This window comes from Brevibacterium daeguense, from assembly GCF_021729135.1.
Classification (GTDB): Bacteria; Actinomycetota; Actinomycetes; order Actinomycetales; family Brevibacteriaceae; genus Brevibacterium; species Brevibacterium daeguense.
The window spans coordinates 1-114081 of the sequence record NZ_JAJTWW010000007.1; the positions used below are offsets into that span (position 1 = coordinate 1).

Here is a 114081-nt window from a genome sequence, read left to right on the forward strand (position 1 = left end):
CCACCTCACCAGCCCCGACCCATGAAAGATCGAGGCTAGACCGACGACCGGCCGCGCCTCTCCAGACCGGCCCCCCTCCGCGCTCACCGACCGCCGCCCCGCCTCTGGCGACGACGTCTGCTCTGTCCTCGGGGGACGACCGGTGTCAGCCGGCCGCGCATCAGTCGAAACTGTAGAACAGCCGCTCCATCACCTTGCGGGCGCGGCGGGCACTGCCCAGGTAGTCCTCGGTGAGCTGCTGGGAGTTTCCCGGCCGATAGCCCATCAGCCGGGCCGCCGCCTCCAGTTCGGAGCGGTCCGCCGGCAGTGCCTCGGCCGTCCGACCCCGGTAGAGCATCACGGCCGAGCGCAGCTGGGTCGCCATCGTCCACGCGGTCTCCAGGATCTGAGCATCCTCCTCCCCCAGCAGGCCCGCCTGCGCCCCTGCCCGCAGCGCGGGCAGCGTCGACGTCGTGCGGAGCTGCTCGTGGGTGTGAGCATGCATCAGCTGCATCAGCTGCACTGTCCACTCCACGTCGGACAGACCGCCGCGCCCGAGCTTGATGTGCCTCTTGGGGTCCGCGCCCCGCGGCAGCCGCTCGTCCTCCATGCGCGCCTTGAGACGGCGCATCTGGCGCAGCGACGACTCCGGGACCGACGACGGGTAGCGCAGCGGGTCGATCAGACTTCGGAAGTCCTCCCGCAGCTGGGCGTCCCCGGCGATCGTCCGCGCCCGCAGCAGCGCCTGGGCCTCCCATGGCTCCGACCAGTTGGCGTAATAGCTGCGATACGAGTCGAGCGCTCTCACCAGCGGTCCCGACTTGCCCTCGGGCCGCAGGTCGGCGTCGACGTCGATCGGCAGGCTGACCGCCGCGGATCCGAGGTCCGAGGTCAGCCTGAGTGCGACCTTCTTGACATGGGCTGCTAGGTGGGCGCGCGCGTCTGCGTCGAGGTCCGAGTCCGCCGCGCGATAGGCGAACATGACATCGGCGTCCGAGTAGTAGCCGATCTCGGCGCCGCCCAGTCGGCCCATCGCCACGACCGCGAACTCGTAATCGGGAGGCTGCACGGTGGCGTCGAGCTCGGCCCTGGTCGCCGACAGTGCACCGTCGATCGCCGCGTCCATCAGCCCGGACAGCACCGAGGGCACCTCAGCCCGGTCGAGCACCTCGAGGATGTCGGCCAGCGCCGTGCGCAGGACCTCCCGGCTGTACAGGGCGCGGATCGCGGAGGCCGCTCCCCCGCGATGACGTTCGAGCAGACCCGCGATCTCGGTCTCCACAGCGGTGATCCGGCGCGGCTGCAGGCGGCGGTGATCGTCGAGCCACTCGACCGCTGTCGGATTGTGCAGCAGCAGATCGGTGGCGAAGCCGGACAGGGACAGCACCTGGGCCATCGACTTCGCCGCCAGCCCGGAGTCGCGCAGCATCTTCAGATACCAGGCGGAACCGGACAGCGAATCCGACAGCCGTCGGAAAGCGAGCAGGCCGGCATCCGGGTCGACTCCGTCGGAGAACCAATCGAGCAGCGCGGGCAGCACCTGCTTCTGCACCATCGCCGACCGGCTCACTCCGGTGGTGAGAGCCGCGATGTGCTTCATCGCCGGCTTGGGCGCGCGATATCCGAACGCGGACAGCCGCTCCTGGGCGGCTGCCGCCGACATCAGGCCGACCTGCGCCGCGGAATCGAGAATCGGCCGGTAGAAGATCTGCTCGTGCAGTGCGCGCACCCGCCGTGCGTGGGCGCGCCGCTCCTCCGTCAGCCGCGCGATCGAGCGGTCGCCGCCGCCGTAGACGCTGCGCGCGAGCATCCGCAGCTTGGACTCCTGGGTCGGCAGCAGCGCAGTGCGCTGCATGCGCGGAATCTGCAGTCGGTGCTCGACCACCCTGAGGAACTCGTACGACTCGATGAACGCCGCGGCATCCTCGGAGGCGATGTAGCCGCATGAGCCGAGTGCCTCGAGCACCCGCAGGGTGTTCGGCATCCGAATCCGTTCATCGTCCCGGCCGTGCACGAGCTGAAGCAGCTGGGCGGAGAACTCGACATCTCGCAGACCCCCGGCTCCGAGCTTGATCTGCCGGTCGGCCTCCCGCCCGGGAATCAGATCGACCACCCGGACGCGCATCGCCCGGACCTGCTCGATGAAGCCCCCCCGGCGCGAGGCGGTCCACACCAGCGGATTGAGAGTGTCGTACCAGCTCTGCCCGAGTTGACGATCGCCCGCGATCGGACGCGCTTTGAGGAGTGCCTGGAACTCCCAGTTGTGGGCGATGTTGAGATAGTAGTGCTCGAATTCGTCGAGTCTGCGCACGAGGGGCCCGTCGCGGCCTTCCGGGCGCAGAGCCGCGTCGATCTCCCACAGCGCCGGCTCGCTGTCCATGCCGCTGACGGTCTCCATCGTCCGCTGGGCGAGCTGTGCCGCGGCCGTGGCGCCGGCTTCCGGCGCAGCGCCCTCCGCCGAGGCCCAGCAGAAGACGACGTCGACGTCGCTGACGTAGTTGAGCTCACGCGCTCCGCACTTCCCGAAGCCGATGACGGCGAGTCGGAGTCCAGCGGCCTCCGGGATCTCGGCCCGGGCGATCGCCAGTCCTGCGTCGACCGCGCCTGCCGCCATGTCGGAGAGCACCGCGGTGACATCCTCGATCAGCCGCTCCGGCGCCGCGGAGCCGAGGTCGTCGGCGGTCAGGCGCAGCAGCAGATCGCGGTACGCGCGCCGAAGCGCGCCCACCGCCTCGGACCCGGTGATCCCCGCCGTCGGCGCCTCCGCGTCGGGGTCCGCGCGGACGGCGGCGAACATGGCTGCCCGGATGCTCTCGGGCAGGGCATCATCAGTGCCGATGAGCACACTGTCGCCGTCGCCGGCGAGCAGCCGGACGGAATTCGGCCAGCGGACCAGATGGTCCACGCTGGCCTCGGAACCCCCGGCGATGTCGCACAGCCGACGCAGGAACGCCGGGTTCTGCGCAGCGGCGACGAACTGCGCGGCCGTGCCCGCGCCCGCAGCCGCCTCGGCGACCCGCAGCACCCCCAGCGCCGCGGCATCGGGATCCGCTGCCGCGGTGAGAAGGTCCTCCGTGCCCGGAACGGCCAGCACCTCCGCGTGCAGCAGCTCGTCGGCCTCCAGCAGGAACCTGCGAGCCCGGGCGGGGTTGCCGAAACCGCCGCCGGCGGCGGTGCGGGCCGGATCGCCGCGGCGGATGGACATCATGGTCTCCCGGGCGCCTTCACATCGGGCCGAAGTGCCGGTTCAGCTCGTACTCGGTGACCTGAGCGCGGTAGCCGTCCCACTCCTCGCGCTTGTTGCGCAGAAAGAAGTCGAAGACCTCCTCGCCCAGCGTCTCGGCTACGAGCTCGCTGTCCTCCATCCGGGCGATCGCCTCGTCGAGACTGGCAGGCAGCGAGTCGATTCCCATCGCCCGGCGCTCGTTGTCGCTGAGGTTCCAGACATCATCCTCGGCCTCGGGCGGGAGCTCGTACCCCTCCTCGATCCCCTTGAGCCCTGCGGCGAGCAGCACCGAGTAGGCGAGGTAGGGGTTGGCGGAGGAGTCCATGCCCCGGTACTCGATGCGCGCCGAGGAGGACTTCCCCGACTTGTACTGTGGCACCCGCACCAGCGCGGAGCGGTTGCGGTGGCCCCAGCAGATATAGCTCGGCGCCTCGTGCCCGGTCCAGATGCGCTTGAAGGAGTTGACGTGCTGGTTGGTCACCGCGCTGATCTCCGCAGCGTGCCGGAGCAGTCCCGCCACGAACTGACGGCCCGTCTGCGAGAGCTGGTACTCCCCGCCCGCCTCGTAGAACGCGTTGTTCTCGCCCTCGAAGAGCGACACGTGCGTGTGCATCCCGTTGCCGGGGTGATCGGACAGCGGCTTGGGCATGAAGGAGGCGAACACGCCCTGCTCGATGGCGACCTCCTTGACCATCGCCCGGAAGGTCATGACGTTGTCGGCCATCGTGAGCCCGTCGGCGTAGCGGAGGTCGATCTCGTTCTGCCCCGGCCCCGCCTCGTGGTGGGAGAACTCCACGGAGATGCCCATCGCCTCGAGCGTCTGCACGGCGGTGCGCCGGAAGTCGTTGGCAGTGCCGCCGTTGACATGGTCGAAGTAGCCGGCGGTGTCGACGGGAACCGGAGGGCGGCCGGACAGGTCGCCGGATTCGAACAGGTAGAACTCGATCTCCGGATGGACGTAGAAGGTGAATCCGCGCTCGGCGGCCCTGTCCATCGTCCGCTTGAGGACGTGGCGGGCGTCCGAGGCAGCCGGGTGGCCGTCGGGCGAGTAGATATCGCAGAACATGCGGCCGGTGGGCTCGGATTCGCCGCGCCAGGGAAGCAGTGAGAAGGTCGCCGGGTCCGGGCGCAGCACCATATCCGATTCGAAGACCCGGGCGAAGCCCTCGACGGAGCTGCCGTCGAAGCCGATGCCCTCGCCGAAGGCACCTTCGAGCTCGGCGGGGACGATCGCAACGGACTTGAGCTGACCGAGCACGTCGGCGAACCAGAGTCGGATGAAGCGGACGTCGCGGTCCTCGACGGTCCGCAGCACGAACTCCTGTTGACGTCCCATCGACGCCATCAGCTGTTCCACTCCCGGTCCTCGGCGTCCCATTCGGCAGAGCGCGAAGCGGCGCGATCGAGCGCAGCCCGGGCCTGGGCCTCCGTGTCGTAGGGTCCCATCCGGTGCTCCCACGTGCTCTGGGGCCCCTTCTCCACCTGCTTCGTCTTGGTGTTGTACCAGTACTTCTCGGGGGATGCCGACTGCTCGTCCGCCATCTCAGGTCTCCTTCAGCTCCTCGTGCCCATCCCGAGGAGCTGATCGGCGCTGCGGCCGCACCCTCGGCGATGCTCTGCACTGTGGTCGACAGGTCTGCCGCCCAGCCTATCGCCTCGCCCCCACGCCGGGCACCGAGCCTGAACAGCGCCAAAGGTTTGCCCCGGAAACCTTTGGGCCAATACAGTGTGATCACCGGTCGGCACTGCTGAGGAGTGGTCAATGAGGATTGCAATCCCGAAGGAAGTCAAGAACAGCGAATTCCGAGTGGCCATCGCCCCGGCAGGAGTGCACGGCTTCGTGCAGCGCGGCCACGAGGTCTTCGTCCAGGCCGGTGCCGGGCTCGGCTCGGCGATCACGGACGAGGAGTACGCCGAGGCGGGGGCCACCATCGTCGAGGACGCGCAGCAGACCTGGGAGTCCGGAGAGCTGGTGCTCAAGGTCAAGGAGCCCGTCGCCGAGGAGTACGGCTACCTGCGCCGGGACCAGATCCTGTTCGCATACCTGCACCTGGCCGCCGACCAAGCTCTGACCACCGCGCTGCGTGAGGCCGGGACCACCGCGATCGCGTACGAGACGGTGCAACCCGAGGGCGGCGGCACTCCGCTGCTGGCCCCGATGTCGGAGATCGCCGGCCGGCTCTCGGTCCAGGTGGGAGCCCACACTCTGCTCAAGCACAGCGGCGGCCGCGGGATCCTGCTGTCGGGCGTGCCGGGCGTGGGCCGCGGCAAGGTCACCATCATCGGCGCCGGGGTCGCCGGAACCAACGCGGCTCGGGTGGCGATGGGAATGGGCGCCCGGGTCGAGATCATCGACATCAACATGGACCGGCTGCGCTACCTCGACGAGATCTACGGCGGCAGCCTGCAGACCACCATGTCCAACGCCTACGACATCGGCCTCGCACTGCAGGACTCGGATCTGGTCATCGGCTCGGTCCTGATCCCGGGCAAGCGCGCGCCGAAGCTCGTCACCGACGAGATGGTCGCGGGAATGAAGCAGGGCTCGGTGCTCGTCGACATCGCGATCGACCAGGGAGGCTGCTTCGAGAACTCCCGCCCCACCACGCACGACGACCCCACATTCACGGTGCACCGGTCCGTCTACTACTGCGTGGCGAACATGCCCGGAGCCGTACCGACCACCGCCACCGCCGCGCTGACCAACGCGGTGATGCCCTATGCGGTCTCGATCGCGGAGAAGGGCTGGCGGCAGGCGATGCAGGGCAATGCCGCGCTCGCGCGCGGTCTCAACTGCCACGACGGACAGGTCACCAATGCGAACGTCGCAGAGGCCTTCGACCTGGACCACGTCGAGCCCGCAGCGGTGCTCGGCGGCTGAGGCGCCGAGCTCAGGAGTCGAGCATCGTGGTGGCCCGGAAGTGCTCCTCGCACAGCCTGCCGGCCGCCTCGGCGTCGCCTGCTGCGATCGCGGCGACGATCGCCTCGTGGTCCATCCGCGCCCGTGCGAAGAGCTCGGCCGAGAACGGGTCGTGCCGAAAGCCGGTGTTGATCTGCCGGTCGAGGTCCACCGCGATCCTGACCAGCTCCGGGTTGTGGCCGGCACGCGCGATCGCATGGTGGAGGCGCGCATCCGCCTCCCGAGCTCCGGCCGCCTCTGCGTGCAGGACGTACTCCCCTGCCAGCGCCCGCAGCTCGGCGAGCTCCTCGTCGGTCCGCCGCAGCGCGGCCAGATGCGCGAGACGGTTCTGGATCACTGCGCGCGCGTCGAGCAGGTGGACACGGGCACGGTGGAAGACCTGCAGCCGGTCCTCGACTCCTGCCAGCGCACCTTCGTCCCGCTGCGCGACGAAGGTGCCGCCACCGCGCCCCCTGCGACGGGTGATGAACCCGCCCCGCTCCAGCCGGTCCAGGGCTGCGCGGACGCTCGAGCGGGACACCTGCATGGCTGCCGCCAGTTCCCGCTCGGGCGGCAGCGCAGACCCGACCGGCAGCGCGCCGACTGCGATCGACGACATGATGTGGTCGGCGATCTGCTGGGGAGCGGACGTCATGACGACGACGTCACCGAGTCCGGACAGCTGCGTGCTCATGGATCCTCCTGCCGACGGTCACCCCATCATAAGCGCCGTCATCAGCGGCGGAGCCGCCCTGCAGGTCGGCGTGCCAAGAGATTAGACTGGCCTCATCATGACTACACACGCACCGCTGGGCACCCTCACCAAAGGCACCGTCTCCCCCCTCCGCGACGTTCCCGGTTCGATTCCGCGACCCGAGTACGTCGGTCGGGCCGTTCCGGACGAGGGCCGCGGCGGGGACATGTACACCGACGAGGAGATCGAACGGATCCGCGCCGCCGGCCGGATCGCTGCGAATGCCATGGCCGAGGCGGGCAGGGCGATCGCGCCCGGCGTCACCACCGATGAACTCGATGCGATCGCCCATGAGTACATGTGCGATCACGGCGCGTACCCGTCATCGCTGGGCTACCGCGGATTCCCCAAGTCCATCTGCACCTCGGTCAACGAGGTGATCTGCCACGGGATCCCTGATTCGACCGTGCTCGCCGAGGGCGACATCGTCAACCTCGACATCACCGCCTACAAGGACGGTATGCACGGCGACACCAACTACACCTTCTGCGTGGGCGAGGTCGACGAGGAGTCGCGGCTGCTCGTCGAGCGCACCCACGAGGCCATGATGCGCGGCATCAAGGCCGTCGGACCCGGCCGCGAGATCAATGTGATCGGTCGGGTCATCGAGAAGTACGCGGGCAGGTTCGGCTACGGCGTCGTCCGGGACTACACCGGCCACGGCGTGGGCCGTGAGTTCCACTCCGGTCTCATCGTCCCCCACTACGACTCCGCACCGGCGCACAGCCAGGTCATGGAGCCGGGCATGGTCTTCACGATCGAGCCGATGCTCAATCTCGGCACGGAGCGGTGGGAGAGCTGGGACGACGACTGGACGGTCGTGACCAAGGACCGCAGGCGCTCGGCGCAGTTCGAGCACACCCTGGCGGTGACCGAGACCGGCGCCGACATCCTGACACTGCCTGACGAGAGCACTGCGATCTTCAACGGCCCTGCGGCCTGACCCGAGAGGCGGACCATGACCGGTTTCCTGGACAACGACGCACCGTACGGCATCGGCGTCGACATCGGCGGCACCGGGATCAAGGTGGGAGTCGTGGAGCTCGCAACCGGTGAGCTGCCCTTCAAACGGGCCCGCGTGCTCACTCCCAAGCCGTCCACTCCCGAGTCCGTGGTCGCCGCAGTCGCGGACGCCGTCGAGCAGGTCATCGACACAGCGGTGCGGAAGAAGGTCGTCGCCCGGGCGAAGGACCTGTCCGAACTGCCGTTGGGGGTGGCCTTCCCCGGAGTCGTCAAGAACGACATCGTGAAGTTCACCGGCAATCTCGATCCGAGCTGGATCGGCGAGAACCTGCCCGCGATGATCTCCGCCGCCACCGGGCGCAGCTGCTTCATCGCCAACGACGCCGACGCCGCAGGCCTGGCGGAGATGTCCTTCGGGGTCGGACGTGACCACCGCAAGGAGCTGGTCCTCATGACCACGCTCGGAACCGGGATCGGCACCGCGCTGTTCTACAACGGGACGCTGGTGCCGTACACCGAGCTCGGTCATCTGGAGATGAACGGCGGCAACGCGGAGAAGCAGGCGGCCGAGTCGGTCAAGGTCCGCGAGGGCCTGAGCTATGCCCAATGGGCGGAACGCCTGCAGCAGTACTATTCGATGCTCGAGCTGCTGTTCACGCCCGACCTGTTCATCGTGGGCGGCGGCGTGTCCAAGAGCCACGACCAGTTCCTGCCGCTGCTGAATCTCAAGACTCGGATCATGCCGGCCGAGCTGCGCAACGAGGCCGGGATCGTCGGCGCGGCCTACCTCGCCGCCAACGACGGCAGGGCCCGCATCAAGAAGCGCTGAGGGGAGGACAGGCCGCCTGTACGCCGGGTTCTGTGCGCGGGCCGGTCACCCGGATCCGCGCGACGGTCATCTGTCTAGGGTCGCCGTTGCCGACGACCTCGAGCGATCCACCCGGCAGCTCGGGCGAGCAGCCCTCGAACACTGCCTGTCTGATCTTGCTCCCGGCGGGGTTTGCCCAGCGATTCCGGTCACCCGGAACCCTGGTGGTCTCTTACACCACCGTTTCACCCTTACCGGTGCGCGCTCGCGCACCGGCGGTCTGCTTTCTGTTGCACTTGCCCGCGGGTCACCCCGGGTGGGAGTTACCCACCGCCGTGCTCTGCGGAGCCCGGACGTTCCTCGTCAGCCTGTCGGCTGCCGTAACCGTCCGGCGACCTGTCCTCCCGGCCATTGTACCGCCGACTCGGTCCCGGCCGACGGGAGTGCCGCGAGCCGGCGGACTACGATGGTGACCCGTGATCATTCTCCTGCCGCCTTCGGAGGGCAAGACTCCCGCCTCTGCCGGACCCCTGCTCGACCTCGCCCAGCTGAGCCTTCCCGCGCTCAGCGGACCGCGCACGGAAGTGCTCTCCTCGCTCGCCGAGGTGTCGGCGGCTCCCGACGGTCGTGAGCGCCTGGGTGTGGGGGCCGGTTTGGTGGAGGACGTGGAGCGCAACACCCGGCTCGCCCGGATTCCGTGTGCCCCCGCGCTGCAGACCTACACCGGAGTCCTCTACGGAGCACTGGGGCGCCTCACCCCCACTGCTCAGGCCCGCCTCGACGATGTCTGGGTGTCCTCGGCGCTGTTCGGGATCGTGGGAGCTCTCGACCCGATTCCCGCCTACCGCCTCGCGATGAAGACACGGCTGGGCGAGCACGGTGTGCTCTCCTCGTGGTGGAAGCCGCAGCTCACCCCGGTGCTCGACGTGGAGTTCGCCGGTCGCCTGATCCTCGACTGCAGGTCAGCGGACTACCGGAAGTCGTGGCCGGGACCCCCCGAGCGGACCGCGCTCGTCAACGTCTTCACGGAGAAGAACGGCAGGCGCACAGTCGTGTCCCACAACGCCAAGCACACCCGCGGAGAGCTCGTCGGCAGGCTGCTGCGCAGTCGTGCGGCGCTGCCCGGGGACTTCGCCGGCCTGGTGAAGGCCGTCAGGCGCTCCTATCAGGTCGAGTTCACGCCACCGCGGGGCAGCCGCCCCGCGGCTCTCGACGTCATCATCCCGGGCTGAGGTCACGGGCGAACCAGCACGGCTTCGCACTCTTCGCACTCCACTGTCTCGCCCTGTCCTCCGGAGGTGAGCCGCGACTGCGCCATGCCGCTGAGCTCAGCGCCGCAGGCTCCGCAGGAGCGCTGCACCACGATCGCGGCTCCCACCTCACCGGCGGCTTCGCGCGCGGCGACGCGCGCCCGCAGGGACTCGGGCAGCTCGCCCTCCCGGGCAGCGCGCTGCGAGTGCAGCTGCGCCGCCTCGGCGTCCAGCTCGGCCGACCGCGCCGCCCGCTCCGTCTGGAGCCTCCTGCCTTCGGCGGCGAGCTCGGTGCCGGCCTCGCGCAGGCGCGCCAGCTCGGCGTCGAGCTCTTCGATCTCGCCGAGGAGTTCGAGCTGCTCGTCCTCCTTCGACGATCTCGTCGCGCGGGCCGTGTCGATATCGCGCTGCAGTGCCAGCAGGTCCCGCGACGTCAGGCCGACCCCGGCGTTGAGCTTGGCCTCCAGCTCGATGATCGCCTGACCTCGCGCCGCGACGTCGCGCTCGAGCCCTGCTGCCCGCTCGACCCTCGCCGCGCGCTCGGACTCGAGATCAGCGATCCGGGCGGCGTTCGCCTTGTGCTCCCCGGCCAGAGCGCGCAGCCGCTCGACCAGCTCCGCCTGCTTGGCGGCATTGGTGACCCGGCGCAGCTGAGTGCTCAGGTCGATCCAGTCGAGCAGTGCCCGGTGTTCGAGGTCGGTCAGCTGCATCAGTCCTCCTGCGGTTGCTGGTCGATCCGCATCACCCAGGGATCAGTGGGGATCCGCGAGACTGTGATGTCCAGGTCGAGCCCGGCGGTCTCCGCAGCACTCGACAGCTGGTCGGCGGCCCGGTCGAGCCACAGAGCCTCTGCGGCCCAGTGGGAGATGTCGATGAGATGAGGCGTGCCGCCCGTGCGGTGCGCGGTGTCCCGCGCCTCGCTCGCTGGATGGTGTCGAAGGTCCGAGGTGACATACACCTCCGCCCCGGAGGCGCGCACCTCGTCGAACAGCGAATCGCCGGCACCACCGAGGGCGGCCACCCGGGTCACCGTCGCAGCGGGATCGCCGGCGATGCGCACCCCGGTGGCGGTCGGGTCGAGCACCTCCGCCAGCCGCCGGGCGAGCTGCTCGACCGCGGCCGGCGCCGGGAGATTGCCGACCCGTCCCAAGCCCACGCCCTCAGGAGCCGTCGCACTCTGCACGAGCGGCACGGAGGCACGCACTCCGAGGGCTTCGATGAGGACATCGGAGACTCCCCCGACCACCGAGTCGGCGTTGGTGTGGGCGTTGAACTGCGCGATGCCCGCTCTGATCAGGGCGCTGACCGCGCCGCCCTTGAGAGTTCCCGAGTGGACACTCGTCACCCCGCGCAGCAGCAGCGGATGGTGGGTGAAGAGCAGATCGTACTCCCCTGCCACGGCTTCCTCGACGACTGCATCCGTGGGGTCGAGAGCCATGAGGATCCGCTCGGCCTCTGCCCCTGGGTCGCCGACGGCAAGCCCGACCGTGTCCCAGCCCTCCGCATACGCGGCCGGCCACAGCTCCTCGCACAGGGCGATGACGGATTCGACAGTCGTCGCGTTGCTCATGGCCCCAACCGTAGTACACCTCACACAGCGATTTTCGAATCGGACGGGGCAAGCGCTAGTTTTACCCCATGACTACGATCTCAGCGCTGCGATCCAGCACCATCGCCGACACCGTGCGCCGGACGGCCCGTCGCTCCCCCGACCGGACGGCCATCGAATTCCGGGACCGCACGTGGTCCTACGCCCAGCTCGACTCCGCCGTGACCGCATTGGCCCGCCACCTGCTCGCGCTGGGCCTCGAGCACGGCGACCGCGTCGGCGCCTACGGCAAGAACTCCGACCTCTATGCGCTGGTCTTCCTGGCCGCCGCACGCGCGGGTCTGATCCATGTGCCGATCAACTTTCAGCTCAAGCGCGACGAGCTCGAGTACATCCTCGACAACTCCGGCGCCTCCGTGGTGATCGCCGACTCCGACCTCGCCACGGAGGTCGAGGCGACCGAGTCGGGTCGGACAGCACGGGTGCTCCACTTCGACAGCCTGATCGACATCGCTGCCGCTGCCGACACCCCGCCGGCCGAGGTCGACGAATTCGAAGTCAGCGACACCGATGTCGCCCAGCTGCTCTACACCTCGGGGACCACTTCGCTGCCCAAGGGCGCCGTGATGACGCACCGGGCACTCATGCACGAGTACATCGCCTGCCTCGATGCGCTCGACTTCTCGGCCGACGACCGACAGGTCCATGCGCTCCCGCTGTACCATTCTGCGCAGATGCATGTGTTCCTCATCCCCGCGCTGATGAAGGGCTCCTACAACATCATCGTTCCAGCGCCGGTGCCCGGAGAGCTGCTGGAGCTCATCGAGCAGGAGAGGATCAACACCTTCTTCGCCGCTCCGACCGTGTGGGTCGCGCTGGTCAACCATCCGGAATTCACCACCCGCGACCTCAGGAGTCTGCGCAAGGCGTACTACGGCGCGTCGATCATGCCCGGGCCGGTGCTGCACCGACTGCGTGAACAGCTGCCCGAGCTGGGCTTCTACAACTGCTTCGGACAGTCCGAGATGGGTCCGCTGTGCACCGTGCTGCGCCCGGAAGAGCACCGGGATCGGCTGGGTTCCGCCGGTCGGGCGACGATCTTCACCGAGACGCGCGTCGTCGACCCGTCCGGCAACGACGTGGCGCCGGGCGAGCAGGGCGAGATCCTCTACCGCTCCCCGCAGCTCTGCGAGGGCTACTGGAACAAGCCCGAGGCCACCGAGGAGGCGTTCCGCGGCGGCTGGTTCCACTCCGGAGACCTCGTCATCCAGGACGAGGAGGGGTTCATCGAGGTCGTCGACCGGGTCAAGGACGTTATCAACACCGGCGGCGTGCTCGTCGCGAGCAGGCAGGTCGAGGACGCGATCTTCGAGCTGGACAACGTTGCCGAGGTCGCCGTCGTGGGTCTTCCCGACGACAAGTGGATCGAGGCGATCACCGCCTACGTCGTGCCGAAGGGCGAGATCACGGCCGATGAGGTCATCGATCACGTCAGGCAGCGCCTGGCCGCCTTCAAGGTGCCCAAGGGTGTTCACTTCGTCGAAGAGCTGCCGAAGAACTCGGCGGGCAAGATCCTCAAACGCTCCCTGCGCACCGGCTGAGGGGTCGCGCCGGCCGAGGGGTCAGCCATCATTCCTCGGCCTCGGCCGCACCGGCGCCGAACTGGAAGCGCCGGAAACCCGATCACGTGCCGCGCGGGAGTGACCCCGCAGTGTGGCATACTGGTCACGCCGTCGAGGACGGCGCGGGCCTATAGCTCAGTTGGCTAGAGCATCTCGCTTACACCGAGAGGGTCGGGGGTTCGAGTCCCTCTGGGCCCACCAAATCAGACGTACCCCGTGATTCCGGAAGCTTCCGGAATCACGGGGTGCGTCGGTTCTGTCGGCTAGAGCAGTTGGCGCAGCACGTAGGGCAGGATCCCGCCATGCTTGAAATAGGACTCCTCCGCAGGCGTGTCGACCCGGACGCGGGCGGCGAATTCCACGGCCTGATCTCCTTCACCGGCCCGGACGGTGACCTCCTCCGGCAGGTGCTCCTGCCCCTCGATTCCGACGACCGAGTAGACCTCGTCCCCGGTGAGGCCGAGGCTCTCAGCGGACTCGCCCTCCTTGAACTGCAGCGGCAGCACGCCCATGCCGATGAGGTTCGATCGGTGGATCCGCTCGAACGACTCTGCCAGCACGGCCCTCACTCCGAGGAGCGAGGTGCCCTTCGCGGCCCAGTCGCGCGAGGAGCCCGAGCCGTATTCGGCGCCGGCGATCACGAGCAGCGGCACTTCCTCCTCCGCGTAGCGCATCGCCGCGTCGTAGATCGAGGCCTCCTCGCCGCTGGGCCAGTGCTTGGTGAAACCGCCCTCGACTCCCGGGACCAGCTGATTGCGCAGTCGGACGTTGGCGAAGGTGCCCCGGACCATGACCTCGTGGTTGCCCCGGCGGGAACCGTAGGAGTTGAAGTCCGCCGGTTTCACTCCCTGTTCCTGCAGATACTGCCCGGCCGGTGAGCTCGGCTTGATGGTGCCGGCCGGTGAGATGTGGTCGGTGGTCACGGAATCGCCGAGGACTGCGAGCACCCGAGCTCCCGTGATGTCCCTCATCGGTTCCGGGTCCACCGGCATGCCGTTGAAGTAGGGCGGATGCTTCACGTAGGTCGAATCGTCCTGCCAGTCGAACATCTGGCCGGACGGCACGTCCATTCCCCGCCAGTTCTCGTCGCCGGTGAACACGTTGGAGTACCCCTGCGTGAACATCTCGGCCTCGACGTTCTCGTCGACGACGGCCTTGATCTCCTCCGAGCTCGGCCAGATGTCGCGCAGATAGACGGGGTCGCCGTTCGCCCCATCGCCCAGCGGCTCCTCGAGCAGATTGGTGTGGAGGCTTCCGGCCAGGGCGTAGGCCACGACCAGCGGCGGCGAAGCGAGGAAGTTCATCTTGACCTCGGGGTGGATCCGACCCTCGAAGTTGCGATTGCCGGACAGCACGGCGGAGACGTTGAGGTCCTGATCGTTCACCGCTCTGCTGACTTCCGGGATCAGCGGCCCGGAGTTTCCGATGCAGGTCGTGCAGCCGTAGCCCACGAGGTTGAAGCCGAGCTCCTCGAGGTACGGGGTGAGGCCCGAGCGGTCGAAGTAGTCGGTGACGATCCGCGAACCCGGGGCAAGAGTCGTCTTGACCCAGGGTCTGGTCTTCAGTCCGCGTTCGACGGCCTTCTTGGCCAGCAGCGCCGCGCCGACCATCACCGAGGGGTTCGACGTGTTGGTGCAGGAGGTGATGGCCGCGATGACGACATCGCCGTGATCGACGATCGCCTTGGTGTCCCCGATCACGACGTCGACGGGATCGCTCGGCCAGCCCAGCTTCTGGTTCGCGGTGAGCTGCTCCTCGGTCAAGCGCATCGGGGGCTCGTTCTTCTGGGTCGATCCCGGAGCGAACGAGACCGGATCGCTGGCCGGGAAGGAGTCCGCGGAGGCGTCGTCCACACTGCCGGCAGGAACGTCGGAGACCGACTCGTCCTCGGCGAGCAGGCCCAGCACCGTGGCCGGAGCGTGCTCGAGAGGGATCCGGTCCTGCGGCCGCTTCGGCCCGGCGATCGACGGAGTGATGGTCGACAGATCGAGCTGGAGGACCTGGCTGTAGTCAGCGGTGGCGTTCGGGTCGTGCCACAGCCCCTGCTCCTTCGCATACGCCTCGACCAGGGCGATCTGCTCTTCCGTGCGGCCCGTCAGGCGCAGGTAGTCAAGAGTCTCACCATCGATCGGGAAGATCGCACAGGTCGCACCGTACTCGGGACTCATGTTGCCGAGCGTGGCGCGGTTGGCCAGCGGGATGTTCGCCACGCCGGGGCCGAAGAACTCGACGAACTTGCCCACCACGCCCGTCTCCCGAAGCAGCTGGGCGACCCTGAGCACCACGTCGGTGGCCGTAGTGCCCTCCGGCAGCTCGCCGGTCAGCTCCAGCCCGACCACCTGCGGAATGAGCATGCTCATGGGCTGGCCGAGCATCGCCGCCTCGGCCTCGATGCCGCCCACACCCCAGCCGAGGACACCCAGCCCGTTGACCATGGGAGTGTGGGAGTCGGTCCCGACCAGCGTGTCGGGATAGGCGGCCTTGGTGCCGTCCTCGTTCTCGCGGATGAACACGACGCGCGCAAGGTACTCCAGATTGACCTGGTGGCAGATGCCGGTGCCCGGCGGCACGACCAGGAAGTCGTCGAAGGACTGCTGTGCCCAGCGAAGCAGCTGATAGCGCTCCTCATTGCGCTCGAACTCCAGATCCACATTGATGCTGAATGCATCCGCCATGCCGAAGGCGTCCGCGATCACGGAATGGTCGATGACGAGCTCAGCCGGGATGAGCGGGTTGATCCTCGCCGGGTCTCCCCCGAGCTCGGCCATTGCGTCGCGCATCGCCACCAGGTCGACCACGCAGGGCACCCCGGTGAAGTCCTGCATCAGCACTCGGGCCGGGGTGTACTGGATCTCCGGATTGACCTCGGCCTTGGGATCCCAATCGCGCAGCGCCTCGATCTGGGCAGTTGTCACCACCCGGCCGTCCTCGTTGCGCAGCAGGTTCTCCAGAAGGACCTTCAGGCTGTAGGGAAGGCGGTCAGATCCCGGGACCCGATCCAGCCGATGGATTTCGTAGTCGACTCCGTCGACGGTCAGCGTGTCGCGCGTGCTGAAGCTGTTGACGCTCATGTTCGCCCTTTCACCGATGGCGCAGGAGGGCTCAGTGACGCGGCCCGCCGCACCAGTGCTGGTTGTCTTCTCTGAATGGACTTACTGGCTCTGCCGGCGTTCGCCTCGGACGATCCCAGCACGAGTGGATGAGTCGGCCGAGAGTATGACTTCGATCATAGTCCCTGATCGGAGTTCTGTCCGATGGTTCGGTGCGTCCACGCGAATCCCACCCCTGGCCGTCGCGGTCCCTCCCGGCACTTCCGGTCACTGCCTTAGGTAACGAGACGATAACGATGCAGAGGGTGCAATTCGCCGGCACTCCGGAACCGGACGAATCCCAGTGGCCATAGGGGCGAGCGAGGTGTCCGCCGTCTCTCCTCCACTCGTCCCCGAGGCCCTCGAAACGGCCCGAAACCGGTGATGTCAGGTTGAAGACCTGGCTCAGCTCGCTAGGTTGAATGGCGTGACTTCAGCAATCGCAGACCCGCCGACAACAGCGACGATCAGCGCCCACCTGCGCGTGCCGAATGTGGACGACGGACAGCACATGTGGACGTTGGCTCGTGACACCGAAGTTCTCGACCTCAATTCCTCTTACGCCTACCTGCTGTGGTGCCGCGACTTCGCCGCGACCTCGGTGATCGCGGAAGTCGGTGACGAGCCCGCAGGATTCGTCACCGGGTACCTGCGCCCGGAGGCCCCGGACACTCTCATGATCTGGCAGGTGGCGGTGAGCGCGCAGTTCCGGGGGCAGCGCCTCGCCGGAACCATGCTCGACGAGCTCGTGAGGCGCACCGGAGCCACGCGCATGGAGACCACCATCACCGATGACAACGCGGCCTCTCACCGGTTGTTCACCGGCCTGGCCGATCGCCACGGCGCCGACTGGCGGCGCGCCGCGCTGTTCACTCCGGAGCACTACCCCGACGGCCACGACACCGAATACCTCTACGAAATCGCTCCGCTGCGCACCGCCGCGGCCTGACGTTCGACTCCTGTGCAATCGACACCCAGCCCACCCGACTGCGCCCTCCGCCTCCAGCCGCGGCGGACGCACCCAGAACTCGCGTGACCCGGGCACCCGCCCGTCCCACGCCTCGGTTCTCCGGCCGAGAGGCCGACATCCGGCCCCCGGCGGACCGATCCTCAGAAAGGGATGACCTTCATGAATGACGTCTTCGAAACACTGGAATCCGAGGTGCGCGGCTATTCCCGGTCATGGCCGGCCGAGTTCGCCACCGCCTCCGGCGCCGTCCAGACCACGATCGACGGAAGTGAGTACCTCGACTTCTTCTCCGGCGCCGGCGCGCTCAACTACGGTCACAACAACCCGGCGGTGATGGAGCCGCTGATCGACTACCTGCAGTCGGGAGCGGTCCTCCACTCGCTCGACATGAAGACCCCGGCCAAGCGGCGCTTCCTCGAGACCTTCGAGCGCCTCATCCTCAAGCCCCGGGCGCTCGACTACAAGGTGATGTTCCCCGGACCCACGGGCACGAACACGGTCGAGGCGGCCCTCAAGCTCGCCCGGAAGGTCACGGGCCGCCAGCACATCCTGTCCTTCACGAACGCGTTCCACGGGATGACGCTGGGCTCGCTGTCGGTCACCGGGAACTCGATGAAGCGGCAGGGGGCCGGAATCCCCCTGACCAATGCCTCGAAGATCCCCTACGACGACTACTTCGACGGCGAGACGACGGACTTCCTGTGGCTCGAGCGCGTTCTCGCGGACTCCGGTTCGGGGGTCGACCGTCCCGCCGCGATCATCGTCGAGACCGTGCAGGGCGAGGGCGGGCTGCGCGCAGCCCGCGCGGAATGGCTGCGCGGCCTCGCCGAGCTGTGCAAGCGCTACGAGGTGCTGCTCATCGTCGATGATGTGCAGGCCGGATGTGGGCGCACCGGCAGCTTCTTCAGCTTCGAGGAGGCGGGCATCGTTCCCGACATCGTGTGCCTGTCCAAGTCGATCTCCGGCTCGGGCCTGCCGATGGCGCTGACCCTGTTCAAGCCCGAGCTCGATGTGTGGTCCCCCGGGGAGCACAACGGCACCTTCCGCGGCAACAACCCGGCCTTCGTGACCGCCACCGCGGCGCTGGAGACCTTCTGGGCCGACGACTCGTTCCAGAACCGGGTCGCCGACACCAGTGCCGCGCTGCACGCCCGGCTCGGGGAGATCGCCGACAGCGTGGAGGGTGCGAGCGTGCGCGGGCGTGGGATGCTGGCCGGACTCCTGTTCGAGGACCCGGCCCACGCCGAGCGGGTCGCCGGCGAGGCGTATCGGCTCGGACTGCTGGTCGAGACTTCCGGGCCCGAGGATGAGGTCGTCAAGATCATGCCGCCGCTGACGATCTCCTCGGCAGAGCTCCAGCGCGGTCTCGATATCCTGACGACCGCCGTCCGCACAGTTGTCCGCTCCCCCGAACTCGCCACCGCCTGAGCGCCGATCCACGGCTTCCACAACCGACCGCAACCAAGGAGACATCTTGCTCGTCGTCAACCTCAACGACCTGAACGACACCGACCGCGACATCAAGTCGGACACCTGGCGCAGCCGTCGCATGGTGCTGGCGAAGGAGGGCGTCGGGTTCTCGCTGCACGACACCGTCATCTACGCGGGCACCACATCCACGTTCCATTACCAGAACCACATCGAAGCGGTCTACTGCGTCCAGGGCGAGGGAACGCTGACCAACGAGGAGACCGGAGAGGTCCACGAGCTGCGCGACGGCACGATGTACCTGCTCAACGGTCATGAGAAGCACACCGTGCGCGCCGAGACCGAGCTGCGCATGGCATGCGTCTTCAACCCGCCGGTGACCGGACGTGAAGTCCACGACGAGAACGGCGTGTATCCCCTCGTCACCGAAGACGCCGACACCTGAGCCTCCGGTCCGAAGAGCCCGATCAGCCCCGCTGACCGGGCTCTTCCGGGTCTGGGAACCAGAAGAGCACCTAAGCAGTGAAAGGAGCAGGCAGTGACTGTTCACACCAGCACCACAGCTGACCTCTACCCCACCCGGGTTTCCGGCCCGGGCACGGTCTTCGATCGGAAGGATCCGGTCGTGTACGGCAGCGAAGCCGACGGGCCGATGGCCGCGGTCGTCCTCCGAGGGTACGAGGACAAGGGCTATCTCACGATCGATCAGCTGATCACCCCGCAGGAGGTGGCCCAGCTCAAGGAAGAACTGGCCCGGCTCTCCGCCGACCCGAAGATCCGCGAGGACGAGCGGACTGTCATCGAGACGAAGAGCGCCGAGGTGCGCTCGATATTCGAGATTCACAGGGTCAGCGATGTCTTCGCCCGCATCGCGAACGACCCGCGGGTCGTGGACCGGGCCCGCCAGCTGCTGGGGTCCGATGTCTACATCCACCAGTCGCGGGTGAACTTCAAGCCCGGGTTCGAAGGCAAGGAGTTCTCCTGGCACTCCGACTTCGAGACCTGGCACGCCGAGGACGGACTACCGCGGATGAGGACCGTGAGCATCTCGATCTCGCTGACCGACAACTACTCGTACAACGGACCGCTGATGATCATGCCCGGTTCGCACCACAAGTACATCTCCGTCAGCGGTGAGACGCCGGCGGACAACTACCAGAAGTCGCTGGTCATGCAGGGAGCAGGAACACCCGACAAGGCCACCCTGACGAGATTCGCCGATGAGTACGGCATCGACGTGCTCGAAGGCGAGGCCGGCGGTGCGGTGATGTTCGATTGCAACTGCATGCATGCCTCCAATGGCAACGTGACGCCCTATCCGCGCTCGAACGTGTTCATCGTCTTCAACAGCGTCGAGAACACCGCGGTCGAGCCCTTCTCTGCCCCCGGACCGCGCCCGTCCTTCATCGGAGCCCGGGACTTCACCCCTGCAGGCTGACCCTGGGGCTCCCGCACCCGGAAGCTCTCAGAAGCCGCGAACAAGCCGGTTCGGCCCCGCCTCGCAGCACGTGCTGCGAGGCGGGGCCTGTCTTTTCCGGACCGCGCGAGCGGACGCTCCCGCGCGGAAACCCGCAGACTTCGAACAGCGCCGGCTGGATAACCACATGCTTCGGAGCGCACCCCGCACCGCGCCCGATCGTCCTCCTAGACTCGATTTCACCTGCTGAGACCACAAGCGGTCACTGCAGACGCTCCCGGTTCACGCGCTGCCACACCGACGTGCGACACCTGATGGAATCGGGCACGAGACCGATTGCCGGCAGCCGGCAGGTCGGCGATCAAGAAGGGACACGCCACACATGAACGACGTCTTCGAGACCTTGGAATCCGAGGTCCGTGCCTACCCTCGCTCCTGGCCCGCAGAATTCGCGAAGTCGTCCGGAGCGATCCAGACCACGACGGATGGGAAGGAGTACCTCGACTTCTTCTCCGGTGCCGGTGCTCTGAACTACGGCCACAACAACCCGGTCGTGATCGCGCCGCTGATCGAATACCTGCAGTCCGGGGGTGTGCTCCATTCGCTCGACATGAAGACACCCGCGAAGCGGAGGTTCCTGGAGACCTTCGAGCGGCTCATCCTCCGTCCCCGCGGTCTGGACTACAAGGTGATGTTCCCGGGACCGACTGGGACGAACACCGTGGAGGCCGCGCTCAAGCTCGCTCGGAAGGTCACCGGCCGGCATCATATCCTGTCATTCACCAACGGCTTCCACGGCATGACGCTGGGCTCGCTGTCGGTGACGGGCAACTCGATGAAGCGCAGAGGCGCGGGCGTACCCCTGACGAACACCTCGGTCATCCCCTATGACGAGTACCTCGACAGCGCGATGTCCGACCTGGTCTGGCTCGAGCGGGCGCTGCAGGACTCCGGTTCGGGTATCGACACCCCGGCCGCAGTCATCGTCGAGACCGTGCAGGGCGAAGGCGGGCTGCGGGCGGCTCGCGCCGAGTGGCTGCGGCGCCTCGAGCAGCTGTGCCATCGCTACGAGATCCTTCTCATCGTCGACGACGTGCAGGCCGGATGCGGACGGACCGGGACCTTCTTCAGCTTCGAGGACGCCGGAATCGTTCCGGACATCGTGTGCCTGTCGAAGTCGATCTCCGGCTCGGGTCTGCCGATGGCGTTGACGCTGTTCAAACCGGAGCACGATGTGTGGTCCCCCGGGGAGCACAACGGCACCTTCCGCGGCAACAACCCGGCATTCGTCACCGCGACGGCGGCGCTGGAGCACTACTGGGCCGACGACGAGTTCCAGAACGAGCTGCGCGACACCATCGCCGCGCTCCACAGCCGGCTCGAGGAGATCGCCCAGAGCGTGGAGGGCTCATGTGTGCGCGGCCGCGGGCTGCTCGCCGGCCTGCTGTTCGAGGACGCCGAGCACGCCACGCGGATCGCCGCTGAGGCCTATGCTCGGGGCCTGCTGGTCGAGACCTCCGGGCCTTCGGATGAAGTCGTCAAGATCATGCCGCCGCTGACGATCTCCTCGGCAGAGCTCGAGCGTGGTCTCGACATCCTCACCGAAGCGGTGCGGCAGGTCGTCCGGTCCCCGGAGCTGGCGGCCGACGCCTGACAGTGACGCGCGCCGGATTCGCCTCGCAGCGCCGGCGCGCGCTCAGTCCTCCGGGCAGCATTTCGAGGGATCAGCACCGGCTATCCTGGGCCGATGCGCATCTGGTCCCTGCACCCGTCCTACCTCGACCGCCAGGGACTGACGGCCTGCTGGCGCGAATCCCTGCTGGCCCAGGCGGTTCTGCTGGAGCGGACCCGCGGTTACCGCAGTCATCCGCAGCTGACCCGCTTCCGGGCCCTGCCGGACCCGGCCGGCGGCATCGGCGCCTATCTCGCGGGCATTGCCGACGAGGCGCAGCGGCGCGGGTATTCCTTCAATCGGTCCCTCGTCGAGCGATCGGACCCCGCGGCCCGCCTCACCGTCCCCATCGGCCAGGCGGAGTTCGAGTGGGGCCACCTGATGGCGAAGCTGCGTGTCCGCAGCCCGGAGCAGGCCGTGGCTCTCTCCCGGAGAGGCCAGGACGCCGGCCCGCCTCTGCTGCATCCGATGATGCTCGCGGTCGACGGGCCCGTCGCGGACTGGGAGCGGCCGTAGGCGGGGGCGGTCATTCCGGAACGATTCCGGTGGTGCTGAAGCCTGCGGTGGCCGCCAGCGCCTGCGGCAGGTCCGCGTAGCGGAAGCGGTACCCCGCTGCCTGCAACCGCGCCGGCGCAACCCGCAGATCGGCCTGTGCGAGCTCCTCGGCCGCCTGCTTGCCCAGCAGCACGGCAGGTCCGATGTCGGGCACCGACAGGGCGGCGGGCCGATGTGCGAGGCGCCCGAGCACCGCCGCGAACTCCCGCTGCCGCACGGGACCGGGCGCAACAGCGTTCACCGGCCCGGTGAGCTCCGCGTCAACGGCGACCCGGGCGTAGATCCGGGCGATGTCATCCAGCGAGATCCATGACAGCCACTGCCGTCCCGAGCCGAGCGGACCGCCCAGTCCGGCGAGGTACAGCGGCAGCTGCAGCCGGAGGAACCCGGACAGCGACGTGAGGACGACTCCCGTCCGGACCGACACCCAGCGCACCCCGAGGTCGGCGGCGCGAGATGCCTCGCTCTCCCAACGCGCGCACACCTCGGCGAGGAACCCGTCACCCGACTCCGCCTGCTCGGTCAGGGTCTCGTCGCCGCGGCTGCTTCCGTACGCGTTGATCCCGGACGCGCAGATGAAGGCCCGAGGCCTGTCCTGGGGCGGCAGTTCGGCCATGGCGAGGACGAGCAGCCGGGTGCTGTCCACGCGGGAGCTGAGGATCCTGTCCTTCGCGGCCGGGGTGAACCGGGTGGCGATCGGAACACCGCCGAGGTGGATGACCACGTCCGCCCACGCCACCTCGTCCGGCCGGAGGTATCCGCGACCGGGATCCCAGGACACCTCATCCGTGCGCCGGGCGCGCCGTCTCACCAGCCGTCGCACCTCGTGGCCGGCGGTGGACAGCAGCGCGGCGACCTGCCGGCCGATGGTCCCCGACGCGCCGGCGATGAGGATGCTGAGACTTTCGGGTCCGCCGACCTCGCGCAGATGCTGCTGGTAGTCGAGGTCGGCGGCCAGTCGATCGTTGCGCGCCAGGAAGGTGGCCTGAAGGGTGGGCTCCATGAGCGCACGTTCGATCCCGAGCAGGCCGGATGCCGCTGCGGGCAGCAGCCGGTAGTCGATGTCGTCAGTGATCAGGCACGCATTCCCGGAGTCCGATTCCCCTGATCCCTGCCCGGCTGCACCGGCGTCCGGACCCGCTGCGGCGAAGGTGTGCGTGTGCTCCCAGGACCGGAGCGGTCCGCGCACCATCCGGTCGACGAAGGAATGCTCGCTCGGCCCGGCCGCGTGCTCGGATACGAAAGGCACTCGGAGGACGCCGTGACTGCCGGGCAGCGAGGTGCGAAGATGCGCTCGGGCACCCGGCGCCAGCGGCGGGTGGGCCTCAGCGACCACCTCCTGCGCCCACTCGGGGCTCAGCCTGGTCAGAGCTCCGGGCCTCTGGTGCCAGGAGAAGACTTCAGCGAGCGGGTGGGCCACGACTGCCGAGTGCGAGAAATGCGCCATGTGCAGACTCTTCCAGATTCTGGTCCGAGATTCAGCAGTCAATCGCTGAGCGCGGCGATGAGCAGCTCGTCCGATCTCGCCTGCGCCTCGACGTCGAACATGCCTCCTGTGGCCAGCAGCTCATCAGCGCCGGTGAACTCGATCAGCGCCTCCAGTTCGGCGCGGACCTCAGCGGGACTCCCTGCGATGCCGGTCTCCAGGTGGTCCCCGAGCCGCCTGTCCTGGCGGTCGGTCCTCTTCAGCTCGCGTACCTGCTGAGCGCTTTGCAGCGGCGGGAACTCCCCGGTGGAGCGTGATGCGACCAGCGCCCACGCCTCGGGCAGAAGCAGCTCGCGAGCCTCCTGTCGCGAATCCGCCACCGCGATGTTGGCGGCGACCATGACGAACGGTCTTTCGGCGAACGGCGATGGGCGGAACTCCCGACGGTACCGTGCGATCCCCGGATGCTCGTCCCGGTCTGCTCGGCTGAACAGGCTCGGGCCGCCGAGCACGACACCCAGTCCCGCCTGCGCCGCGCGGTCCAGCCCGCGACCCGTGGCGAGCAGGTAGACCGGAGTCGCCGCCCGGTTCTGCGGACGAGCGGAGACAGCGGCCTCACCGCGCAGGTAGCCGAGCAGCTCGCTGAGATCGTCCGGAAACCGCTCGGCGGCATCGGCGTCCTGGCGGAGCGCCGCCCGCACCGCGGCCGTGAAGCCGAGGGAACGACCCAGACCGAGGTCGATCCGACCGGGATGGAGGGCCTCCAATGTCGCCGCCTGCTCCGCGACGACGATCGGCTGGTGGGCCGGGAGCATCACTCCCCCGGATCCCACGCGGATGCTCGTCGTGCGAGCGGCGACTGAGGCCATGAGCACCGTGGGCGCCGAACCGACGATGCCGGGTACCCCGTGGTGCTCGGCGACCCAGAATCGGTGGAAGCCCAGCCTCTCCGCATGCTGGGCGCGGGCGATCACCCGGCGGAGCGCGCGGAATTCCGATTCACCCGTGCGGGAGTTGGCGCGATCGAGGACGGACACGGGGAGCACAGTCATATCAGGGGCAACGGTGCCGCCGGACGCAATATTTCCCTGTTCCAGCCGCCGGTGTTCCGGTCTACGATGGCTGTGTGAGTGATCTGCCTCTCATCAGCACGCTGGGAGAGCTCCGCGCGGCGGGGCACGTCTACCGGGATCTGCGCCACGAGATCCGGGAGAACCTGCTCTCCCTCCTCGCCGCGGGCGAAAATCCCTGGCCGGGCCTGCACGGCTTCGAGACCACGGTCGTGCCGCAGCTGGAGCGCGCGCTGATCGCCGGCCACGACGTGGTGCTGCTCGGTGAGCGAGGACAGGGCAAGAGCCGGCTGCTGCGGACACTGTCCGGTCTGCTCGACGAGTGGACACCGGTGATATCCGGATCGGAGCTCAATGAGCACCCGTTCGCCCCGATCACGGAGGCATCCCGGGATCGGCTGCGTGCCGAGGGCGACGGGCTGCCGATCAGCTGGCGGCACCGCTCCGAGCGCTATGTCGAGAAGCTCGCGACCCCGGATACCTCGGTGGCCGACCTGATCGGCGACGTCGACCCGATCCGGGTGGCCGAGGGGCGACGGCTGTCGGATCCGGAGACGATCCACTACGGCCTGGTCCCGCGCTCCAATCGCGGCATCATCGCAATCAACGAGCTGCCCGACCTCGCCGAGCGGATCCAGGTTGCGATGCTCAACATCATGGAGGAGCGCGACATCCAGATCCGCGGCTACGTGCTGCGGCTGCCCCTCGACGTCCTGGTGGTCGCCACGGCGAACCCTGAGGACTACACCAACCGAGGGCGCATCATCACGCCCCTCAAGGACCGGTTCGGCGCCGAGGTGCGCACCCACTATCCCAGGGAGCTGGCCGCGGAGGTCGCGGTGATCGAGCAGGAGGCCTACCTGGTCGCCGACGTTCCGCCCGTCCTGCTGGAGATCATCGCCCGCTTCACCCGCAGCCTGCGAGAATCCGCCGCCGTCAATCAGAGCTCAGGGGTGTCTGCGCGATTCGCGATCGCCGGTGCGGAGACAGTCGCGGCCTCGGCGCTGCGACGCGCAACGCTGTACGGCGAGGACACACCGGTCGCCCGCCCTGTCGACCTCGACTCCGCTCTCGACGTGCTCGGCGGGAAGGTCGAGTTCGAGCCCGGCGAGGAGGGGCGCGAGCGCGACATCCTCGTCCACCTGCTGCGGCGCGCCACGGCCGAGGCGGTGCGCACCCGTTTCCGGGGCCTGGACTTCGAACCGCTCGTCAGCGCCCTCGACGGGCACACGGTGATCACCACGGGCGCGGAGACTCCCGCGCGAGATCTCCTGGCGGACCTGCCGGAGCTCCCCGTGCGGGTCGGCGAAGGGCTGGTCCACCACGATGATCCGGCCGCCGGGCAGGTGCAGACCCTCTACGACCAGATCTGCGCTCGGCTGAGCGCGGGATCCGAGGGCCGTCGGGCCGGAGCCATCGAGCTCGCCCTCGAAGGCCTGTACCTCGCACGGCGGATCTCCAAGGAGTCCGCCGACGGGGACACCGTCTACGGATAGGAGGCGATGATGCCGCCGCGCCGCCGTTCCACCCGCTACGGGAAGTACATCGGAGGACCGGACCCGCTCGCCCCGCCGGTCGACCTGGGCGAGGCCCTGGACGCCGTCGCCGAGGACGTCATGGCCGGCTACTCTCCCGAGCATGCGCTGCGCGAATACCTCCGCAAAGGCGGGTCCGACCGCGAAGGGCTCGACGACCTGGCCGGGCGCGTGCAGCGGCGCAGGCAGGAGCTGATGTCGCGGCACAGTCTTGACTCGACGCTGGAGGAGATCAGACGTCTTCTGGACACCGCCGTGACCGAGGAGCGCAAGCAGCTGGCACGCGACATCCGGATGGACGACACCGACCGGGCGTTCCGGGAGATGCTGCTGGAGAATCTCCCCGACTCGACGCCGGCCGCGCTGCGCGAGCTGGAGAACTACGACTGGCAGTCCACGACCGCGCGAGAAGCCGCGGAGCGGATCCAGGACCTGCTCGGCCGAGAGATGCTCGACCAGCGCTTCGAGGGGATGAAGGAAGCGCTTGAGAACGCCACCGACGCGGACCGCGCGGCGGCGCAGGAGATGCTCCGTGCGCTCAACGAGCTGCTCGACAAGCACCGGCGCGGGCAGGCCACGCAGGCCGACTTCGAGGAATTCATGGCCGCCTTCGGGCAGTACTTCCCGGGGAACCCGCGCACCATCGACGAGCTCATCGAATCGCTGGCCGAGCGGGCCGCCGCGATGAGCCGGATGCTGAACTCCATGACTCCCGAGCAGCGCGAGGAGCTCATGCAGCTGTCGGCCCAGGCCTTCGGCTCGCCGGAGCTCATGGAGCAGCTCGATCGACTGGACGAGAACCTCCAGGCCCTGCGGCCCGGCGAGGACTGGACCGGTGAGGAGGGCGAGGGAAGCGGACAGGGGCTCGGCCTGGCCGCGCTGTCGGACATCGCCGAACTCGATGCCCTCGCCGAGCAGCTGGCCCAGACGTACAGCGGATCCAGTCTCGACGACATCGACCTGGAGGCCCTCGCGCGGCAGCTGGGCCCCTCGGCCGCGGTCTCGGCGCAGGCGCTGTCGGAGATCGAACAGGCTCTGCGGAGGGACGGATATCTGACCCGAGCCCCGGACGGCGAGCTGCGGCTGTCGCCCCAGGCGATCCGGCGCCTCGGCAAGTCGCTGCTCGAGGACGCCGCCCGGCAGCTGTCCGGCCGGCACGGTCAGCGCGACACCAGGAACATCGGCACCAGCGGCGAAGCCACCGGCGCGACCAGAGAATGGCAGTTCGGTGACCTCGAGCCGTGGGACGTCTCCCGCAGCGTCGCCAACGCGGTCCACCGGACCGTCGCCGAAGGCGGGGACGCGAGCCGGGGAGTGCGGCTCCAGGTGGGCGACATCGAGGTCGTGGAGACCGAGGCGCGCACCCAGGCGGCGGTGGCCCTGCTGGCCGACACCTCGTTCTCGATGGCGGCCGAGGGGCGCTGGCTGCCGATGAAGCGGATGGCGCTCGCGCTCCATCACCTGGTGTCCACCCGGTTCCGCGGCGATGCGCTGGAGCTGATCACCTTCAGTCGGCTGGCGCAGACGGTGGACATCGCCGAGCTGACCGCACTGCCGTCCATTCGCGAGCAGGGCACCAATCTCCACCATGCGCTGATCCTCGCCAACCGCTTCTTCCGCCGCCACCCGACGATGCAGCCGGTGCTGCTGGTGGTCACCGACGGTGAGCCCACGGCCCACCTGCTGCCCGACGGCCAGTCGTGGTTCTGGTACCCGCCGGACGCGGAGACCCTCGAGGCGACTGTCACCGAGCTGGACCGGGTCGCCCGGCGCGGCACGAAGGTCACCTTCTTCCGCCTCGGCGATGAACCCGGCCTGGCACGATTCCTGGATGCGCTGGCGCGGCGGGCGGATGCGCGGGTCGTCGCCCCGGATCCGTCCGACCTCGCGCCTGCCGTCGTCAGCGAGTACTTGGCGGGGCATGGCCGGAAGGGCCGGGCCGGGGCCGGCGAGACGGAGGATCTGCTCTGACCGGTGCCCCCGCATCGAGCTCGGGCCGGGAGCTCACCTCGCCTGCCGGAGCACCCCCGGGTCGGCAGCTGCTCAGATCGGCAGCTACGTCGCCCGAAGGAGCGCGGTCAGGCCGGCGGCGAACGTGTCCTCGGCCGAATCATCGGCGACGTCGAGCAGAGACCGGTTCTGCTCGATCATGAGCTGACCCAGCACGAAGCTCAAGAGCACTGCGAGGCTCTGCGACTCGAGCGCCGTTGCCAGCGCCTCCGGGATCACGGTCTCGGGCTGCAGCGAGTACGCGAGAGTGAAGATCTCTGCACCGTCCCGATACGCCAGCAGCACGTCGCGCAGAGCCAGGCAGGTCACCGCCGGAGTCGGTCGGGCGCTCGCGGGGCAGCGCGCGTCGACCTCCGCGGTGAATCGCTGGGCGATGAGTACGAAGAGCTCCTGCTTGTTCTTCACGTGCCAGTAGAGGGCCGAGGGCTGGACTTGAAGTTCGCGGGCAAGACGGCGCATCGAGAGGTCGCCCATGCCGAACTGCGAGAGCACCTCGAGCGAGGTGTCGACGATCGACTCCGGGGTCAGTGTCAACGGGCTCGTGTCCTCCCCTGCTGTCGGTGCGCGGACCTGCTGTCGGTGTTCGGGAAGCCGCCACCGGAGCTGCTGCTCACTGCTTCCCGACGCTGCGCCCCTCATTCCTATCAGAGCCGCCGACCAGCCGACGGCTTCTGCAACCAGCGCGGGCCCGGATTCGGTGCCTCACCAGGAGGTGATTCCGGTCACGAACAGGCCCCGCAGGACCGGCTCGAATTGGCCCGAGGCACCGGCTGTGGCTATAGTTGTTCTTGCTTCGCAATCGGGATATAGCGCAGCTTGGTAGCGCGCCTCGTTCGGGACGAGGAGGTCGTGGGTTCGAATCCCGCTATCCCGACCAACCCGCAGTCCGTCAGCGGACGGTGAGATCGAACAGAACAGCCCCGCAACCGGATCCGGTTGCGGGGCTGTTGTCGGCGAAGAGCTTCTCGCCTCCGCGAAATCAGCACCGCATCAACCGGATCAGCACCGCATCCGAGAAAATCAGCACCGCGTCAACCGGATCAGCGGCGCATCCGCGGGATCATTCGATCCGGGCGCTGAGCTTCTCAGCAACGGCGGCCAGCGTCTCCTGCTCGGCCATCGGTCCCTTGTTGGCCGGATTGAAGTCGCTGACGGAGTTGGTCGGCCAGACATGGATGTGGACGTGCGGCACTTCGTAGCCCTGGATCAGCAGCCCGATCCGCTGGCAGTCGAACGCCGCCATCTGCGCTGCGCCGATGCGCTTGGCGACCGACAGCAGATGCGCGGCGAGCTCGTCGGTCAGGTCGACCCAGTGGGAGACCTCCTCGCGCGGGACCACGAGCACGTGGCCTTCGGTCATGGGTTCCACATCGAGGAATGCCGCGCAGTAGTCGTCCTGGTAGACGAATGCTCCGGGGATCTCCCCATTGATGATCTTGGTGAAGATGCTTGCCACGTCTTCAGTGCCTTTCTCTCGGTCCGGCAGATCGTGTCTCACGCCGGGAGGAACTCGGTGAAATCGCGGGCTTCCGTCCGCGGATTGACGACGGTGGCCGCCACGGCTCCGTCCTGGGAGATGAGGAATGTGCCCCGCACGGCCATGCCGTTGTCCTCGTTGAACACGCGGTACTCCCGCGCAACCCTGCCGTGCGGCCAGAAGTCCGCGGCCAGCCGGAACGGGATGTCCTTCTGCTCGGACCACGCCTGAAGCGCGTACTTCGAGTCGACGGACACCCCGATCACGCTGATCTCCGCCTCGGCGAAGCGATCATTCAGGCCGATGAGCTGATCCATCTCTCCGCCGCACACCGGGGAGAAGGCGAACGGGTAGAAGACGAGGAGCACCCTCTGCTCCTGCAGCAGTTCGCTGAGCACCAGCTCCTCGCCGTGCTGGGAGGAGAGGGAGAAATCGGGAGCCGGGGCGCCGACCGGAAGACCTGCCATCGAGTCCGCCGCTCAGCTGTAGTTCTTCTTGCCGACCAGGCAGAAGCCCGACCAGTCGGAAGCGACGCTGACGGTCTTGGTGACGTGCATTCCTGCTGTCGGTGCGGCCTCCGAGATGTCGGCCGGCGGGATGTGACCCGGCCGGCTGGCCTTGGGCGTCAGCAGCCACAGCCTGCCGCCTTCGGCCAGGGTGCCCTGGGCATCGACCAGTCCATCGGTCAGGTCCGGATCGTCGGCTCTCCACCACATGATGATGACGTCGAATTCGTCGTCGACGTCCTCATCGGCCATCTCCTCCCCGGTGATCGCCTCGATGGCCTCACGCAGGTCGAAGTCGACGTCCTCGTCGTACCCGATCTCCTGGATGTACTGACCGGCGCGAAGCCCGAGCTTGGTCGCCATGTCACCGGAACCCTGTCCGGATGGGTGCATTGTCCTTTCGGAAGGAGAAGTGCTCATGAGCACATTGTCGGCGCATGTGCGCTGGTGAGCAAATGCCCACGCCCGAATTCTGCGGGTGGTCGTGCTTGGTCCTTCGCATCCTTCGCCACGCAGGCGCAATCTGTCCTAGGCTGGGACCAACCCCTGAGGTCTGTCCCCGCGCGCGGCCGCCCAACGCCGGCACCGAGCGCAGACTGCCTCACCGTCCGCCGACGGCACACCGTCGAACCGAGAGGACTCACGCAGTGGACAAGCAGAACCGCGGACCGATTCTCAACGGTCTCCCCAGCCATGTTCCGGACATCGATCCCGAGGAGACACAGGAATGGCTGGACTCCCTCGACTCGCTCACGTCGACAGGCGGACGGACCCGCGCCCGCTACGTGATGCTGCGCCTCCTGGAGCGTGCTCGGCAGAACGACATCAGCGTCCCGAGCCTCACTGCCACTGACTACGTCAACACGATCGGCCCGGACGCCGAGCCCTGGTTCCCCGGCGATGAAGAGGTCGAGCGGCGCTTCCGGCGGTGGATCCGCTGGAACGCGGCCGTGATGGTCCACCGGGCGCAGCGACCGGGAATCGAGGTCGGCGGGCACATCTCCACCTACGCCTCGGCGGCGACTCTCTACGAGGTGGGGCTCAACCACTTCTTCCGCGGCAAGGACCACCCCGGCGGCGGCGATCACATCTTCTACCAGGGTCACGCCTCGCCGGGCATGTATGCGCGCGGCTACCTCGAGGGACGGCTGACCGCCGACCAGCTCGACGGCTTCCGGCAGCAGGTGTCCCACCACATCGACGGCAAGCCCGACGGGCTGCCGTCCTACCCGCACCCCCGCCAGCTGCCCGGCTTCTGGGAGTTCCCGACCGTCTCGATGGGCATCGGCCCGATGAATGCGATTGCACAGGCGCAGTTCGACAAGTACCTGCACAACCGCGGCATCAAGGACACCTCCCAGCAGCACACCTGGGCTTTCCTCGGCGACGGCGAGATGGACGAACCGGAGAGCCGCGGCATGCTCCAGACCGCGGCCTACGAGGAGCTCGACAACCTCACCTTCGTCATCAACTGCAACCTGCAGCGCCTGGACGGCCCGGTGCGCGGCAACGGCAAGATCATCCAGGAGCTCGAGGCGTTCTTCCGCGGCGCGGGCTGGAACGTCATCAAGGTGATCTGGGGCCGGGAATGGGACGCCCTGCTGGCTCAGGACCGTGACGGCGCTCTGGTCAATCTCATGAACGCCACTCCGGACGGCGACTACCAGACCTACAAGGGCGAGAACGGCGGTTTCGTCCGCGACAACTTCTTCGGTCGTGATCCGCGCACCAAGGCCATGGTCGAGGACTACAGCGACGAGCAGATCTGGCAGCTCAAGCGCGGCGGCCACGACTATCGCAAGGTCTATGCCGCGTACAAGTCGGCGCTCAACCACACCGGACAGCCCACGGTCATCCTCGTCAAGACCGTCAAGGGCTACTCGCTCGGACCGCACTTCGAGGCGCGCAACGCCACGCACCAGATGAAGAAGATGCAGCTCGAGGACCTCAAGATGGCCCGCGACCACTTCTCCATCCCGATCTCCGACAAGGAGCTCGAGGAGAACCCGAAGCTGCCGCCGTACTACCACCCCGGCGAGGACGCGCCCGAGATCAAGTACCTGCTCGACCGGCGCCGCGAGCTCGGCGGGTTCACGCCGGAGCGCCGCTCGAAGTACGTGGACATCACCCTGCCCGACGACAAGGACTACGAGGTCGCCAAGCGCGGCTCCGGCAAGCAGGAGATCGCCACCACGATGGGCTTCGTGCGCATCCTCAAGGACCTGATGCGCAACAAGGAGTTCGGCAAGCGCGTCGTGCCGATCATCCCGGACGAGGCCCGCACCTTCGGCATGGATTCCTTCTTCCCGACCGCGAAGATCTACAACCCGCATGGGCAGAACTACATCTCTGTGGACCGCGACCTGTTTCTCGCGTACAAGGAGGCCACGGACGGCCAGCTGCTGCACATGGGAATCAACGAGGCCGGCTCGACCGCGGCGCTGACCGCGGCCGGCACTTCGTACGCCACGCACGGCGAGCCGATGATCCCGTTCTATATCTTCTACTCGATGTTCGGCTTCCAGCGCTCCGGTGACTTCTTCTGGGCAGCCGGGGACCAGATGGCTCGCGGCTTCATCCTCGGCGCCACTGCCGGCCGCACCACGCTGGTCGCGGAAGGCCTGCAGCACGGCGACGGCCACTCCCACGTCCTGTCCTCGACCTACCCGTCGGTCATCTCCTACGACCCGGCCTACGCCTACGAGATCGGCCACATCATCCGCGACGGCATCGAGCGCATGTACGGACCCGAGGACGGCCGAGACCCGAACGTCATGTACTACATCACGATGTACAACGAACCCATGCACCAGCCGCCGGAGCCGGAGAACCTCGACGTCGAAGGCGTGCTCAAGGGCATCTACAAGCTCAAGGACGGTCCTGAGCTCGACGGACCCAAGGTGCAGCTGCTCGCCTCCGGTGTGGCGCTGCCGTGGATCCTGGAAGCCCAGGAGCTGCTGGAGAAGGACTGGAACGTGAGCGCGGACGTGTGGTCCGTGACGTCGTGGCAGGAGCTGCGCCGCGACGGCCTGGTGTGCGACGACGAGCGCCTCCTCGATCCCGCCGCGGAGAAGCGGATCCCGTACATCACGCGTAAGCTCGCCGAGTCCAGCGGCCCGGTGATCGCCACCAGCGACTACACCCGGACCGTGCCGGACATGATCCGCCAGTACGTGCCGAACCACTTCACGTCGCTGGGCGCCGACGGCTTTGCGATCTCGGACACCCGCCCGGCCGCACGTCGGCACTTCCTCATCGACGGCCCGTCGGTCGTCGTGCAGGCCCTGATCAGCCTTGCCGACCTGGGCCAGCTCGACCCGCAGGTGGCCGCCGAGGCGTCGAAGAAGTATCAGCTCGACGACCCGCGGGCCGGCGCCACCGGATCGACCGAGGGCGCGGGCGCCTGAGCCGGCGGGCTGGGCGCTTCCGGGCGGGACCTGCCATCGGAAGCGGGTGCTGGTGCCGCGAGCACGGCCGGGGCGGCTGCACGTGAGCACCGGGAGCGGGGCGTGGGAATTCCCACGCCCCGTTTTTGTGCCCGAAACACAAATCTTTTGTGGTTTTGGCGCTACAGTGGAGCGCATGCCCTCCCCCGTCGACGCGCACAGCAGTACCGTCTCCGATGCCCGGACGGCCGCCACTCGCGGTCGCCTGGAGACCAGCCGACGCCTCAAGGCCGGCCAGGCCATGCTGTCCAAGCTCACTCTGCAGCGGCTGGAGGCCCAGCTCCCCTGGTTCCGGATGATGAGCTCGGCTGATCGCGGCTGGGTGGTCGTGCTCGCCGATTCGGGGATCTCGTCGTTCATCGACTGGTATCGCGACCCGCAGACGCCGCTGCGCGTTGTCGGCGACATCTTCAAATCGGCACCGCGAGACCTGGTGCGGTCCGTGTCCCTGCAGCAGACGCTCCAGCTGCTGCGCGTCGTCGTGCAGGTCGTCGAGGAGCGCGTCGGCGAACTCGCCCGGCCCGCCGAGCAGCCCGAGCTGCGGGAGGCCGTCCTCATCTACTCCCGGGAGATCGCCTTCGCCGCCGCGGATGTCTATGCGCGCGCCGCCGAGGCGCGAGGCAGCTGGGATGCCCGACTCGAGGCGATGGTCATCGACGCGCTCGTCCGCGGCGACTCCGTCGACGAGCTCGCCAGCCGCACCGCGGCCTTCGGCTGGCGCTCCGAGGGGACGGTCCACGTGCTGGTCGGGCTGGCGCCTCGGCGGAGCGCGCACAAGAGCATCGACGAGATCCGCCGTTCGGCGCAGAAGTGGGCCGAGGATGCGCTGCTCGGAGTGCACGACGACCGGCTGCTCATCGTCCTCGGCGGAGTGCAGGACATCGACCAGGCTGCCGCGGCCCTGTGCCACTACTTCGGTCCCGCCGAGGTGGTGATCGGCCCGCAGGTCAGCTCGCTCGCGGAGGCGGGCACCTCGGCGTCCGCGGCCGTGTGGGCGCTGCGCACAGCAGCCGCCCGGCCGGCGACTCCCCGGCCGGTCCATGCCGGCGACCTGCTGCCGGAGCGGGCGATCGCCGGAGATCGCAGCGCGGTGCGCGAGCTCGTCACCCGGTTCTATGAACCGCTCGGGGCCGGCAGCGGCCAGCTCCTCGACACCGTCGCCGCCTACCTCGAGTTCGGCGGCTCCCTGGAGGCCACCGCCAAGGCCCTGCATGTGCATCCGAACACGGTGCGCTACCGGCTCCGCAAGATCACCGGCCTGATCGGCCTCGATCCGACCGAGGCGCGCGCGGGCTTCGTGGTCCGGATCGCCTTGGTGTACGGGCGACTGTCCGAAGCCGGTCAGTTGTCGGGAGCCGACAAATCCCCTGTTGCCCACCCGCTATTGCCCTAAGTTGGACACGAACGTCGACCGATAGGATCAGAACACCAGTGCTTGTCATCGCCTGCCCGGGTCAGGGCGCTCAGAAATCCGGTTTCCTCGGCTCCTGGCTCGAACTGCCGGGGTTCGCCGCGACGATCGACGAACTCACCGAATCCTCCGGCATCGACCTGCGCCGCCACGGCACGGAATCCGATGACGAGACCATCAAGGACACTGCCGTCGCCCAGCCGCTGCTGGTCGCCAGTGCGATCGCCGCGTTCCGCGAGCTCTTCGCCGACCAGCCGCTTCCTCAGGTGATCGCGGGCCACTCCGTCGGCGAGATCGCCGCCGCACAGCTCGCCGGGATCCTCGATGCCGAGGCGGCGATGGACTTCGTGCGCGTGCGCGCCACCGGGATGGCCGAAGCATCGGCCGCCACCCCCACCGGCATGGCCGCCGTCGTGGGAGGCGAGCCGGAAGCAGTGCTGGCCGCCATCGAGGCCGCCGGCCTGGCACCTGCGAACGTCAACGGGGGCGGCCAGACCGTCGCCGCCGGGTCGCTGGAGGACATCGACAGACTCGTGGCGAATGCACCCGAACGAGCGCGCGTGATCCCGCTCAAGGTCGCCGGAGCCTTCCATACCGAATACATGGCCTCCGCGCAGCAGCCGCTGTCGGAGCTTGCCGCCGGGCTCTCCCCGCACGATCCCGAGATCTCGATCCTGACGAACGCCGACGGCCGCCGGGTCGACTCCGGATCCGAATACCTCGACCTGCTCGTCAATCAGGTCACGAACCCGGTGCGCTGGGATCTGTGCCAGCAGCAGCTGCTCGACATGGGCGTCACCGCGCTCATCGAACTCGTCCCCGGCGGGACGCTCACCGGCCTGGCCAAACGTGCCATGAAGGGTGTCGAGACCCTTGCCCTGAAGTCCGCGGACGACCTCGAGGCCGCTCGCGCATTCGTGCAGTCCCACGCGCAGGCGTGACCAAGGAGGAGATTGAAGCTATGCCAACTCTGCAGACCACCAGCACCGACGCGTTCTCCCGGATCACCGGGATCGGCGGATATCGCGCCGAGCACTCCGTGCCCAACGAAGATCTCGTCGGCCCGATCGACTCCTCGGACGAGTGGATCCGGCAGCGGACGGGAATCATCACCCGCAACCGCGCCGGTGCTGACGTCGGCGTCCTCGACATGTGCGAGGAGGCCGCGACCGAGGCGATCGCCAACGCCGGCCTCAAGCCCTCGGACATCGGCGGCGTCATCATCGCGACGGTGACGTTCCCGTACGCGACCCCGTCCGCCGCCTCAGCGCTCACCGCCCGGCTGGGCACAGGGCCCGTCCCCGCGTGGGACATCTCCGCGGCCTGCGCCGGATACTGCTACGGCATCGCGCAGGCCGATGCGCTGGTCCGCTCCGGCACGATGGACAACATCCTCGTCATCGGGGTGGAGAAGCTCTCGGACTTCATCGACCCGACGGACCGCTCGATCTCCTTCATCCTCGGCGACGGCGCGGGCGCGGTCATCGTCTCGACCTCCGACACGCCGGGCATCGGCACGAGCGTGTGGGGTTCGAAGGGCGAGAACTGGGAGACCATCCGCATGACGAACTCCTTCCTGGAGCTGCGCAACGATCCCCCGGGGCCGTTCCCGACGCTCCGCCAGGACGGACCGAGCGTCTTCCGGTGGGCAGTCTGGGACATGGCGGAGGTCGCGCAGCAGGCACTCGACGCAGCCGGGGTCACTGCCGCCGACCTGGCGGCATTCATCCCCCACCAGGCGAACATGCGCATCATCGACGAGCTCGCCAAGCAGCTCAAGATCCCGGACACGGTCAAGATCGGGCGCGACATCGCCGACAACGGCAACACCTCGGCGGCGTCGATTCCGCTGGCGACCGAGCGGCTGCTGCGCGAGAACCCGGAGCTCCACGGCGGTCTCGCTCTGCAGATCGGCTTCGGTGCCGGGCTCGTCTACGGCGCACAGGTCGTCATCCTGCCCTGAGCTCGATCCGGCCCGCGTCCCCGGATGTCCCTGTGCGGCGCCTCGGGCCCGGATATCGCCGATGACGTAGGATTCTGACGGGACAATCGTCGAATCACGTTCCATGAAAGGTCCGAGAAGGTCACTCCTGCGGACCACCATCAGAAAGAAGGAATAGGAAAATGGCACACACCGAAGCCGAAGTCCTCTCGGGACTGGCAGAGATCGTCAACGAAGAGACCGGACTGGCGACCGACGCCGTCGAGGCGAACAAGTCTTTCACCGACGACCTCGACATCGACTCGATCTCGATGATGACCATCGTGGTGAATGCTGAGAAGAAGTTCGGCGTCAAGATCCCGGACGACGATGTCAAAGACCTGGTCACCGTGCAGGACGCTGTGGACTACATCGTCAAGGCACAGCAGGCCTGACGCTTCCCTGTGCGGGGCGGCCGGCACTGTTCGGCCGCCCCGTGACACCGCTCCAACGATTCGACGAGGTTTCACACCATGACTTCCAAAGTTGTCGTCACCGGAATCGGTGCCGTCACTCCAATCGGTGCGACCGCGGATGCCACCTGGCAGGCCGCGCTCTCCGGCACCTCGGGCGCCCATACCCTGGACAACGACTGGTCTGAGAAGTACGACATTCCCGTCGACTTCGCCGCCACGGTCGATCCCTCGGTCGTCGAGGAGAATCTCAAGCGGGTCGAAGCAAAGCGACTCGATCCGTCGAGCCGCTTCGCGCTGATCTCCGCGAGGGAAGCCTGGCAGGACGCCGGAGCCCCGGAAGTCGAGCCGGAACGCCTCGCAGTGTCGTGGGCCACCGGGATCGGAGGCGTCTGGACCCTCCTCGAGGCATGGGACACCCTGCGCGAGGAGGGATCCCGGCGGGTCATGCCCCTGACGGTGCCCATGCTGATGCCCAATGGACCGGGCGCCGCGGTGGGCATGGAGCTTCAGGCCCGCGCCGCCGTCCACACGGTGGTCTCCGCGTGCGCGTCCTCGACCGAAAGCCTCGGGCTGGCCTTCGACACGCTGCGCTCTGGTCGTGCCGACGTGGTCGTCGCGGGAGGTTCGGAGTCCGCGGTCCACCCGATCACGCTGGCCGCCTTCTCGTCGATGCGCGCCCTGTCACGCCGCACCGACTCGCCGGAGACGGCTTCGCGTCCCTACGATATCGGTCGCGACGGCTTCGTGATGGGCGAGGGCGCCGGCGCCCTGGTGCTCGAGCTCGAGGAGCACGCCAAGGCGCGAGGCGCGAAGATCTATGCGGAGATCGCCGGATGGGGCGTGTCGAACGATGCCTACCACATCACGGCCGGCGAGCCGGAGGGGAAGGGCTCGGCCGCCGCGATGCGCAGAGCTCTCGAGTCCGCCGGACTGCAGCCTGCCGATGTCCGCCATATCAACGCCCATGCGACCTCCACTCCGGTGGGAGACGTGCCGGAGTCGACAGCCATCAACAAGCTGCTCGGGTCCCACACTCAGGACGCAGCGGTGTCTGCGACCAAGTCGATGATGGGACACCTGCTGGGCGGCGCGGGCGCCGTCGAGGCAGTGCTCACGGTCCTCGCGGTGCTGAACCGCACAGCTCCCCCGACCATCAACATCGAGGAGGTCGATCCGCAGATCGAGCTCAACATCGTCCGTGACACGCCGGCCGACCTGCCCCAGGGCGACATCGCCGCGCTCACGAACTCCTTCGGCTTCGGCGGACACAACGTCGTCGCGGCCATCAAGAGCGTGTGACGCGCGATCGCTGAGGCCGGAGAGCCGAAGCACGAGAACGGACGACGCCGGGTTGCTGCGATGAGCAGCAACCCGGCGTTCCGCTGTTCGCGCACACTCCGATGGGCGGAGGCAGATCCGGCGTGTCGATGAACGGGGCGAGGAGCGCGGCGCCTGGCGGAAAGCGGTCAGCCGACCTTGGTGAGCCAGCGGACGGGAGCACCCTCTCCTGCGTGGCGGAACGGTTCGAGCTCGTCGTCCCAGGCCTGGCCCAGTGCCTTGTTCATCTCCTCGGTCATGCGAGTGGCATCACCGGCCGACCGCTCGAGCGCGGAGCGGATGATGTCCTCCGGAACCACGATGTTTCCGAAGACGTCAGTGGTCGCGTGATACAGGCCGAGCGAAGGAGTGTGGCTCCAGCGGGCGCCGTTGACACCCGGAGCGGGCTCCTCCGTGACCTCGTAGCGCACTCCCTCCCACCCCCGCAGGGCGGAGGCAATGCGCGCGCCGGACCCACTGGCCGCCCGCCAGCAGATCTCTGCCCGGAACATGCCGGGCGCTGCCGGCTGCGGGCTCCAGTCGAACTTGGCCTGCGCGCCGATCGCCCCGCCCGCGGCCCATTCGATGTGTGGGCACAGCGCACGAGGTGCTGAGTGGACGAACAATACGCCCTGAGTCATATCCATTTTTCTGCCTCCTGGTCCGGATACGTCTTCCCCTACGATCCGAAGGCGGAGGTCTGGCGTCATTCTACGTTACGGATCTCGCACTTGCCACCAGCCGCGACGAGCCATCAGCTGACCTTGCGAACAGCTCACGAACGCGGACCGGGTTGCTTTGCTAGAGTCTTCTCGACGCAGCGACCCGTCGCCATCCGAATCTCGGCGGGGCGGAGGGTCGACAGAAGGAGTTCGCAGATCATGCGCACGCAGTGTGCATCGCCCCCGGCGGTGCTCGGCAGTCTCGCTTCGGGCTGATCGTCGTGCAACTCAGCAGGCTGTTCGACAGGTTCCTGCCGCCGGATCGCCGGCTCAACCCGGAGGCCCTGGCCTGGGTGGCGGTGTTGCTTGCGGCCATCGCGATGCTCGCCGTCGAGTCCTCGATCGCGGTGCAGGTGTACGGAGCCTCGGTCGCCTCGGCATTCCTCGTCACCCTGGTGCACGCCGGCGCGCTGCCGCTGTCGATGCTGCGCACGAGCCTCGGCGGAGTGTTCTCGGTCCTCGCGTGCGGGGTGCTCCCGCTGCTCGGCACCTACACGCCCGGCGCTCCGTGGCCGTGGATGGTGCCCGTGATGATCACCCAGATCCTGATCATCTTCGTCATCGGGCTGCGGGCCCATTGGAGAACGGCACTGGCCACTCTGATCGCCAGCATCGCCGTCTCGATCGCTGCGGCGCTGTTCGGTCACACCCGCCACCCGGAAAGCAGCCCCGACTCCTCCATCGTCAACATCGTGGTCTTCGCATGCATCGCCGGCGGGGTCTACGTGGCAGCCGTCATCATCCGGCAGTGGCAGGAGATCAGCTCACAGCTCCTGCAGGAGAAGGAGAACACGGCCACGGAGCACTCGAAGCGGATCGTCGTTGAGGAGAAGGCCAGAATCGCGCGCGAGCTGCACGACATCATCGCCCACAGCATGTCGATCATCAACATCCAGGCCTCGAGCGCGCCCTACCGTCATCCGGAGACATCCAGCGAGGTGCAGAAGGAGTTCGCCGACATCTCAGGGTCTGCGCGGCAGGCACTGGGAGAGATGCGGCGGCTGCTCGACGTGCTGCGCAGCGACCGAGAGGATCAGCAGCTCTCGCCGCAGCCCAAGCTGCCCGAGATCGAGAACCTCGTGCATCAGGCGCAGCAGGCCGGGGTGCGGGTGAGGCTCGAGTGGAGTGGCGACCGAATCGATGGGACCCTGCGGGACAGCACCAGCTTGGCCGGCTACCGCATAGTCCAGGAAGCGCTGAGCAATGCCATCCGCCATGCGCGCGATTCCCAGGTGCGGATCGAGGTGCACAACGCCGGAACGGCGATCCGCATCACCGCCGTCAACACCGCCGGACGAGGCCCCGTGGAACCGGTGGAGCAGGGAGTTCGGCGTCACCATGGGCTCATCGGGATGCGGGAGCGCGCCGTCTCGGTCGGCGGCGAGGTCCGGACGGGGAAGACGGTCGACGGCGGCTTCGAGGTTCAGGCAGTGCTGCCCCTGGGCAGTGCAGGGAGTCCACCGGAGCGCAGAGCTGAGCAGCATGCCGCGGAAGACGAGGACCGCCTGTGATCCGCGTGGTGATCGCCGATGACCAGGCGATGGTCAGAGCCGGCTTCGCCGCCCTGCTCGCTGCTCAGCCGGACATCGAGGTGGTCGGTCAGGCGAAGGACGGGGCGGAATGCGTGGCGCAGGTCGCCGAGCTGAACCCCGACATCGTGCTGATGGATGTGCGGATGCCGATCCAGGATGGGATCGAGGCCACCCGGGAGATCCTGTCGACACCGAGATCCCACCCGGCCCAGGGCTCGTCGCTGACCGCCGAGGGGGCAGCGGCCCCGCGGATCATCATGCTGACCACCTTCGACATCGACGATTATGTCTTCGCCGCGATTCGTGCCGGCGCCAGCGGATTCCTGCTCAAGGATGCGCTGCCGACTGAGCTCATCGAAGCGGTGCGGGTCGTGGCCTCCGGCGACGGCCTGCTGGCGCCCAGCGTCACCCGCAAGGTGATCGAGCACTTCGCGGCGGGACCGCGCCAGGCGGATCCGACCGCGCTGCCCGCCCTCACCGAGCGGGAGCGCGAGATCCTGATTCTGGTGGCGCGCGGAGCCGCGAATACCGAGATCGCGGAGACTCTGTTCCTGGCGGTGCAGACGGTCAAGACCCACGTCTCGCGGATCCTGTCGAAGCTCGACGCTCGCGACCGCGCCCAGGCCGTCATCGCCGCCTACGAATCCGGGCTTGTGGTGCCGGGTTCCCCCGCGTGAACGGCGACCCCCTACCCGGGTAGGGGGCCGGAACGGAACTCTGGTGTGACGCGGAGGCACCTGCCGCCGCGATAGCGTGGAGACATGAACCCAACAGAAGTCGAAACTGTGCCGTTGAGCTCGGCGCCCCGCACGGAATCAGTTGCTCAAGTGCTGGAGCGGCGACGAGCAACCCGCGGAACGGCCCAGCAGGAATTCACCAGCGACTTCAGCGAGCTGATGGCCAAGGTCAAGGAGGCCGGCCTGCTGGCACGGCGGCCGGGCTGGTACCTGACCCGCTGCCTCCTCCTGGTGCTGTCCTATGCTGTGGCATTCTCGATGCTCTTCCTCATCGGCGAGAGCTGGTGGCAGATGCTCACCGCAGTGGTGTTCGCGCTCGTCTTCACGCAGACGGCGTATGTCGCCCACGATGCGGCGCACCGCCAGATCTTCACCAACGGCAAGGTCGGCGAGTGGTTCTCCACCATCACCGGCAACCTGCTCGTCGGCCTGAGCTACGGCTGGTGGATGAAGAAGCACAACGCTCTCCACCACGCGAATCCCAACAAGATCGGCAAGGACGGCGATATCGCCCCCGGCGGCATCGTGTTCGTCGCCGAGGACGCGCTCAAGCTCACCGGCTTCGCCAAATGGGTGGCCGCCCGGCAGGGGTGGCTCTTCTTCCCGATCCTGACTCTGGCCGGCGTGCAGCTGCATGTCCATTCAGTGCAGTCGATCATCAAGGGTCAGTCCTCGATCAAGCGTCGCTGGATCGAGGGGATCTTCATCGCCATCCGACTGATCGGATTCCCGATCCTCGCCATCTGGGCGGCGGGACCGCTCATCGGCAGCGTCTTCATCGTTGTTCAGCTTGCCCTGTTCGGCCTCTACATGGGCGGCTCCTTCGCCCCCAACCACAAGGGTCAGCCTCTCGTTCCCAAGGACGTCAACATCGACTTCCTGCGCCGTCAGACCCTGATGTCGCGCAACATCTCGGGCGGTCGCCCGATGGGATTCCTGATGGGCGGTCTGAACTACCAGATCGAGCACCACCTGTTCCCCAGCATGCCCAGCGTCAACCTGCACAAGGTGCAGCCGATCGTGCGCGAGTACTGCCGCGAGAAGGACATCAAGTACACCGAGACGACCCTGCTCGAGTCGTACGGCATCATCGTCCGCTACCTCAATCGGGTCGGAATCGGCAAGGCCGATCCCTTCGACTGCCCGGTCACTGCGCAGTTCCGCTCACGCTGAGGGGCCGGGCGCAGCCCTGCCCCCCGGACGTCCGACGGCGCCTCGCCGCACCGTCCGGCGCCGCGGCCGCTGCCGCCCCGATCCGTGCCACTCGCTCGCCCTCGGGCTGATCAGCAGATTCTCGTCTGATCAGCCCGAGGGCGGCGGTGTCTGCCGGGACCGCCGCCACGACCGGTACGCCATCACAGTCATCGCGATCACGACGATCCAGGAGACTGCCACGACGACAGCCCGGACCGCTGTGGGCTCTCCGACGAACGAGCCGATCGCAACGAGCGACACCTGGCCCGGAACCGTGGCGACCGCGCTGGCAAGCAGGAAGTCGCGCTGGCTGACGCCGAACGCTCCGCTCCCGTAGTTGATGGGCCAGTACGGTATCCCGGGCAGGAGCCGCAGGGTGCAGACGGCCTGGAATCCGGAGCCCTGGAGATGCGCCTCCACCCGGGGGCCGTGGCTGCCCAGCAGCCTGAGGACCGTCGTCTTGCCCAGCAGCCGGGCGATCCAGTAAGCGCCCCAGCATCCGATGAGGACTCCGACGACCGAGAGCACGCTTCCGACGACCACGCCGAAGATCAGCCCACCCGCGACGGCCATGATCGTGACGGGGATCGGTGTCAGGGCGACGACGGCGTAGAGCGCGGCGAATCCACCCCAGCTCGCCCAGCCGAGGCTTGAGACCCATCCCTGGATCTTGTCGATGGTGGGCAATCGGACATTGAAGGCGATCCACAGCATCACCAGCAGAGCTGCTGCGAGCAGGCTGTTGCGGACGAACGACTCCCACCGCGGGCCGGGGGCTGGGTCGCTTCCGTCGTCGTTGCTGATTGGTGACACACCATGACTGTACGCAGATCAGCTGGGGTGGAGCGAGAAACCGCGTGCTGTGGGAGGTGCGCGCCCTGTGTGACGGATCACGTACAGTAGGCGCCATGAGAGCAAGCACCGACAGCACCACCGCAGTGCGCACCTTCGCGGAGGCCACGGCCGTCACTGCGACCACGTCATCAGGCGTCGGCGGCTCCGGCCGCTTCACCGCCGATATCGACCCGGACTGGACCATCGGCGGCAAGCCGAACGGAGGGTATCTCGAAGCCATCATGGCCAGGGCCGCCACAGCAGTCGCGGCCCATCCGCAGATCGTCGCCGCGAGCACGCACTTCTTCCGGGCGCCTGATCCCGGTCCCGCCGATCTCGAGGTCGAGTTCGTCACTTCGGGCCGGACGACCTCGCAGGTGCGGGTGCGCCTGAGCCAGCAGGGCAAGCCCAAGGTCGAGGCCATGTTCACCCTCGGGCGGCTGCCGCAATCAGGCCACGCCGAGGACCCCAGCGGCCCCGCGCTCCGGTGGCAGCACCCTGCGGGTCCGGCTATGGGCCGCCCGCTCGACGAGTGCCCCCGGTACTTCCCGCCTGCCTCCGAGTTCGCGGTGCCGATCCTGCACCAGGTCGACCTCCGCCTCGAGCCGGATGCCGCGGCCTTCGCGCGGGGCGAACCGCGCGGAATCGGAGAGCTGCGCGCCTGGTTCGATCTGCCCGGCCAGGATTCGTTCGACACCATCGGCCTGCTGCTGGCCGCCGACATCATGCCACCGGCCACCTTCGACATCGCGCCCAGCGGCTGGGTGCCCACCCTCGAGCTCACGACCTATGTCCGCGCGCTGCCGGCGGCCGGGCCGGTGAATATCCACCTCGTCGCCAACCTTATCCAGGGCGACCGGGTGGACGAGACCTGCACGATCTGGGACAGCCGGGGCACGCTCGTCGCGCGCGCTCACCAGCTGGCGGGCATTCGCCTGCCCTGAGCAGACGAGATGTGCCCCCGGCGGGGCTTGAACCCGCGACCAAAGGATTATGAGTCCTCTGCTCTGACCAGCTGAGCTACAGGGGCGTGCAGTGGAAAGGCTAGCAGATCACCCGCGCTCGACGAGGATGCCGTCTGGATCCGCCCAGACCGTCCGGCCCGGGACGAACTCGACGCCGCCGATCGTGACGGGCACGTCCGCCTCGCCGCTGCCGGTCTTGCCCGACTTGCGCGGATTCGACCCCAGCGCCTTGATGCCCAGCGGCAGCCGCGCCAAGGCCGTGCGATCTCGCACCGCTCCGTAGATGATCACGCCCGCCCAGTCGTTCTCGACCGCCGAGGCGCCGATCAAATCCCCCATCAGCGCCGATTCCAGCGACCCGCCCCCGTCGACGACGAGGACCCCGCCATGTCCCGGGGAACTGAGAATCGCCTTGAGCAGCGCGTTGTCGCGGTGGCACCGAACGGTGCGGATCGGACCTGAGAAGGCGGCTTGCCCGCCGAGGTCCAGGAACTGCACGGACACCGAATCGAGCTCATCGCCGCGCTCATCGTAGAGGTCTGCTGTCGCCGTCATGCCGAAAGTCTACCGGCCGGTCGAGATCACCGGGAGGAACGATCCTCCGGGGACCGGTCGCCGGCCCTCACCCCAGTGGCCGGACTCGTGTCAGCGCACCACGGGCGGCATCGACGCAGGTGTAGCGCTCGGTGGTCACGAAGACGTCGTACTGGATCCGTCCGTCCGGTCCGGGGTCCGAGCGGCGGTCGGCTGCGACCATTCCGGACCAGTCCGGGCCGATCACCATGACGCTGTACTGGCTGCGCAGGGGATCCGATGCGTCGACGGCGCCGGTGCGCACTCCGGGAATCGGCGGCTCCTCGAAGCCGCCTGACAGGAGCGCGGTGAAGCCGGCAGTGTCCCGCAGTGCCGCGAAACTTTCCAGCGCGCCGTCGCTGAGCGTCTGCTCCTCGCCGAACACGCCGATCGCGACAGTCGATTCGCCGCTGGTCAGCGCCCGCCGCAGCAGCGATCCCAGCTCCGCCCGCAAGAGCTCGTCGTCCATGATGAGGGGATCGCGCTTCAGTCCTCGCGCGATCGAGAACGGGGTGCCCTGCACGGCCAGATTTCGCGTGAAGTGATCGCGCAGGGGATCCTCCCATGGATTCGCGACCGGCTCGGGCTCCCGCGAGGACTGGCCGTAGAGCGGACCGGTGATGAAGCGCGCCCCGAGAGCGCGGACGAGCTCCAGGTCGTCCTCGGAGCTCACACCTTCGACCATGATCACGGCACCTGTCCGCTCGGTGTGGGCATGCAGCAGTCGGATCAGCTCCGCCAGGTGCTGCTTGTCGGTGATCTTGAGCACGTCCTCGTGCAGGCCCACCACGGACGGGTTGACGAGTGGCAGGAAGGCCGTGCTGCGCAGGTCGAGCCCGATCGACTTCATGCCGATCCCCCAGCCGAGGGACCGCGCCTGCCTCATGGACCGGAGCACCGCGGCAGGCGAGGCAACGATGCGCTCCGGGTCGAGCTGGAGGATCACGGATCGGTCGGGCTCATCCGTGCGGTCCTCCAAGGTGACGAGCGACTCCGGCTCCGCGGTCAGGAACAGGCGGGTGTGAGTGGGCAGGCCCGCGGCCTGCGCCGCACGCAGTCCGATCGCGCGCAGCGAGGAGTCGAAATCGCCCACCAGCTCCGAGGCGCGAATGGTGCGCCGCAGGGCCGCCGCCTCCTCGTGTCCGGCTCTGCCGTCCTCCCGATTGACGTGCTGGAGCATGTATCCCGCCGGATGCCCGGTCACGAAGTCCAGGACGGGTGAGAAGTAGGTGTCGATGAGTCCGGACCGAACCAGCCTCTCAAGCTCTTGAGTCGGATCGGTAAGGCTGTTGGCCGTCACGGTGACATCCTCTCGTCGCTTGGCAGGGTCGAAGTGAACGGGCCCAACCAGCTTCTCACAGTCCCAGTTCGAGTCCGACGACTTTCGTCATTTTTTGCAGGACTGCAACACCGCGCGGAGCCTTCTCCCAGGCCCCGGCTGGTCACGTGTCCGATTCGTTACACTCTCATCCGGTGGTCGCCCTGCGATGCTCGGACCGCGATCACCCGCGGCATCCACGCCCGGTCACCGGTTGCAACGCGGCACGCCCTCAGCTGTCGAGCGTGAAATGGAGGGTTGCGCCTCCGTCGAGGAAGCGCTGCTCGTCGAAGACCTGGACCTTGATCCGCGAGGTCTCGTGGGACCGCGACATCAGGATGATCTCGTCGTGGTACACGCGGACATCGATGATCTGCCCCTGGAACAGCACGCGAAAGCTCACGGATCCGAGCTGCTTGGGCAGGTGCGGGCGGAACTCGATCCGGTCGAACCGAATCAGCACGCCGGCGAAGGCGCGCACGACCACGTCCAGCGTCCCGGCCATCGCGCCCAGGTGGACCCCCTCCCGGGTCGTGCCCCACTGCGTGTCGTTGATGTCCACGACCGCGGCCTCCTGCCACGCCTGCCAGGACTCCCGCCCGCGGCCGATCGTGGCGAGCACACCCGCGTTGACGACGTTGGACAGGCTGGAGCCGTTGGTCGAGCGGGCGACGTAGTAGTCGATCGTGCGCTCCACCTGATCGTGGGTGAACTCGTAGCCCATCCGGCGGAGCTCCTTGATCACTCCCTCCGGGCCGAGGATGAAGAACAGCATGTTCACGTCGGCCTGCTTGGACAGCTTGTAGCAGTTCGTGGAGTCGTCTTCGGACTCCATGATCAGATCCATGCGGCCGATGTTGCCGTACTTCCTCCGGTACGCCTCCCAGTCGAGCTCCTTGAGGTCGTCGTAGCCGGCGAACTGGCTGATGATCCCGTCGGAGTTGAAGGGAACCGCGAGCCGTGCGGCCAGGCGCCCCCAGTGGGTGATCTCCGCCGGCTGGATATCGAGCCGGAAGATCAGGTCCTCCGCCTCGTGCGAGGACAAGACACGGAAGATCTCCACCGCATGGCGGCACATCCAGGCGGTCATGACGTTCGTGTAGGCGTTGTCGCTGACTCCGGATCCGGGCGTGCCGGGATAGCCGTCATGGAACTCGTCCGGCCCCATCACATGGTGGATGTGGAACCGGTCCTCGGTGGCGTCGTAGGTCGCCATCGAGGCGAACAGCCGGACGATCTCGATGAAGAGCTCGCCGCCCTGCCCTGCCAGCCATCCCGTGTCGGCGGTGGCACGGTAGTGCTGCCAGGTGTTGTACGCGATCGCAAGGCCCACGTGGTACTGCAGGCGCGAATTGTCCGGCATCCACCGCTGGGATCGCGGGTTGTAGAGCTCGATCGGCGTCTCCTCGCGGCCGTCCGAACCCGACTGCCAGGGGAACAGCGCGCCCTTCAGTCCTGCTCGGCGGGCGTTGTGACGCGCGGCGTCCAGGCGCCGCCACCTGTACAGCAGCAGCGCCTTGGAGATCTCCGGCAGGCGCAGGTTCAGCAGCGGCAGGATGAACAGCTCGTCCCAGAAGATGTGACCCCGGTACGCCTCGCCGTGCAGCCCCCGTGCCGGCGTCCCGACGTCGAGCAGCGCCGTATGCGGCGACAGCGACTGGAGCAGGTGGAATGTGTGCAGATGGACGATGAGCTGGGTGTGGGCGTCGGAGTCGACCTCGATGTCGAACCGATCCCACAGCCGCTTGATCGCCGCGGTGTGCCCACGCAGCAGATTGTAGAAGCCCACGTCCGGCAGCCAGTCGAGCTGGTGGACCGCTCCCCCGCGCACCGAGGTGATCGCCGAGTCGCGGGAGTTCACGAAGGCTGTCGTGGTGTCGACGCTCACCGCGTAGCCGCTCTCCACCGGCACGGCGAACTCGCGGTAGATCGCCTGCGTCTCCTCCACCGTGGTCACGGAGTAGGCGTGGGACACCTCGGGAACCTGGGTGGTCACCGCATGCGTGGGCTCCTGGGTCAGCGTGGTGCTCTGGGCCATCGCCACCCGCAGGTGGCTCTGGGTGGTCTCCACCTCGCAGATCAGCGTGCCGTCGGCGGCGACCGTGTTGTACCGGTTGACGATGTGGCGTTTGGCCAGCTGATCGTAGTCCGGGACGTTGTCGTTGAGGACCGAGGTGTCGACCCCGGTGCGCACGAAGATCGTGCCCGAATAGTTCACCGGGGTGATCTCGGTGAGCATCGCGGCCACATGGTGCTTGTCCATCGACACCAGCCGCTGCTGCTTGATGCGCAGCCGCCGGTTCTCGGAGTCGACGAGCACAGCCGTCCGGGTCAGGACGGCGCTGGCGAAGGACAGCGTCCGATTCTCCTCGACGATCCGCAGCCCGCCCTCGGACCACCACTCACCGTCCGCCAGCCGGATGTCGCAGATCGCCCAGCGCGGGAGGTTCACCATCGACTCGTGCTCGAGGTCGCGCTCGTTGACGCGGCTGACCAGCCGATTGAAGATGCCCGCCATGTAGGTGCCCGGGTAGTGGATGCCGTCGGCAGTCGTCTCGGGTGCCGCCCCGCGCACGGAGATGTAGCCGTTGGCCAGGGTCGTCAGCGCTTCGCGGCGGCCTTCGTGCTCGGGCTCGATCCCCTCGAACGACAGCTCCCAGGGGTCGTCGCGAATATCGCCCAGGTCCAGCTCGGTGGCGTCGTTGACGACGACATCCGCACCGGCCGCCTCGAGCTCTGCCCGATTGCCGTCGCGGGCGACGCCGACCACCAGGCCGAACCCGCCGGCCTTGGCCGCCTGCACCCCGGAGACCGCGTCCTCGAGGACGGCAGCGTCCTCCGCATCGACGCCGAGGCGGTGCGACGCCTCGAGGAACGTCGCCGGGTCCGGCTTGCCGGGCAGGCCCAGGTCGCGGGCGACCTGCCCGTCGACGATGACGTCGAACAGCTCGGTGATGTGCGCGTTCTCCAGCAGCAGCGGTGCGTTGCGGCTGGCGGTGACGAGCGCAATCGGGATGCCGCCGCCGCGCAGACGGCGGATCAGCCGGAGGGTGCCCTCGAAGACGCGCACGCCTTCCGTGCGCAGGATGCTGTTGAAGTAGTCGTTCTTCCGCTTGGCCAGGGCCGCCACTGTCAGGGCGGCAGGATCGTCGCTCTCGTCGCCCTCCGGCAGCGTCACGCCCCGGGCATTCAGGAACACCCGGACGCCGTCCTCGCGCTGGCGTCCGTCGACGTGCTTGCGGTAGTCGGCTATCACGTCGAAGGGTGAGCGGTCGATGTCGCCCTCCAGTCGCTCATCCGCCAGGACGTCATCGAAGAGCTGCTGCCATGAGACCGCATGAAGGGATGCGGTGTCAGTGACCACTCCGTCCATGTCGAAGACGACCGCCGACCACGGGGGACTCGCTGCCAGGGGCGACTCCGCGTCTGCGGCGGCGACGGTCTCGGTGGTGCTCATGGTGTGCATACGCTCAGGTTCCGTTCGTCGGCGTCCGCGCTCTCGGACATGGGTGGCGATTCGTCGTCCTCACACCACCATATCGAGGTTTCACGCAGATGAATGGCGGGATCGGCGGCGGCTCTGCACCATCTCCACGACACCGGCCACCCCGGACAGCAGCAGGATGGTGCAGCTCGCTGCGACCGCGGCGAGGGCGGCCGCGATCGGCCCGGAGGCGGCGGCGGCGATCGCGAAGAGCACCGCTGTGATGATCGAGATTCCGACCGCCCTCCCCGCCGGAACCGCGGGGCAAGCACAGCCGCGGTGCTCACCCGTTCAGTCGTCACACCGCGTCTACAGTGGAGCCCATGAGTCAGGACACCCGTGGAGCCGGCCGGTTCGCGCCCAGTCCCAGTGGTGATCTGCACGTCGGCAACATCCGCACCGGGGTCCTCGCCTTCCTGTGCGCGCGGCAGTCCGGGCGGCTCTTCCGCTGGCGGATCGAGGACCTCGACCGAGTCCAGGAGGGGGCCGCGGATCGTCAGCTCGCCGATCTGGAGGGCTGTGGAGTCGTGATCGATCCCCCTGTGCTCGTGCAGTCCACACGGACCGAGGTCTACTCCCGTTATCTCGCCGACCTCGCCCGCGCCGGTCTGACGTACGAGTGCTACTGCTCGCGGAGGGAGATCCAGGCCGCCCCCTCGGCTCCGCACCACCCGCCGGGCGCCTATCCGGGAACGTGCCGCGATCTGCCGGAGTCGGTGCGGGCCGCCGCGCGGGAACGGCTCGCCACCCAGGGGCGCAGCCCGGCCATCCGGTTGCGCTCGGCGCTGTCGGCGGTCACGGTCACCGACGATGTGCTCGGCGAGATCAGCGGGATCGTCGACGACTTCGTCCTCCGCCGAGGCGACGGCGTGTTCGCGTACAACCTCGCCGTGGTCGTCGACGATGGCGAGTCGGGGATCGACCAGGTCGTCCGGGCCGATGATCTTGCCAGTTCGGCGCCTCGGCAGGCCTACCTCGCCCGGCTGCTGGGATTCGAGCCTCCCCGCTACGTCCACGTCCCCCTGGTCCTCTCCCCCTCCGGCTCCCGACTGGCCAAGCGGGACGGCGCGGTGACCCTGTCCGACCTGGCCCCGTTCGGCTTCGATCTCTGGGACTGGCTCGGTCGCTCCTGCGGGTTCGGGCCCTGGACCGGCATGGAGCAGGCGCTCGCGGAGTTCTCGCTGCCGCGGCTGCACCGCGGTCCGGTCGTCTTCACTCCTCCGGACGGGGTGGATTCCGCCTAGCGCAGACGGTTGTGCTCAGCGGTGCTGACGCTCGTGACGGTCAGGCCGCACGCGCGTGGCAGATCACTTCGGCGTAGATGTCCTCGAAGGTGTCGAGGGTCCGGTCCACGTCATGTGAGGCTGCGATCTCCTGAGACGCACGACCGAGCTCCGCCCGCCGCGCCTCGGGCATGGTGCACAGGACGTCGAACGCGTTCGCGAGAGCCGTGACGTTCCGCGGCTCGAAGAGGAACCCGTTGCCACCGTGCCGGCACAGGTGCGGCAGTGCCACCGCATCGGCGAGGACCACCGGAAGGCCCGAAGCCAGCGCCTCCAGGGTGGCGATGCTCTGCAGCTCCGCGGTTCCGGGCAGGCAGAAGAATGTCGCGCGCTGGTAGGCCCGGACGAGTTCGGCGTCGCTGACCTTGCCCAGCAGGGCGACGCGCTCGGCGACGCCCAGCTCCACCGCCAGCTCGCGCAGCGACTCCTCCTGATCGCCGGCACCGACGATCTCCGCGTGGAGATTCAGGCTGGGGTCGCTGGCCGCCAGCGCTCGCACGATGTCGTCGACATGCTTCTCCTTGGACAGCCTGCCCACGAACAGCACCGTCGGCCGGTCCGGGTTGCGGCTTTCGGCTGCCTGCTCCGAGGCGTCCGCTGTGCGGAAGCGCGACAGGTCGATGCCGCACGAAACCGCACGGATCGGCTCCGCGAATCCGTTCTCCGCCAGCAGATCCGAGGCCAGCTGGGTCGGGACCGTGATGCGATCGGCCAGCTGGAACGTGCGGCGCAGATCCCACCACGCAGCGGCGGTGCCCAGCCGGATCAGCCGATCGGGCAGGAACGGCACGTAGGGCCGGACGTTGTCGGGCATGAAATGGTTGGTCGCCACCACCGGGATCCCCCGCTTGCGGGACTCGGAGAAGGCATAGCGTCCGATCACGAAGTGTGCCTGAGTGTGGACGACATCGGGCACGATCTCATCGAGCAGGCGGCCCATCACGGGCTTCGTCTCCCACGGCGTGGAGATCGTCCAGGTCGGATGCGGGTACCAGCGGTGCGACCTGATGCGGTGGACGGTGACATCCTCTTCGGTGGCGGTGCTCGGCACTCCGGTGGGCGAAGGGCTGATGACGTGGACATCGTGACCGCGCGCCGCCAGGCCCACCGCCAGCCGTTCCGTGAATTTCGCGGCCCCGTTGACTTCGGGCGCGTAGGTCTCAGCGGGGATGCAGATGGTCATGGGCTGGTGGGCCATGTCCGAGGGGTGTCCTTCCGGCCGCGGGCAGGGAGCGTGCTGGTCGGGGCGCCTGTGCAAGCGAGTCACTCGCCGGCGTCCGGGGTGCGGATGAGCAGCGCTCGAGCGGATCGGCGCTCGCGCTCGCGCTCGATGACATCCGGGTGATATCGGGACAATACAACGACACCCGAACAGGCGACCAATCCGATCAGCACGAGGATGCTGATCAGCCAGATCGGCGCCCCGGCCGCCTCCCCGAGGACCACTGACCCCAGGAACACGGCGAAGATCGGGTCGACCACGGTGAGCCCGGCGATCACCATCTCGGGCGGACCAGCGGCATAGGCGGCCTGCATGAACCAGGAGCCGACGATCCCCGCAGCTGCCAGCGAGACGACGTTGAGCCACGTGATCGCGCCGAGCCCGGCATGGAGCAGCTGATGACTCACGAGGTGGGTCGAGGTCGCTACGCAGGCGAACAGCAGACCGGCGCCCAGGATCAGGAGCAGCTGCGGCGGGCGACGCCATGCGAGTCCCAGCACCAGGAAGGCTGCGGTGAGCGCGAAGCCGATCCAGGCGAGAGGGTGAGCATCAGCGCCGAGGTGCAGGCTGGTGCGAGCGACGGTCGCTGAGAGAGCGACGAAAGCGCCTACGCTGAGCCCGCACACGATGACTGCCGCGACGATCAGCCGGCTGAGCTTCAGCCCGCGGTACTTCACCGCGAGCAGGACCGAGATCACCAGTGAAATCGCTCCGATGGGCTGCACGACCATCACCGGCGCCAGCGCCAGAGCGATCACGTTGGCGACGGTGCCGGCGCAGAGGAAGCCCAGACCGAGGATCCAGCTTCGGTTCCGGAACAGGGCGAGGAAATGCACGAAGGAGAACCCGGACCGATGTCGCTCATCGGCCACGACACCCGAGTGCTGGAACATCGCGCCGAATGCCAGTGCCACCGCGGATGCGGCGGCAAGAAGGATGGCAATCGCTGTGGTCACGCGGCAAGTCTAGCCGCGGCCCCTGCCTCGGAAGCCGGTCTCGCAGGTTCGCTACGGCTGACCGGAGAATGTCGGAGGAAAACCGCAGCCGTTGACGTGAGGGAAACCTCAGCTTCCCGTTGCGTCCGCGATTTGAAGCCCGCTCCATCACTTGCTAGAGTGAATTCTCGCGTGCTTCACCAAGCACCGGTCCTCCGTAGCTCAGTTGGCAGAGCATTCGACTGTTAATCGAAGGGTCGCTGGTTCGAGCCCAGCCGGAGGAGCAGCGCAGCAGAAGCCCCGTCCATCACGGACGGGGCTTCTGCGCTTCCCCGAAGATGTCCTTGCCGAGGAAACGTCTGCACCGCCTTCTCGTGACAATACCGTTATATCGTGGTAATACTTTTGCAATAAAAGCTCGAGAAGGCCGCGGCAGTCGTGTCCGACTGCTTCTCACGCGTCCCGAGCCCTACCTCCGGGAAGTCCACTCATGAGCATTGCGACTCTGGCGATTCGCTGCGCGGCCGGAATCGCCGCGCTGACCCTGTCCGCACAGCTTGGCGCGACGGCGGCCAGCGCCTCCCCGGAGCTCGGATCGCACGCGACCGACGGCAACTCATCGGCGAATGCGACGCCGCCCGATACCGAATCAGCTCCGTCCGATTCGCGAGACGGCAGCGGGACAGAAGGAGGGTCCTCGCGGCCTTCTTCGGAAGTCGGGGATGAACCTTCGAGCACGCCCGACTCGCCCGATCGGTCGTCGACGGAGCCGACGGAGGACGGTCCGGATGCCGAGGACGAGGAACGGACCTTCGACGCGCATTCGACGACTGCTGATGCCTATGCGGTCACAGGCGCGATCGGGAAGAAGTGGAAAGGCCTCGGGGGCGAGAGCGGACGGCTCGGCGAGCCGACCGCCAACGAGAGGTGCGGGCTGAGCAACGGTGGCTGCTACCAGTCCTTCCGGCACGGCCAGATCCATTGGTCCTACAAGACGGGAGCACACCCGACCCATGGCGGTATCCGCGGCGCGTGGGGCGGACAGGGTTTCGAACGTGGGAAGCTCGGCTACCCGACATCGGGAGAGCGGTGCGGCCTCAAGGGCGGGGGCTGCTACCAGCGCTTTGAGGGCGGTGAGATCCACTGGTCGAAGACGACGGGAGCGCGGTGGACCACCGGCGCGATCAAGAATGCGTGGGCGCGCACTGGTCACGAGTCGGGCAAGCTCGGATATCCCACCACCGATGAGCGATGCGGGCTGAGCGGCGGCGGCTGCTACCAGAGGTTCCAGCACGGACAAGTTCACTGGTCCCCCAAGTCGGGGGCGCATCCCACCTGGGGCGGCATGCAGCAGGAATGGTCCCGGAATGGATGGGAGCGCGGATCGTGGGGCTACCCCACCGGGCCTGAGCAGAAGATCACGGACGGGCGCTGGCAGCAACGGTTCCAAGGTGGACTGAAGACCTACCCGGGTATCGATCCCGCCTGGGACAAGCTCGCGAAATGCGAATCCGGGGGCAACTGGTCGATCAATACCGGCAATGGCCACTACGGCGGTCTGCAGTTCACCGCTCAGACGTGGAAGGCCTTCGGCGGACACAAGTACGCGTCGAACGCCCACCTCGCGACGCGGGAGGAGCAGATCGCGATCGGCGAGAAGACGCAGAAGGCCCAGGGCTGGGGCGCCTGGCCGTCGTGCTCGAAGAAGGTGGGCCTGAGATAGCGGAATCGGCCGTCGGCTGCTCGTCGGATGTGGCTCCGGCGGAGGAGTCTCCTCTGTCCACAACCGGCGAAAGACAGAGGACTGTCGGGATCACCTGGACTAGTGTGTGAGATACCCCATGTTCCACTCCCCTAGGACATCCCGTGGCATCACACCCTGGTCAGAAAGTCCTCGTTCGAATGGCGATGGCCGTCGGTTCCGCGCTGGCTGCCTCTGCACTCCTGATGGGCTGTGCTTCTCAGCCCGAACCTCACGAGCTCAATTCCCCCTCGGCCGATGAAGCGGTCGACGACCCGTCGCCGGAATTGCCCAAGTACACCACGGACCTGCAACTGAGCGAAGAAGAGAAGAAGGCTGTCGATGAAGCTCTCGCGGTTCTCGAGCGGTACATCGAAGTCACCAACGAGGTATTCGGCAACGGCGGCGAAGGCGCCGAGCAGTTCGAGGACGTCGCGAAGGACGCGACACTGATCAGCACCCAATCCGATGCCGCAGATTTAAGAAGCAAGGATGCCGCAATGGTTGGTGAGTTCGGAGTGAACGAGATCAAGATTCACGAACTGGAGTTGGCTCGTTCCGAAGTGCCGGTTCCTTACGTTTCGGTGCACGCGTGTGTTCCAACTCACGAGTACCGCTTTACCGATCACGACGATGATTCGGATTCCGAAGACAGCGATGACGTCGTCACCTTTGAGTTCATCATCGCCAACTATGACGACGGGTGGTTTGTATCAGAGCAATACCTTTGGGCTGAAGAATGCGACGTCTAATCACGACTCTGTTGTTGGTCTTAGTCCTGATGACGACCGGGAGCAATATCCCTGCCCTTGCGTCTTCACCTGAGTGCTCCTTAAGGGGGCAAAAGAGCTCTGGATGCGGCGTCAAGAAAACCCGTCCTGGCAACCCCGGGAAGAGCAACTCGGGGAACTCAGATCCTGGCCGCGACAGCTCATCGGGCGGAAGTGGGCGTTCCCGGGGCTCTGGCGGCGGCGGAGGCAGCTCCGGCGGCGGCGGAAGCGGCTCCGGCGGAAGCGGACAGACCTGCGTGCCCGTGAACGTCCCGTCCGAAGCCACCGTCTCCGATGTCTGCGGTTGGCTGAACCGACCCGGCTCCCCCGGTGGCGGCGGAGGTGCACCGGCGGCTGCTCCGACGCCAGTCGTCACCGAGGAGGACTTCCAGAACTTCGAGATTCCTCCCTCGACTCTCCACTCGTGGCCGGACAGCTGGGCAGTGACCCAGCGCAAGACGGCATTCTGGGCCGATTCCTTGGTGCGGTACATCGATCTGGAACTGCTCGGCACACCGGTTCGCGTCCGAGCCACCCCAGTCGCCTACAGCTGGGACTTCGGTGACGGCGCGGTCAAGCGCACGACTTCTCCCGGCACCCGGCCCCGGTCAGTGCAGGACGCGCAGATCCACCACACGTACTCGACTGCGGGAGACGTGACGGTGACTCTGACGACCTTCTACAGCGGAATGTTCTCGGTCAACGGCGGCGATTGGCTGATCATCCCGGGTCAAGCAGCCGTCAGCAGTCCCCCACTCGACCTCACCGTGTACCGCTATCACAAGTTCCTCGTCGAAGACGACTGCCTGGACAACCCCGACAGCCCTGATTGCACTGAGCCTGCCGGATGAGTCGTCGATCGCTCGCCTGCCCGGTCGGCGCGACCGAACTCACCGCCGCCGGAGTCAATCCGCGGGACTGACCTCAGCAACGAGGTCGGCATACTGTGGAAATCGGCGCAGATACCGCTGCACATAGGAACAGGTGGGCACGATTCGCTGTCCGCGCTCACGCAGCTGATCCAGCACCTTCGTCACCAAAGTGCGCGCGTATCCCTGCCGACCGAACGCCTCGGCGATGATCGTATGGCGGAGCTCGTACACCCCCGGCTCGGGCAGCTGATAGCCGAGGAACCCGACGAAGGTCCGCTCCGGCCCGCTGAGCCACAGCTCAAAGCGCTCGCGCGTCAGGTTGTTCACCACTTCGACCGGCGTAGTCACCAGGACCGGCTCTTTCACGGCGCCTCCTCGGGGGTGGACTGCGATGTCACAGCCAGTCTATCGCCGAGGCGGCCGCCCAGGTTGCGACTCCGGCCCAGGTTCCGAGGCGGCCGCCCGGGTTCCAGCCCCGGCCCAGGTTGCGACTCCGGCCCGGGTTCCGAGGCGGCCGCCCGGGCTCCGACTCGTGCCCGGCTTCCCCCTCCAGACGACTCCGCCGCCTCCACCCAACTCAGGAGCCAGACATTAAGGCGCCGATCATCCGTTCGGTTCTCGGGTAATATCAATAGGGACTTGCCGACGACGCCGAGCAGAAGGAGCTCTCATGGCCAACTTCATTGTTCCCACCTTCGAGCAGGTGGTCGCACTTCCCACCCAGGTCGAAGCAACGGTCCAGCCCGAGTGGATCGACACCAATGGGCACATGAACATCAACCACTACTTCGATCTGGGCGGCGACACCTCCTGGGCAGGATGCAGAGAGCTCGGTCTCGACGAGCTCTATCAGACCGATCCGCCCACCGGCTTCTTCACGACCGAGCACCACTTGACCTACCTGAGTGAGATGCACCTGGGCGAACGGCTGACCGGCCATCTGCGCTTCGTCGACATCGGCCCGAAGTCCATCCATCTCACTTCGATCCTTGTCGACCGGAGCAAGGAGAAGGTTGCGTACATCAACGAACTCGTGATGGTCCACGTCGACATGACCACTCGTCGCGCGGCTCCGATTCAAGACTTCTTCGCCTCCGCATTCACGGCGAAAGTGGAGGAGGACCGAAAGCTCGACTGGCCGGCGCCCGTGAGCGGGGCGATGGGCGTCCGGCGGGCTGTCGGCAGCGCACCAGCCGGCACACGAGCAGGCAGCACAGGAGCCGCCGGCCGCTGAGTGACGGCAGCTACTGGACGATGACCTTCGCCGGGCCGCCCTTGGCGGCGGTCTTCGACAGCAGTCCTTTCGACCGTGGAGTACGACGCGCGCCAGGTTTCGAGATCTTCGCTCCCGCTCCTTCGCGACTCAGAGGTCGTCGAGAGTGAGGACCGGATACGCGTGGTAAGCCGGCTCCTCGTAAGGGTGCGCCTCGAGCATGGCGGTGACCACCGCCCGTGCCAGGTCGCGCCGACACACCACTTCGATGCGGTCCTCCGCTACCGCCTCGGGAGTGCCGACGGCGCCGATCGCCGGCTGAGCACCGGCTTCCGGCGTGAACCGTCCGGTCCCGGTCACGCTCCAGCTGCACCCCGAGTAGTCACCGATGCGTCCTGCCCCTGCGCTCGCAAGAGCGTCCAGCACCGCGGAAGTCGATTCGGTGGGTGAGAACACCACGATGACGACGAAGTCCATGGCACAAGCCTATGCTGGGGCGCAGGTCGCTCCAATGGCTCTGGCTCCTCGACGGCAGTGTCAGCGCGCCGCCGCGAGGTCACGCCGGACCTGCTCGGCGAGGTCGTGGAGCTGCGACTCAGCAGTCTGTGACTCATCCGCACCTTCGATCACCAGCGCGAACACCAGTCCCGCGGTCTCGCCGAGCACCCATCCGCTCCCGGGTGCAGTGAACACCCCCTCCGCCAGGTCCTGCAGTGCGGCCGCCTCCTCGGGCGCGATGCCACCGTCGACAGCCGCGGGTTCACGCTCCCGACCACCGGCTTCGGTGACGAGTTGCGGAACCCGGACTTCCCCGGCGTGCACGGACGCTGCGGCGACCGCCGTGGTGAGGGGGCTGCTGTGCGCGATCTCGTCGGACGCGCTGCCGGCCACCGCCGGAAGCCCGATGTCGACGGCTGCCATCCCGAGATCCCGCACCGCCTGATCGAGGGCGCCTCCTCCCGAGGCGCCCCGCACCTCGGCGAGCGTGCCGGCAAGACCCGTGCCGGGGCCGCCGGTGTAGTCGCCGAGCAGCGCTCGGTCGAACCCGTCGGACCCGGCTCCCCCGCTGCCGACAGCGAACACGTGACCGGTGTCCGAGTCCACGACGACCATGCCGGCTGGGCCGGGACTGTCCGCGACGATCCTGTCGACCGCCTGCTGGACGTCGATGTCGATTGTCGTGCGCACAGGCCGACCAGTGCGGGGGTCGACGGTGAGCACCGGCTCGTCGGAGTCGGTGAGCACCGGCTCGTCGGAGTCCTCGTCGCCGCCCGCCTGCGGCTCAACCCGGAGTTCGTAGCCGTCGATGCCCGCGAGCTCCTGCTCGCAGTGCTCCTGCAGTCCGCCCCGTCCGACGAGCTCGCCGGGGTGGACGCGCGCGGGATCAGCGTGGATCTCCTCGGCAGTGGCCTCCCCGACGCTGCCGAGCAGGACCGGTGCGAAACCCTGCTCGAAGGGAATGGACCGCTCCGACTTGCGGAAGACGGTGCCGGGCAGGAGGCGAATCTGGGCGGCGGCGTCGAGGTAGTCGGATTCCCGCAGCGTGATGACGGGGACGAAGTCGTGCTCAGCGGCACGTTCGACGCGAGCTCGGAGCGCCTCGACGTCGACGTCGAGGTGTCGGGCCAGCTCCACGAGCAGCGCGTCGAGGTCTTCGACGCGGGAGGGCTCGATCCCGACTTCGACGACCACGTCGGTGCTCGTCAGGGCTTCTCCGCTGCCGCTGAGGATCTGGCCGCGCTCCGCCGGCGTCACCGAGACGGCGAATCGTGCACCGGGGGTCAGCCGCGGGTGAACGGCAGAGGGCTCGAAGACCGCCCTCCACGACAGTCGGTGCTTGGTGACCTCCATCTTGGTGGTGTAGGTCCAGTCGGGAGCTCCTGCGGGATTGTCGGGGCTCGTGAGCCACCCCCAGGAGAGCGTGGCGACCGCGCTGCCCGGACCGGTCTCCTCCACCTCGAGGACATCGACGACGCGGGGCGTGCCCAGGCCGGTCGCGCGGAGCGGCAGCCTGAGCTGGCGATAGTCGAGGGCGGCCTTCGCCGGATCGGTCCAGGGACCATGGGCGACCGCTCCGTCCTGCAGGGATTCCGCCGCCCTCCGAGCTGCCGACTCCGGCGTCGAGCCGAGCTCCGGATCGAGGTGGATGAACAGGGCGATCACGAGCGCGAGCACGGCGAGCACGATTCCGGCCAGCATCGCCTGAGGCCGCCCCATCCGCATCCGCCGTCTCCCGCCCGGCGACCGGTTCGCGGCGCCGCCGTCCCCCGCTCAGCCATCGAGTCTCCTGCGCGCCCAGCTTAGCAATCGGGTCGCGGACCGCCCGGGATCGCTGGCATGCACCGACGGGGGATCGGCAGAGGACGCGCACTGAACCGCTCTCAGCAGTCGTGCAGCGGTTCGGCGTCTTGCATAGCGGGAGGATCCGGCACAATGGGGTCGATTGGGACATGATTGCCCCCAAAGTCGTACCAGCATTTCAGAGCTGCTGCCTTGCGGTTCTGCACAAGGAAGTGGAGCGAACAGGACTCATGACGACCGCGAGCGAAACAGCACAGACGGAGAGCGAGACCGTCCCGGAACCGACCTCGGCCGGGCACATGATTGTCAAGACGCTCGAGGCCCACGGGGTCGAGCGAGCCTATGTCGTCCCCGGTGAGAGCTACCTCGATGTCCTCGACGGACTTCATGACTCCTCGATCGAGACCATTGTGTGCCGCCATGAGGGCGGCGCGGCCTACATGGCCGAGGCCGACGGCAAGCTCAAGACGATTCCCGGCATCGCGATGGTCACCCGCGGTCCAGGTGCTGCCAACGCCCATGTCGGCCTGCACACCGCATGGCAGGACTCAACGGCGATGGTGCTCTTCGTCGGATTGATCCCCTTCGAGCACCGCGAGAAGGAAGCGTTCCAGGAATTCGATCCGAAGGCGTGGTTCGACACCGGGGCGAAGCGCGTCATGGTCCTCGACCACCCCGAGCGGGCCTCGGAACTCGTCGCCGAGGCGATGTTCGCCGCTGTCTCCGGTCGTCCGGGCCCCGTGGTGGTGGGCCTGCCCGAGGACATCATCCAGCAGCCTCACGACGGGGTGGTCCATCCGCGGATCCCGATCGCCGAGGGCGGCATGACGGTGACAGACTGGAAGGCGCTCAAGACCGCTCTGCACGATTCGGAGCGGCCGCTGTTCGTGTTCGGCGGCAACGACTGGACCCATGAAGGCGCTCGCACGCTCACCGCATGGCTCGAAGCCCATAACCTGCCGGCTGCAGCGGAGTGGCGCTGCGAGGGAACGGTGCCCTTCGACTCCCCCAGCTATGTCGGACCGCTGGGCTACGGCCGGTCCGCCTACACCCACCGGGTGCTCGAGGAGTCCGACCTGCTGGTCTTCGTCGGCACAGTGCCCGGTGACGTCATCACCGACGGCTTCACCGCCCGGCAGAACTGGGACAAGCAGAACTTCCTCGTCACCATCGACCCCTCGCTGCGCGGCCGGTCCGGCCCCGTCAGCCACCACATCGTGGCCAAGCCGGACGTGTTCGTCCGTGATCTGGTGCGAATGGACCTGCCGGTGCGCGACGAGTGGCGGCAGTGGACGAATGCGCTGCGCGCGGCCCAGGTCGAGTTCTCGACCCCGCCGCCGGCCGAACCGGGTCCGGGCCAGGCGAAGATGGCCACGATGATGGGCAACCTCGTCCAGCGCCTCGATGAGGATGCGATGGTGACCTTCGGAGCCGGCGAGCACACCAACTGGGCCCACCGGTACTTCCCTACCAACGGCTACGCCTCGATGATCTCCGCGCGCAACGGCTCCATGGGGTATTCGGTGCCTTCTGCGGTTGCCGCCTCGCTCAACTATCCGGGCCGCCAGGTGATCTCGATCGCAGGCGATGGCGAGTTCCTCATGAACGGCCAGGAGCTCGCAACTGCCAAGCAGTACGGCGCCACTCCCCTGGTCATCGTCATGGACAACCAGGAGTACGGGACCATCCGCACCCACCAGGAGCGGGACTACCCCAATCGGGTGTCGGGCACACAGCTGCAGAACCCGGACTTCGCGAAGCTGGCAGAGGCGTACGGCGGCGTCGGCATCCGCGTCGAGAGGGATGCCGAGATCCCGGCCGCCCTCGACCAGGCCTTCGCCGCGACCGAGAACGGTGAGTTCGCGCTCATCCACCTGATCGTCGAACAGCGCATCAAGGCGTACTGAATCACGCCGCTTTCGAGTTCTGCCCGCGCTCGGCGGCCGTCACCGCCACCCGAGCGCGGGCGCCACGTGGGTGAGGATCGACTCGATCAGGTGTGCGTTGTAGTCCACGCCGAGCTGGTTCGGCACCGTGAGCAGCAGCATGTCGGCCGCGGCGACGGCCTCGTCGGCACGCAGCTGCTCGACGAGGGCATCGGGCTCGTCGGCGTAGGAGCGACCGAACACGGAGCAGTTGCCCGGTCCGACGCTGCCGAACTGATCGGCGCGTTCGCCGCTGCCGAGGAAATACGTTCTGTCCCTGTCGTCGACGATCGCGAAGATCGACCGCGAGACCGACACTCGCGCTTCGAAGCCGTGGTCGTGCGCTGACCACTCGTCGCGGAAGGCGTCGATCTGCCTGCGCTGCTGGACGTGGAAGGCCTCACCGGACTCGTCGTCCTTGAGCGTCGACGACATCAGGTGCATCCCCTTCTGCGCAGCCCAGCGGGCGGTGGCATCAGATCCTGCACCCCACCAGATCCGCTCGCGCAAGCCCTCCGCATACGGCTCGATCCGCAGCAGACCCGGCGGGTTCGGAAACATCGGCCTCGGGTTGGGCTGCGCGAACCGATGGCCCGCGAGCACCTCGAGTGCCACCTCGGTGTGTCGGCGCGCCATGTCCGCGTCGGACTCGCCCTCGGCGGGTGAGAAGCCGAAGTACCGCCAGCCGTCGATCACCTGTTCGGGAGAGCCGCGCGAGATCCCGAGTTGGAGCCGACCGCCGGCGATGAGATCCGCCGCGCCCGCGTCCTCCGCGAAGGCGAGCGGGTTGGCGTACCTCATGTCGATGACGCCGGTGCCGATCTCAATGCGGCTGGTCCTCGCACCCACCGCGGCCAGCAGCGGGAACGGCGCTCCGAGCTGCTGCGCGAAGTGATGCACCCGGAAGTACGCTCCGTCGGCGCCGAGCTCCTCGGCTGCGACGGCGAGATCGATGCTCTGGAGAAGGGCATCGGCCCCGCTGCGGGTTGCCGACTCGGGGTGCGCGGTCCAGTGTCCGAAAGACAGGAACCCGATGCTCTTGCGGGTGGTCATGCGCGGCTCAGACTTCGTTCCGGCCGACTGCCGCAGTCGCCGCTTCCCTGGCGGCGCTGCGTCCGATGGCCAGGGTGATGAGCAGCGCGATCACTGTGGCGACGGCGAGCAGGAGCAGGCCGACCCGGTACGAGCCGACACTGGCCCAGAGTGCGCCGAGCAGCAGAGGCGGGACGAAGCCTCCCAGGCCGCCGGCGGCGCCGACGAAGCCGGTGATCGAGCCGACCTGACTGGGCTCGCTCGTCTGCGCGATGAGCGCGAACACCGCACCGGAGCCGAGCCCCAGACCGATCGCCATCAACAGGAAGGCGACCGTGCCCAACCCCTCGAGGCTCGGATTCGTCGCGAGCGCGAGAGCGCAGAGGGTGACGATCACATAGCTGAGGACCAGCGTGCGCACCGCACCCACCCGGTCGGACAGGATACCGCCCACCGGTCGCATGATCACTGCCGCGATCACGAAGCCCGCCATCCGCGCCGAGGCGTCCGCGGACTCGAGGCCGTAGGCGGTGGCAAGGTACGTCGGCAGATAGACCGAGAACGCGACGTAGCCGCCGAACGACAGCGCGTAGAGATAGCAGGTCTGCCAGGTCAGCCGAATGCGGGCGACTGTCGCGAGCTGCTCACCGAGATTCTTCTTCGCCGGGGTCCAGCTCGGAAAGTTCTTCATCAGCAGGAAGGCCAGGAGCGCGTAGACGGCAAGTGCGACCGCGGTGACGACGAACGGCAGCGCCTCACCGACGTTGAAGAGCGGCACCGTGGTGAAAGCGGCGATCGCGGTGCCGCCCATGCCCATTCCGTAGATGCCGATCGCGGACCCGCGGCTCTCCTTGGGGAACCAGGAGTTCACGTACGGAACGCCGATGGCGAAGGTCGTGCCCGCCACCCCGAGGAAGAACCCGCCGACCAGCAGGGTCACGTAGTTGTACTGACCGATGAAGCCCAGGAAGAGCACGGGCACGATCGTGATCAGCGAGACGGTGGGCATCATCAGCCGACCGCCGAATCGGTCTGTCAGCGCGCCCACCAGAATGCGCCCGAGCGATCCGACGAGCACCGGGATCGCCACGATCAGCGATGCGTCGGCGGCCAGGCCCTCCTGGACGTAGATCGGACCCAGCGGGCTGAGCAGGGACCAGGCCCAGAAGTTGATGGCGAATCCGGCGGTCGCCATGATCAGTGCGACAGTGCGCTGACCGCCGGTGACCTCGGACGAAGGGGCTGCGGGGGATTTGGCCTGAGACATCGGAACCTCCGTGCATCCGGTGTTGCCTCCCGAAACAGGAGTCGGTTGTGGTTCAGACTAACGCAGACGTGAGGACGACCACAGGACGCGGGCCGCGATTCTTCCTGCGGTCCGCAGTCCGAGACCTCGCCCGGGTGACCCCCCACCCATGGCACGATTGGCACATGAGCGAAACCATCGACGACTTCCCGATCCGCACCTATGACAAGCTGCGGTACTCGGACACCGACAAGCAGGGCCACGTCAACAACGCCGTGTACTCGACCTTCTTCGAATCCGGCCGCGTCGAGTTCATCGACCAGGCGCATCAGGCCGCCGGACACCGGGACTCGGAGTTCGTCATCGCCCAGCTGACCATCAAGTTCCTCCAGGAGACGCACTGGCCGGGCATGGTCGAGGTCGGTTCGCGGGTGCAGCGCGTCGGCAACAGCTCGCTCGTCGTCGAGCAGGCGCTGTTCAATGACGAGCGACTGTGCGCGACGGCCGAATCGGTGATCGTCCAGATCAACACGCAGACGCGCCGCCCGCAGCCCTTCGACGAGGACATGCGGCAGTATTTCAGCGGTCTGCAGCCGCAGAAGCCCTCCGATGTCCTCTGACCTGCCGGGAAGCCCGTCGCCCGAGTGGGCGGCCGGAACAACGCTGCTGACCCACACCATCGGCGAGCTGCGAGGACAGCTGACCCGGCTGATCGCCGAGCGCGGCGCGGAGTCGATCGGCCTGGTGCCCACGATGGGTGCGCTCCACGACGGTCATGCCGCCCTGGTCCGGGCCGCTCGGGCCGAGAACTCAGTGGTGTGCGCCTCGCTGTTCGTCAACCCGCTGCAGTTCGAGTCCCCGCTGGATCTGCGGCGCTACCCGCGCGATCTCGCTGCCGACATGGAGATCTTCCAGCGCGAGGGGGTCGATCTCGTGCTCGCTCCCGACGTCGACGAGATGTATCCCGGCTATCCCGAATCCCCCATCGTCCGCGTCTCCTCCGGTCACATGGGTGCCATCCTGGAGGGCGCCTCGCGGCCGGGGCACTTCGACGGGATGGCGACGGTCGTCGCCAAGCTGTTCAACATCTTCGATCCCCCGGGCCCGGCCCGGCTGCGCGCGTACTTCGGGCAGAAGGACGCCCAGCAGCTCATGATCGTCAAGCGCATGGTGGCGGATCTCGACTTCCCCGTCACCGTCGTCCCGGTGCAGACCCAGCGTGAGCCCGGCGGGCTGGCCCTGTCGAGCCGCAATCAGCTGCTGTCGGAGCGGGGACGGGCCACTGCGACGGTGCTCTCGGAGGTGCTCTTCGATCTGCGCGACAGGGCGGCCAGGGCCGAGGACTGGAACCTCGCGGAGCTCCGCCGGCGCGTCCAGGCCACCGAGAGCGTGATCCTGGACTACTTCGAGGTCGTCGACCCCAATACGCTGCAGCCCACGACCGAGGCGCCCGCTCTCGCTCTCATCGCCGCCTACGTCGACAGCATCCGCCTCATCGACAACCTGCTCATCGACTGACGACCACTGCCGTCGCTCAGCGCAGGAGGAGCCTTCCGGCGCTTACTCCGCGGCCAGCGTGACCGGAGTCTTCCACGGGTCGAGGACCCGCAGCGCAGCGCCGTCGTCCTGGAACTCGATGCGCCGGTCACGCAGCCGCTGGGCGACTGCCTCGACATCGGAGCGCGCCGGCAGGGAGATCCTGACGTCCCCCAGGCCCAGGCTGGCCGCCCGCGGGCCGGCGCCGCGACTGTTCCACACATTCATCGCCATGTGGTGGTGGTATCCGCCTGCCGACACGAACAGCGCACCGGGCAGGGCGGTGGTCTGCTCGAATCCGAGTGCGTCGACGTAGAAGGACCTGGCAGTCTCGACGTCGCCGACCTGCAGGTGCACGTGTCCGACCTCTGCGCCCCGGTCGGCCAGCCCGGTGCCTTCGACGAGCTCGGGCGCCGCACCGGTGAGGTGGGTGCGCAGGTAGCTGTTCGGGTCGAGGAAGACCGTGTCCATCGCAACCTGGCCGTCCGTCCAATCCCATGTCTCCCGGGGGCGGTCCCAGTACAGCTCGATGCCGTTGCCCTCCGGGTCGGTGAAGTAGAAGGCCTCGCTGACGAGGTGGTCGGAGCTGCCGACGAACTGCGACTGCGAATGGCGCGCCGCGTTGAGGACGGTGGCGGCCAGTTCGGCCTGCGAGTCGAACAGGATCGCGGTGTGGAACAGGCCGGCGGCCTGGCGGGGCGCCTCGGGCAGGCCCGGGCGGTGCTCGAGGACGACCAGCGGGGTCGAGCCGCGGCCGAGGACGACGCTGACCGGTCCGCCGTCGGCATGGTGACGGGTGTCCGCGAGTTCGGTGAGGCCGAGGGCGTCGCGGTAGTAGGCGGTCATGCCCTCAAGATTCCCGACGGACAGCGTGACGACATCCATCCGCAGATCATCCGGCAGGAGATCCCCTGCGGTGCGCCGGGACTCGTCCCTCGTGAGGTCGACCGTCTGGCGAGTGGTGGCGTTCATCTGCTGATTCATCCGGTACTCCTGTGTCGTGTGAGTGTGATCGCTACATTTAATTCAACATTCAACCACTCCACCATATTCCCTCGCTCCGATTCTGACCAGTCGGTCCCGAAACAGTGACGATTCCGGCGCAGCAGGGGGTGAGTGACGCAACTCCATGTCACAATGCGGCCATGAGCGCCTACCCGCCCGGTCCCCTCGCAGCCAGAGTCCGCACCCTGAATCTCATCACGGTCGTCGCCTGCCTCCTGGTGGTGGCCCTGGCGATCCTGACCGCAGTGCTCAGCCGACCCGACCATCAGATCTCCCGCGTAGACGTCGTGGACGAGGCCCAAGTGCTCGATCCGACTCTCGTCGAGCAGGAGATCGCGGAGCTGAGAGCCTACGAGCCGACGCGCGTCCTCGTCTACGCGAAATCCGGGGAGGCCGGCGACAACCTCAATGAGGAGACGCTCGCCTTCGCACGGGACAACCCGGAGCTCGATCTGATCTCCGGCGACGGGCAGAAGTGGGCCGACGGCGTCTTCATCGTCGCGCTCTCCGTCGAATCGGACGGGACCGACGGCGGACCGGGCAGCGGCCAGGTGGGCACCTACTTCGGTGAGGACATCAAGATCGAGTCGCTGGACGCCCAGCAGCGCATCCAGTCGCAGGGGTACGACGCCTTCCGCGCCCGCGACTGGTCGCGCGGGGTCATCGAGGTCACCGAGTCGGCCGTCAGCGCGATGGCCAAGCCCTTCTACGCCTCGGGCGTCTTCCTCACCGTCTCGACCGCTGTCGTCGTGCTCCTGCTGCTGGCCCACGCCGGTGTCGTGACGGGCTTCGCCCGGTCGTATCAGCGAAACCGGCGACGGTTCGGGGAGACGACCGAGGGAATCCACGCGCTCATGTCCGAGACCGAGCTCATCCCCGACACGGGATTCGGCTCCCGCGTGAAGTCGACGGCACACGAGCTCCTCAACGACTACACCTATCTGCTCGACGAGAGGCAGCACATCGACGAGCGCCCCCTGCTCGCGCTCTCCGCGTTCAACTTCCCGCTGCTGAAGAAGATGCAGAGCTTCGGCTCAGAGGTCACGGACGTGTCCGAGAGCTCCGCAATGCTCGCGACCGCCGTCACCCTCTACTCCCGCCAGCCCGGCTGGCAGGAGACGTGGAAGGCGGAGATCGGACAGCTGCGCGCCGACGTCGCCGAGGCGGCGTCCTCCCAGGAGATTCGACACCGTCTGTTCGACCGGCGACTGGGCTGGGAGCTCAACGACTTCTGCCAGCGGACGCTGCGTCGGCTCGACGAGCTGGAGGCGTCCGGGCTCACCGGCGATGAGGCCGCACTTGATTCCGGTCTCTCCGAGCTGACTGTCCTGCGACGGCAGCTCGCCGACCTGATGAATCGGGTGCTCGCCGAGGCGACCTCTCACGAGCCGAAGCGGGATGCAGTCCCGTTCATCGAACGAGCCATCCGCAATCACGATGACCCCCACCGACGCCGACGCAGCCTCACCGGCTACTACGACCCGCCCCACTACATGTCACCGATCGCGTTCAGCACCGGCTACGGAATAGGCCTTCAGCAGCATCAGCAGCACCAGACCCAGCAGAGCTCGTCGTCGAGCAGCACAACCGGGTACGGCTCCAGCGGCGGCGGATTCAGCGGTGCAGGAAGCTCCTCGAGCTTCTGAGACCGGCGTTCAATCCACGCGGCGGTTCCGCTGGCCTCTTCGGCCGCGCTCTCTTAAGATCAAGGTGCCTTGATATCGGAGCGACTGCACCTGCTGAAAAGGAGCCGATGATGACGGACAACCGCACAGACCCCGGCAAGAGCGACCCGGCCGCTGCTCCCCATCCGGAGGACGACCGCAAGCCCGACGACCCGACAGAGCTCACCAAGCCGTCGTGGAAATACGTGCTGAGGACCACGATTCGCGAGTTCTCCGCCGACGGCTGCACGGATATCGCCGCCGGACTGACCTACCGGACCGTATTCTCGATGTTCCCCGCGCTCATCGCCCTGGTCTCGATTCTCAGCCTGTTCGGGCAGAGCGGACAGACTGTCACCTCGGTGCTCGACCAGGTTCAGGGGCTGGTTCCGGAGGACACCTGGAACACCCTCCGACCTGCCCTCGAGTCCGTGCTGACAGCGCCGGCCCCCGGCCTCGGTCTGGTCATCGGCCTCGTCGTCGCACTGTGGACCGCCTCGGGCTACGTCAAGGCCTTCGGGCGCGCCATGAACACGATCTACGACGTCCCCGAGGGACGCGGCGGCATCAAGCTCAATCTGCAGATGTACCTGCTGACCGCGTTGATCCTGCTGCTGGGAGCGATCGCCCTGATGATCTTCGTCCTCTCGGGTCCGATCGCGGAGGCAGTCGGAAACGCGATCGGTCTGGGACCGCAGGCCGTCGCCGTCTGGAACATCGCCAAGTGGTTCGTCCTGGCAATCATCGTCGTCGTGGTCATCGCGCTGCTGTACTACGCCACCCCGAATGTGAAGCAGCCGAAGTTCCGCTGGATCAGCCTCGGCGCTCTGATCGCCATCATCGTCTCGGTGCTCGCCACCTTGGGCTTCTTCTTCTACGTGTCGAACTTCGGGAACTACAACGCGACCTACGGTGCGCTGGCCGGCGTCATCATCCTGCTCCTGTGGATCTACATCATCAACGCGATCCTGCTGTTCGGTGCGGAAGTCGACGCGGAGCTCGAACGGGGACGCGAGCTGCAGGCAGGACTCCCCGCAGAGGAGACCCTGCAGCTGCCTGCGCGCGACACCAAGGCGAGCGACAAGAAGGCGAAGAAGTACCAGGAGGACATGAGCCGTGCCCGCAGTCTGCGCCTGACCGGCGGGGCCACCCAGGAGCACCCCGTCACCCACGGCTCGGGAGCCGCCTCGGGCCGCCCGCCCGCGGGCCCCGAGGAGCAGACGCGCCTGCTCCGCTCCAACCGGAATCAGTGAGATCGCCGGGCCGCGCGGCGCAGAGCTGAGGCGCGACAGGCGCGACGAGTCGCCTGGATTGCGGTCAGGACGCGTCGGAGGGATCGCGGTCAGTCGGAGTGCGTGAGCGCGATCGCGCTCTCGACCACGTCAGCCATCTCGCCCCGAACGGCATACGCGCCCCGCTGCCTGGCGGCACCGTTTCCGCTGCGAAGGATATCGGCGACCACGGCCTCGACCACTGCGCGATCGCCGGTCTCATCGAGCACCGGACGCAGGTGGACGAGGAGTCGATCAACCACCTCGGCGGCGGGCCGGGGTCGTCCCGAGGCCGGATCGATCAGCGGACCGCGGATGCCCACCCGGGCAGCCTGCCAGCTCCACGCCTGCAGCAGAGTGGTGCCGAGTCCCATCAGCGGTTCACCGCGCTGATGCTCTCGGACCGCGGTCTCCACGAGCGCGCGGATGGTCGTCGCGATGCCGGCGGCATGCTCCGGCTGCAGACACATGTCTGCGATCCGGATCTCGACGGTCGGATGGTTCTCGCTCAGGCGGGCGTCGAAGTACAGCATGCCCGGGTCGAGTGCGACCCCGCTGTCGAGCAGGGACTGGCGGTGTGCTGCGTAGGCATCAGCAGATCCGTAGAGCTCGGTCGGGCCCGTGGTGGGCCACCGCCCGAACACCTGTCGACGGTAGCTGCTGAACCCCGTGTCCTGTCCGAGCCAGTACGGCGAATTGGCGCTGAGCGCGAGGATCACCGGCAGCCATCTCCGGATCCGGTCGAGGACGACCACTCCCTCATCACGATCCTCGATCCGCACGTGCGTGTGGAGTCCGCAGGTCATCTGCTCGCGGGCCAGCAGCTGGAACGAGCGGACGATCTCCTCCGATCGCGCAGCGGTGTCGGGGTGAGGCGTGGCCGGTACGGGCGAGGTGGAGAGAGCGACGACCCGCCCCCCGAACCTGCTCACCGCCTCATCGGCCATCCGCCTGCCGAGTCTGATCGCTCGCAACTGGCCTTCAAAGGTCTCCTGGGGTGGGCAGATGGTCTCGATCTGCTCCTGCTGCAGCTCGACGGTGAGCTGGTGATCGACCAGAGTCGGAGCGTGGGTGAGCGTGCGATTCCGCTCCTCGACCGCGGCCCGACCGACCGGAATCAGCTGCCGAGTGACCGGATCGACGATCAGGAACTCCTCTTCGACACCGAACGTCCGCATCGGAACCTCCTTCCTGAGTCGCAGCGCTGCGACTGCGGACGCTGAATCACTGCGCGACGCCCGGAACGTCATCATCGCACCGCCGGTGATGAGGCGCAATGACGTGGACGAGCTCCGTGCAGGTCGGCCGTGCACGGCCATCTGGGTGCAGTGAGTCGGCGCCTGGGTGCTGCGCGCTGCCGGCGCAGACCGACGAAGCACACACATGTTCTTTCAAGGCGTCCTATGAGTTACAGCGATGTGAGGTGAGTTGCACCGGTGTGATCACCTTCGCTGCCCGCAGAGCGGCACGGCTGCCTGCCCCGCGTCCACGGTCTCGGATATGTTGGAAGCGTGAATGTCCGCAGTGCCCACTCCGTCCTGGAATCCGTCTTCGGCTACGAGAGCTTCCGCGGCGATCAGGCGGCGATCGTCGAACACGTCGTCGCAGGCGGCGACGCGGTCGTGCTCATGCCCACGGGCGGGGGCAAGTCGCTGTGCTATCAGATCCCGGCGCTGGTCAGGGAAGGCACTGGGATCGTGATCTCCCCGCTCATCGCACTGATGCAGGACCAGGTCGATGCTCTGGCCGCCAACGGCGTGCGCGCCGCATTCCTCAACTCGACGTTGAGCCGTGAGGAAGCCGCGGCAGTGGAGGCGGATCTGCTCGCCGACCGGCTCGATCTGCTCTACATGGCCCCGGAGCGCCTCGTGCAGTCGCGCACGCTCGACCTCCTGTCCCGAGCGCGCCTGTCGCTGTTCGCCATCGACGAGGCCCACTGCGTCTCGCAGTGGGGTCACGACTTCCGCACCGACTATCTGGGGCTGTCGGTGCTGGCGGAGGCCTTTCCGAACGTGCCGCGGGTGGCGCTGACCGCAACAGCGACGCCGGCCACGCACCGCGAACTCACCGAACGCCTGCGACTCGACGGCGCCCGCCACTTCGTGTCGAGCTTCGACAGACCGAACATCCGGTACCGGATCGTGGAGAAGAATCAGCCCCGAGCGCAGCTTCTCGATCTCATCCGCACCGAGCATGCAGGGGAATCGGGGATCGTCTACTGCCTGTCCCGGCGCAGCGTGGACCAGACGGCCGAGGCGCTGCGAGCCCAGGGCATCGATGCGCTGGGCTATCACGCAGGGCTCCCCGAGGAGGAGCGGAGCGCGCACCAGGCCCGGTTCCTGCGCGAGGACGGTGTGGTGATGGTGGCGACGATCGCCTTCGGCATGGGCATCGACAAGCCGGACGTGCGATTCGTCGCCCACCTCGATCTGCCGAAGTCGGTGGAGGGGTACTACCAGGAGACCGGCCGCGCCGGACGCGATGGGCTGCCGGCAACGGCGTGGATGGCCTACGGCCTCAACGATGTCGTGCAGCTGCGGCGGATGATCGACTCCTCCGAGGGCTCGGCCGCGCGCAAGCGGCAGCAGCGCACACACATCGACGCAATGCTGGCGCTGTGCGAGACCCTGACCTGCAGACGCGTGCAGATCCTCCGCTACTTCGGCGAGGACTCCGAGCCCTGCGGGAACTGCGACAACTGCGCGGAGCCGCCCACGGGCTGGGACGCCACGGTCCCGGTCCAGAAGCTGCTGTCGGCGATCATCCGGCTCGATCGCGAACGGGGTCAGCAGTTCGGTGCCGGTCAGATCATCGATGTGCTGCGCGGCAAGGACAACCCGCGCTCCAGCCAATCCGGGCATGCGGAGCTGACGGTCTGGGGAATCGGCGCGGACCTCAGCGAGAACGTCTGGCGCGGAATCGTCCGCCAGCTGCTGGCGCGCAACGTCATCGCAGCGGTCGGTGACTACGGTGTGCTCGTCCTGGCGGACGCGGCCGGTCCGATCCTCAGGGGCGAAGAGACCATCGAGCTGCGCCGGGAACCGGAACGCTCCCAGCGCGCGCGGACTCGCAGCGGAGGGAAAGCCGCGGTGGTCGAGCTCGCTGTCGAGGATCAGCCCCTGTTCGAGGCGCTGCGCAGCTGGCGGGCCGAGCAGGCCCGGGAGCAGGGCGTGCCGGCATACGTGGTGTTCAACGACGCGACCCTGATCGGAGTCGCCGAACGACGGCCTGCCAGCATCGACCAGCTGCGCGGCATCAGCGGAATCGGCCTGAAGAAGCTCGACCGGTACGGCCAGGCTCTGCTCGAGGTCGTCGCCGGCGAATCATCTGGAGGACACCCATGACCGAACTCGCAGTCGCCGCATTCGGATTCGCGGTGATCAAGGGCACTCGCCACCGACCCCGACCGGAGTCTCGTCTGGACACCGTCGGACCAGTGGGAGACCGTCGGTACTGTCTGATCGATCTGAAGTCCGGGAAGGTGCTCAGAACCGTGCAGCACCCGGCACTCGTCACCGTCGACGTCGAGGAGGACGACCGCGGGCTCGTCCTCGAGCTGCCCACGGGCGCCTCGGTGTCGGGGCATCCTGTTCCAAGCGGGCAGACGGTCGAGATCGACTACTGGGGTCGCAAGGTGCCGATGGAGATCGTGACCGGCCCACACGCCGAATTCTTCTCGGATCTGCTCGGCAGGGAAGTCCAGCTGGCCCGCGCACCGCGCGGAGGCGTGGTCTTCGCGGACCCGGTGTCGATCGCCACCACGGGCTCGATCGCGGACCTCGCCCGCCGTGCGAACCATCCCCAGCTTCTCACCGAGGCCGCGCGCTTCCGCGCCACCTTCCTCATCGACGAACCCGAGCCGTTTGCCGAGGAGAGGTGGGTGGGACACGAGGTGACGATCGGCGAACGGCGGCTCCGGATCACCGCGCCGATCGGCCGATGCGGTGTCATCGATGTCAACCCGACCTCCGGCGAGCGCGGCAGCCGGCTTCTCAAGACACTCGCCGGGTACCGTCCGTGCAATGCTGCCGGGGAGCCGCTGTTCGGAGTCTGCGCTGAGGTCATCCCCGAGGAGCCGATCCCGGGTCATTGAGAATGTGAAAGTCCCCGCCGATTGCACTCGGCAGGGACTTTCGATACGAGGGCTGTCTCAATTGTCCTCGAGTGGAGCCGAGGGGAATCGAACCCCTCACATCCTGATTGCTCCGATCCGCGCACGTGTGCATGGCGGCAGCTCTCCATGCTGTGCACGGACGTATCGAGGATACAGCAGCGAGGTTACCGCAGCGAGGGCCGGCTACGGGCACCACCGCAGGGGTGTCCTACCATGAATCAATGCCCAGGCGAGTGAACGACTATCGCGGCCTCACCCAGAAGAGCCGCCTGAAGCTGCTGCACGCGGTGCAGCGCGTCCCGGGACGGCTTGTGCAGGAGCTCGCCGAGGAAGCCGAGATGCCGATCACCACCGCGCGTGACCACCTCCGTGTGCTCGAGGACGAGGGACTGGTCGTGAGCGCGCCGATCGACACCGGCCGGCGCGGCCGCCCGCCGAAGGGGTACTCCCCCGTGCGCCGGGCCGACCACAGCTCTGTCGCGCAGCGGCGCGCAGCCGCAGCGCGACGGCGTGGTGACGTGCTGCGGCGCGTCGAGCCCGAACTGGATCACAGCACCTCGCTCGGAACCGCTGCTGTCCATCAGCTCGACGCTCTGTACGAGCACCTCGACGATGCCGGTCTCGCGCCGGAGATCGACCCGGAAGACCTCACGGTCGGGCTGCTGCCATGTCTCTACGAGGACCTGATCGACGCGGAGCGGCCGCTCGTGTGCTCAGTGCACGCGAAGCTCGTCCGCCATCAGCTCGAGCAGACCTCCGGCCCGCTGGAGCTGCGACAGCTGCATCCGTTCGTGGGCCCGGAGCGCTGTGTGCTCGTGCTGGGTCTGCGGGGTGAGGCTCCCCGCTCCTCGCGCGCCGGTGGGATCGACGGCGACAGCAGTGATGCCGAGTTGGAACAGGGCGCCCGGCGAGCGCTGCGCGAACTGTCCGACCCCAGCTGAGAATCCCGGACGCGGATGCCGCCGGGAAGCTCCGCCCCAGAAGAGGGAGCTTCCCGGCGTCACCGGGCGTCGGCTTCGGACTACTCGGGCTGCTGCGCCCAGAGGTCAGGTCCGAACACCTCGTAGTGGATGTTGTCGCTGGGCACCCCCTGCTCGATCAGCGAACGCCGCGCGCTCTGCATGAACGGCAGCGGACCGCACATGAAGACCTGCGCCTTCTCCGGGAGTTGCACATCGGAGAGATTCATGAATCCCGCGCGTGCCGGATACAGGGTCGGCGCGGTCTCCGCACCCTTCTCGTACCAGTTCTGTGCGCGGGCGTCGGACATCGCGAGCACCTGCCGACGCAGCCCGTCATACAGTGCGTGGTCGGCGTGGGACTTGTCGGCGTGGAAGAGGCGGACGGTGCGATCGGGCTGCCTGCGCGAGAGGTCCTCCATGATCGCCGCCACAGGAGTGATGCCGATGCCCGCGGAGACCAGGACCACCGGGGAGTCCGAATCGTCGAGCACCACGTCGCCCGCGGGCAGCGATACGTCGAGGATCGTACCCGGCTGCGCGTGCTCGTGCAGCCAGCCGGACACCTGTCCGTCGGGATTCCCGTCGACTCCGCGCACGCGCTTGATCGTCACCCGCAGGGAGTCACCGCGCGGCCCCGATGAGATCGTGTACTGCCGCGGCTGCCGGAACCCGTCGGGCAGATCGACGGCGATCGCCACGTACTGTCCCGTGCGGTGCGAAGGAACCTGCCCGTCCACCGGGGCGAGCAGCAGGGAGAAAACCTCATCGGATTCCTCGAATCGCTCCACGACCCGGTATTCGCGCCACGGCTGCTCAGGGTCGACCCCGCCTTCGGCGTAGAGCCTGGCCTCCTCGGCGATCAGTGCGGTGGCGAAGAGCCAGTAGACCTCGTCCCATGCTGCTGCCACCTCCGGGGTGACCGCGTCTCCGAGGACCTTCTTGACTGCCCCGAGCAGATAGCGGCCGACGATGAGGTACTCGCGGGCCTTGATGCCCAGGGACACGTGCTTGTGGGCGATCCGCTGCAACACCGGGGTGAAATCAGGGGCATCCGGATCGATGAGGTGGACTGCGAACGCGACGACGGATGCCGCGAGTGCCTTCGGCTGCTCGCCGATCGCCTGGTTTGCGCGGTTGAACACGTTGAGCAGTTCGGGATGCACTTCGAACATGTCGGGGTAGAACACCTTGGTGATCTCCTCCGCATGCTCGGCCACGACGCCGGCGGTCTGCGCGATGGTGGCCTCGGAACCGGGAGACAGTCTCATCAGAGGGGGCCTCTTTCTCAGTGATTGATGGGCGGACGCCCTCAGTCTCTCGGACCGTGCTCGTCCCGGCTCCCGTTTCCACCGTGTTTATTCGGACCCCTCGTTGTCATTCGGAGCCGTCGTGCCCGGCATCGAGAAAGCAGAACTGCCCCGCCGGCGGGCGGGGCAGTTGTTGAGCGCGGACCTGCTGTGGAGCTAAGGGGAATCGAACCCCTGACCTTCTCATTGCGAACGAGACGCTCTACCAACTGAGCTATAGCCCCGAGGTGCGAAGCCGGATGGCTTCGAACAGAAGAACACTGTACTCCTCCGTCCCGGTTTCGCACCAATCGAACCAGCGAACCTAATCCTCCACGTAGTAGAGCCGCTTGTTGACGAACTCGTCCATGCCCAGCGGTCCGAGCTCACGACCGAAACCGGAGCGCTTGACGCCGCCGAATGGCAGCTCGGCGCCTTCCCCTGCGGGTGTGTTGACGTTGGACATTCCGACCTGCAGCTTCTGCGCCACCTTCTCCGCGCGCGACTGGTCCTGGGAGAACACGGCGCCGCCGAGTCCGAAGGGACTGTCGTTGGCCAACCGGAGCGCCTCCTCGTCGCTGCCGACCTTGTACACCACCGCCACCGGGCCGAACAGCTCTTCCCTGTACGCGTCCATCTCCGGGGTGATCCCGGTGAGCACCGCGGGCGAGTAGTACGCGCTCTCGCCATCCCCGAGCTCGCCGCCCGCGTGCAGGGTCGCGCCGTCCGCGACCGCCTTCTGCACCTGTTCGTGCAGGCGTTCCGCTGCTCCTCGGGACGACAGCGGGGAGAAGACCTCCTCATCCTCGTCGGCGGGGTCCCCCGGCTTCATCCGGGACGCCAGGTTCGTCAGCTCCGCGACGAAGTCGTCATAGATGTCCTCCATGACGATCATCCGCTTGTTCGAGTTGCAGGCCTGACCGGTGTTGTACATCCGGGTCTCCCACGCGGTCTGCGCCGCCTCCTTGACGTCGTCGGCATCGAGCACGACGTAGGGGTCCGAACCGCCCAGCTCCAGCACCGCCTTCTTCAGGTGCTGGCCGGCCAGCGCCCCGACCACCGCTCCGGCACGCTCGGAGCCGGTCAGCGACACGCCCTGCACCCGTGGGTCGGCGATGATGTCCGCGATCTGATCATGGGAGGCGAACACCGAATTGTAGACGCCGTCCGGCACTCCGGCATCATCCATGATCTGCTGGATGGCGGTGGCGGAACGGGGACAGATCTCCGCGTGCTTGAGGATGATCGTGTTGCCGAGCACCATGTTCGGCGCCGCGAACCGGGCGACCTGGTAGTACGGGAAGTTCCACGGCATGATCCCCAGCAGTGCACCCACTGGCCGGCGCTGCACATAGGCCTTGCCGCCGGAGAACGATGTGATCTCCTGGTCAGCGGCGAGGTCGGGACCGTTGTCGGCGAAGTAGTTGAAGATGTCGGTGCAGAACTCGGCCTCCTCGACCCCTTCCGGCACCGGCTTGCCCATCTCCTCGGCGATGATCCTCGCCAGCTCGTCCTTGCGCTCGGTGAACAGCTCTGCCACCCGGGAGACCACCTCGGCGCGCTCCTCGATCGTCTTGTCGGACCAGGGCTCGAAGGCACTGTGGGCGCTCTCGAGCACCTGCTGGATCTGCTCGTCATCGGCCGTGTCGAATGTCTCGGTGACCTCTCCGGTCCTCGGGTTCTGCACCCGATAGCCGCCGACTGACATCTGCTTGTCGCTCATTGAAACTCCCGTTTCGTGAGGATTTCGGGCGTCTCCGTCGACCCCCGAGGTGCGCACAGCCTATCTCAGGCTTCCGCTCCAGGGCAGGGCCGGGAAGCGAAGGCGCGGGAAGCCGCAGGGACGGGAGTCCACCGCGCGGAATCGACGCACCGTGGACTCATTCCGCGAACTCGACCGGCGCGAAGTACCGATTCCCCTTGTACTCGATCTCGCTGGCCGGAAAGGTGTCGCCCACGCGGACGAGGTCGGAGACCTTCACGCTGCTCCTGCTCTCGCTGCGACCGGTCACCTCTGCCAGCAGGCGCACGTCGCGCGCCCGGATCAGGCCCCGACGCCCGAGGCTGTCCTCGGCGATGGCATAGCCCGGACCGGTCCGCGTCACGGTCACCTCGAGCAGCTCGCCGACCGGCAGCTCCTCCGCATCGGACTGCTCGTCGCCGCTGGAGGTCTGCTCGATGTCCTGGGCGAGCAGGTCAGCCATGCGATCCACCTCGGAGAGCAGATTCGCCATCGACGCGGCGATCTGGGTGTGGAACTCGTCCGGCGACAGCGGTCCGCCCGGCTTGTAGAGGTCGTCATGCGTCAGCTCGCCCCAGGCATCCTGCAGCCGAGTTCGGACCTGGATCTCGATCCTGATCGGATGGGCGGCCTCCGGGTCCTCGACTCCGACCACGGCGTGGAAGGCCCGGTAGCCGCTCGGCTTGGGATGGAGGTGGTAGTTCTTCGTCGGCTCCGTCAGCGGGAAGCTCGACGACTCCGCCAGCTCGGATTCCAGCAGGACGGCGAAGGCTTCGAGGTCCCGGGACGACTTGCACAGCACCTTGATGCCGAGCAGGTCCGAGATCTGCTCGGCAATCTGCTGAGGGTCGGTCGGCAGATCGTCCCCGTCCGCCCTCTTGAGAACCTTCTCGAGGGTGCGGGTCGGTTCCTTGATGCGGAAACCGTCCACCACCACCCGAGACCGGTCGGTGAATTCCATCCTCGCCGCCAACTCCTCGAGGAACCCGATGACGCGGTGGCACGCGACCTCCCAGCGCTGGGCATCGACCTGGTACAGCCTGTCCACCGCTGTTCGCGCACGGGCTCGCGCAAGGCTGCGCGCGGCCATCTCCGAGTTCGCATTCACGACAACCAGGATAGAGCGCCGGGTGCGCGCGCCGGCGACCGCTCCCGGCACGGAGCGGCTAACGCTCATCACATCGCACCACCCTGACTGAACCGCGCAAGACTATCGCTTCAGATGACCGAATCCCGCACTGGCGCTTGCGAAGCGCTCAGCTCACATGCAGAATCTTCACAAGGCGCGCCCGCGTGGACCTTCGCCTTTCCCTCATCGCCTAGTCAGAGGAGACCGACCGTGGACGTGCAGCTGCTGCTGGCACTGGCGCTCGGCATCGCCGCCATCGTCTTCCTGGTGCTCAGAACGCGCCTGGACGCATTTCTCGCCCTCATCGTCGCCGCGCTCGTCACCGGACTCGTCGCGGGCCAGGACGTCATCGACATCCTGGCCTCGCTCACGGACGGTTTCGGCAGCACGATGGCCAGCATCGGCCTCGTCATCGGCCTCGGCGTCGCCGTCGGCAAGATCCTCGAGGTCTCCGGAGCCGCCGACGCTCTTGCTCGGGCCTTCCTTCGCGCCTTCGGCAAGGGAAAGGAGCCGTGGGCCATGGGCACCGTGGGAGCGCTGGTGTCGATTCCCGTGTTCTGCGATTCTGGCTTCGTCATCATGAACCCGTTGGCGCGGTCGATCGCCCGCGTCAAGAAAGGCGCCTACGTCACGCTGTGCCTCGCCCTCGGCTGCGGGATGACCCTGACCCATCACATGGTGCCGCCCACCCCGGGGCCGCTGGCCGTCACCGGCATCCTCGGCGCCGACCTCGGCGCGGTGATCCTCACCGGCCTGATCTTCACCGTGATCCTGCTGCCGGTCGTCGTCGCCTATGCCAAGTGGATGGGCCCCAAGCTCGAGCCGCACCTCAACGAGAAGGTCGCCGTCGACGTCTACGGCGAGAATCACGACGTCGCCAAGGCCGTTGCCGGCGGCGACGACGCACAGTCGAAGCTCGACACCATCGTGACCTACCGGCCCGAGGACTACTTCGGCGAGATCCCGGAGGGCCGGAAGCGGCCCGGGGTCAATGCCTTCATCGGGTCGCTGCCGCTGTTCATCCCGCTGCTGCTCATCGTCCTCAACACGGTCACCGCGGCGATCGACCAGGCAGGCACCGGCCAGCTCGACGCCGACGAGTATGAGCCGTCCGCCTGGGTCCAGCCCTTCATCTTCCTCGGTGACCCCGTCATCGCCCTCGTCATCGGCGTCGTGCTCGCCGTCTACGTGCTGCTGCCCCGCTGGACTCCCCGCACCCGCGTCCACTCGTGGCTGGCAGAGGCCGCGTCGTCGGCCGGTCTGATCCTGCTGATCACCGGCGCCGGTGGCGGCTTCGGCCAGGTGCTGCGCGACTCGGGAGTCGGCGACGCGCTCGCACAGGCGATCGCCGCCACCGCGCTGCCCGCCTTCCTCGTGCCGTTCTTCATCGCGTCCCTCGTCCGGATCGCTCAGGGCTCGGGCACCGTCGCGATGATCACGGCCGCATCCGTCACCGCTCCCCTGGTCGGCGCGCTGGGCCTGTCGCCCCTCATCGCGACCATGGCCTGCGTCTGCGGATCGATGGTGTTCAGCTACTTCAACGACTCCTACTTCTGGGTCGTCACCAAGTTCACCGGTCTCGACGGCGTCCACGCGCTCAAGGGCTGGTCTGGCATCACCACCGCCGTGTGGCTCGGCAGCCTGCCGCTGCTGTTCCTCGCCAACCTGGTGATCGGCTGAGCCATGTCCGACGTCCTCATCATCGCCGACGACCTTACCGGCGCCAACGGCTGCGCGGCCGGCTTCACCCGCGCCGGGCTGCGCTCGGTCACCGTGCGCTCGTCCGCCTCCGCCGAGGTGATCGAGGAGTGCAGCCGAACCTACGACACGCTCGTCGTCACCACCGACTCCCGGCACTTCGCACCTGCCGACGCCGCCCGCGCCGTCGCCGAGGTGCTGAAGGCCGGGTGGCCGGCGCGCCTCGTCTGCTCGCGGGCCGACTCGACGCTGCGCGGCAACTTCGGAGTGGAGGCCGAGGCGATCATCACCGGAGTGCGCGCCCGCGGCACCCGAGCGGTCGGGCTGTGCATGCCGGCCTACCCGGGCGCCGATCGGCAGACCGTCGACGGTCTGCAGCTGCTGGGCGGCACTCGGATGGAGCACACCGAGCTCGCCCACGAGGTCCGCTCCCCCGTCACCACCTCGTCCATTGCGGAAGTGCTCTCCGTGAATACCGGCCTCCAGAGCGTGCACCTCGGCCTCGGGCTGGTCACCGGACCGTTCGCGGCGCTGGTGGAGCGAATCCGGGAGCTGCTGACCGGGGATCCCGACGTCATCATCGCCGACGCCCTGACTGATGCTCACCTCGACCGGGTCGCCGCGGCGGCGGTCGAGGCGGCTGACGATGTGATGTGGGTCGGCATCGATCCCGGTCCCGGCTCGCTCGCGATCGCGCGGGCGATGGGCCTCAAGGGGCGGACCGGTGCCGCGCCGCTGCTCGCGGTCGCCGGCTCGGCCACCGAGCTCACCCAGCAGCAGCTCCAGCGCCTGATCGCCGACCGCAGCGTCGCTCTCGTCAGCCCGAGCTTCCGCAGCGGCTCGCCGATCCCCGACGTCGATGCGACCGCCGCGGAGGTGGCTGCCGCGCTGCGCCGTGCCGGCACCGGCGACATCGTCCTCCTGGCATCGGTCGTCCACCCCAGCGATGTGCTCTCCCTCGACTCCGAGGAAGCCGACGAGCTCCCGGCAGCCCTCGGACTGATCACGGCGGCCGTCCTCGACACCATGGAGGTCGGCGGCCTCTACACGACCGGCGGCGACATCACCGCCAACGTCCTCGACGCGATCGGCGGCGCGGGCATCGAGGTCGAGGAGGAGGTCGTCCCGCTGGCTGCGGCCGGATCCGTCGTGGGCGGCCGCTTCGCCGGTCTGCCGATCGTCACCAAGGGCGGCCTCGTCGGCGATCCGAGCACCGGCGTCGCCTGCCTCGACCACCTCGCCCGCCTGGCCGCCATCCGCTCCCGCCTGCTCGCCGCAACCTGACCCGCTCCAGGAAAGGACGTCCATGAACACCCCCACCCTCGCAGTCACCGTCGGCGACCCCGTCGGCATCGGCCCGGAGATCACCGCCGCAGTCCTCCGTGAGTTCTCCGGCGAGCCCGGCCAGCACGGCATCGCCGTCGCCGACCTCAGCGTCATGAAGAAGGCCGTCGAGGTACTCGGCCTCGACGCCGAGGTGCGCGCCGTGTCCTCGTGGGACACCCCCTCGGCAGGCGAAGGAGTCATCGACGTCTTCGACATCGGCGTGCTCGGCGACGACATCCCAAACTGGGGGACGATCGACGAGCGGGCCGGCCGAGCCGCAATCACCGCCATCGAGGTGGCAACGCGGGCGGCGATGGACCAGCAGATCGCGGGCATCGTCACCGGCCCCATCCACAAGGAGGCGATCTGGAAGACCGGCTCGCCGCACCTCGGGCACACGGAGATGCTCGGCGAGCTCACCGGTGTGACCAAGCAGGACACGATGTTCGTCGTCGAGAAGAGCCACCAGCCCGGGCACAAGCTGCAGATCTTCTTCGCCACCCGGCACATGTCCCTGCGGAAGGCGCTCGACGCCATCACGGTGGAGACGCAGGTCGACTCGATCAAGCGCGCCCATCGCGCCCTCGAGGTCTACGGAGTCTCGAGCCCGCGGCTGGCCACCGCCGCCATCAACCCGCACGGCGGCGAGAACGGCGCGTTCGGCGACGAGGAGATCAAGATCCTGCGCCCGGCAGTCGAGCAGGTCACCCGCGACGGGCTCGCAGTCGCCGGGCCGATCCCGGCTGATTCCGTGTTCCACCACGGGCTCCAGGGGCGCTACGACGGCATCCTGTCCCAGTACCACGACCAGGGCCACATCGCGGCGAAGACCTTCGACTTCGACGGCACCATCAGCGTCACCGTGGGACTGCCGATCCTGCGCACCTCCGTGGACCACGGCACCGCCTTCGACATCGCCGGCACCGGCAAGGCCGACCCGGGCACCATGCGCTCGGCGTACCGCGCAGCGATCGGGTACGCCCCCTACGTCGAGAGCATCCGCGCCGAGTACCTGCCCGGCTGAGCGGTCCGATGGCAGCCATCCGCAGATCGACGTCCGCCCGCCGCGAGGAGCTGCTTCGGCTGGTCCGGTCGGGGGTCACCCGCGTCGAGGACCTCGCCGACCGGCTCGTGGTCTCCGTGTCCACGGTCCGCCGCGACCTCGGAGTCCTCGAGGACTCCGGCAAGCTCGCCCGCACCTACGGCGGCGCGACCTCGCTGCCTCCGTTCAAGGAGCGGGACCTCGTCGAGCGGATGGCGACCAACACCTCGGCGAAGGCCGAGATCGGCCGGCTCGCGGCCTCCCTGATTCCGGAGGGTGCGACGATCTTCGTCGATGCCGGTTCGACAGCGGCCCACCTCGTCGACCGGATCCATGGCGCGACAGGTCTCACCGTCGTCACCCGCGGATTGGAGACCGCCCTCGCGCTGGCCGAGGAGCCCGGCATCGAGGTGCTGCTCGTCGGGGGTCGGCTGTGGCCGCGCAGCCACGGGACCGCCGGCGCGCTCGCGGCCGAGGCGATCGCCCGGTTCTCCTTCGACGTCGCTTTCCTCGGAGCGGATGCGATCGATCCGGCGGATGGGATCGGTGAGCCCACGGTCGAGGAGGCCTACATCAAGGAGTTGGTCGCCGCCCGCTCGGCGCGGGTGGTCGTGCTCGCGGACTCCTCGAAGCTCGAAGCCGCGCGGGTGCCTGCCTGGGCCCGCCTGCCCCACGGCTGGATGCTCATCAGCGACAGCCGGCGTCCGCAGGCGCTGGCCGAATTCCGGGCGGTCGGCATCATGGTCCTCACCCCGGAAAGCCCGGCGGCCGGCTGAGCTCCTACGATGAGGCCATGACCAGCCCGTACCGGCCGCCCGCCTACTTCGTCCGCACCGGTCCCACGTCCTATCGCGCCACCGCGGCGACGAGTGGCGCCTGGAACACCGAAGAGCAGCACATCGCCCCCGCCATCGGCCTCCTTGTCCACCTCATCGAGGCCGACTTCGCGCAGCGCCGCGGCGATGACCTGGTGATCACTCAGATCTCCTGTGACATCCTCGGCACGATCCCGGTGGCGGAGATGGACTACCAGGTGCGTGTCCTCCGTCCCGGCCGCACGATCGAACTCGTCGAGGCCTGCCTGGCCCATGGCGGGCGGACAGCCGTGCTGCTGCGCGCCTGGCTGCTCAAGCCCGGGGATACCGCAGGGCTCGCCGCCAGCCCGCTGCCGCGCATCCCGCCGCCCGAGCACCATCCGGAGTGGCCGCCTGCCGAGGTGTGGCCGGGCGGATTCATCGCCTCGCTGTCCTGCCGCCGCATCGAGCACGAGCCCGGGCGTGCGTCCTACTGGCTCACCACCGGCACTCCCCTCGTCGACGACGCGCAGGCGAGCGCACTGGCCCGCACCGTGGGCCTGCTCGACGCCGCCAACGGGATGACCGTCCGCGCCGACCCGACGCGGGTCGCGTTCCCCAATGTCGACCTCACCGCGCACCTGTTCCGGCGGCCGTTCCCGGGCTGGATCGGCTTCGACACGGCGGTGAGCTTCGGCGGCGAGGGCACCGGTCTCACCCACTCCACCCTCCACGACGAGGACGGCCCCTTCGGCACGCTGGCCCAGATCCTCACCGTCCGCCCCGCCCGCTGACCTCCCGCTTCCTCTGACCTTCCGGTCAGCACCGGATCGGGATCTCCGGCACTGCAGGGCGAGAGCCGCATTCGCGGGCGCAGCTCCGATCGGCACGGCTTCCAAGGGCCGGCCCGGCGGTCTAGGCTTTCAGCAGAGTCGTCGACGATTCTTCGGAGTCCTTCTGTGCTGGGAGCGAACATGCAGATCACCGTCCTGGGTGCAACGGGAGTGCTCGGCCACCAGCTGGTCGAGAACCTGGTCAATCGCGGTCATGCCGTGGTCGAGGCCCATCGGTCCGGCGGTGTCGACGCCTACCGCGACCACGGCCTGCAGGAAGCGGTCGCGGGCAGCGACTGGGTGGTCGACTGCCTGAATCTTCAGACCCTCTCCCCCGGCAGGGCCGTGGACTTCTTCACCACCACGGCCCACCACATCGCCGAGGCGGCCCGCACCTCGGGCGCACGGGTCGCGGTGGTGTCGATCGTGGGGGCCGCGAACCCGGCCCTCCATCGGTCGCTGGGCTACTACAAGGGCAAGGCGGCTCAGGAATCGGTCTATCACGACGAGGTTCCGCCGGAGCGCCTGCTGATGTTCCGCAGCACTCAGTGGTTCGAACTGGTTGAGACGCTGCTGAACCAGACCTCCCTCGGCCCGATCGCGGCAGTCCCCCACATGCGCGTCCAGCCGTTGGCGGTCGCGGACGCCGCAGGCTTCCTGGCGGACGCGATCGAGCAGAACCACTCCGGTGACCGGGCTGTGGCCGGTCCGGATGTCCGGGACATGGCCGAGCTCGCCGCCCAGGTCGCGGCGGTGCGGGCCAAACGCACGCTGGTCATCCCGATCACCCTGGGCAGGGTGCTGCGGCAGAATCTGCTGCTGCCCGACGACGGAGCTCTGATCGGCACCACCAGCTGGGCGGACTGGCTGGCCGAGTTCCGCGCCGCGCAGTCGCGCTGAGCGCTCAGTACCTCGCCGGGATGCTCCCCGACTGAGCAGCCCAGCCGTGGTCAGGACTGGGGGGAATGCGGCGGGCCGTCTGCGGACTCGAGCTGGGCGAGAATCTCCTCACGCAGCTTGTACTTCTGGATCTTGCCGCTCGGCGTCCGTGGGAACTCCTCGGTGATCTCGAGCAGCTCCGGCCAGTACTGCTTGGCCACGCCCTTGTCCGCCAGGAACTCACGCAGGCCGTCGATATCGAGCTCGGCACCGGGCCGCAGGGTCACCACCGCGCCGGCGATCTCCTGGAGCCGCGGGTGCGGCACCGCCACCAGCGCAGCCGCCTCGATGTCGGGGTGCTCATAGAGCACGTTCTCGACGTAGGCGACCGGGATGTTCTCACCGCCGCGGATGATGATGTCCTTCGAGCGGCCGGACAGCTTGATGTAGCCGTCCTCGTCGATGACCGCCAGATCACCCGTGTCGAACCAGTCCCCGTCGAACTCCTGCCGCGTCGCATCGAGCTCGCCGAGGTAGCCCTGGAACAGGAACGGGCCTCTGACCTGGACGCGCCCCTCGGTCCCGGGCGGGCATGGCTCCCCGGCGAAGTCGACTGTCCGGACCTCCATTCCGCCCAGCGGTCTGCCGTCGGTGCTGACGACTTTCTCCGGCGGATCGTCGGGACTCGTCATCGTGACCAGGCAGCACTCGGTCTGACCCCATCCGCCGAACACGCTGAGCCCTGGGAGCACGGCCTTCGCCTCGGCCATCATCGCCCGCGGGATCGGAGCGCCCATGCAGCAGAAGTGCCGGAGGCTGGAGAGATCGCGCTCTCCCAGACCGGGCGCCCGCAGCAGGTCGTGGAGGAAGGGGGTTGCACCGGATGTGTGATTGATCCGGTATCTCTCCACCCAATCGATGAACTGCGACGCGCTCCATACGTCCTGGAAGACTCCGGTGCCGCCGAGGATCAACGGCAGACATACGCCGTACATGTAGCCGGTCAGGTGCCCGAAGGTCGAGGCCATGTGAATCACGGAGGTGTGGTCCAGACCCAGTCCCCCGTCCCACGGGAACGCGCCGGCCAGCACAGTGTTGTGCGTGTGCATCACTCCCTTGGGCCTGCCCGTGGTGCCCGAGGTGAACAGCACGAGCGACAGCTCGTTGGGGTCCGGCCGAAGCTGGGCCCAGTCCGGGCCCGGCTGATCCCCCGCGGAGGCCAGGAGGTCATCCCACCTCAGGAAGCCGCGGCGTGCCCGGAACGGCTCGGCACCCACGGCATCGAGCACGACGGTGTGCCGCAGGGCGGGCAGCTGCTCACGCAGTCGGTCGACCATGTCCGGGTAGTCGAATCCGCGGAACGAGCTCGCTACGAACAGCACGGATACCTGGGCCTTCCGCGCCATGTAGCCGATCTCCCGGTCGCGGTAGATCGGAATCAGTGCGTTCGTGACGGCGCCGTTGCGCATGACCGCCAGGTGGATGACGACCCACTCGTACCAGTTGGGCAGCTGGATGCCCACGACGTCGGCCGGCCGCAGGCCCAGGCTGTGGAGCGCCAGCGCTGTCCTGTCGACGTCGGCGGCCAGCTGCCGGTAGGTCCGCACGCCGCGGGCGTCGACGACGGCGGTGGCGTCGGGTCGTGCGGCGACGGCTTGGTCGAGGTAGTCGAGGAGGAGCCTGTTCTTCCACCGACCGCTGTCGGTGTGGGTGCGGATGAGCTCATCGGTGAGAAGGGTGTCGAAATGGGTAGGCATAGTCAGCTCCTTTGCCGGTCAGTGCCTCGTGGTGTCGGGACGTGCGCGGTCCGCCGGCCCGGAGTTCCCTGGCAGCGGCGGCCGCGGCTGCCGAGGTGGTGCTCCTCAGGCCATGGTCAGTCCCCCGGAGACGGACAGCGTCTGCCCGGTGATGTAGGACGAGTCCGGTCGGGCGAAGAACGCGACGGCGTTGGCGAGGTCGTCCGGCCGCGCGAGCCGGCGCATCGGGATCGCCCTCTCCAGGGCAGCCCGCAGCTTCGGGTTGTCCTCGGAGATGGAGGCGAACAGCGGGGTGTCGGCCGGTCCCGGGCAGACGCAGTTGGCGGTGATTCCGGAGCGTGCCACCTCGCGCGCCAAGGTCTTCGTGAACGAGATGATCCCGCCCTTGGCGGCCGAGTACACCGCCTCGCCCGAGGAGCCCACGCGTCCGGCGTCGGATCCGATCGAGATGATGGAACCGGCACCGGCCTCGAGCATGTGGCGCAGTGCCGACTGGGTGCAGTGCAGTGTGCCGAACAGATTGATCTGCACGATCCGGTCCCAGGTGTCGGGGGTCGAGTCCATGAACGGCTCGACCTTGTCCCACCCTGCGTTGTTGACGAGGGTGTCGATGCGACCGAACTTCTCCATCACAGCGGCGGTCATCTCATCGACCTGGGAGCGGTCGGTGACGTCGACGGCGAGGCCCACGGCTCTGTCGCCGAGTTCACGGGCGGCGGCCTCGGCGGCCGTGGCGTTGAGGTCGGCGACGACGACAGTGGCTCCGTCGGCGGTCAGGCGCTCGGCGATGCCCTTGCCGATGCCGGAGGCCGCGCCCGTGACGATGATGATGCGGTCGGTGAGTGCTGACATGGTGGCTCCTGTGTGGTCGTGGGTTGTGGATCAGGGGGCGTAGGCACGGCCGGCTGACTGCCGGGAGATGATGAGCTTCATGATCTGGGCGGTGCCGTCGCCGATCTGGAGGCCGAGGACGTCCCGCAGCCGCATCTCGATGTCGAACTTCCTCGTCCACCCGAACTGACCGTGCAGCAGCAGGCACTGGTGGATGGCGTGGTAGGCCTCCAAGGGCGCCCACCACTTGCACATCGCCGCCTGTGAGGTGTGCGGCAGACCCTCGTCCCCCAGCCACAGCGTGTTCAGGCACAGCAGGCGGGCGGCAGCCAGCTTCGTCTCCGCCTCCGCCAGCGGGAACGCGACGCCCTGGAACTTCGACAGCGGCTGGTCGAAGGCCTCGCGGCTCTTCACATAGTCCCAGGTCTCAGCGACGGACTGTTCGGCGGACCCAACGCACTGCAGCCCGATGAGCGCGCGGGAGAAGTCGAATCCCTGCATCACCTGGGTGAAGGCCTCCCCGACCTCGCCGAGAACATTCCCCTGGGGTACCCGAACCTCGTCGAACTCGACGAAGCCCCGCCCGATCGCCGCCGAGCCCATGTCCTCGGCCCGGGTCCGGGTGGCGCCCGGCGCATTGAGGTCGACGACGAAGGCGGTGATGCCCCTGCCGCGGCGCCCGTCCGGATCGGTGCGGGCGAAGATGATCGTCGCCTGCGACGTCAGGCACAGCGACATCGACTTGGTTCCGCTCAGGATCCAGTCGTCGCCGTCGCGGCGGGCCGTCATCGCAGGGTTGCCGGCGTCCGAGCCCGCCCCGGGCTCGGACAGCCCGATGGCCACCGTGCCCTCGCCCGAGGTGATGAGACGGCAGTACTTCTCCCGCGCCTCGGGCTGGGCATTGCGGTCGATGACCTGACCGACGAGTGAGCCGACGACCTGCAGGTAGCCGACGTTGAGGTCGCCCATGCTGACCTGCTCGGTGATGAGTCCCGTCGTGACCTTCGCGCGTCCCTGGCCGCCCACCTCCTGAGGCAGCTCCGGGGCGATGAGTCCCTGGGCGCCGAGCTCCTGTCGCAGCTCGGTCTCGATCTGTCCCGTGGACTCCCGCTCCCTGGCACCTTCGAGCAGCCGAGGGCGGTAGGAGCCGGCGAGGTCGACGAGGGCCTGATCCGCGGGTGAGATTGTGAAGTCCATCAGTGGCGTCCTCAGTGCTGGATGACGTGCTTGGCGAATTCGGGAGCCCGCTTCTCCGCGAAGGCCGCGGCACCCTCCTTGCCCTCGGGCAGCTCGGTGTACAGATCGAGCGCGGACATCGCGAGGTGGGTGAAGCCGGCCTGGTGGTCCGTGTCGGCATTGAACGACTGCTTGAGGAACTTCAGCGCCGTCGGGCTCTTCTCGGCCAGCTCGCGCGCCCGCTCCTTGGCGGTGTCCAGCAGCTGGTCGGCTGGCACGACTTCATTGACTAGCCCCCAGGACTCTGCCTTGTGCGCGTCCAGCTGCTTGCAGAAGTACCAGATCTCACGAGCGCGCTTCTCACCCACGACGCGGGCGAGGAACGCAGTTCCGTAGCCGGCGTCGAAGGACCCGACTCTGGGCCCGGCCTGACCGAACGTGGCGTGTTCGGCGGCAATCGAGAAGTCGCACAGCACGTGGAGGACATGCCCGCCGCCGACCGCGACGCCGTTGACCGCGGCGATCACCGGCTTGGGAATGTCGCGGATGACCTTGTGGAGGGCGGCGACCCGGAACATGCCGTACTCACTCGGCCCGTAGTCGCCGGTCTCGGCCCGCTGCTTGACGTCTCCTCCGGAGGAGAACGCCTTGTCTCCGGCGCCGGTGAGGATCACGGTCTGCACCCGGCGATCGCCCCACGCCCGCGTGAACGCCTCGATGAGCTCGTCCACCGTCTGCGCGCGGAACGCGTTGTAGCGCTCCGGACGATTGATGGTGATGAGAGCGTAGGTCTCCTCCACTGTGTAGAGGATGTCTTCGAAGTCCGACATGATCTGGTCCTTTCTCTGACGCTGTTGAACACGGGGCTGGTAGGAGGGCCGACAGGGGTGCGGGCTGTCAGGCGAACAGATGAGCGTGGGTGCGCCGCGCCTCTGCGGAGAGCGCTGCGCCGATGATGGTCCTGGTCTGCAGAGCGATGTAGTCATCCAGGCCCAAGTCGCGGGACTGGAAGTACCAGTGCTTGAGAGCCCAGCTGTGAGCCAGGATCAGCAGGTCGTACGCGAACAGCTCGGCATCCGCGGGCACCAGCAGCTCGGCGCGGACTGCGTCGTCCACGGCCTGCCGGAGGGGCTGCAAGGTCTCGATCTCGCGACGCTTGATCTCGTCGAGGCCTGCCTGGGAGAGCGCCCGTGATTCGCGATAGGTGAGCACCACCGCGCGGCGCTGGTCGTCCACGGCTTCGCAGAAGGCGCGGAAGGCGGCGATCGTCCTCTCGACCGGGTCCTCGATCCCTCCGATGGCCTGCGGCACCCGGACTGTGAAGTCGTTGAGCACCTGGCTGATCGCAGCCAGCAGGATCTCCTCCTTGTTGGAGAAGTACTTGTAGAGCAGCCCGACGCTGACCCCGGCCTCCGCGGCGATCGACTGCATGGATACCGAAGTGGAGCCGCGAGTCTGCATGAGCGCGGCTGCAGCATTCACGATCTGATGATGCCGCGCGCTGGTGCGTGCAGCTGAGACCACCGCCGCGACGTCCTTACCCTCTGAAGCCACCGTTCCCGGAACCATCCTTGACCATCCTCGTCGCACCCCGATGAATGTGTATTCATTCACAGTGAACACGCATTCACCCTCGGGAGTCAAGGGCTGCGCGCGGAAAAAAGTCGGGAGGGCCGGTATCACGTCGGGACGCAATTCGGGACTCCAGCCGTCGCATTGCGACTCCTGCTGTCATATGACGATTCAATATGACGGCGTCTGACACAGGATGACGTTTCCGGTCGGCCTCGGGCGTCTCTTCCGGTGGAATTGCCGACATGAGTGTTCAGACCGACGTGCGCGCCGCCGACCCTGCCATCGCCGACGCCATCCGCGCCTCCGAGGTGAGATTCACCGGGTTCGGCAAGACCTTCGGCACCGGTGAGGCCGCACACACCGTCCTGGCAGACGTGGACTTCGCCGCCGCACCGGGAGAGATCATCTCCATCCTCGGCGCCTCGGGATGCGGCAAGTCGACTCTGCTGCGGGCGGCCGGCGGTCTGGGACCGGCGACAGCCGGCACCGTGACGATCGACGGCACCCCCGTCACCGGGATCGACGGGCGGGCGGCTGTCGCATTCCAGGAGCCTCGACTGCTGCCCTGGCGCACCGTGCGCCGCAACATCGAGCTCGGCCTGCCGCGGGGCACGCCGAAAGCCGCTGCCCGGGACGCCGTTGACGAGCTCCTCGAGCTCACCGGAATGAGCACCAAGGGAGAGCTGCGGCCCAAGCAGATCTCCGGCGGCATGGCCCAGCGTGTGTCCCTGGCACGGGCACTCGCCCGCAACCCCGGCGTGCTCCTGCTCGACGAGCCGTTCGGCGCGCTCGACGCCCTGACACGGATCAAGATGCAGGATCTGCTGCTGGACATCCACCGGCAGCGGCCCGCCACCGTCCTGCTCGTGACCCACGACGTCGACGAGGCACTGCAGCTGTCGGACCGGATCGTCGTCCTCGGACGGCGACCATCCGAGGACGACGGACCGTCGACGATCACCAGCATCGTGCCGGTGCCCGGCCAGCGTCCGCGTGACCGCGCGGACAGCGGCCTGGGCCACCTGCGCGCAGAGCTGCTGGCCCACCTCGGCGTCGACACCCATGCTGCCGCCGGCGCCCGCTCCGCCTCGGACTGAGCCGCAGGCTCTGCCCGCCCGCCGGGTGCCACCGCGTTCACCCACTCCCTGCCCCACACATCCGTCCTTCCTCTGCTCGCACGCGCCCTGAACCGCGCCGCCGGACAGAGCCCCCGTCTTCGAAAGGCCGCCATGATCTCCCTGCGCCGCATTGCCCCAGCCGTGGGCCTCACCGCCGTCACCGCTCTCGCCCTCACCGGCTGCCTCGCAGGCGAGGATGCTGCGGAAGCCCGGACCGGCGGCACGCTCGCGATCGACTACGCAACGTATAACCCGCTGTCACTGGTCATCAAGGAGAAGGGCTGGCTCGAAGCCGCGGTCGGTCCGGACGTCGATGTCGAGTGGGTGTTCTCCGCCGGCTCCAACAAGGCCAATGAATCGCTGCGCGCCGACGCCGTCGACATCGGCTCGACCGCGGGATCCGCGGCGCTGCTGGCCCGGTCCAACGGCTCCCCGATCAAGGTCATCGACCTCTACTCCCAGCCCGAGTGGTCCGCACTCGTCACCACCGCCGACTCCGACATCGAATCCGTGGCCGACCTCAAGGGCCGGACCGTCGCCGCGACCAAGGGCACCGACCCCTACTTCTTCCTCGTGCAGGCGCTGGCCTCTGAGGGACTCTCGGTCGACGACGTCACCGTGCAGAACATCCAGCACGCCGACGGACGCACCGCCCTGGAGAACGGCCAGGTCGACGCCTGGTCCGGCCTCGACCCGATCATGGCCGCCAGCGAAGGCGCCGGCAACGAGCTGTTCTACCGCAACATCGACTTCAACACCTACGGCTTCCTCAACGCCACCGAATCCTTCATCAGCGAATCGCCAGAACTCGCGCAGACCGCCGTCGACGTCTACGCCCACGCCCGCGACTGGGCGCTGCAGAACCCGGAGGAGACCACCCGCATCCTCGCCGCAGAGGCCGGCATCGACGAGGAGGTGGCCGCCGCTGTCATCGAGCGCACCCACCTCGACATCGATCCTGTCCCCGGCCCGGAGCAGATCGAGGTGCTCGAGCGCATCGCGCCGACGCTCGTGGAGACCGGCGACGTCTCCGACCGGTCGCAGGTCGACGAGGCCATCGACACGATCGTCCACGACGAGTTCGCGGCCGGCGCCGACCCCTCGCGCGCGGCGCAGGCGATCGAGCAGGCGGAGGGCTGATGGCGGCCGACATCGCGCCCCGGTCCGAAGCAGCACAGACCCCCGCCGAGGCGCCCGCCCGCTCCACCGGCAGCCGCCTGTCGCGGATCCCCGGGTGGGGACGCCTCGGGCTCGGGCTCATCCTCCCGGCGCTGATCCTGGCGCTCTGGCAGACGCTGTCGTCGACCGGCGTCTTCACCTTCGTCCAGCTGCCGCCCCCGCTGGCCGTCGTCGACGCCGCCATCGAGCTGATCCAGCGCAATGACCTGTGGATCCACGTCGCCATCTCCGTCCAGCGCGTGCTGCTCGGCTTCGTGCTGGGCGCGGTCCTCGGCCTGCTGCTGGGCTCTCTCGTGGGCCTGTCGAAGCTCGCCGACCTGCTCGTGGCACCGACCATCGGCGCCTTCCGCGCCGTGCCGTCGCTGGCCTGGGTTCCGCTGCTGCTGCTGTGGATCGGGCTGGGCGAGGACTCCAAGGTCACGCTCATCGCGATCGGCGCCTTCTTCCCCGTCTACACCACGCTGGCCGCGTCCCTGCGCCACGTCGACACCAACCTCGTGGAGGCGGCCCGCAGCTTCGGGTACTCGGGACTCCGGCTGCTGCTGACGGTGCAGCTGCCCGCGGTGGTGCCCTCGATCTTCTCGGGGCTGCGACTGGCACTGGCACAGGCGTGGCTGTTCCTCGTCGCCGCCGAGCTGCTCGGCGCCTCGATGGGACTGGGCTTCCTGCTCACCGACTCGCAGAACAACGGCCGCACCGACCGGCTCCTCCTGGCGATCGTGCTGCTGGCGATCTTCGGCAAGATCACCGACGCCCTGCTGGGCTATCTCGAACGAAAGGCGGTTGCCCGATGGGCAGCGTGAACGACACCCACCCCGTGACCGACGCTCGGCTCAGGACTCAGCCCGTGACCGACACTCGGCTCGCGCCGGTCCGCCGCGCGGACCGCAACCCGGCGCTCGAATCCGACGCCGCGCGGGTGGCGTTCTGGGAGTCGCAGGCCGAACGCCTGGACTGGGAGCGGAGGTGGGACACCGCGCACACCTTCGACCGGCCGCGCAGCATCGGCACCCCTGACGACCCGCAGTTCACGATCCCGAGGATCGAGTGGTTCGCCGGCGGCAGGCTCAACGCCGCCGCCAACTGCCTGGACCGCCACGTGAGCGCCGGCCGCGGCGACAAGGTCGCCCTGCACTTCGAGGGCGAGCCCGGCGACCGGCGCGACTACACCTACGCCGAGCTGCTCGCCGAGGTGTCGCGCGCAGCCCACGCGCTCGAGAGCCTGGGAGTGGGGCCGGGTGACCGGGTGGTCGTCTACCTGCCCGTCATCCCGGAGACGATCATCATCACCCTCGCCTGCGCCCGGATCGGCGCGGTGCACTCGCTGGTGTTCGGCGGGTTCTCCGCCGAGGCGCTGAAGTTCCGCGTCGAGGACACCGGCGCCAAGGTGCTGGTCACCAGCGACGGCCAGTTCCGCCGCGGGAAGGCCGTGGCCGTGAAGGCCAACGCCGACACCGCGTGCTCGGGCGACAACGCCATCGAGCACGTGCTGGTCGTGGCCCGCACCTCGGATGGCGCTGGCTCGGCGAACAGCCCAGCCGCCGACTCGGACTCTGCCGAGGACGCCCCCGACATCCCGTGGACCCCGGGCCGGGACATCTGGTGGCACGAGGCGCTCGCCGCCCAGCCCGCCACCCACACCCCGCAGGCCTTCGACGCAGAGCACCCGCTGTTCATCATCTACACCTCCGGCACCACCGGACAGCCCAAAGGCCTCGTCCACACGACTGGCGGCTACCTCGTGCAGACCGCGTACACGCACGCGCTGCTGTTCGACCTCGTCGACGACGAGCTCGCGAACGTCAACGACCCGGAGCGCGTCGAGTCCTGCGTCCACTGGTGCACCGCCGACCTGGCCTGGGTGACCGCCCATACCTACGAGATCTACGGCCCGCTGCTCAACGGCATCACCCAGGTGATCTACGAGGGCACCCCGGCTCACCCGCATCCGGGTCGGCACTTCGAGATCATCGAGCGGTACGGGGTCACGAACTACTACACGGCACCGACACTCATCCGCTCGCACATCGGCAACTTCCCCGACGGCCTGCCCGACACCTGGGACGTGTCCTCGCTGCGCCTGCTGGGCACGGTGGGCGAGTCGATCAACCCCGAGGCGTGGCGTTGGTTCCGCCGCGAGGTCGGCAAGGACGTGCTGCCGATCGTCGACACCTGGTGGCAGTCGGAGACCGGCTCCACCATCATGTCCCCCCGCCCCCACGATGCCGCCTTCGACCCCGCCTCGGCCGAGGCGCCCAAGCCGGGCTGCGCGACCCGCGCCGTTCCCGGGCTGTCCGCCCGGGTCGTCGACGAGGACGGGAACGACTCCCCCACCGACGAGCAGGGCTACGTGGTCGTCGACGGGATCGGGCCGTCCATGGCCCGCACCGTGTGGGGCAACCCGCAGCGCTACCTCGACTCGTACTGGAAGGCCTTCGGCGAGCGCGGCTGGTTCTTCTCCGGGGACGGCGGCAAGCGCGACGCCGACGGCGACATCACGCTGCTCGGCCGGGTCGACGATGTCATCAACGTCTCCGGCCACCGGCTGTCGACGATCGAGATGGAGTCAGCCCTCATCACCCACCCCGACGTCATCGAGGCCGGCGCCGCACCGATCGCGGACCCGCTGACCGGGCAGGCCGCCGTCGCGTTCGTCGTGCTCACCGAGCACGGCCGCGGCAAACCGGCCGCGGTGATCGAGGCCGAGCTGCGCGCCCACGTGGCCCACGAGATCGGACCGATCGCCAGGCCCAAGCGGATCGTCGCGGTGCCGGCGGTGCCCAAGACCCGCTCGGGCAAGATCATGCGCAGGCTGCTCACCCAGCTCAGCGAGGGGACGCCGCTCGGCGACACCACCTCGCTGCAGAACGAGTCGGCCGTCGCGCAGATCGCCCGCATCGTGGGACACCCGGCCGCCACCGCCGAGGCGCACTAGCCTTGAATCCGATAACGCCTGAGCCCGACTCGCCGCGTCCGGAGCACGGACGCAGCGGCGTGACCGCCCGTCGGCGAGCTGATCGCAGGCCCACCACGACCACAATGCGGCAGGCGACTGCCGCAGACGTTCCACCCCAGAGGAGAGGACAGCTCACGTATGTCTGACCATCAGTTCGGGTTCCGCACCCTCGCGCTGCACGCCGGCGGCACCCCCGACGCCATCCACGGCGCCCGGTCCGTGCCGATCTACCAGTCGACGTCCTTCGTGTTCAAGGACGCCGACGACGCCGCGAATCTGTTCGCCCTGCAGAAGTACGGCAACATCTACTCCCGGATCGGCAACCCCACCGTCGCCGCGTTCGAGGAGCGGATCGCCGCCCTCGAAGGCGGGATCGGCGCTGTCGCGACGTCATCCGGCATGGCCGCCGAGTTCATCGTCTTCGCCGCCCTGGCACAGGCAGGCGACCACATCGTCGCCTCGTCCCAGCTCTACGGCGGCACCATCACCCAGCTCGATGTGACGCTGCGCCGGTTCGGCGTCGAGACCACCTTCGTGGAGGGCACGGACCCGGCGGACTACCGGGCGGCTCTCCGCCCGGAGACCAAGGCGGTCTACTGCGAGGTCGTCGCGAACCCCTCCGGCGAGATCGCCGATCTCGAAGGGCTCGCCGAGGTCGCACACTCCGCGGGCATCCCGCTGGTCGTGGACGCCACCCTGACCACGCCGTACCTCAACCGGCCCTTCGACCACGGGGTCGACATCATCATCCACTCGGCGACGAAGTTCCTGGGCGGTCACGGCACCACCCTGGGCGGTGTCGTGGTGGAGTCGGGCCGCTTCGACTGGGGCAACGGCAACTTCCCCGTGATGACCGAGCCCGTGCCCTCGTACAACGGGCTGTCCTGGTGGGACAACTTCGGTGAGTACGGCTTCCTCACGCGCCTGCGCTCCGAGCAGCTGCGGGATATCGGGCCGACGCTGTCCGCACAGGCCGCATGGCAGCTCATCCAGGGCGTGGAGACGCTGGCCCAGCGGATGGACGGCCACCTGGCCAACGCCTCGGCCGTGGCGGAGTGGCTCGACACGGATCCACGGGTCGCCTACGTCAACTACGCAGGACTCCCCGGCCACCCGCATTTCGAGCGCGGCAGGAAGTACCTGCCCAAGGGCGTGGGCTCGGTGTTCGCCTTCGGCGTCAAGGGCACTGAGGAGCTCACCTCCCGCGAGGTGGGAGCCCGGTTCATCGAGAGCACACAGCTGGCCAGCCACCTGGCCAACGTCGGTGATGCCCGCACCCTGGTGCTGCATCCGGCTTCGACCACGCACCAGCAGCTCTCCGCCGAGCAGCTCGCAGCCGGCGGAGTCCACGAGGACCTCATCCGCCTGTCGGTGGGCCTGGAGGACACCGCAGACATCCTGTGGGACTTCGACCAGGCGCTGACGGCCGCGACCGGACTCACCCGCGAGGGCGAATCCGCGCAGGCGGGCACCGGAGCAGGTGCCGCGGCCGGACAGGCAGCGGCGACGAGTGAAGCCGAGAAGGTTTCGGAAGGAGCCACATCATGAGCCAGGAGCGCACCTGGGTGGGACCGAGCGCGACCGAGCGCCTGCAGATCCTGCGGGAGGCGCAGTCGATCGCGATCGTGGGGGCCTCGAACAAGCCGTCGCGGGCGTCGAACTTCGTCGCGACGTACCTGCTGTCGTCCTCGCCCTACCGGATCTACTTCATCAATCCCGTCGTCGACGAGATCCTCGGCCGGCCGGTGTACAAGTCCCTGGCCGACCTCCCCGAGGTGCCCGACATCGTCGACGCGTTCCGCAAGGACGAGGACCTGCCCGGTGTCGCCCGCGAGGCCGTCGAGATCGGCGCCAAGGTGCTGTGGCTGCAGCTGGGCTCGTGGAACGAGGAAGCGGCGGCGATCGCGGAGGCCGGGGGCCTCAAGGTCGTCATGGACCGGTGCGTGAAGATCGAGCACGCGCGCTTCCACGGCGGACTGCACCTGGCCGGCTTCAACACCGGAGTCATCTCCTCGAAGCGGCAGGTCGTGTCGTAGGGGCTTCCGCCCACCCGCAGGATCCGACGCTTCCGTCGGGAATCTCCAACGCTGAAGCCCCGGAATCGCGCGATTCCGGGGCTTCAGCGCTGCTTCCGGCGACTCGGACCGCGCCGGATGACAGCGCCTCAGGGGCTGGGCCACGGGGTCCGCCGACGACTCCCGGGCGGGCGCGGCCTCATCGGCAGCGGCTGGGCCACGGGGATCTCACTGACGTCGAACGATGAATTCGTAGCTCGACTCACGACCTTGATCGTCGGACTTCTCGAGGAGGTCGTCGCCGATGTCGGAGACGTTCTCGTAGGACCGGTTGGAATCGGCACCTGATCGGATCTCGTCGTTCAAGATCGAGACTTGGGAGTTGAACTCAGCCATTTCCAGCTGGCCGTAGCACGGAGATCTCTCCTCAGCGATCGCGTACATCTCCTCGCTGTCCTCTATGAGCATCTCGACGTGTTCCAGCTGGTCCGACGACCCTCTGGCGGTGACCACCTGCTCCCACGTCAGGGTCAGCCCTGTACCCACCTCATCAACCGTGAAGCACGGCTCCACCTCGCCGTTCGCCGGTGTGTCCTGTGCTTGAGCAGCCTGCGCTGCGGCTGCTGACTCCTGAGCCGTGCTGCCGGTCTCGGCTCCTCCTCCGTTCGAGCCGCACGCGGACAGTGCAAGAACCAGCACGACCCCAGCCGCTGCCATCGGGGACTTCAACTCCACAAGATCTCCTCGCTCTTGTTCCTCACCCATAGAAAATACTTGGAATTTCAACATATCTTGCGTCGGAGCAGCGGCTGTCTCCCGTGGGGTCGCGAGAGGCAGCAGCACGGGCCGACCGGCCCCCCGTTGCGGCAGCTCGGCGGTTACGCCACGGCTTCGACCGGCGTCTCGCCCGCGGGAGCGGTCTCGTACGCGGACCTGCCGTCCTCGGTCGCGCCGAGCAGCTGGGCGAGCATCGCCTCGTTCGTCGCGATCTCCGTCTCCAGCTCGGCGGGCAGCTGCCGGAGGAAGTCGTAGCGCTGCTTCGCCACCGGGACCGCCATCATCTCCGCAACCTGGATGGACACCCGCGGGATCCCGAGCTGATCGGTCAGCTCGTCCCCGTGAAGAATCCGCACCTGCGCCTGCGTGCGCTCCCGCAGCGGACCCTCCGGCAGCCCGAGCACGAGCGCCAGCTGGGCCGCGGTGGCATCCACGAGCGCGTCCACCAGAGCTCGCGACCCCTCGTCCGGGGATCCGGCGACCGCGCCGATCGCCCGCACCATGGGCTCGGAGGCCTCATGGTCGTCGAGCCCGGCGAGCAGATCGGCCGGAATGCCGAGCATCCGTCCGACGACCTGCCAGAACCCGTACACATCACGGGTCTGCTCGGGTGTGAGCTCATAGCCCAGCTTCTCCAGGCCGCGGTAGGGGATGTAGGTGAAGTCGAACCAGGTCCGGAGCATGTCGATCGAGTTGATCGGCGCACCCCACTCCGAGGTGTCCGCGCTGCGGTCCAAATGCTGTGCCCGGGAGAACGCGTGCATGGCGCGTACCATCCCGGTGTGCTCGAAGCCGCCGGCGCCCGGAACCAGGGCATCCCTGAAGTAGAGGTGGTACGTCCAGTTGCGCGTGTCGAGCAGGCGCCGCAGTGCGCCCTCCACCAGCCGCCCGGTGGAGACGAGGACCCGGGAGATCGCCGGGCTCGAGTAGGTGTTCACCAGTGAACCGGGACCGAGCGCGACGCTGTGGGTGAGCACGGGGATCGACAGGTACACCCGGCGCCCGCGCTCCAGGCGCTCCCGGTCCGCCCCGTCGAGGGCACCCCGCATGTCCGCGATGAATGCCTGGACCTCGGGAGCGTCGGTCTCCCCGGCTGCACCGGCCTTGAGCGCCGCGCGCAGCTGCCGCATGAGGACCGCGCGATCGGCTCCCGACGCGAACAGCGCGTCGGCAATGGGGTCCCCTTCGAAGAAGGCCCGCTGGAACCGTTCGGCGCGCTCGCTGCCGTGCTCGCGGACGAATTCGGACTGCCCGCCGCGCAGGGTGGGCCACGGATGATCGCTCATGAGGTCTCCTTTGACACTGTTGCGATGATGAGTGACTGAACAGTAACCTACTGCAGATCCGGTCTCAAGACCTCGTCGCTCGAGCGAGTCGCGAGACAGCCTCGGCGCACGCTTGCAAACGGTGTACGCGTGCTAACGTCATGCACACCGTCGACTGCGCGCGAGCGAACAGAGCTGAGGAGATGCTGACATGCCGTCACGTCGTGAGGCGCACTTCACGCTCTTCCTGACTCCCAGCGGCTATCACGAATCGGCATGGCTGGTGCAGGACGACGATCCCTGCGAAGCGATCTCCGTGGAGAGCCTGCACCGGGCTGCGGCGACTGCGGAGCGCGGGAAGCTCGACGCCGTCTTCTTCCCGGATTGGCCGATGCTGTCGCACTTCCGCGCCGAGTACTTCCCTCAGGTCCGCTACGACCCCATCACCCTGATGTCCGCGTTGGGAGCGGCGAACCGCAAGATCGGTTGGATCGCCTCGGCGTCGACGACCTACAACGAGCCCTTCGACCTGGCACGCCGACTGGCCACTGCCGACTTCGTCACCAACGGGCGCGCAGGGTGGAATGTCGTGACCACCTATCACGCCGAGGCGGCGAAGAACTTCGGGCGGACCCATCCCGCGCACGGCGACAGGTATGCTCGCGCAGCCGAATTCGTCGAGGTGACGCGGAGACTGTGGGACAGCTGGGAGGACGACGCCATCGTCGGGGACCGCAGCCGTGGCCGCTGGGCGGATATCGACAGGATCCGGCCCGCGCGGTTCGAGGGTGCGCACTTCTCCGTGGAGGGCGCGCTGCCGGTCCCCCGCGCCCCGCAGGGCCATCCCGTGCTGGCACAGGCCGGTTCGTCCCCGGCCGGGATCGACCTGGCGGGCCGTATCGCCGAGCTGGTCTTCACCCCGCAATCCTCCCCCGACGCCGGCCTCGGCTTCCGTCAGAAGCTCGATGCCGCTGCGCGGCGCTACGGCAGAACGGCGGACGACATCCGGATTCTGCCTGGGCTCGCCTTCGTGCTCGGCAGCACGGAGGAGGAGGCGCAACGGCTGCGCGCGGAGCTCGAGGAGTCCGCGAGCCCGGAGCTCCGGTGGAAGAACCTGGCGCTCAACGCGGGCCTGGACCATCAGCGCATCGATCCGGGGAAGCCGCTGGATCCGCGGCTGGCCGAAGAAGCCGAGAAGACCACATTCGCCCAGCACATCATCTCCGCCGCCCTCTCCTCGGACCGCCCATTCATCGACTTGGCGCAGGAGATCACAGGTCTGCCGGGCGGTCTGGAATTCACCGGGACGCCCGAACAGCTCGCCGATCTCATCGAGGATTGGGTGCTCTCCGGAGCCAGCGACGGCTTCACACTGCAGCCCACGACCATTCCCACTGCGCTCGATGCCTTCGTCGACCACGTCGTGCCCATCCTCCAGCGCCGGGAGCTGTTCCGCACGGAGTACTCCGGCACCACCCTCCGCGAGCATCTGGGCCTGGCGGCGGTCCGCGTCTGATCCCTCGATGATCCGGCCATAGGAGAGACAACCCATGGGAATCGAGTTCCGCCGCGTCACCAAGACCTATCCGGACGGCACCCGGGCTGTCGGCGATTTCAGCCTGGTGGTGCCCTCTCATTCGCTCACGGTGCTCCTGGGGTCGTCGGGATCGGGCAAGACGACACTCCTGCGGATGGTGAACCGGATGGTGGACCCGACGTCCGGGCAGGTCCTGATCGACGACGCCGACGTCGCAGCGGAGGCTCCGGTAGCACTGCGCCGCCGGATCGGCTATGTCATGCAGCATTCCGGTCTGCTTCCCCACCGCAGGGTGATCGACAACGTCGCCACGGTCCCGCGCCTCAACGGTGCGAGCCGGCGCGAGGCGCGGGAGCGCGCCGCTGAGCTGCTCGCTGTCGTCGGGTTGGACCCGAGTCTGGGCAGCCGTTACCCGGGGCAGCTCTCCGGCGGCCAGCAGCAGCGCGTCGGGGTCGCCCGGGCGCTCGCGGGCGATCCCAATATCCTGCTGATGGACGAGCCCTTCGGGTCCGTGGATCCGCTGGTCCGCATCGAGCTCCAGCGGGAGCTCAAGCGCATCCACACCGAGCTGCGGAAGACCATCATCTTCGTCACGCACGACATCGATGAAGCGCTCACGCTGGGTGATCAGATCGTCGTCCTGCGCCCGGGAGGGGAGATCGCCCAGACCGGAGCGCCGCCGGAGATCGTCGAGAATCCTCGGGACGACTTCGTGGCCCAGTTCCTCGGCGTGGCCGGCGGCCGGCGCTCGCTGCGCGCCACCGTGCGCGACGACGGCGGCTTGTCGATCTCGGACAGCACCGGCCGCCCGCTCGGAATCCTCGAAGCGCTGCCCTCGAAGGCGCCCGGCTCCTTACCGGGCGGGTGACGCCGTGGACTGGATCCTGTTGAACCTCCCGCTCATTGCCGACCTCACCTTCGCCCACCTCGCCCTCTGCATCCCGGCGATCCTGCTGGCGGCGGCGGTGTCGCTGCCGGTCGCGGTCGTGGCGAACAGACTGCGGCCGGTGCGCGAGGTCCTCGTCTCCGGGACGGGCCTGCTGTATGCCGTGCCGTCACTGCCGCTGTTCGTCGTGCTGCCGGTCGTCATCGGGACCGGAGTCCGCGACCCGCTCAACGTCGTCGTCGCGCTCGCGATCTACGGGACCGCGCTGATGGTCCGCTCGGCGGCCGACGGGCTGGACGCGGTCTCCGCGGATGCGAGGACGGCGGCCACTGCTCAGGGCTATTCGCGATGGGGGCGCTTCTGGGCGGTCGACCTGCCCCTCGCAGGGCCGGCACTGCTTGCCGGTCTGCGGGTCGTGAGCGTCAGCACCATCAGCCTGGTCTCCGTCAGCGCTGTGATCGGCGTTCAGTCCCTCGGCTCCCTATTCACCGACGGATTCCAGCGCGGGATCGTCCCCTCGATCATGAGCGGTCTCGTGATGACTGCGGTGCTCGCGGTGGGTCTCGACCGGCTGCTGGTGCTCGCCGGCCGCGTCTGCATGCCGTGGTCGGCAGCCCGGGAGGCGCCGGGCAGATGAACCATCTCAGCGAAGCGGTCCGCTGGCTTCTCGACGCCGCCACCTGGTCCGGACCCACCGGCCTGGGCGTGCGCACTGTGGAGCACCTGCAGTACACGCTCGTCGCCGTCCTGCTCTCGGCGGCGATCGCGCTCCCCATCGGCCTCGCAATCGGGCACTTCGGCAGGGGGAAGAACGTGGCCGTGGCCGGAACCGGCGTGGTTCGGGCCCTTCCCACCCTCGGCCTCCTGACTCTCGTGGCGCTCTTCACCGGTCTGGGCCTCACCGCCCCGATGGTCGCGTTCATCACCCTGGCGGTCCCGTCCATCATCGCCGGCGCCTACTCGGGTGTGGAGTCCGTAGATCCCCGGGTCGTGGATGCCGCACGCGCGCAGGGCATGAACGGCTGGCAGACCCTCCTGACAGTGCAGATCCCCTTGGGGCTCCCGCTGATCATCGGTGGAATCCGGCTGGCGGTGCTGCAGGTCGTGGGAACCGCTACGATCGCAGCATATGTCGGCGCCGGCGGGCTCGGCGTTCCCCTCTTCCTGGGGCTGCGCACCAACGACTACCCGCTGCTGCTGGCGGCCTCGCTCGTAGTCATCGCGCTGGCCATCGTGCTCGACGGCGCCTTCGACCTTGCCCAGCGACTGATCCGCAGGCTGCCGGGATTCGCATGAGGCCGCTGTTCACCCGTCCGTCCCTGCTCCACATCGTCCGGAAGGAACCACCACTGTGAAACCTCGGTCTCGCGGTCCACTCGCGGTCGTCGCCGCCGCCCTGCTCCTGACAGCCAGCGGCTGCGCGGGAGGATCGGATCCACTCGCGAATTCTCCCGCCGGCGGGGTCGACGAGGGCACGCTCGTCATCGGCTCGCAGCAGTACTACTCGAACACCATCATCGCCGAGATCTACGCCCAGCTCCTCGAAGCCGCCGGCTACGACGTCGAGCGCGATTTCGAGATCGGCCAGCGCGAGGTGTACGCCTCGGAGCTGACCAACGGGAACATCGACGTCTTCCCGGAGTACACGGGCGCCCTGCTGCAGTACTACGATCCAGCGGCCGGTTCGGGGACGCCGGAGGAGGTCTACGAGGCGCTCACCGAGTCCCTGCCGGAAGGACTGACCGCGTTGGAGCCGGCTGAGGCGACAGATCAGAACGAGTTCGTGGTCACCCCCGAATACGCGCAGGAGCATGACCTGGTCTCGATCGGAGACCTTGCGGGAGTCGACGACGTGGTCATGGCCTCCAGCCCGGAGTTCGAGACCCGCCCCTTCGGTCCGGAAGGCCTCCGGGAGGTCTACGGCGTCGAAGTCGAGCTGCAGGTCATCGACGATTCGGGAGGGCCGCTGACGGTCAATGCCCTGCTCGACGGCGAAGTCGACGTGACCGCGACGATCTACAGCGCGAATCCCGCAATCAGCGAGCACGGCCTCGTGGTGCTGGAGGACCCGAAAGGGCTTCTGCCCTCCGCCCATCTCGTGCCGGTCGTCTCCGACGATGCCGACGACGAGGCACGGGCAATCCTCAACGAGGTCCACTCCCTGCTGAGCCAGGACGAGCTCCTGGCCCTGAACTCGCGCAGCGTCAACGAGCAGGCCGCGGCCGAGGTCGTCGCCCGGGAGTGGATCGAGAAGCACAGCCTTCTCGACTGAGCGGCGGGCGCGCTCGCCTGCCGGGCCCAGCAGGCGAATCGGCGCCAGGCGCCCGGCCGCACAGCCGGCATCATCAGAGGCCTACCCGGCCCTGGACCCCGGTCCCGGGCTGCGCCCGCTCCCGCTTGCGATAGGTGACGATCTGGGCCACGACGACGATCGCGATCGCCAGCAGGAACATGAACGAGCCGATGACGTTGGCCTCCGGCGGGATGCCGCGTGCCGCTGCGATGTAGATGAACTTCGGGAAGGTGATCTCGGCTCCCGAGTTGAAGTTCGTGATGATGAAGTCGTCGAAGCTCAGGGCGAAGCTCAGCAGAGCGGCCGCCAGAATGCCGGGCAGCAGCAGCGGCAGGGTGACCTTGAAGAAGCGCTGCGCGCCGGAGGCATAGAGATCGGCGGCCGCCTCGTCGAGCGCCGGGTCGAGGCTCGCGACCCGGGCGCGCACCGTGACGACCACGAAGGAGATGCAGAAGGCGATGTGGGCCAGGATGATGGTCGGCTTCCCCAGGGTCACCCCGAGGTTGAGGAACTGCGTCAGCAGGGCTGCGCCGAACACCACCTCAGGGGTGGCCATCGGCAGGAACACCAGAATGTTCGCACTCCCGGAGAACCGGAATCGGTAGCGCTCCAGGCCGATCGCGATCAGCGTGCCGAGAACGGTCGCGACCACCGTCGAGGTGAGCCCGATCTGAAGGCTGTTGACGAAGGCGTGACACACCTCGGGCGCACCGCACGGGTTGCGCCAGTTGTCGAGAGTGAAGCCGCGCCAGGTCAGGTTCGTCTTGCCGGCCTGATTGAACGAGAACACGAAGATATAGACGATCGGCACCAGCAGATAGGCGAACGCGAGACCGCCGACGACGGGCACGAACCAGCGAGTAGGGTCGAATCTCCTCACAGCAGCTCCTTCGTGCCGAAGCGGCGCACATACGCCATCACCAGGATCAGGATGGCGACCATGAGCACGAACGCCAGCGCCGCTGCCTGCGGGTAGTCGGCGGCCTGGAAGAACCGGCTCTCGATGATCTGGCCGATCATCGTCGTATTGCGGTTGTTGCCCAGCAGCGATGCATTGATGTAGTCGCCGGCCGCCGGGATGAACGTCAGGAGAGTGCCCGCGAGCACTCCCGGCATCGACAGGGGCAGGGTCACCTTCCGGAACGTCTCCCACGGTGACGCATACAGGTCGGAGCCGGCTTCGATCAGCCGGGCGTCCAACCGCTCGAGGTTGGCGAAGATCGGCAGGGTCATGAACGGCAGGAAGTTGTAGGTCATGCCCGCGACGACCGCGACGGCGGTCGCGGTCAGATGGGCACCCGGTGGCATCAGGCTGAGCGCTTTGAGCGCGCCGACCACCAGACCGTCGTCCGACAGGATGATCTTCCACGCCTGGGTGCGCAGAATGAAGCTCGCGAAGAACGGGGCGATGATCAGCACCAGCAGGAGCCCCTGGGCCAGGCGGTGGCCGCGCAGGCGAACAGCGACCAGATAGGCGATCGGGTACCCGATGAGCAGCGCGGCGACTGTGGTGATCAGCGCGAACGCAAACGATCGCAGCAGCGGCACCCAGTACAGCACGAGCACTTCGGTGTAGTTGGAGAACTCCAGCGCCGGCTGGAACGCGCCGACGCCGCCCCCGGGAACCGGTGCGAACAGCGAGGTCGCCAGCATCACGAGCACCGGCAGCGCGAAGAACAGCGCCAGGAAGGCGAAGCCCGGCAGGACGAACCAATAGCCGAGGCGCCCCTGTCGGGAGTGCTGCCTGCGCTCGGCAGTCGACATCTGCTGCCGTTCCCGGCGACGGTTCCGGCGACGGCTGCGGCCTGATCGGCCCTGCCGGCTCCCCGCCGGGACGGCCTGCTCGGGGCGGACCGCCGCGGGCGCGGGAACCTGCTCATGAGACGGGGTCAGCCCCGTCCCGGCGCTCATCCCGGCTCCACTTCCGCTCCGGCACTGATCGGCTCGTCGCCGGCCAGGCCGAAGGTGTACTTGGCGCGCCACCGCAGGCTGACCCTGTCGCCGATCGCGAGCACGTCCCCGGCCAGGTTCTGGGCGAACACCTCGACGCTGCCGATGCCGGGCACTTCGACCTGGTATTCGGTGGAGACCCCGGTGTAGGTCATCGCTGAGACGACACCCCCGGCGAGCGTGTTCCACACTTCGCCGTCCCGATCGGCGAAGGTGCCGTGCCGGCCCTCGTCGTCGGACCCGACGGGTGCGATCGCGATCTTCTCCGGCCGGATGCCGACGAGCAGCCGGCCTTGGCGGGACACGCACCGGTCGGACAGCAGCCGTGCCTGCGCCGAGCCCGCGGCGATCGTCAGCCACGGCCCGTCCTCGCCCAGCACCTCTGCCTCGATGAGATTGGACTTGCCCAGGAAGTTCGCGACGAACACCGTCTCCGGCTGGTCGTAGAGCTCCTCCGGCGGTCCCAGCTGCTCGATGCGGCCCTCGTTCATCACCGCGACGATGTCGGCCATCGTCATCGCCTCGTCCTGGTCGTGCGTGACGTGGATGAAGGTCAGCCCCACCTCGCGCTGGATCCGGGACAGCTCGAGCTGCATCTGGCGGCGCAGCTTCATGTCGAGTGCACCCAGCGGCTCGTCGAGCAGCAGCACCTCCGGCTCGTTGACGATCGCCCGGGCCAAGGCCACCCGCTGCTGCTGCCCGCCGGAGAGCTGCTGCGGTCGGCGATCGGCGAGATGGGACAGCTCGACGAGCTCGAGCACCTGGCTCGCCTTCGCGCGAGCGTCGTGGACCTTGCGTCGGCGCAGCCCGAACGCCACGTTGTCGATGACGCTCATGTGCGGGAACAGCGCATAGCTCTGGAAGACCGTGTTGACGGGCCGTCGGTGGGGTTTGACGCCGGTGATGTCCTGCCCGCCGAGGAAGATCCGGCCCTCGGTGGGGAACTCCAGTCCCGCGATCATCCGCAGCGCGGTGGTCTTGCCGCACCCGGAAGGTCCCAGCAGCGCGAAGAAGCCGCCCGGAGGGATCTCCAGGTCCACGTGGTCGACGGCGGTGAAGTCGCCGAAGCGCTTGACCAGTCCTCTGAGCTGCAACCCTCCGGAGGTCGGCCGCGTAGCGGGGGTGCCGGTCTCCGGCGGGGCGGGGCTCATGCTGCCGACTGCATTCATCTCTGACCTTTCGAGTCCGCTCGTGCTCACTTGCCGATCGCACGCTGGAACATGTCGATGTACTTCTGCTCCTCCTCGCGCTCCACGGGGCGCATCGCCGACACGTTCTCCAGGAACTCGTCGGTCGGGAAGATCAGCGGGTTGTCGACCAGGCTCGGGTCGAGCTTCTCCATCGCCTCGCGCGCTCCCTGCACCGGGCAGATGTAGTTGACGTAGGCGGCGACCTCTGCCGCAACAGCCGGGTCGTAGTAGTAGTTCATCAGCGCTTCGGCATTGGCCTTGTGGGTGGCCGCCAGCGGCACCAGGAGTTGTCGGACCACAGATCTCCCCCGGCTTCCGGAATGGTGAAGTCCCACTTGTCGCCGTTCTCGGTGTTGAGCTGCGTGATGTCGCCGGACCAGGCGACCACGGCCACCGCGTCGCCGGAGATCAGATCCTCCTTGTAGGAGTTCCCCTTGGCCTGCCGGATCTGGCCGTTCTGGACGTTCTCGGCGATGATGTCGACGGCGTTCGCGTAGTCGTCCTCGGTGAACCGGGTGATGTCGACGCCCTGTTCGAGCATCACCAGCGCGGGTGTCTCGTTCCAGCCGTCGATGATCTCCACTCGTCCCCTGAGGTCGGGGTTCCACAGGTCGGAGACGTTCTTCAGCCCCTGCGGCACCGCCTCCTTGTTCCACGCCAGCCCCGTGAAGCCGGACTGCCAGGTCACCGAGTACTTCCTGCCGGGGTCGTACTGCACGTTCTGCAGCTCGGGAAGCAGGTTGGCGATGTTGGGGATGTTGTCGTGGTTGAGCTCCTGGAGCCATCCGTCGGCGACCATCCGCGAGGCCATCCAGTCGGTCAGGGTGATGATGTCCTGCCCGATCGACTGCCCACGCGACAGCTGCGCCTGGACCTTGCCGTAGTAGCTCTCGTTGCTGTCGATGTCCTCGGAGTAGTTGACGTCGATGCCCGTCTGATCCGTGAACTTCTCGAGCGTCGGATAGGTTCCGGTCTTGTCGTCGTAGTCGAGGTAGAGGGTCCAGTTGGCCCAGCGGAGCATCTTCTCCTGCTCGGAGACGTCTTCGGCCGGCGCCATTCCCTCCTCGGTCGTCATGCCGCCGGTGCCGCAGGCGGCCAGCAGCCCGGCCAGCCCCAGGCCGCCGGCGGCGGCGAGCACTCGGCGTCGATCGACCTGGGCTCGCACCAGGCTGCTGAGCATCGGATCTGCCGGGAGGGGACGAGTGGGTGCCATGGCGACGATCTCCTTCTGCTGGCGACTGGCGCTGTTGAACAGCAACAGACGAATGGCAACAGCGTGCCAGAAAGTGAGCTGGCTCACAATAGTGCCGGAGCCTTCCGAAGAACGGAATGCGGCATCCCACATCCAAGTCACGACTGATGTCGTCTGAATCCGTCGATACTCACGCGGATTCCGCAGTCCTCGCTCTTGAAAGGGTTTCCTCGATCCGCCATAGTTGGAGCACCGAGCGCGGAGGGAAGGACAAGCGTGGTCATCAACGCCCAGCACAGCGGTCAACCGGTGGTCCAGCTCGACGAGAAGTCGAAGGCGATCATCGAGCAGCTCCAGCACGACGGCCGGCAGTCCTACTCGGCGATCGGGCAGGCCGTCGGGCTGTCGGAGGCCGCTGTCCGCCAGCGCGTCTCCCGGCTCCTCGACTCCGGGGTCATGCAGATCGTCGCAGTCACCGATCCGATGCAGCTCGGCTTCGCCCGGCAGGCGCTGATCGGGATCCGGATCGACGGGGACGTCGTCGCCGCGGCCGAGGCGATCGGCGAGTTCGGTGAGGTCGACTATCTGGTCATCACCGCCGGGTCCTTCGACATCATCGCCGAGGTCATCTGCGAATCCGACGCGGACCTCTTCGAGCTCATCAACGACCGGCTGCGGCGCGTGCCCGGGGTCAGCACCACCGAGACATTCATGTATCTGTCTCTGCACAAGCAGAAATACAACTGGGGGACGAGATGACTCAGCAGATCGCAGACACGAGCAGCCGGTACCAGGCCGGCATCCGGGACCACCTATGGATGCACATGACGAATCATCAGGGGCTCTACTCCGGCAGTGCCACGCCGGTGATCACGCGGGGCGAGGGCCACTTCCTCTATGACGACCAGGGCAGGGAATACCTCGACGGGCTGGCCGGCCTCTTCGTCGTCCAGGTCGGACACGGCCGGGAGTCGATCGCGCGCGCCGTCTACGAGCAGACGAAGACCCTCGACTTCATGCCCCTATGGTCGTATGCGCACCCGCCGGCGATCGAGCTCGCCGAACGGCTGGCGCACTACACCCCGGGCGACCTCAACCGGGTGTTCTTCACCTCCGGGGGCGGGGATTCCGTCGAGTCGGCGATGAAGCTGGCGAAGAACTACTTCAAGGTGACGGGCCGGCCCGGCAAGCACAAGGTGATCTCGCGGGCCACCGCCTACCACGGCACTCCGCACGGCGCGCTGTCCGTGACATCGCTGCCGGGCCTGCGCAACCAGTTCGAGCCGCTGGTGCCGGGGGCGCTCAAGGTGCCGAACACCAACTTCTACCGCGCGCCGGAGGCGCTTGCCGACAACGAGAAGGAGTTCGGCCTCTGGGCGGCCGACCGGATCGCGGAGGCGATCGAGTTCGAGGGCGCCGATTCGGTGGCAGCGGTGTTCCTCGAGCCGGTGCAGAACTCCGGCGGCTGCTTCCCGCCCCCTCCCGGCTACTTCGAGCGGGTCCGCGAGATCTGTGACGAGTACGACGTGCTCCTGGTCTCCGACGAGGTCATCTGCGCCTTCGGTCGGATCGGGGACATGTTCGCCTGCAACGACTTCGGCTACGTGCCGGACATCATCACCTGCGCCAAGGGCTTGACCTCCGGGTACGCACCGTTGGGCGCCATGATCGCCTCGGAGCGGCTGTTCGAGCCCTTCGGCCGGGGCGGGGAGACCTTCTACCACGGCTACACGTTCGGCGGTCATCCCGTCGCCTGCGCCGCCGCCATGGCCAACCTCGACATCTTCGAGGAGGAGAAGCTCAACGACCACGTCCACGAGCAGGGGCCGGCCTTCCGCTACACCCTGGAGAAGCTCAAGGACCTGCCGATCGTCGGGGATGTCCGCGGCGAGGGGTTCTTCTACGGGATCGAGCTGGTCAAGGACCGTGACACCAAGGAGTCGTTCACCGATGAGGAGAGCGAGCGGATCCTCAAGGGCTTCGTCTCCCATGCCCTGTTCGACAGGGGTCTCTACTGCCGTGCCGACGACCGCGGGGAGCCGGTTGTCCAGCTGTCCCCGCCGCTGACCATCGGTCAGGCGGAGTTCGACCAGATCGAGCAGATCATCCGCTCGGTGCTCACCGAGGCCTGGTCCCTGCTCTGAGGCACTGCGTCGGACTCCCCTGGCCTCGACCGGCGGCGCGGCGGTGCTTGAACCCTGCTGTGCGCTCTGCCACGATCGACTCACGCACGCAGGGTCGCGTGCCGCCGCCTCCGCGGCAGCCCGCTCGAGAAGGAGCCGCAGCAATGACGCTGAACCACACCGACGTCGAAGCGCTGGATGCACAGCTGGCCGAGTTCGTCGCCAGCGGCCGTCTCCCCCACCTCGCTGCGGCTGTCATCGACAGCTCCGGGGAGCTCCACACCTTCAATCATGGGCACCTGGCGACAGGCGCAGCTGCTCCCTTCACCGTCGACTCGGTGATCTGGCTCGCCTCGACGACGAAGCTCGTCGTGGCTCTGGCCGCGCTGCAGCTGGTGGAGCAGGGCGCCCTCGCTCTCGACGCCCCGCTGAAGAACCTGCTGCCGGAGCTCGGCCAACAGCAGGTCCTCGATCCGGACGGCTCGCTGCGGGAGCCGGACCAGGACATCACCCTGCGCCATCTGCTCTCTCACACCGCGGGGAACGGCTACGCGTTCTTCAACCCGAGCGTCCGGGATTTCCAGGACGCCAACGGCATCCCCCCGATCATCGAATGCAGGACTGCCACCCTGCAGACACCGCTGACCTTCGATCCGGGAAGCCGGTGGGAATACGGGACGAACATCGAATGGGTCGGCCGGGCCATCGAGCGGGCCGGCGGCCAGACGCTGGAGCAGCACCTCAAGGAGAACATCCTCCAGCCCCTGGGCATGGAATCGACCGCCTTCATCCTCGATGAGCACATGAGGGGCAGCCGTGCCGCGATCCACTATCGCGGCGAGGACGGCTCCCTGAGCCCCACGTCGATCCAGATCACGCAGGACCCGGAGTTCTTCATGGGCGGCGGTGGTCTCTACGGGACGGTGCGCGACTACATGAAGCTGCTGCGGATGCTGCTGGGCGAGGGAACCCTGGACGGCACGACGATCATCAGCGCTTCCATGCTCGCCGAGGCTCGCCGCAATCAGATCGGACAGCTCCGGACCCAGCCGGTGCGCACCGCCGACCCGGCCACCACCCGCGATGTCGACTTCCTGCCGGAGTTCGGCGACAAGTGGAGCCTGCTGGGGCTCCGCAACGACAGCACGGAGCCGAACGGCCGATCGCGCGGCAGCCTGTTCTGGTGCGGTCTGGCCAACACCTACTACTGGGTCGACTGGGAGAAGGGGACCGCCGGGTACGTGGCAGCCCAGGTGCTGCCGTTCGCCGATCCGGAGGCCCTCGCCGCGTTCAGCGCAGTCGAATCGGTGGTCAATGGGGAAGGTGGAGCGGATGCAGGGAGCGCCGATGCCCGGATGAAGATCGATCTCGAAGCCGCGGCACGCAGTCCCGGTCGCCCCTCCGAGGACCTGGAGCTCGAACTCGAGTGAGGACAAGGACTGGGTACAGTGGGCGGAGTGAGGTGAGAACCATGACCGCTGCCGACTCCACCCCGGTGCCCACGCCCTCGACGGTGTCCGAATCCTCCACCGCGTCCGCGGCTTCCCCGCCTTCGCCCGTCCTGCTGACCACCCGGTTCGCCGAGGAGCTGCCGGAGCTCGCCATCTCCTGGAGCGCCGCGGAAGCGCCGGACCCGCAGCTGGTCGTGCTCAATGAACCGCTGAGCCACGAGCTCGGCCTCGATCCCTCCTGGCTGCGCAGCCCGGAAGGTCTGCGCCTGCTGACCGGGACGGGGCTTCCCGAGGCAGCGGCCCCGGTGGCACAGGCCTACGCCGGGCATCAGTTCGGCTGGTACTCCCCGCGCCTCGGCGACGGACGTGCGCTGCTGCTCGGTGAGCTGCAGGCGGCAGACGGCAGCCTGCGGGATCTGCACCTCAAGGGTTCGGGTCCGACCCCGTTCGCCCGCGGCGGTGACGGCTTCGCCGCGCTTGCCCCGATGCTGCGCGAGTACGTCGTCAGCGAGGCGATGCATGCCCTGGGAATCCCCACCACCCGGTCGCTCGCTGTCGTGACCACGGGCCGTCAGGTCCGCCGCGACAGCGTCCTCCAAGGAGCTGTCCTCGCCCGGATCGCGAGCAGCCATCTGCGAGTCGGGACCTTCCAGCACGCGAGGGCCAAGGATGACCTCGACCTGCTGCGCCGCCTGGTCGACCACGCCATCGCCCGGCATCACCCGGACGCGGCGTCGGCCGCGAACCCTCCGCTCGCGCTCCTGCGGGGCGTGATCAGCGCCCAGGCCGCGCTGCTCGCCCGGTGGATGCTGGTGGGGTTCATCCATGGGGTGATGAACACCGACAACATGACGA

General features: G+C 67.9%; 100 protein-coding genes, 5 tRNA genes and 1 other RNA gene (1 of these 106 only partly in view). 60 read left to right on the forward strand and 46 right to left on the reverse strand.

Translation table 11 applies throughout. From position 1 onward, the window contains the following. Positions 1-160: 160 nt before the first annotated feature. The 3 genes from LXN01_RS07015 to LXN01_RS07025 are packed head-to-tail and all read right to left on the reverse strand — an operon-like array spanning position 161 to position 4747. Positions 161-3187, reverse strand: coding sequence for a bifunctional [glutamine synthetase] adenylyltransferase/[glutamine synthetase]-adenylyl-L-tyrosine phosphorylase (locus tag LXN01_RS07015; RefSeq protein ID WP_236863915.1), 3027 nt, complete (start codon positions 3185-3187; stop codon positions 161-163). Positions 3188-3203: 16 nt separating this feature from the next. Beyond that, the gene (locus tag LXN01_RS07020) at positions 3204-4541 is read right to left on the reverse strand and encodes a glutamine synthetase family protein (protein ID WP_236864110.1); all 1338 of its coding nucleotides are present in this window, start codon (positions 4539-4541) and stop codon (positions 3204-3206) included. An 8-nt stretch (positions 4542-4549) separates the two neighbouring features. Then, positions 4550-4747, reverse strand: a complete 198-nt coding sequence (locus tag LXN01_RS07025; RefSeq protein WP_236863916.1) for a hypothetical protein — start codon at positions 4745-4747, stop codon at positions 4550-4552. A 220-nt stretch (positions 4748-4967) separates the two neighbouring features. On the opposite strand from LXN01_RS07025, the gene ald reads away from it, so the two are divergent. Next, the gene (gene ald, locus LXN01_RS07030) at positions 4968-6086 is read left to right on the forward strand and encodes an alanine dehydrogenase (RefSeq protein ID WP_236863917.1); all 1119 of its coding nucleotides are present in this window, start codon (positions 4968-4970) and stop codon (positions 6084-6086) included. A gap of 10 nt (positions 6087-6096) precedes the next feature. Here the strand turns inward: ald and LXN01_RS07035 are convergent, their stop codons facing one another. Continuing rightward, positions 6097-6798 (reverse strand): FadR/GntR family transcriptional regulator, encoded by a 702-nt coding sequence (locus tag LXN01_RS07035; protein WP_236863918.1) that lies wholly within the window; start codon positions 6796-6798, stop codon positions 6097-6099. Positions 6799-6895: 97 nt separating this feature from the next. On the opposite strand from LXN01_RS07035, the gene map reads away from it, so the two are divergent. Further along, the gene (gene map / locus LXN01_RS07040) at positions 6896-7801 is read left to right on the forward strand and encodes a type I methionyl aminopeptidase (protein ID WP_236863919.1); all 906 of its coding nucleotides are present in this window, start codon (positions 6896-6898) and stop codon (positions 7799-7801) included. A 15-nt stretch (positions 7802-7816) separates the two neighbouring features. Beyond that, positions 7817-8650 carry a polyphosphate--glucose phosphotransferase gene (gene ppgK, locus LXN01_RS07045; protein WP_236863920.1) on the forward strand — a complete coding sequence of 278 codons (834 nt, stop codon included), beginning with the start codon at positions 7817-7819 and terminating at the stop codon, positions 8648-8650. Positions 8651-8653: 3 nt separating this feature from the next. On the opposite strand, the gene rnpB is transcribed toward ppgK, so the two are convergent. Continuing rightward, an RNA gene (gene rnpB / locus LXN01_RS07050) (RNase P RNA component class A) lies at positions 8654-9029 on the reverse strand. A gap of 76 nt (positions 9030-9105) precedes the next feature. Between rnpB and LXN01_RS07055 the strand changes: the two genes are divergently transcribed. After that, complete coding sequence (locus LXN01_RS07055) at positions 9106-9861, forward strand: YaaA family protein (RefSeq protein WP_236863921.1); 756 nt, start codon at positions 9106-9108, stop codon at positions 9859-9861. Between the two features lie 2 nt (positions 9862-9863). Here the strand turns inward: LXN01_RS07055 and LXN01_RS07060 are convergent, their stop codons facing one another. Both LXN01_RS07060 and LXN01_RS07065 read right to left on the reverse strand, forming a co-directional pair. Beyond that, positions 9864-10589 carry a zinc ribbon domain-containing protein gene (locus LXN01_RS07060; protein WP_236863922.1) on the reverse strand — a complete coding sequence of 242 codons (726 nt, stop codon included), beginning with the start codon at positions 10587-10589 and terminating at the stop codon, positions 9864-9866. Then, positions 10589-11449, reverse strand: a complete 861-nt coding sequence (locus tag LXN01_RS07065; RefSeq protein WP_236863923.1) for a Nif3-like dinuclear metal center hexameric protein — start codon at positions 11447-11449, stop codon at positions 10589-10591. The genes LXN01_RS07060 and LXN01_RS07065 overlap by 1 nt, the downstream gene beginning before the upstream one ends. A gap of 68 nt (positions 11450-11517) precedes the next feature. Between LXN01_RS07065 and LXN01_RS07070 the strand changes: the two genes are divergently transcribed. Both LXN01_RS07070 and LXN01_RS07075 read left to right on the forward strand, forming a co-directional pair. Then, entirely contained in the window at positions 11518-13029 is a 1512-nt protein-coding gene (locus tag LXN01_RS07070) for a fatty acyl-CoA synthetase (RefSeq protein ID WP_236863924.1), read from the forward strand. 145 nt (positions 13030-13174) lie between these two features. Continuing rightward, positions 13175-13251 (forward strand) — tRNA-Val (locus LXN01_RS07075). Between the two features lie 62 nt (positions 13252-13313). On the opposite strand, the gene LXN01_RS07080 is transcribed toward LXN01_RS07075, so the two are convergent. Further along, positions 13314-16121 carry an aconitate hydratase gene (locus tag LXN01_RS07080; protein ID WP_236863925.1) on the reverse strand — a complete coding sequence of 936 codons (2808 nt, stop codon included), beginning with the start codon at positions 16119-16121 and terminating at the stop codon, positions 13314-13316. A 445-nt stretch (positions 16122-16566) separates the two neighbouring features. Here LXN01_RS07080 and ectA point away from each other — a divergent pair, with 445 nt between their 5' ends. From ectA to LXN01_RS07110, 6 genes are all read left to right on the forward strand, one after another. Then, positions 16567-17088: a diaminobutyrate acetyltransferase gene (ectA, locus tag LXN01_RS07085; RefSeq protein ID WP_336885243.1), complete on the forward strand. Its 522-nt coding sequence runs from the start codon at positions 16567-16569 to the stop codon at positions 17086-17088. A 180-nt stretch (positions 17089-17268) separates the two neighbouring features. Then, entirely contained in the window at positions 17269-18537 is a 1269-nt protein-coding gene (gene ectB, locus LXN01_RS07090) for a diaminobutyrate--2-oxoglutarate transaminase (RefSeq protein ID WP_236863926.1), read from the forward strand. A gap of 46 nt (positions 18538-18583) precedes the next feature. Further along, on the forward strand, positions 18584-18982 hold the full coding sequence (locus tag LXN01_RS07095; protein WP_236863927.1) for an ectoine synthase: 399 nt from the start codon (positions 18584-18586) through the stop codon (positions 18980-18982). 93 nt (positions 18983-19075) lie between these two features. After that, positions 19076-19975, forward strand: coding sequence for an ectoine hydroxylase (gene thpD, locus LXN01_RS07100; RefSeq protein ID WP_236863928.1), 900 nt, complete (start codon positions 19076-19078; stop codon positions 19973-19975). A gap of 361 nt (positions 19976-20336) precedes the next feature. Continuing rightward, complete coding sequence (gene ectB / locus LXN01_RS07105) at positions 20337-21608, forward strand: diaminobutyrate--2-oxoglutarate transaminase (protein WP_236863929.1); 1272 nt, start codon at positions 20337-20339, stop codon at positions 21606-21608. 93 nt (positions 21609-21701) lie between these two features. Further along, a complete protein-coding gene (locus tag LXN01_RS07110) occupies positions 21702-22142 on the forward strand; it encodes a pyrimidine dimer DNA glycosylase/endonuclease V (RefSeq protein WP_236863930.1) in 441 nt (146 codons plus the stop codon). A gap of 10 nt (positions 22143-22152) precedes the next feature. Here LXN01_RS07110 and LXN01_RS07115 read toward each other — a convergent pair whose 3' ends face one another. After that, positions 22153-23628 carry a TIGR01777 family oxidoreductase gene (locus LXN01_RS07115; RefSeq protein WP_236863931.1) on the reverse strand — a complete coding sequence of 492 codons (1476 nt, stop codon included), beginning with the start codon at positions 23626-23628 and terminating at the stop codon, positions 22153-22155. Between the two features lie 38 nt (positions 23629-23666). Then, on the reverse strand, positions 23667-24659 hold the full coding sequence (locus LXN01_RS07120) for an MsnO8 family LLM class oxidoreductase (protein WP_236863932.1): 993 nt from the start codon (positions 24657-24659) through the stop codon (positions 23667-23669). 74 nt (positions 24660-24733) lie between these two features. Here LXN01_RS07120 and LXN01_RS07125 point away from each other — a divergent pair, with 74 nt between their 5' ends. Both LXN01_RS07125 and LXN01_RS07130 read left to right on the forward strand, forming a co-directional pair. Continuing rightward, complete coding sequence (locus tag LXN01_RS07125) at positions 24734-26173, forward strand: magnesium chelatase ATPase subunit I (RefSeq protein WP_236863933.1); 1440 nt, start codon at positions 24734-24736, stop codon at positions 26171-26173. Between the two features lie 9 nt (positions 26174-26182). After that, on the forward strand, positions 26183-28183 hold the full coding sequence (locus LXN01_RS07130) for a vWA domain-containing protein (protein ID WP_236864113.1): 2001 nt from the start codon (positions 26183-26185) through the stop codon (positions 28181-28183). Between the two features lie 84 nt (positions 28184-28267). Here the strand turns inward: LXN01_RS07130 and LXN01_RS07135 are convergent, their stop codons facing one another. Continuing rightward, positions 28268-28756, reverse strand: a complete 489-nt coding sequence (locus LXN01_RS07135) for a TetR family transcriptional regulator (RefSeq protein WP_236863934.1) — start codon at positions 28754-28756, stop codon at positions 28268-28270. Between the two features lie 266 nt (positions 28757-29022). On the opposite strand from LXN01_RS07135, the gene LXN01_RS07140 reads away from it, so the two are divergent. Further along, positions 29023-29099: transfer RNA gene (locus tag LXN01_RS07140), tRNA-Pro, on the forward strand. Between the two features lie 183 nt (positions 29100-29282). Here the strand turns inward: LXN01_RS07140 and LXN01_RS07145 are convergent. Genes LXN01_RS07145 through LXN01_RS07155 form a run of 3 tightly spaced genes read right to left on the reverse strand, consistent with a single transcriptional unit; the run spans position 29283 to position 30625 of the window. Next, positions 29283-29678, reverse strand: coding sequence for an HIT family protein (locus LXN01_RS07145; RefSeq protein WP_236863935.1), 396 nt, complete (start codon positions 29676-29678; stop codon positions 29283-29285). A gap of 38 nt (positions 29679-29716) precedes the next feature. Then, a complete protein-coding gene (locus tag LXN01_RS07150; RefSeq protein ID WP_236863936.1) occupies positions 29717-30166 on the reverse strand; it encodes a redoxin domain-containing protein in 450 nt (149 codons plus the stop codon). 12 nt (positions 30167-30178) lie between these two features. Beyond that, entirely contained in the window at positions 30179-30625 is a 447-nt protein-coding gene (locus LXN01_RS07155; RefSeq protein WP_236863937.1) for a DUF3052 domain-containing protein, read from the reverse strand. Between the two features lie 227 nt (positions 30626-30852). Between LXN01_RS07155 and aceE the strand changes: the two genes are divergently transcribed. From aceE to LXN01_RS07185, 6 genes are all read left to right on the forward strand, one after another. Then, positions 30853-33612, forward strand: a complete 2760-nt coding sequence (gene aceE / locus LXN01_RS07160; RefSeq protein WP_236863938.1) for a pyruvate dehydrogenase (acetyl-transferring), homodimeric type — start codon at positions 30853-30855, stop codon at positions 33610-33612. A gap of 175 nt (positions 33613-33787) precedes the next feature. Next, positions 33788-35044: a PucR family transcriptional regulator gene (locus LXN01_RS07165; RefSeq protein ID WP_236863939.1), complete on the forward strand. Its 1257-nt coding sequence runs from the start codon at positions 33788-33790 to the stop codon at positions 35042-35044. A gap of 38 nt (positions 35045-35082) precedes the next feature. Beyond that, positions 35083-36003: an ACP S-malonyltransferase gene (locus LXN01_RS07170; protein ID WP_236863940.1), complete on the forward strand. Its 921-nt coding sequence runs from the start codon at positions 35083-35085 to the stop codon at positions 36001-36003. Between the two features lie 20 nt (positions 36004-36023). Next, positions 36024-37025, forward strand: a complete 1002-nt coding sequence (locus LXN01_RS07175) for a beta-ketoacyl-ACP synthase III (RefSeq protein ID WP_236863941.1) — start codon at positions 36024-36026, stop codon at positions 37023-37025. 161 nt (positions 37026-37186) lie between these two features. Continuing rightward, positions 37187-37438, forward strand: a complete 252-nt coding sequence (locus tag LXN01_RS07180; protein WP_236863942.1) for an acyl carrier protein — start codon at positions 37187-37189, stop codon at positions 37436-37438. A 78-nt stretch (positions 37439-37516) separates the two neighbouring features. Then, positions 37517-38758: a beta-ketoacyl-[acyl-carrier-protein] synthase family protein gene (locus LXN01_RS07185; protein WP_236863943.1), complete on the forward strand. Its 1242-nt coding sequence runs from the start codon at positions 37517-37519 to the stop codon at positions 38756-38758. A 167-nt stretch (positions 38759-38925) separates the two neighbouring features. On the opposite strand, the gene LXN01_RS07190 is transcribed toward LXN01_RS07185, so the two are convergent. Beyond that, entirely contained in the window at positions 38926-39417 is a 492-nt protein-coding gene (locus tag LXN01_RS07190; RefSeq protein ID WP_236864115.1) for a DUF3145 domain-containing protein, read from the reverse strand. A gap of 251 nt (positions 39418-39668) precedes the next feature. On the opposite strand from LXN01_RS07190, the gene LXN01_RS07195 reads away from it, so the two are divergent. The 3 genes from LXN01_RS07195 (at position 39669) to LXN01_RS07205 (ending at position 42940) form a co-directional block, all read left to right on the forward strand. After that, positions 39669-41009 (forward strand): sensor histidine kinase, encoded by a 1341-nt coding sequence (locus LXN01_RS07195; protein ID WP_236863944.1) that lies wholly within the window; start codon positions 39669-39671, stop codon positions 41007-41009. Continuing rightward, entirely contained in the window at positions 41006-41707 is a 702-nt protein-coding gene (locus tag LXN01_RS07200) for a response regulator (protein WP_236863945.1), read from the forward strand. The genes LXN01_RS07195 and LXN01_RS07200 overlap by 4 nt, the downstream gene beginning before the upstream one ends. 84 nt (positions 41708-41791) lie before the next feature. Further along, complete coding sequence (locus LXN01_RS07205) at positions 41792-42940, forward strand: fatty acid desaturase family protein (protein ID WP_236863946.1); 1149 nt, start codon at positions 41792-41794, stop codon at positions 42938-42940. A gap of 129 nt (positions 42941-43069) precedes the next feature. Here LXN01_RS07205 and LXN01_RS07210 read toward each other — a convergent pair whose 3' ends face one another. After that, positions 43070-43774, reverse strand: coding sequence for a TVP38/TMEM64 family protein (locus LXN01_RS07210; RefSeq protein WP_236863947.1), 705 nt, complete (start codon positions 43772-43774; stop codon positions 43070-43072). A 95-nt stretch (positions 43775-43869) separates the two neighbouring features. On the opposite strand from LXN01_RS07210, the gene LXN01_RS07215 reads away from it, so the two are divergent. Then, positions 43870-44739 carry a thioesterase family protein gene (locus tag LXN01_RS07215; RefSeq protein WP_236863948.1) on the forward strand — a complete coding sequence of 290 codons (870 nt, stop codon included), beginning with the start codon at positions 43870-43872 and terminating at the stop codon, positions 44737-44739. Between the two features lie 12 nt (positions 44740-44751). Here the strand turns inward: LXN01_RS07215 and LXN01_RS07220 are convergent. The 5 genes from LXN01_RS07220 to LXN01_RS07240 all read right to left on the reverse strand — a co-directional run bounded on the left by LXN01_RS07220 (position 44752) and on the right by LXN01_RS07240 (position 50351). Further along, positions 44752-44825, reverse strand: a tRNA-Ile gene (locus tag LXN01_RS07220). 22 nt (positions 44826-44847) lie between these two features. After that, a complete protein-coding gene (gene rraA, locus LXN01_RS07225; RefSeq protein WP_236863949.1) occupies positions 44848-45315 on the reverse strand; it encodes a ribonuclease E activity regulator RraA in 468 nt (155 codons plus the stop codon). Between the two features lie 67 nt (positions 45316-45382). Continuing rightward, positions 45383-46633: an EAL domain-containing protein gene (locus tag LXN01_RS07230; protein WP_236863950.1), complete on the reverse strand. Its 1251-nt coding sequence runs from the start codon at positions 46631-46633 to the stop codon at positions 45383-45385. A gap of 250 nt (positions 46634-46883) precedes the next feature. After that, positions 46884-50108, reverse strand: a complete 3225-nt coding sequence (locus tag LXN01_RS07235) for a beta-phosphoglucomutase family hydrolase (protein ID WP_236863951.1) — start codon at positions 50106-50108, stop codon at positions 46884-46886. 90 nt (positions 50109-50198) lie between these two features. Continuing rightward, a complete protein-coding gene (locus tag LXN01_RS07240; RefSeq protein WP_236863952.1) occupies positions 50199-50351 on the reverse strand; it encodes a hypothetical protein in 153 nt (50 codons plus the stop codon). 107 nt (positions 50352-50458) lie between these two features. On the opposite strand from LXN01_RS07240, the gene gluQRS reads away from it, so the two are divergent. After that, positions 50459-51379 carry a tRNA glutamyl-Q(34) synthetase GluQRS gene (gene gluQRS, locus LXN01_RS07245; protein ID WP_236863953.1) on the forward strand — a complete coding sequence of 307 codons (921 nt, stop codon included), beginning with the start codon at positions 50459-50461 and terminating at the stop codon, positions 51377-51379. Positions 51380-51419: 40 nt separating this feature from the next. Here the strand turns inward: gluQRS and LXN01_RS07250 are convergent, their stop codons facing one another. Then, the gene (locus LXN01_RS07250) at positions 51420-52616 is read right to left on the reverse strand and encodes a glycosyltransferase (RefSeq protein WP_236863954.1); all 1197 of its coding nucleotides are present in this window, start codon (positions 52614-52616) and stop codon (positions 51420-51422) included. Between the two features lie 65 nt (positions 52617-52681). Next, complete coding sequence (locus tag LXN01_RS07255; RefSeq protein WP_236863955.1) at positions 52682-53596, reverse strand: DMT family transporter; 915 nt, start codon at positions 53594-53596, stop codon at positions 52682-52684. Between the two features lie 190 nt (positions 53597-53786). Between LXN01_RS07255 and LXN01_RS07260 the strand changes: the two genes are divergently transcribed. The 4 genes from LXN01_RS07260 (at position 53787) to LXN01_RS07280 (ending at position 56937) form a co-directional block, all read left to right on the forward strand. After that, positions 53787-53859, forward strand: a tRNA-Asn gene (locus tag LXN01_RS07260). Positions 53860-54065: 206 nt separating this feature from the next. Next, positions 54066-55298, forward strand: a complete 1233-nt coding sequence (locus LXN01_RS07265) for a transglycosylase family protein (RefSeq protein WP_272902290.1) — start codon at positions 54066-54068, stop codon at positions 55296-55298. Positions 55299-55441: 143 nt separating this feature from the next. Next, positions 55442-56068 carry a hypothetical protein gene (locus tag LXN01_RS07275; protein WP_236863956.1) on the forward strand — a complete coding sequence of 209 codons (627 nt, stop codon included), beginning with the start codon at positions 55442-55444 and terminating at the stop codon, positions 56066-56068. Positions 56069-56349: 281 nt separating this feature from the next. Then, entirely contained in the window at positions 56350-56937 is a 588-nt protein-coding gene (locus LXN01_RS07280) for a PKD domain-containing protein (protein ID WP_236863957.1), read from the forward strand. Positions 56938-56991: 54 nt separating this feature from the next. Here LXN01_RS07280 and LXN01_RS07285 read toward each other — a convergent pair whose 3' ends face one another. After that, positions 56992-57324 carry a GNAT family N-acetyltransferase gene (locus tag LXN01_RS07285; protein WP_236863958.1) on the reverse strand — a complete coding sequence of 111 codons (333 nt, stop codon included), beginning with the start codon at positions 57322-57324 and terminating at the stop codon, positions 56992-56994. A gap of 304 nt (positions 57325-57628) precedes the next feature. Between LXN01_RS07285 and LXN01_RS07290 the strand changes: the two genes are divergently transcribed. Next, the gene (locus LXN01_RS07290; RefSeq protein WP_236863959.1) at positions 57629-58192 is read left to right on the forward strand and encodes an acyl-CoA thioesterase; all 564 of its coding nucleotides are present in this window, start codon (positions 57629-57631) and stop codon (positions 58190-58192) included. Between the two features lie 129 nt (positions 58193-58321). On the opposite strand, the gene LXN01_RS07295 is transcribed toward LXN01_RS07290, so the two are convergent. Both LXN01_RS07295 and LXN01_RS07300 read right to left on the reverse strand, forming a co-directional pair. Beyond that, the gene (locus LXN01_RS07295) at positions 58322-58648 is read right to left on the reverse strand and encodes a YqfO family protein (RefSeq protein WP_236863960.1); all 327 of its coding nucleotides are present in this window, start codon (positions 58646-58648) and stop codon (positions 58322-58324) included. A gap of 60 nt (positions 58649-58708) precedes the next feature. Continuing rightward, on the reverse strand, positions 58709-60394 hold the full coding sequence (locus LXN01_RS07300; protein WP_236863961.1) for a penicillin-binding protein: 1686 nt from the start codon (positions 60392-60394) through the stop codon (positions 58709-58711). Between the two features lie 308 nt (positions 60395-60702). On the opposite strand from LXN01_RS07300, the gene LXN01_RS07305 reads away from it, so the two are divergent. Beyond that, positions 60703-62379, forward strand: coding sequence for a thiamine pyrophosphate-dependent enzyme (locus LXN01_RS07305; protein ID WP_236863962.1), 1677 nt, complete (start codon positions 60703-60705; stop codon positions 62377-62379). A 39-nt stretch (positions 62380-62418) separates the two neighbouring features. On the opposite strand, the gene LXN01_RS07310 is transcribed toward LXN01_RS07305, so the two are convergent. Together LXN01_RS07310 and LXN01_RS07315 are read right to left on the reverse strand one after the other, a co-directional pair. After that, a complete protein-coding gene (locus LXN01_RS07310) occupies positions 62419-63450 on the reverse strand; it encodes an LLM class flavin-dependent oxidoreductase (protein ID WP_236863963.1) in 1032 nt (343 codons plus the stop codon). A 7-nt stretch (positions 63451-63457) separates the two neighbouring features. Beyond that, positions 63458-64696, reverse strand: a complete 1239-nt coding sequence (locus tag LXN01_RS07315) for an MFS transporter (RefSeq protein WP_236863964.1) — start codon at positions 64694-64696, stop codon at positions 63458-63460. A gap of 164 nt (positions 64697-64860) precedes the next feature. Here LXN01_RS07315 and LXN01_RS07320 point away from each other — a divergent pair, with 164 nt between their 5' ends. Further along, the gene (locus LXN01_RS07320) at positions 64861-65295 is read left to right on the forward strand and encodes an acyl-CoA thioesterase (RefSeq protein WP_236863965.1); all 435 of its coding nucleotides are present in this window, start codon (positions 64861-64863) and stop codon (positions 65293-65295) included. Further along, positions 65285-66193 (forward strand): pantoate--beta-alanine ligase, encoded by a 909-nt coding sequence (panC, locus tag LXN01_RS07325; protein WP_236863966.1) that lies wholly within the window; start codon positions 65285-65287, stop codon positions 66191-66193. The genes LXN01_RS07320 and panC overlap by 11 nt, the downstream gene beginning before the upstream one ends. 42 nt (positions 66194-66235) lie before the next feature. On the opposite strand, the gene LXN01_RS07330 is transcribed toward panC, so the two are convergent. Continuing rightward, on the reverse strand, positions 66236-67195 hold the full coding sequence (locus LXN01_RS07330; RefSeq protein WP_425547659.1) for a VOC family protein: 960 nt from the start codon (positions 67193-67195) through the stop codon (positions 66236-66238). A gap of 161 nt (positions 67196-67356) precedes the next feature. Between LXN01_RS07330 and LXN01_RS07335 the strand changes: the two genes are divergently transcribed. Together LXN01_RS07335 and LXN01_RS07340 are read left to right on the forward strand one after the other, a co-directional pair. Then, positions 67357-68862, forward strand: a complete 1506-nt coding sequence (locus LXN01_RS07335; protein WP_236863967.1) for a DUF5129 domain-containing protein — start codon at positions 67357-67359, stop codon at positions 68860-68862. 107 nt (positions 68863-68969) lie between these two features. Beyond that, entirely contained in the window at positions 68970-70133 is a 1164-nt protein-coding gene (locus LXN01_RS07340) for a YihY/virulence factor BrkB family protein (RefSeq protein WP_336885244.1), read from the forward strand. A gap of 89 nt (positions 70134-70222) precedes the next feature. On the opposite strand, the gene LXN01_RS07345 is transcribed toward LXN01_RS07340, so the two are convergent. After that, the gene (locus tag LXN01_RS07345) at positions 70223-71329 is read right to left on the reverse strand and encodes a carboxylate-amine ligase (RefSeq protein WP_236863968.1); all 1107 of its coding nucleotides are present in this window, start codon (positions 71327-71329) and stop codon (positions 70223-70225) included. Between the two features lie 297 nt (positions 71330-71626). On the opposite strand from LXN01_RS07345, the gene recQ reads away from it, so the two are divergent. The 3 genes from recQ (at position 71627) to LXN01_RS07360 (ending at position 75206) form a co-directional block, all read left to right on the forward strand. Beyond that, the gene (recQ, locus tag LXN01_RS07350) at positions 71627-73495 is read left to right on the forward strand and encodes a DNA helicase RecQ (RefSeq protein WP_425547665.1); all 1869 of its coding nucleotides are present in this window, start codon (positions 71627-71629) and stop codon (positions 73493-73495) included. Continuing rightward, entirely contained in the window at positions 73492-74244 is a 753-nt protein-coding gene (locus LXN01_RS07355; RefSeq protein WP_236863970.1) for an MOSC domain-containing protein, read from the forward strand. Before recQ ends, LXN01_RS07355 begins: the two co-directional genes overlap by 4 nt. 242 nt (positions 74245-74486) lie before the next feature. Continuing rightward, positions 74487-75206, forward strand: coding sequence for a helix-turn-helix domain-containing protein (locus LXN01_RS07360; RefSeq protein WP_236863971.1), 720 nt, complete (start codon positions 74487-74489; stop codon positions 75204-75206). Between the two features lie 80 nt (positions 75207-75286). On the opposite strand, the gene LXN01_RS07365 is transcribed toward LXN01_RS07360, so the two are convergent. From LXN01_RS07365 to LXN01_RS07380, 4 genes are all read right to left on the reverse strand, one after another. Then, complete coding sequence (locus LXN01_RS07365) at positions 75287-76540, reverse strand: globin domain-containing protein (RefSeq protein ID WP_336885252.1); 1254 nt, start codon at positions 76538-76540, stop codon at positions 75287-75289. A gap of 145 nt (positions 76541-76685) precedes the next feature. Further along, positions 76686-76758 (reverse strand) — tRNA-Ala (locus LXN01_RS07370). A gap of 80 nt (positions 76759-76838) precedes the next feature. Further along, complete coding sequence (locus tag LXN01_RS07375; protein ID WP_236863973.1) at positions 76839-78236, reverse strand: NAD-dependent succinate-semialdehyde dehydrogenase; 1398 nt, start codon at positions 78234-78236, stop codon at positions 76839-76841. Positions 78237-78393: 157 nt separating this feature from the next. Further along, the gene (locus LXN01_RS07380) at positions 78394-79362 is read right to left on the reverse strand and encodes a GTP pyrophosphokinase (protein WP_236863974.1); all 969 of its coding nucleotides are present in this window, start codon (positions 79360-79362) and stop codon (positions 78394-78396) included. Positions 79363-79593: 231 nt separating this feature from the next. On the opposite strand from LXN01_RS07380, the gene LXN01_RS07385 reads away from it, so the two are divergent. From LXN01_RS07385 to LXN01_RS07410, 6 genes are all read left to right on the forward strand, one after another. Further along, positions 79594-81063, forward strand: coding sequence for a GntP family permease (locus LXN01_RS07385; protein WP_236863975.1), 1470 nt, complete (start codon positions 79594-79596; stop codon positions 81061-81063). A 3-nt stretch (positions 81064-81066) separates the two neighbouring features. Continuing rightward, complete coding sequence (locus tag LXN01_RS07390; protein ID WP_236863976.1) at positions 81067-82365, forward strand: four-carbon acid sugar kinase family protein; 1299 nt, start codon at positions 81067-81069, stop codon at positions 82363-82365. A gap of 22 nt (positions 82366-82387) precedes the next feature. Beyond that, positions 82388-83431, forward strand: a complete 1044-nt coding sequence (pdxA, locus tag LXN01_RS07395; protein WP_236863977.1) for a 4-hydroxythreonine-4-phosphate dehydrogenase PdxA — start codon at positions 82388-82390, stop codon at positions 83429-83431. Between the two features lie 8 nt (positions 83432-83439). Continuing rightward, entirely contained in the window at positions 83440-84225 is a 786-nt protein-coding gene (locus LXN01_RS07400) for a DeoR/GlpR family DNA-binding transcription regulator (RefSeq protein ID WP_236863978.1), read from the forward strand. 17 nt (positions 84226-84242) lie between these two features. Then, positions 84243-85037, forward strand: coding sequence for a thioesterase family protein (locus LXN01_RS07405; RefSeq protein ID WP_236863979.1), 795 nt, complete (start codon positions 84243-84245; stop codon positions 85035-85037). A 180-nt stretch (positions 85038-85217) separates the two neighbouring features. After that, positions 85218-85976, forward strand: a complete 759-nt coding sequence (locus tag LXN01_RS07410) for an SDR family oxidoreductase (protein ID WP_236863980.1) — start codon at positions 85218-85220, stop codon at positions 85974-85976. A gap of 50 nt (positions 85977-86026) precedes the next feature. On the opposite strand, the gene LXN01_RS07415 is transcribed toward LXN01_RS07410, so the two are convergent. From LXN01_RS07415 to LXN01_RS07435, 5 genes are all read right to left on the reverse strand, one after another. Beyond that, positions 86027-87712: an AMP-binding protein gene (locus LXN01_RS07415; protein ID WP_236863981.1), complete on the reverse strand. Its 1686-nt coding sequence runs from the start codon at positions 87710-87712 to the stop codon at positions 86027-86029. Positions 87713-87817: 105 nt separating this feature from the next. After that, positions 87818-88564 (reverse strand): SDR family NAD(P)-dependent oxidoreductase, encoded by a 747-nt coding sequence (locus LXN01_RS07420; protein WP_236863982.1) that lies wholly within the window; start codon positions 88562-88564, stop codon positions 87818-87820. 30 nt (positions 88565-88594) lie between these two features. Continuing rightward, the gene (locus tag LXN01_RS07425; protein ID WP_236863983.1) at positions 88595-89740 is read right to left on the reverse strand and encodes an acyl-CoA dehydrogenase family protein; all 1146 of its coding nucleotides are present in this window, start codon (positions 89738-89740) and stop codon (positions 88595-88597) included. 11 nt (positions 89741-89751) lie between these two features. Next, complete coding sequence (locus tag LXN01_RS07430) at positions 89752-90549, reverse strand: enoyl-CoA hydratase-related protein (RefSeq protein WP_236863984.1); 798 nt, start codon at positions 90547-90549, stop codon at positions 89752-89754. A 67-nt stretch (positions 90550-90616) separates the two neighbouring features. Continuing rightward, positions 90617-91201, reverse strand: coding sequence for a TetR/AcrR family transcriptional regulator (locus LXN01_RS07435; protein WP_236863985.1), 585 nt, complete (start codon positions 91199-91201; stop codon positions 90617-90619). Positions 91202-91536: 335 nt separating this feature from the next. Between LXN01_RS07435 and LXN01_RS07440 the strand changes: the two genes are divergently transcribed. The 6 genes from LXN01_RS07440 to LXN01_RS07465 all read left to right on the forward strand — a co-directional run bounded on the left by LXN01_RS07440 (position 91537) and on the right by LXN01_RS07465 (position 98583). Continuing rightward, positions 91537-92391 (forward strand): ABC transporter ATP-binding protein, encoded by an 855-nt coding sequence (locus LXN01_RS07440; RefSeq protein WP_236863986.1) that lies wholly within the window; start codon positions 91537-91539, stop codon positions 92389-92391. Between the two features lie 132 nt (positions 92392-92523). Continuing rightward, positions 92524-93552 (forward strand): aliphatic sulfonate ABC transporter substrate-binding protein, encoded by a 1029-nt coding sequence (locus tag LXN01_RS07445; RefSeq protein ID WP_236863987.1) that lies wholly within the window; start codon positions 92524-92526, stop codon positions 93550-93552. Then, complete coding sequence (locus tag LXN01_RS07450; RefSeq protein ID WP_236863988.1) at positions 93552-94394, forward strand: ABC transporter permease; 843 nt, start codon at positions 93552-93554, stop codon at positions 94392-94394. The genes LXN01_RS07445 and LXN01_RS07450 overlap by 1 nt, the downstream gene beginning before the upstream one ends. Further along, a complete protein-coding gene (gene acs / locus LXN01_RS07455; RefSeq protein WP_425547660.1) occupies positions 94382-96526 on the forward strand; it encodes an acetate--CoA ligase in 2145 nt (714 codons plus the stop codon). The genes LXN01_RS07450 and acs overlap by 13 nt, the downstream gene beginning before the upstream one ends. A gap of 159 nt (positions 96527-96685) precedes the next feature. Beyond that, positions 96686-98095, forward strand: a complete 1410-nt coding sequence (locus LXN01_RS07460; RefSeq protein ID WP_236863990.1) for an O-acetylhomoserine aminocarboxypropyltransferase/cysteine synthase family protein — start codon at positions 96686-96688, stop codon at positions 98093-98095. Continuing rightward, the gene (locus LXN01_RS07465) at positions 98092-98583 is read left to right on the forward strand and encodes a CoA-binding protein (protein ID WP_236863991.1); all 492 of its coding nucleotides are present in this window, start codon (positions 98092-98094) and stop codon (positions 98581-98583) included. The genes LXN01_RS07460 and LXN01_RS07465 overlap by 4 nt, the downstream gene beginning before the upstream one ends. Before the next feature lie 207 nt (positions 98584-98790). Here the strand turns inward: LXN01_RS07465 and LXN01_RS07470 are convergent, their stop codons facing one another. Together LXN01_RS07470 and LXN01_RS07475 are read right to left on the reverse strand one after the other, a co-directional pair. Further along, complete coding sequence (locus LXN01_RS07470; protein WP_236863992.1) at positions 98791-99351, reverse strand: hypothetical protein; 561 nt, start codon at positions 99349-99351, stop codon at positions 98791-98793. A gap of 89 nt (positions 99352-99440) precedes the next feature. Then, on the reverse strand, positions 99441-100625 hold the full coding sequence (locus LXN01_RS07475; RefSeq protein ID WP_236863993.1) for an oxygenase MpaB family protein: 1185 nt from the start codon (positions 100623-100625) through the stop codon (positions 99441-99443). Positions 100626-100815: 190 nt separating this feature from the next. Here LXN01_RS07475 and LXN01_RS07480 point away from each other — a divergent pair, with 190 nt between their 5' ends. From LXN01_RS07480 to LXN01_RS07500, 5 genes are read left to right on the forward strand one after another with little or no spacing between them, the layout of a single operon-like run. Continuing rightward, the gene (locus LXN01_RS07480) at positions 100816-102120 is read left to right on the forward strand and encodes an NtaA/DmoA family FMN-dependent monooxygenase (protein WP_236863994.1); all 1305 of its coding nucleotides are present in this window, start codon (positions 100816-100818) and stop codon (positions 102118-102120) included. Between the two features lie 34 nt (positions 102121-102154). Then, on the forward strand, positions 102155-103009 hold the full coding sequence (locus LXN01_RS07485; RefSeq protein WP_236863995.1) for an ABC transporter ATP-binding protein: 855 nt from the start codon (positions 102155-102157) through the stop codon (positions 103007-103009). 4 nt (positions 103010-103013) lie between these two features. After that, complete coding sequence (locus LXN01_RS07490; RefSeq protein ID WP_236863996.1) at positions 103014-103664, forward strand: ABC transporter permease; 651 nt, start codon at positions 103014-103016, stop codon at positions 103662-103664. After that, positions 103661-104323 (forward strand): ABC transporter permease, encoded by a 663-nt coding sequence (locus tag LXN01_RS07495; RefSeq protein ID WP_236863997.1) that lies wholly within the window; start codon positions 103661-103663, stop codon positions 104321-104323. The genes LXN01_RS07490 and LXN01_RS07495 overlap by 4 nt, the downstream gene beginning before the upstream one ends. 55 nt (positions 104324-104378) lie before the next feature. Next, positions 104379-105299: an ABC transporter substrate-binding protein gene (locus LXN01_RS07500; protein WP_236863998.1), complete on the forward strand. Its 921-nt coding sequence runs from the start codon at positions 104379-104381 to the stop codon at positions 105297-105299. Between the two features lie 73 nt (positions 105300-105372). Here the strand turns inward: LXN01_RS07500 and LXN01_RS07505 are convergent, their stop codons facing one another. The 5 genes from LXN01_RS07505 to LXN01_RS07525 form a co-directional block, all read right to left on the reverse strand. Next, positions 105373-106200, reverse strand: a complete 828-nt coding sequence (locus LXN01_RS07505) for an ABC transporter permease (protein WP_236863999.1) — start codon at positions 106198-106200, stop codon at positions 105373-105375. Further along, positions 106197-107084 carry an ABC transporter permease gene (locus tag LXN01_RS07510; RefSeq protein ID WP_236864120.1) on the reverse strand — a complete coding sequence of 296 codons (888 nt, stop codon included), beginning with the start codon at positions 107082-107084 and terminating at the stop codon, positions 106197-106199. The genes LXN01_RS07505 and LXN01_RS07510 overlap by 4 nt, the downstream gene beginning before the upstream one ends. A 143-nt stretch (positions 107085-107227) precedes the next feature. After that, positions 107228-108421, reverse strand: a complete 1194-nt coding sequence (locus LXN01_RS07515; RefSeq protein ID WP_236864122.1) for an ABC transporter ATP-binding protein — start codon at positions 108419-108421, stop codon at positions 107228-107230. A gap of 44 nt (positions 108422-108465) precedes the next feature. Further along, the gene (locus tag LXN01_RS07520; protein WP_236864000.1) at positions 108466-108759 is read right to left on the reverse strand and encodes a type 2 periplasmic-binding domain-containing protein; all 294 of its coding nucleotides are present in this window, start codon (positions 108757-108759) and stop codon (positions 108466-108468) included. Next, positions 108699-109673 (reverse strand): polyamine ABC transporter substrate-binding protein, encoded by a 975-nt coding sequence (locus tag LXN01_RS07525; RefSeq protein WP_236864001.1) that lies wholly within the window; start codon positions 109671-109673, stop codon positions 108699-108701. Before LXN01_RS07525 ends, LXN01_RS07520 begins: the two co-directional genes overlap by 61 nt. Before the next feature lie 255 nt (positions 109674-109928). Between LXN01_RS07525 and LXN01_RS07530 the strand changes: the two genes are divergently transcribed. The 4 genes from LXN01_RS07530 to LXN01_RS07545 form a co-directional block, all read left to right on the forward strand. Beyond that, positions 109929-110411 (forward strand): Lrp/AsnC family transcriptional regulator, encoded by a 483-nt coding sequence (locus tag LXN01_RS07530; RefSeq protein ID WP_236864002.1) that lies wholly within the window; start codon positions 109929-109931, stop codon positions 110409-110411. Beyond that, positions 110408-111796, forward strand: coding sequence for an aspartate aminotransferase family protein (locus tag LXN01_RS07535; RefSeq protein WP_236864003.1), 1389 nt, complete (start codon positions 110408-110410; stop codon positions 111794-111796). Before LXN01_RS07530 ends, LXN01_RS07535 begins: the two co-directional genes overlap by 4 nt. A 143-nt stretch (positions 111797-111939) precedes the next feature. Further along, positions 111940-113205, forward strand: a complete 1266-nt coding sequence (locus LXN01_RS07540; RefSeq protein ID WP_236864004.1) for a serine hydrolase domain-containing protein — start codon at positions 111940-111942, stop codon at positions 113203-113205. Positions 113206-113246: 41 nt separating this feature from the next. Further along, a protein-coding gene (locus LXN01_RS07545; RefSeq protein WP_236864005.1) for a protein adenylyltransferase SelO crosses the window boundary here: on the forward strand, positions 113247-114081 show its 5' portion. The gene runs 689 nt beyond the window's last position; only the first 835 of its 1524 coding nucleotides appear in the window; it begins with the start codon at positions 113247-113249; its stop codon lies off the right edge, out of view.

What these genes read in the sequence shown, in the direction of transcription:
- LXN01_RS07525 (WP_236864001.1), bottom strand. Translation starts at nt 109,673, where the DNA reads ATGGCACCCACTCGTCCCCTCCCGGCAGATCCGATGCTCAGCAGCCTG.
- LXN01_RS07305 (WP_236863962.1), top strand. Translation starts at nt 60,703, where the DNA reads ATGACGACCGCGAGCGAAACAGCACAGACGGAGAGCGAGACCGTCCCG.
- LXN01_RS07130 (WP_236864113.1), top strand. Translation starts at nt 26,183, where the DNA reads ATGCCGCCGCGCCGCCGTTCCACCCGCTACGGGAAGTACATCGGAGGA.
- LXN01_RS07110 (WP_236863930.1), top strand. Translation starts at nt 21,702, where the DNA reads ATGCGCATCTGGTCCCTGCACCCGTCCTACCTCGACCGCCAGGGACTG.
- LXN01_RS07445 (WP_236863987.1), top strand. Translation starts at nt 92,524, where the DNA reads ATGATCTCCCTGCGCCGCATTGCCCCAGCCGTGGGCCTCACCGCCGTC.
- LXN01_RS07115 (WP_236863931.1), bottom strand. Translation starts at nt 23,628, where the DNA reads ATGGCGCATTTCTCGCACTCGGCAGTCGTGGCCCACCCGCTCGCTGAA.
- ectB (WP_236863929.1), top strand. Translation starts at nt 20,337, where the DNA reads ATGAACGACGTCTTCGAGACCTTGGAATCCGAGGTCCGTGCCTACCCT.
- LXN01_RS07185 (WP_236863943.1), top strand. Translation starts at nt 37,517, where the DNA reads ATGACTTCCAAAGTTGTCGTCACCGGAATCGGTGCCGTCACTCCAATC.
- LXN01_RS07465 (WP_236863991.1), top strand. Translation starts at nt 98,092, where the DNA reads ATGAGCCAGGAGCGCACCTGGGTGGGACCGAGCGCGACCGAGCGCCTG.
- LXN01_RS07180 (WP_236863942.1), top strand. Translation starts at nt 37,187, where the DNA reads ATGGCACACACCGAAGCCGAAGTCCTCTCGGGACTGGCAGAGATCGTC.
- LXN01_RS07065 (WP_236863923.1), bottom strand. Translation starts at nt 11,449, where the DNA reads ATGAGCAACGCGACGACTGTCGAATCCGTCATCGCCCTGTGCGAGGAG.
- LXN01_RS07315 (WP_236863964.1), bottom strand. Translation starts at nt 64,696, where the DNA reads ATGTCTCAGGCCAAATCCCCCGCAGCCCCTTCGTCCGAGGTCACCGGC.
- LXN01_RS07425 (WP_236863983.1), bottom strand. Translation starts at nt 89,740, where the DNA reads ATGGACTTCACAATCTCACCCGCGGATCAGGCCCTCGTCGACCTCGCC.
- LXN01_RS07155 (WP_236863937.1), bottom strand. Translation starts at nt 30,625, where the DNA reads ATGAGCACTTCTCCTTCCGAAAGGACAATGCACCCATCCGGACAGGGT.
- gluQRS (WP_236863953.1), top strand. Translation starts at nt 50,459, where the DNA reads ATGAGTCAGGACACCCGTGGAGCCGGCCGGTTCGCGCCCAGTCCCAGT.
- map (WP_236863919.1), top strand. Translation starts at nt 6,896, where the DNA reads ATGACTACACACGCACCGCTGGGCACCCTCACCAAAGGCACCGTCTCC.
- LXN01_RS07235 (WP_236863951.1), bottom strand. Translation starts at nt 50,108, where the DNA reads ATGAGCACCACCGAGACCGTCGCCGCCGCAGACGCGGAGTCGCCCCTG.
- LXN01_RS07480 (WP_236863994.1), top strand. Translation starts at nt 100,816, where the DNA reads ATGCCGTCACGTCGTGAGGCGCACTTCACGCTCTTCCTGACTCCCAGC.
- LXN01_RS07020 (WP_236864110.1), bottom strand. Translation starts at nt 4,541, where the DNA reads ATGGGACGTCAACAGGAGTTCGTGCTGCGGACCGTCGAGGACCGCGAC.
- acs (WP_425547660.1), top strand. Translation starts at nt 94,382, where the DNA reads ATGGGCAGCGTGAACGACACCCACCCCGTGACCGACGCTCGGCTCAGG.
- LXN01_RS07450 (WP_236863988.1), top strand. Translation starts at nt 93,552, where the DNA reads ATGGCGGCCGACATCGCGCCCCGGTCCGAAGCAGCACAGACCCCCGCC.
- LXN01_RS07430 (WP_236863984.1), bottom strand. Translation starts at nt 90,549, where the DNA reads ATGTCGGACTTCGAAGACATCCTCTACACAGTGGAGGAGACCTACGCT.
- LXN01_RS07420 (WP_236863982.1), bottom strand. Translation starts at nt 88,564, where the DNA reads ATGTCAGCACTCACCGACCGCATCATCATCGTCACGGGCGCGGCCTCC.
- LXN01_RS07330 (WP_425547659.1), bottom strand. Translation starts at nt 67,195, where the DNA reads ATGAATCAGCAGATGAACGCCACCACTCGCCAGACGGTCGACCTCACG.
- LXN01_RS07205 (WP_236863946.1), top strand. Translation starts at nt 41,792, where the DNA reads ATGAACCCAACAGAAGTCGAAACTGTGCCGTTGAGCTCGGCGCCCCGC.
- LXN01_RS07265 (WP_272902290.1), top strand. Translation starts at nt 54,066, where the DNA reads ATGAGCATTGCGACTCTGGCGATTCGCTGCGCGGCCGGAATCGCCGCG.
- LXN01_RS07540 (WP_236864004.1), top strand. Translation starts at nt 111,940, where the DNA reads ATGACGCTGAACCACACCGACGTCGAAGCGCTGGATGCACAGCTGGCC.
- panC (WP_236863966.1), top strand. Translation starts at nt 65,285, where the DNA reads ATGTCCTCTGACCTGCCGGGAAGCCCGTCGCCCGAGTGGGCGGCCGGA.
- LXN01_RS07290 (WP_236863959.1), top strand. Translation starts at nt 57,629, where the DNA reads ATGGCCAACTTCATTGTTCCCACCTTCGAGCAGGTGGTCGCACTTCCC.
- LXN01_RS07190 (WP_236864115.1), bottom strand. Translation starts at nt 39,417, where the DNA reads ATGACTCAGGGCGTATTGTTCGTCCACTCAGCACCTCGTGCGCTGTGC.
- LXN01_RS07515 (WP_236864122.1), bottom strand. Translation starts at nt 108,421, where the DNA reads ATGAGCCCCGCCCCGCCGGAGACCGGCACCCCCGCTACGCGGCCGACC.
- LXN01_RS07415 (WP_236863981.1), bottom strand. Translation starts at nt 87,712, where the DNA reads ATGCCTACCCATTTCGACACCCTTCTCACCGATGAGCTCATCCGCACC.
- LXN01_RS07250 (WP_236863954.1), bottom strand. Translation starts at nt 52,616, where the DNA reads ATGGCCCACCAGCCCATGACCATCTGCATCCCCGCTGAGACCTACGCG.
- LXN01_RS07025 (WP_236863916.1), bottom strand. Translation starts at nt 4,747, where the DNA reads ATGGCGGACGAGCAGTCGGCATCCCCCGAGAAGTACTGGTACAACACC.
- LXN01_RS07375 (WP_236863973.1), bottom strand. Translation starts at nt 78,236, where the DNA reads ATGAGCGACAAGCAGATGTCAGTCGGCGGCTATCGGGTGCAGAACCCG.
- LXN01_RS07165 (WP_236863939.1), top strand. Translation starts at nt 33,788, where the DNA reads ATGCCCTCCCCCGTCGACGCGCACAGCAGTACCGTCTCCGATGCCCGG.
- ectB (WP_236863926.1), top strand. Translation starts at nt 17,269, where the DNA reads ATGAATGACGTCTTCGAAACACTGGAATCCGAGGTGCGCGGCTATTCC.
- LXN01_RS07215 (WP_236863948.1), top strand. Translation starts at nt 43,870, where the DNA reads ATGAGAGCAAGCACCGACAGCACCACCGCAGTGCGCACCTTCGCGGAG.
- ppgK (WP_236863920.1), top strand. Translation starts at nt 7,817, where the DNA reads ATGACCGGTTTCCTGGACAACGACGCACCGTACGGCATCGGCGTCGAC.
- LXN01_RS07080 (WP_236863925.1), bottom strand. Translation starts at nt 16,121, where the DNA reads ATGAGCGTCAACAGCTTCAGCACGCGCGACACGCTGACCGTCGACGGA.
- LXN01_RS07405 (WP_236863979.1), top strand. Translation starts at nt 84,243, where the DNA reads ATGACCAGCCCGTACCGGCCGCCCGCCTACTTCGTCCGCACCGGTCCC.
- LXN01_RS07120 (WP_236863932.1), bottom strand. Translation starts at nt 24,659, where the DNA reads ATGACTGTGCTCCCCGTGTCCGTCCTCGATCGCGCCAACTCCCGCACG.
- LXN01_RS07300 (WP_236863961.1), bottom strand. Translation starts at nt 60,394, where the DNA reads ATGCGGATGGGGCGGCCTCAGGCGATGCTGGCCGGAATCGTGCTCGCC.
- LXN01_RS07320 (WP_236863965.1), top strand. Translation starts at nt 64,861, where the DNA reads ATGAGCGAAACCATCGACGACTTCCCGATCCGCACCTATGACAAGCTG.
- LXN01_RS07335 (WP_236863967.1), top strand. Translation starts at nt 67,357, where the DNA reads ATGAGCGCCTACCCGCCCGGTCCCCTCGCAGCCAGAGTCCGCACCCTG.
- LXN01_RS07295 (WP_236863960.1), bottom strand. Translation starts at nt 58,648, where the DNA reads ATGGACTTCGTCGTCATCGTGGTGTTCTCACCCACCGAATCGACTTCC.
- LXN01_RS07390 (WP_236863976.1), top strand. Translation starts at nt 81,067, where the DNA reads ATGTCCGACGTCCTCATCATCGCCGACGACCTTACCGGCGCCAACGGC.
- LXN01_RS07060 (WP_236863922.1), bottom strand. Translation starts at nt 10,589, where the DNA reads ATGCAGCTGACCGACCTCGAACACCGGGCACTGCTCGACTGGATCGAC.
- LXN01_RS07475 (WP_236863993.1), bottom strand. Translation starts at nt 100,625, where the DNA reads ATGAGCGATCATCCGTGGCCCACCCTGCGCGGCGGGCAGTCCGAATTC.
- LXN01_RS07470 (WP_236863992.1), bottom strand. Translation starts at nt 99,351, where the DNA reads ATGTTGAAATTCCAAGTATTTTCTATGGGTGAGGAACAAGAGCGAGGA.
- LXN01_RS07400 (WP_236863978.1), top strand. Translation starts at nt 83,440, where the DNA reads ATGGCAGCCATCCGCAGATCGACGTCCGCCCGCCGCGAGGAGCTGCTT.
- LXN01_RS07360 (WP_236863971.1), top strand. Translation starts at nt 74,487, where the DNA reads ATGCCCAGGCGAGTGAACGACTATCGCGGCCTCACCCAGAAGAGCCGC.
- ald (WP_236863917.1), top strand. Translation starts at nt 4,968, where the DNA reads ATGAGGATTGCAATCCCGAAGGAAGTCAAGAACAGCGAATTCCGAGTG.
- LXN01_RS07150 (WP_236863936.1), bottom strand. Translation starts at nt 30,166, where the DNA reads ATGGCAGGTCTTCCGGTCGGCGCCCCGGCTCCCGATTTCTCCCTCTCC.
- LXN01_RS07460 (WP_236863990.1), top strand. Translation starts at nt 96,686, where the DNA reads ATGTCTGACCATCAGTTCGGGTTCCGCACCCTCGCGCTGCACGCCGGC.
- LXN01_RS07015 (WP_236863915.1), bottom strand. Translation starts at nt 3,187, where the DNA reads ATGATGTCCATCCGCCGCGGCGATCCGGCCCGCACCGCCGCCGGCGGC.
- LXN01_RS07410 (WP_236863980.1), top strand. Translation starts at nt 85,218, where the DNA reads ATGCAGATCACCGTCCTGGGTGCAACGGGAGTGCTCGGCCACCAGCTG.
- LXN01_RS07535 (WP_236864003.1), top strand. Translation starts at nt 110,408, where the DNA reads ATGACTCAGCAGATCGCAGACACGAGCAGCCGGTACCAGGCCGGCATC.
- LXN01_RS07355 (WP_236863970.1), top strand. Translation starts at nt 73,492, where the DNA reads ATGACCGAACTCGCAGTCGCCGCATTCGGATTCGCGGTGATCAAGGGC.
- rraA (WP_236863949.1), bottom strand. Translation starts at nt 45,315, where the DNA reads ATGACGGCGACAGCAGACCTCTACGATGAGCGCGGCGATGAGCTCGAT.
- LXN01_RS07345 (WP_236863968.1), bottom strand. Translation starts at nt 71,329, where the DNA reads ATGCGGACGTTCGGTGTCGAAGAGGAGTTCCTGATCGTCGATCCGGTC.
- LXN01_RS07340 (WP_336885244.1), top strand. Translation starts at nt 68,970, where the DNA reads ATGATGACGGACAACCGCACAGACCCCGGCAAGAGCGACCCGGCCGCT.
- pdxA (WP_236863977.1), top strand. Translation starts at nt 82,388, where the DNA reads ATGAACACCCCCACCCTCGCAGTCACCGTCGGCGACCCCGTCGGCATC.
- LXN01_RS07175 (WP_236863941.1), top strand. Translation starts at nt 36,024, where the DNA reads ATGCCAACTCTGCAGACCACCAGCACCGACGCGTTCTCCCGGATCACC.
- LXN01_RS07510 (WP_236864120.1), bottom strand. Translation starts at nt 107,084, where the DNA reads ATGTCGACTGCCGAGCGCAGGCAGCACTCCCGACAGGGGCGCCTCGGC.
- LXN01_RS07035 (WP_236863918.1), bottom strand. Translation starts at nt 6,798, where the DNA reads ATGAGCACGCAGCTGTCCGGACTCGGTGACGTCGTCGTCATGACGTCC.
- LXN01_RS07440 (WP_236863986.1), top strand. Translation starts at nt 91,537, where the DNA reads ATGAGTGTTCAGACCGACGTGCGCGCCGCCGACCCTGCCATCGCCGAC.
- LXN01_RS07070 (WP_236863924.1), top strand. Translation starts at nt 11,518, where the DNA reads ATGACTACGATCTCAGCGCTGCGATCCAGCACCATCGCCGACACCGTG.
- LXN01_RS07485 (WP_236863995.1), top strand. Translation starts at nt 102,155, where the DNA reads ATGGGAATCGAGTTCCGCCGCGTCACCAAGACCTATCCGGACGGCACC.
- LXN01_RS07310 (WP_236863963.1), bottom strand. Translation starts at nt 63,450, where the DNA reads ATGACCACCCGCAAGAGCATCGGGTTCCTGTCTTTCGGACACTGGACC.
- LXN01_RS07495 (WP_236863997.1), top strand. Translation starts at nt 103,661, where the DNA reads ATGAACCATCTCAGCGAAGCGGTCCGCTGGCTTCTCGACGCCGCCACC.